At 70.9% G+C, this 112,187-nt stretch carries 104 protein-coding genes, 2 tRNA genes, 2 pseudogenes and 1 riboswitch; of the genes and pseudogenes, 48 read left to right on the top strand and 60 right to left on the bottom strand.

Annotated features, from left to right (window positions below):
- Positions 1–190 precede the first annotated feature (190 nt).
- Positions 191–1,420: an NAD(P)-dependent malic enzyme gene (locus tag QQM72_RS00545; RefSeq protein WP_314218803.1), complete on the bottom strand. Its 1,230-nt coding sequence runs from the start codon at positions 1,418–1,420 to the stop codon at positions 191–193.
- Positions 1,421–2,030: 610 nt separating this feature from the next.
- Between QQM72_RS00545 and QQM72_RS00540 the strand changes: the two genes are divergently transcribed.
- From QQM72_RS00540 to QQM72_RS00530, 3 genes are read left to right on the top strand one after another with little or no spacing between them, the layout of a single operon-like run.
- Complete coding sequence (locus tag QQM72_RS00540; protein ID WP_314218802.1) at positions 2,031–2,993, top strand: ABC transporter substrate-binding protein; 963 nt, start codon at positions 2,031–2,033, stop codon at positions 2,991–2,993.
- Positions 2,994–3,026: 33 nt separating this feature from the next.
- Positions 3,027–3,965 carry an amino acid ABC transporter permease gene (locus QQM72_RS00535; protein WP_314218801.1) on the top strand — a complete coding sequence of 313 codons (939 nt, stop codon included), beginning with the start codon at positions 3,027–3,029 and terminating at the stop codon, positions 3,963–3,965.
- Positions 3,966–4,015: 50 nt separating this feature from the next.
- Entirely contained in the window at positions 4,016–4,768 is a 753-nt protein-coding gene (locus QQM72_RS00530) for an ATP-binding cassette domain-containing protein (protein ID WP_399075714.1), read from the top strand.
- A 113-nt stretch (positions 4,769–4,881) separates the two neighbouring features.
- Here the strand turns inward: QQM72_RS00530 and QQM72_RS00525 are convergent, their stop codons facing one another.
- Positions 4,882–5,688, bottom strand: coding sequence for a class I SAM-dependent methyltransferase (locus tag QQM72_RS00525; RefSeq protein ID WP_314218799.1), 807 nt, complete (start codon positions 5,686–5,688; stop codon positions 4,882–4,884).
- Between the two features lie 100 nt (positions 5,689–5,788).
- On the opposite strand from QQM72_RS00525, the gene QQM72_RS00520 reads away from it, so the two are divergent.
- Positions 5,789–6,418 (top strand): CGNR zinc finger domain-containing protein, encoded by a 630-nt coding sequence (locus tag QQM72_RS00520; protein WP_314218798.1) that lies wholly within the window; start codon positions 5,789–5,791, stop codon positions 6,416–6,418.
- Here QQM72_RS00520 and sodX read toward each other — a convergent pair.
- A complete protein-coding gene (sodX, locus tag QQM72_RS00515) occupies positions 6,322–6,756 on the bottom strand; it encodes a nickel-type superoxide dismutase maturation protease (protein ID WP_314219150.1) in 435 nt (144 codons plus the stop codon). The two genes, QQM72_RS00520 and sodX, sit on opposite strands and share 97 nt — an antisense overlap.
- 145 nt (positions 6,757–6,901) lie before the next feature.
- On the opposite strand from sodX, the gene sodN reads away from it, so the two are divergent.
- The 4 genes from sodN to QQM72_RS00495 all read left to right on the top strand — a co-directional run bounded on the left by sodN (position 6,902) and on the right by QQM72_RS00495 (position 9,102).
- Positions 6,902–7,297 (top strand): superoxide dismutase, Ni, encoded by a 396-nt coding sequence (sodN, locus tag QQM72_RS00510; RefSeq protein ID WP_020130742.1) that lies wholly within the window; start codon positions 6,902–6,904, stop codon positions 7,295–7,297.
- Positions 7,298–7,494: 197 nt separating this feature from the next.
- Entirely contained in the window at positions 7,495–7,896 is a 402-nt protein-coding gene (locus QQM72_RS00505) for a helix-turn-helix transcriptional regulator (protein WP_314218797.1), read from the top strand.
- 10 nt (positions 7,897–7,906) lie between these two features.
- Positions 7,907–8,320: a VOC family protein gene (locus QQM72_RS00500; RefSeq protein WP_314218796.1), complete on the top strand. Its 414-nt coding sequence runs from the start codon at positions 7,907–7,909 to the stop codon at positions 8,318–8,320.
- Positions 8,317–9,102, top strand: coding sequence for a VOC family protein (locus tag QQM72_RS00495; RefSeq protein ID WP_314218795.1), 786 nt, complete (start codon positions 8,317–8,319; stop codon positions 9,100–9,102). Before QQM72_RS00500 ends, QQM72_RS00495 begins: the two co-directional genes overlap by 4 nt.
- A gap of 12 nt (positions 9,103–9,114) precedes the next feature.
- Here the strand turns inward: QQM72_RS00495 and QQM72_RS00490 are convergent, their stop codons facing one another.
- Both QQM72_RS00490 and QQM72_RS00480 read right to left on the bottom strand, forming a co-directional pair.
- The gene (locus QQM72_RS00490) at positions 9,115–9,693 is read right to left on the bottom strand and encodes a histidine phosphatase family protein (RefSeq protein WP_314218794.1); all 579 of its coding nucleotides are present in this window, start codon (positions 9,691–9,693) and stop codon (positions 9,115–9,117) included.
- 303 nt (positions 9,694–9,996) lie between these two features.
- On the bottom strand, positions 9,997–10,581 hold the full coding sequence (locus tag QQM72_RS00480) for a dihydrofolate reductase family protein (protein ID WP_314218792.1): 585 nt from the start codon (positions 10,579–10,581) through the stop codon (positions 9,997–9,999).
- A gap of 122 nt (positions 10,582–10,703) precedes the next feature.
- Here QQM72_RS00480 and QQM72_RS00475 point away from each other — a divergent pair, with 122 nt between their 5' ends.
- A complete protein-coding gene (locus tag QQM72_RS00475) occupies positions 10,704–11,309 on the top strand; it encodes a TetR/AcrR family transcriptional regulator (protein WP_314218791.1) in 606 nt (201 codons plus the stop codon).
- Positions 11,310–11,494: 185 nt separating this feature from the next.
- Here QQM72_RS00475 and QQM72_RS00470 read toward each other — a convergent pair whose 3' ends face one another.
- Entirely contained in the window at positions 11,495–12,553 is a 1,059-nt protein-coding gene (locus QQM72_RS00470; RefSeq protein ID WP_314219149.1) for a family 2 encapsulin nanocompartment cargo protein polyprenyl transferase, read from the bottom strand.
- Between the two features lie 50 nt (positions 12,554–12,603).
- Positions 12,604–14,010, bottom strand: a complete 1,407-nt coding sequence (locus tag QQM72_RS00465) for a family 2B encapsulin nanocompartment shell protein (RefSeq protein ID WP_314218790.1) — start codon at positions 14,008–14,010, stop codon at positions 12,604–12,606.
- A gap of 155 nt (positions 14,011–14,165) precedes the next feature.
- On the opposite strand from QQM72_RS00465, the gene QQM72_RS00460 reads away from it, so the two are divergent.
- Positions 14,166–15,068: a 1-aminocyclopropane-1-carboxylate deaminase/D-cysteine desulfhydrase gene (locus QQM72_RS00460; RefSeq protein WP_314218789.1), complete on the top strand. Its 903-nt coding sequence runs from the start codon at positions 14,166–14,168 to the stop codon at positions 15,066–15,068.
- A gap of 21 nt (positions 15,069–15,089) precedes the next feature.
- On the opposite strand, the gene QQM72_RS00455 is transcribed toward QQM72_RS00460, so the two are convergent.
- The gene (locus QQM72_RS00455) at positions 15,090–16,688 is read right to left on the bottom strand and encodes a Na+/H+ antiporter (protein ID WP_314218788.1); all 1,599 of its coding nucleotides are present in this window, start codon (positions 16,686–16,688) and stop codon (positions 15,090–15,092) included.
- A 60-nt stretch (positions 16,689–16,748) separates the two neighbouring features.
- Between QQM72_RS00455 and QQM72_RS00450 the strand changes: the two genes are divergently transcribed.
- The 3 genes from QQM72_RS00450 (at position 16,749) to QQM72_RS00440 (ending at position 18,843) form a co-directional block, all read left to right on the top strand.
- Positions 16,749–17,009 (top strand): UBP-type zinc finger domain-containing protein, encoded by a 261-nt coding sequence (locus QQM72_RS00450; protein WP_314218787.1) that lies wholly within the window; start codon positions 16,749–16,751, stop codon positions 17,007–17,009.
- Between the two features lie 281 nt (positions 17,010–17,290).
- Positions 17,291–17,704: an ATP-binding protein gene (locus tag QQM72_RS00445; protein ID WP_020130755.1), complete on the top strand. Its 414-nt coding sequence runs from the start codon at positions 17,291–17,293 to the stop codon at positions 17,702–17,704.
- Between the two features lie 17 nt (positions 17,705–17,721).
- Positions 17,722–18,843 carry an RNA polymerase sigma factor SigF gene (locus tag QQM72_RS00440; protein ID WP_399075429.1) on the top strand — a complete coding sequence of 374 codons (1,122 nt, stop codon included), beginning with the start codon at positions 17,722–17,724 and terminating at the stop codon, positions 18,841–18,843.
- Between the two features lie 55 nt (positions 18,844–18,898).
- Here the strand turns inward: QQM72_RS00440 and QQM72_RS00435 are convergent, their stop codons facing one another.
- Positions 18,899–19,339, bottom strand: a complete 441-nt coding sequence (locus QQM72_RS00435) for a hypothetical protein (protein WP_314218785.1) — start codon at positions 19,337–19,339, stop codon at positions 18,899–18,901.
- A gap of 183 nt (positions 19,340–19,522) precedes the next feature.
- Between QQM72_RS00435 and QQM72_RS00430 the strand changes: the two genes are divergently transcribed.
- Both QQM72_RS00430 and QQM72_RS00425 read left to right on the top strand, forming a co-directional pair.
- Complete coding sequence (locus QQM72_RS00430) at positions 19,523–20,491, top strand: diacylglycerol/lipid kinase family protein (protein WP_314218784.1); 969 nt, start codon at positions 19,523–19,525, stop codon at positions 20,489–20,491.
- 319 nt (positions 20,492–20,810) lie between these two features.
- The gene (locus QQM72_RS00425; protein ID WP_016639615.1) at positions 20,811–21,068 is read left to right on the top strand and encodes a WhiB family transcriptional regulator; all 258 of its coding nucleotides are present in this window, start codon (positions 20,811–20,813) and stop codon (positions 21,066–21,068) included.
- Positions 21,069–21,277: 209 nt separating this feature from the next.
- Here QQM72_RS00425 and QQM72_RS00420 read toward each other — a convergent pair whose 3' ends face one another.
- A complete protein-coding gene (locus tag QQM72_RS00420; protein ID WP_314218783.1) occupies positions 21,278–22,753 on the bottom strand; it encodes a sensor histidine kinase in 1,476 nt (491 codons plus the stop codon).
- Between the two features lie 560 nt (positions 22,754–23,313).
- Between QQM72_RS00420 and nagB the strand changes: the two genes are divergently transcribed.
- The gene (gene nagB / locus QQM72_RS00415) at positions 23,314–24,099 is read left to right on the top strand and encodes a glucosamine-6-phosphate deaminase (protein ID WP_314218782.1); all 786 of its coding nucleotides are present in this window, start codon (positions 23,314–23,316) and stop codon (positions 24,097–24,099) included.
- A gap of 75 nt (positions 24,100–24,174) precedes the next feature.
- Here the strand turns inward: nagB and QQM72_RS00410 are convergent, their stop codons facing one another.
- From QQM72_RS00410 to QQM72_RS00395, 4 genes are all read right to left on the bottom strand, one after another.
- Complete coding sequence (locus QQM72_RS00410; protein WP_314218781.1) at positions 24,175–25,701, bottom strand: glycoside hydrolase family 3 protein; 1,527 nt, start codon at positions 25,699–25,701, stop codon at positions 24,175–24,177.
- A gap of 8 nt (positions 25,702–25,709) precedes the next feature.
- Positions 25,710–26,576 carry a carbohydrate ABC transporter permease gene (locus QQM72_RS00405; RefSeq protein WP_314218780.1) on the bottom strand — a complete coding sequence of 289 codons (867 nt, stop codon included), beginning with the start codon at positions 26,574–26,576 and terminating at the stop codon, positions 25,710–25,712.
- A complete protein-coding gene (locus QQM72_RS00400; RefSeq protein ID WP_314218779.1) occupies positions 26,573–27,574 on the bottom strand; it encodes a carbohydrate ABC transporter permease in 1,002 nt (333 codons plus the stop codon). The genes QQM72_RS00405 and QQM72_RS00400 overlap by 4 nt, the downstream gene beginning before the upstream one ends.
- A gap of 119 nt (positions 27,575–27,693) precedes the next feature.
- Entirely contained in the window at positions 27,694–28,974 is a 1,281-nt protein-coding gene (locus tag QQM72_RS00395) for an extracellular solute-binding protein (RefSeq protein ID WP_314218778.1), read from the bottom strand.
- Between the two features lie 372 nt (positions 28,975–29,346).
- Between QQM72_RS00395 and QQM72_RS00390 the strand changes: the two genes are divergently transcribed.
- The 5 genes from QQM72_RS00390 (at position 29,347) to QQM72_RS00370 (ending at position 36,068) form a co-directional block, all read left to right on the top strand.
- Positions 29,347–30,111, top strand: a complete 765-nt coding sequence (locus QQM72_RS00390; protein WP_057603350.1) for a GntR family transcriptional regulator — start codon at positions 29,347–29,349, stop codon at positions 30,109–30,111.
- 144 nt (positions 30,112–30,255) lie between these two features.
- A complete protein-coding gene (locus QQM72_RS00385; protein WP_314218777.1) occupies positions 30,256–30,525 on the top strand; it encodes a DUF3311 domain-containing protein in 270 nt (89 codons plus the stop codon).
- Positions 30,522–32,147, top strand: coding sequence for a monocarboxylate uptake permease MctP (gene mctP / locus QQM72_RS00380; protein ID WP_314218776.1), 1,626 nt, complete (start codon positions 30,522–30,524; stop codon positions 32,145–32,147). Before QQM72_RS00385 ends, mctP begins: the two co-directional genes overlap by 4 nt.
- Before the next feature lie 225 nt (positions 32,148–32,372).
- A riboswitch (cobalamin riboswitch) is annotated at positions 32,373–32,542 on the top strand.
- Between the two features lie 122 nt (positions 32,543–32,664).
- On the top strand, positions 32,665–35,043 hold the full coding sequence (locus QQM72_RS00375; RefSeq protein ID WP_314218775.1) for a ribonucleoside-diphosphate reductase subunit alpha: 2,379 nt from the start codon (positions 32,665–32,667) through the stop codon (positions 35,041–35,043).
- A complete protein-coding gene (locus QQM72_RS00370; RefSeq protein ID WP_314218774.1) occupies positions 35,043–36,068 on the top strand; it encodes a ribonucleotide-diphosphate reductase subunit beta in 1,026 nt (341 codons plus the stop codon). The genes QQM72_RS00375 and QQM72_RS00370 overlap by 1 nt, the downstream gene beginning before the upstream one ends.
- Here QQM72_RS00370 and QQM72_RS00365 read toward each other — a convergent pair.
- On the bottom strand, positions 35,981–36,223 hold the full coding sequence (locus tag QQM72_RS00365; protein WP_314218773.1) for a hypothetical protein: 243 nt from the start codon (positions 36,221–36,223) through the stop codon (positions 35,981–35,983). The two genes, QQM72_RS00370 and QQM72_RS00365, sit on opposite strands and share 88 nt — an antisense overlap.
- 93 nt (positions 36,224–36,316) lie before the next feature.
- Here QQM72_RS00365 and QQM72_RS00360 point away from each other — a divergent pair, with 93 nt between their 5' ends.
- A complete protein-coding gene (locus QQM72_RS00360; protein WP_314218772.1) occupies positions 36,317–37,285 on the top strand; it encodes a helix-turn-helix domain-containing protein in 969 nt (322 codons plus the stop codon).
- A 10-nt stretch (positions 37,286–37,295) separates the two neighbouring features.
- On the opposite strand, the gene QQM72_RS00355 is transcribed toward QQM72_RS00360, so the two are convergent.
- The 10 genes from QQM72_RS00355 to QQM72_RS00310 all read right to left on the bottom strand — a co-directional run bounded on the left by QQM72_RS00355 (position 37,296) and on the right by QQM72_RS00310 (position 47,375).
- Positions 37,296–38,666 (bottom strand): bifunctional albaflavenone monooxygenase/terpene synthase, encoded by a 1,371-nt coding sequence (locus QQM72_RS00355; protein WP_314218771.1) that lies wholly within the window; start codon positions 38,664–38,666, stop codon positions 37,296–37,298.
- Positions 38,663–39,760 carry an epi-isozizaene synthase gene (gene cyc1, locus QQM72_RS00350; RefSeq protein ID WP_314218770.1) on the bottom strand — a complete coding sequence of 366 codons (1,098 nt, stop codon included), beginning with the start codon at positions 39,758–39,760 and terminating at the stop codon, positions 38,663–38,665. The genes QQM72_RS00355 and cyc1 overlap by 4 nt, the downstream gene beginning before the upstream one ends.
- 282 nt (positions 39,761–40,042) lie before the next feature.
- Entirely contained in the window at positions 40,043–40,693 is a 651-nt protein-coding gene (gene def / locus QQM72_RS00345) for a peptide deformylase (protein WP_020130774.1), read from the bottom strand.
- Between the two features lie 123 nt (positions 40,694–40,816).
- Positions 40,817–41,797 carry a tetratricopeptide repeat protein gene (locus QQM72_RS00340; protein WP_310433396.1) on the bottom strand — a complete coding sequence of 327 codons (981 nt, stop codon included), beginning with the start codon at positions 41,795–41,797 and terminating at the stop codon, positions 40,817–40,819.
- Positions 41,798–41,902: 105 nt separating this feature from the next.
- Complete coding sequence (locus QQM72_RS00335; protein ID WP_314218769.1) at positions 41,903–43,141, bottom strand: HD-GYP domain-containing protein; 1,239 nt, start codon at positions 43,139–43,141, stop codon at positions 41,903–41,905.
- Entirely contained in the window at positions 43,138–44,445 is a 1,308-nt protein-coding gene (locus QQM72_RS00330; protein ID WP_314218768.1) for an HD-GYP domain-containing protein, read from the bottom strand. Before QQM72_RS00330 ends, QQM72_RS00335 begins: the two co-directional genes overlap by 4 nt.
- Positions 44,446–44,651: 206 nt before the next feature.
- Positions 44,652–44,954, bottom strand: a complete 303-nt coding sequence (gene rsrA / locus QQM72_RS00325; protein ID WP_314218767.1) for a mycothiol system anti-sigma-R factor — start codon at positions 44,952–44,954, stop codon at positions 44,652–44,654.
- The gene (locus QQM72_RS00320) at positions 44,951–45,811 is read right to left on the bottom strand and encodes a sigma-70 family RNA polymerase sigma factor (RefSeq protein ID WP_399075413.1); all 861 of its coding nucleotides are present in this window, start codon (positions 45,809–45,811) and stop codon (positions 44,951–44,953) included. Before QQM72_RS00320 ends, rsrA begins: the two co-directional genes overlap by 4 nt.
- 99 nt (positions 45,812–45,910) lie before the next feature.
- On the bottom strand, positions 45,911–46,558 hold the full coding sequence (locus QQM72_RS00315; protein WP_314218766.1) for an alpha/beta hydrolase family protein: 648 nt from the start codon (positions 46,556–46,558) through the stop codon (positions 45,911–45,913).
- A 1-nt stretch (position 46,559) separates the two neighbouring features.
- Positions 46,560–47,375: an SOS response-associated peptidase gene (locus QQM72_RS00310; RefSeq protein ID WP_314218765.1), complete on the bottom strand. Its 816-nt coding sequence runs from the start codon at positions 47,373–47,375 to the stop codon at positions 46,560–46,562.
- A gap of 50 nt (positions 47,376–47,425) precedes the next feature.
- On the opposite strand from QQM72_RS00310, the gene QQM72_RS00305 reads away from it, so the two are divergent.
- The 4 genes from QQM72_RS00305 to QQM72_RS00290 all read left to right on the top strand — a co-directional run bounded on the left by QQM72_RS00305 (position 47,426) and on the right by QQM72_RS00290 (position 51,086).
- Positions 47,426–48,148 carry a M50 family metallopeptidase gene (locus tag QQM72_RS00305; protein ID WP_267018505.1) on the top strand — a complete coding sequence of 241 codons (723 nt, stop codon included), beginning with the start codon at positions 47,426–47,428 and terminating at the stop codon, positions 48,146–48,148.
- 119 nt (positions 48,149–48,267) lie between these two features.
- On the top strand, positions 48,268–49,608 hold the full coding sequence (gene aroA / locus QQM72_RS00300; RefSeq protein ID WP_314218764.1) for a 3-phosphoshikimate 1-carboxyvinyltransferase: 1,341 nt from the start codon (positions 48,268–48,270) through the stop codon (positions 49,606–49,608).
- An 11-nt stretch (positions 49,609–49,619) separates the two neighbouring features.
- Positions 49,620–50,630, top strand: coding sequence for a ribosome small subunit-dependent GTPase A (gene rsgA / locus QQM72_RS00295; protein WP_020130784.1), 1,011 nt, complete (start codon positions 49,620–49,622; stop codon positions 50,628–50,630).
- Between the two features lie 132 nt (positions 50,631–50,762).
- Positions 50,763–51,086, top strand: coding sequence for a DMT family transporter (locus tag QQM72_RS00290; protein ID WP_057603330.1), 324 nt, complete (start codon positions 50,763–50,765; stop codon positions 51,084–51,086).
- Here the strand turns inward: QQM72_RS00290 and QQM72_RS00285 are convergent.
- Complete coding sequence (locus QQM72_RS00285) at positions 51,080–51,706, bottom strand: TetR/AcrR family transcriptional regulator (protein WP_314218763.1); 627 nt, start codon at positions 51,704–51,706, stop codon at positions 51,080–51,082. The two genes, QQM72_RS00290 and QQM72_RS00285, sit on opposite strands and share 7 nt — an antisense overlap.
- A 168-nt stretch (positions 51,707–51,874) precedes the next feature.
- Here QQM72_RS00285 and hisN point away from each other — a divergent pair, with 168 nt between their 5' ends.
- The 3 genes from hisN to QQM72_RS00270 all read left to right on the top strand — a co-directional run bounded on the left by hisN (position 51,875) and on the right by QQM72_RS00270 (position 53,861).
- Positions 51,875–52,675, top strand: a complete 801-nt coding sequence (gene hisN / locus QQM72_RS00280) for a histidinol-phosphatase (protein WP_314218762.1) — start codon at positions 51,875–51,877, stop codon at positions 52,673–52,675.
- Positions 52,676–52,834: 159 nt separating this feature from the next.
- Positions 52,835–53,227 (top strand): CBS domain-containing protein, encoded by a 393-nt coding sequence (locus tag QQM72_RS00275; RefSeq protein WP_314218761.1) that lies wholly within the window; start codon positions 52,835–52,837, stop codon positions 53,225–53,227.
- Between the two features lie 217 nt (positions 53,228–53,444).
- Positions 53,445–53,861 carry a Fur family transcriptional regulator gene (locus QQM72_RS00270; protein WP_314218760.1) on the top strand — a complete coding sequence of 139 codons (417 nt, stop codon included), beginning with the start codon at positions 53,445–53,447 and terminating at the stop codon, positions 53,859–53,861.
- 110 nt (positions 53,862–53,971) lie between these two features.
- On the opposite strand, the gene QQM72_RS00265 is transcribed toward QQM72_RS00270, so the two are convergent.
- From QQM72_RS00265 to QQM72_RS00250, 4 genes are all read right to left on the bottom strand, one after another.
- Positions 53,972–54,045, bottom strand: a tRNA-Met gene (locus QQM72_RS00265).
- A gap of 432 nt (positions 54,046–54,477) precedes the next feature.
- A complete protein-coding gene (locus QQM72_RS00260; RefSeq protein WP_314218759.1) occupies positions 54,478–56,340 on the bottom strand; it encodes a tetratricopeptide repeat protein in 1,863 nt (620 codons plus the stop codon).
- Between the two features lie 206 nt (positions 56,341–56,546).
- Positions 56,547–56,620: transfer RNA gene (locus tag QQM72_RS00255), tRNA-Met, on the bottom strand.
- 40 nt (positions 56,621–56,660) lie between these two features.
- Positions 56,661–59,636, bottom strand: coding sequence for a UPF0182 family membrane protein (locus QQM72_RS00250; protein WP_314219148.1), 2,976 nt, complete (start codon positions 59,634–59,636; stop codon positions 56,661–56,663).
- Positions 59,637–59,800: 164 nt separating this feature from the next.
- Between QQM72_RS00250 and QQM72_RS00245 the strand changes: the two genes are divergently transcribed.
- A complete protein-coding gene (locus QQM72_RS00245; RefSeq protein ID WP_028807002.1) occupies positions 59,801–60,343 on the top strand; it encodes a PPA1309 family protein in 543 nt (180 codons plus the stop codon).
- Positions 60,344–60,352: 9 nt separating this feature from the next.
- Here QQM72_RS00245 and QQM72_RS00240 read toward each other — a convergent pair whose 3' ends face one another.
- The 4 genes from QQM72_RS00240 to QQM72_RS00225 form a co-directional block, all read right to left on the bottom strand.
- Positions 60,353–61,444 carry a YlbL family protein gene (locus QQM72_RS00240; protein WP_314218758.1) on the bottom strand — a complete coding sequence of 364 codons (1,092 nt, stop codon included), beginning with the start codon at positions 61,442–61,444 and terminating at the stop codon, positions 60,353–60,355.
- Positions 61,445–61,498: 54 nt separating this feature from the next.
- On the bottom strand, positions 61,499–61,663 hold the full coding sequence (locus QQM72_RS00235; RefSeq protein WP_314218757.1) for a hypothetical protein: 165 nt from the start codon (positions 61,661–61,663) through the stop codon (positions 61,499–61,501).
- Between the two features lie 107 nt (positions 61,664–61,770).
- Positions 61,771–62,232 (bottom strand): molybdenum cofactor biosynthesis protein MoaE, encoded by a 462-nt coding sequence (locus tag QQM72_RS00230; RefSeq protein ID WP_230194712.1) that lies wholly within the window; start codon positions 62,230–62,232, stop codon positions 61,771–61,773.
- 211 nt (positions 62,233–62,443) lie between these two features.
- Positions 62,444–63,553, bottom strand: coding sequence for an SDR family oxidoreductase (locus QQM72_RS00225; protein ID WP_142266097.1), 1,110 nt, complete (start codon positions 63,551–63,553; stop codon positions 62,444–62,446).
- A gap of 192 nt (positions 63,554–63,745) precedes the next feature.
- Here QQM72_RS00225 and QQM72_RS00220 point away from each other — a divergent pair, with 192 nt between their 5' ends.
- Both QQM72_RS00220 and QQM72_RS00215 read left to right on the top strand, forming a co-directional pair.
- The gene (locus tag QQM72_RS00220; RefSeq protein ID WP_314218756.1) at positions 63,746–65,197 is read left to right on the top strand and encodes a zinc-dependent metalloprotease; all 1,452 of its coding nucleotides are present in this window, start codon (positions 63,746–63,748) and stop codon (positions 65,195–65,197) included.
- Entirely contained in the window at positions 65,194–65,718 is a 525-nt protein-coding gene (locus QQM72_RS00215; protein ID WP_314218755.1) for an NUDIX hydrolase, read from the top strand. The genes QQM72_RS00220 and QQM72_RS00215 overlap by 4 nt, the downstream gene beginning before the upstream one ends.
- A 120-nt stretch (positions 65,719–65,838) precedes the next feature.
- Here the strand turns inward: QQM72_RS00215 and QQM72_RS00210 are convergent, their stop codons facing one another.
- The 4 genes from QQM72_RS00210 to QQM72_RS00195 all read right to left on the bottom strand — a co-directional run bounded on the left by QQM72_RS00210 (position 65,839) and on the right by QQM72_RS00195 (position 69,693).
- Complete coding sequence (locus QQM72_RS00210) at positions 65,839–66,594, bottom strand: AIM24 family protein (RefSeq protein ID WP_020130799.1); 756 nt, start codon at positions 66,592–66,594, stop codon at positions 65,839–65,841.
- Between the two features lie 18 nt (positions 66,595–66,612).
- Positions 66,613–67,293 (bottom strand): AIM24 family protein, encoded by a 681-nt coding sequence (locus tag QQM72_RS00205; protein WP_020130800.1) that lies wholly within the window; start codon positions 67,291–67,293, stop codon positions 66,613–66,615.
- Positions 67,294–67,304: 11 nt separating this feature from the next.
- Complete coding sequence (locus tag QQM72_RS00200; protein ID WP_314218754.1) at positions 67,305–68,954, bottom strand: TerD family protein; 1,650 nt, start codon at positions 68,952–68,954, stop codon at positions 67,305–67,307.
- Positions 68,955–69,096: 142 nt separating this feature from the next.
- Positions 69,097–69,693 (bottom strand): M48 metallopeptidase family protein, encoded by a 597-nt coding sequence (locus QQM72_RS00195; RefSeq protein WP_314218753.1) that lies wholly within the window; start codon positions 69,691–69,693, stop codon positions 69,097–69,099.
- A 247-nt stretch (positions 69,694–69,940) separates the two neighbouring features.
- Here QQM72_RS00195 and QQM72_RS00190 point away from each other — a divergent pair, with 247 nt between their 5' ends.
- Both QQM72_RS00190 and QQM72_RS00185 read left to right on the top strand, forming a co-directional pair.
- On the top strand, positions 69,941–71,152 hold the full coding sequence (locus QQM72_RS00190) for a TOMM precursor leader peptide-binding protein (RefSeq protein WP_314218752.1): 1,212 nt from the start codon (positions 69,941–69,943) through the stop codon (positions 71,150–71,152).
- Positions 71,145–72,536, top strand: a complete 1,392-nt coding sequence (locus tag QQM72_RS00185) for an ABC1 kinase family protein (RefSeq protein WP_314218751.1) — start codon at positions 71,145–71,147, stop codon at positions 72,534–72,536. The genes QQM72_RS00190 and QQM72_RS00185 overlap by 8 nt, the downstream gene beginning before the upstream one ends.
- Before the next feature lie 34 nt (positions 72,537–72,570).
- On the opposite strand, the gene QQM72_RS00180 is transcribed toward QQM72_RS00185, so the two are convergent.
- The 5 genes from QQM72_RS00180 to QQM72_RS00160 all read right to left on the bottom strand — a co-directional run bounded on the left by QQM72_RS00180 (position 72,571) and on the right by QQM72_RS00160 (position 76,607).
- Positions 72,571–72,783 (bottom strand): hypothetical protein, encoded by a 213-nt coding sequence (locus tag QQM72_RS00180; protein ID WP_314218750.1) that lies wholly within the window; start codon positions 72,781–72,783, stop codon positions 72,571–72,573.
- A 136-nt stretch (positions 72,784–72,919) separates the two neighbouring features.
- Entirely contained in the window at positions 72,920–73,243 is a 324-nt protein-coding gene (locus QQM72_RS00175; protein WP_020130806.1) for a hypothetical protein, read from the bottom strand.
- On the bottom strand, positions 73,240–73,608 hold the full coding sequence (locus QQM72_RS00170; protein WP_073754157.1) for a WhiB family transcriptional regulator: 369 nt from the start codon (positions 73,606–73,608) through the stop codon (positions 73,240–73,242). Before QQM72_RS00170 ends, QQM72_RS00175 begins: the two co-directional genes overlap by 4 nt.
- Positions 73,609–73,784: 176 nt before the next feature.
- Positions 73,785–74,102: a hypothetical protein gene (locus QQM72_RS00165; protein ID WP_054242736.1), complete on the bottom strand. Its 318-nt coding sequence runs from the start codon at positions 74,100–74,102 to the stop codon at positions 73,785–73,787.
- Between the two features lie 189 nt (positions 74,103–74,291).
- Positions 74,292–76,607: an ATP-dependent DNA helicase UvrD2 gene (locus QQM72_RS00160; RefSeq protein WP_314218749.1), complete on the bottom strand. Its 2,316-nt coding sequence runs from the start codon at positions 76,605–76,607 to the stop codon at positions 74,292–74,294.
- Positions 76,608–76,761: 154 nt separating this feature from the next.
- On the opposite strand from QQM72_RS00160, the gene QQM72_RS00155 reads away from it, so the two are divergent.
- From QQM72_RS00155 to QQM72_RS00130, 6 genes are all read left to right on the top strand, one after another.
- Entirely contained in the window at positions 76,762–77,019 is a 258-nt protein-coding gene (locus tag QQM72_RS00155) for a mycoredoxin (RefSeq protein ID WP_314218748.1), read from the top strand.
- Positions 77,020–77,273: 254 nt separating this feature from the next.
- A complete protein-coding gene (locus QQM72_RS00150; protein ID WP_314218747.1) occupies positions 77,274–77,480 on the top strand; it encodes a hypothetical protein in 207 nt (68 codons plus the stop codon).
- Positions 77,464–77,979 (top strand): DUF6879 family protein, encoded by a 516-nt coding sequence (locus QQM72_RS00145; RefSeq protein ID WP_314218746.1) that lies wholly within the window; start codon positions 77,464–77,466, stop codon positions 77,977–77,979. The genes QQM72_RS00150 and QQM72_RS00145 overlap by 17 nt, the downstream gene beginning before the upstream one ends.
- On the top strand, positions 77,976–78,809 hold the full coding sequence (locus QQM72_RS00140) for a helix-turn-helix domain-containing protein (RefSeq protein ID WP_314218745.1): 834 nt from the start codon (positions 77,976–77,978) through the stop codon (positions 78,807–78,809). Before QQM72_RS00145 ends, QQM72_RS00140 begins: the two co-directional genes overlap by 4 nt.
- 290 nt (positions 78,810–79,099) lie before the next feature.
- A complete protein-coding gene (locus QQM72_RS00135; protein WP_314218744.1) occupies positions 79,100–79,324 on the top strand; it encodes a DUF7848 domain-containing protein in 225 nt (74 codons plus the stop codon).
- 169 nt (positions 79,325–79,493) lie between these two features.
- The gene (locus QQM72_RS00130) at positions 79,494–79,901 is read left to right on the top strand and encodes an NUDIX hydrolase (protein ID WP_314218743.1); all 408 of its coding nucleotides are present in this window, start codon (positions 79,494–79,496) and stop codon (positions 79,899–79,901) included.
- Between the two features lie 65 nt (positions 79,902–79,966).
- Here QQM72_RS00130 and QQM72_RS00125 read toward each other — a convergent pair whose 3' ends face one another.
- Both QQM72_RS00125 and QQM72_RS00120 read right to left on the bottom strand, forming a co-directional pair.
- Positions 79,967–80,551, bottom strand: a complete 585-nt coding sequence (locus QQM72_RS00125) for a recombinase family protein (protein ID WP_314218742.1) — start codon at positions 80,549–80,551, stop codon at positions 79,967–79,969.
- 352 nt (positions 80,552–80,903) lie between these two features.
- Positions 80,904–81,092 (bottom strand): hypothetical protein, encoded by a 189-nt coding sequence (locus tag QQM72_RS00120; RefSeq protein ID WP_314218741.1) that lies wholly within the window; start codon positions 81,090–81,092, stop codon positions 80,904–80,906.
- A gap of 199 nt (positions 81,093–81,291) precedes the next feature.
- Here QQM72_RS00120 and QQM72_RS00115 point away from each other — a divergent pair, with 199 nt between their 5' ends.
- Positions 81,292–81,909 carry a helix-turn-helix domain-containing protein gene (locus QQM72_RS00115; RefSeq protein WP_314218740.1) on the top strand — a complete coding sequence of 206 codons (618 nt, stop codon included), beginning with the start codon at positions 81,292–81,294 and terminating at the stop codon, positions 81,907–81,909.
- A 54-nt stretch (positions 81,910–81,963) separates the two neighbouring features.
- Here the strand turns inward: QQM72_RS00115 and QQM72_RS00110 are convergent, their stop codons facing one another.
- Entirely contained in the window at positions 81,964–83,667 is a 1,704-nt protein-coding gene (locus QQM72_RS00110) for a recombinase family protein (RefSeq protein WP_314218739.1), read from the bottom strand.
- Positions 83,668–83,729: 62 nt separating this feature from the next.
- Here QQM72_RS00110 and QQM72_RS00105 point away from each other — a divergent pair.
- Positions 83,730–83,816, top strand: a pseudogene (locus QQM72_RS00105) (NrdH-redoxin); the annotation flags it as partial.
- Between the two features lie 79 nt (positions 83,817–83,895).
- On the opposite strand, the gene nudC reads toward QQM72_RS00105, so the two are convergent.
- From nudC to QQM72_RS00080, 5 genes are all read right to left on the bottom strand, one after another.
- Positions 83,896–84,840 (bottom strand): NAD(+) diphosphatase, encoded by a 945-nt coding sequence (gene nudC / locus QQM72_RS00100; RefSeq protein ID WP_314218738.1) that lies wholly within the window; start codon positions 84,838–84,840, stop codon positions 83,896–83,898.
- Positions 84,841–84,995: 155 nt separating this feature from the next.
- Positions 84,996–86,408 carry a dipeptidase gene (locus QQM72_RS00095; RefSeq protein ID WP_314218737.1) on the bottom strand — a complete coding sequence of 471 codons (1,413 nt, stop codon included), beginning with the start codon at positions 86,406–86,408 and terminating at the stop codon, positions 84,996–84,998.
- Between the two features lie 10 nt (positions 86,409–86,418).
- Complete coding sequence (locus QQM72_RS00090) at positions 86,419–89,991, bottom strand: ATP-dependent DNA helicase (RefSeq protein ID WP_314218736.1); 3,573 nt, start codon at positions 89,989–89,991, stop codon at positions 86,419–86,421.
- A 104-nt stretch (positions 89,992–90,095) separates the two neighbouring features.
- On the bottom strand, positions 90,096–93,425 hold the full coding sequence (locus tag QQM72_RS00085; protein WP_314218735.1) for an ATP-dependent helicase: 3,330 nt from the start codon (positions 93,423–93,425) through the stop codon (positions 90,096–90,098).
- Positions 93,426–93,721: 296 nt separating this feature from the next.
- Entirely contained in the window at positions 93,722–94,108 is a 387-nt protein-coding gene (locus tag QQM72_RS00080; protein WP_314218734.1) for an MGMT family protein, read from the bottom strand.
- A gap of 188 nt (positions 94,109–94,296) precedes the next feature.
- Here QQM72_RS00080 and QQM72_RS00075 point away from each other — a divergent pair, with 188 nt between their 5' ends.
- The 3 genes from QQM72_RS00075 (at position 94,297) to QQM72_RS00065 (ending at position 100,298) form a co-directional block, all read left to right on the top strand.
- Positions 94,297–96,984, top strand: coding sequence for a lysylphosphatidylglycerol synthase domain-containing protein (locus tag QQM72_RS00075; protein ID WP_314218733.1), 2,688 nt, complete (start codon positions 94,297–94,299; stop codon positions 96,982–96,984).
- Between the two features lie 74 nt (positions 96,985–97,058).
- Positions 97,059–98,603 carry an alpha/beta hydrolase gene (locus tag QQM72_RS00070; RefSeq protein WP_314218732.1) on the top strand — a complete coding sequence of 515 codons (1,545 nt, stop codon included), beginning with the start codon at positions 97,059–97,061 and terminating at the stop codon, positions 98,601–98,603.
- A gap of 138 nt (positions 98,604–98,741) precedes the next feature.
- Positions 98,742–100,298, top strand: a complete 1,557-nt coding sequence (locus tag QQM72_RS00065) for an alpha/beta hydrolase (RefSeq protein WP_314218731.1) — start codon at positions 98,742–98,744, stop codon at positions 100,296–100,298.
- 86 nt (positions 100,299–100,384) lie between these two features.
- On the opposite strand, the gene moeZ is transcribed toward QQM72_RS00065, so the two are convergent.
- The 9 genes and pseudogenes from moeZ to QQM72_RS00020 all read right to left on the bottom strand — a co-directional run bounded on the left by moeZ (position 100,385) and on the right by QQM72_RS00020 (position 110,444).
- On the bottom strand, positions 100,385–101,563 hold the full coding sequence (moeZ, locus tag QQM72_RS00060; protein WP_314218730.1) for an adenylyltransferase/sulfurtransferase MoeZ: 1,179 nt from the start codon (positions 101,561–101,563) through the stop codon (positions 100,385–100,387).
- Between the two features lie 63 nt (positions 101,564–101,626).
- Positions 101,627–102,385 (bottom strand): spherulation-specific family 4 protein, encoded by a 759-nt coding sequence (locus tag QQM72_RS00055; protein WP_314218729.1) that lies wholly within the window; start codon positions 102,383–102,385, stop codon positions 101,627–101,629.
- Positions 102,373–103,335: an NAD-dependent epimerase/dehydratase family protein gene (locus QQM72_RS00050; protein WP_314218728.1), complete on the bottom strand. Its 963-nt coding sequence runs from the start codon at positions 103,333–103,335 to the stop codon at positions 102,373–102,375. Before QQM72_RS00050 ends, QQM72_RS00055 begins: the two co-directional genes overlap by 13 nt.
- A gap of 543 nt (positions 103,336–103,878) precedes the next feature.
- Positions 103,879–105,168 (bottom strand): hypothetical protein, encoded by a 1,290-nt coding sequence (locus tag QQM72_RS00045; protein ID WP_314218727.1) that lies wholly within the window; start codon positions 105,166–105,168, stop codon positions 103,879–103,881.
- A complete protein-coding gene (locus QQM72_RS00040) occupies positions 105,165–106,946 on the bottom strand; it encodes a DUF3492 domain-containing protein (RefSeq protein WP_314218726.1) in 1,782 nt (593 codons plus the stop codon). The genes QQM72_RS00045 and QQM72_RS00040 overlap by 4 nt, the downstream gene beginning before the upstream one ends.
- Before the next feature lie 188 nt (positions 106,947–107,134).
- A pseudogene (locus tag QQM72_RS00035) lies at positions 107,135–107,722 on the bottom strand (ATP-binding cassette domain-containing protein); the annotation flags it as partial.
- 172 nt (positions 107,723–107,894) lie between these two features.
- Positions 107,895–107,996 (bottom strand): Ms4533A family Cys-rich leader peptide, encoded by a 102-nt coding sequence (locus tag QQM72_RS00030; RefSeq protein ID WP_314219147.1) that lies wholly within the window; start codon positions 107,994–107,996, stop codon positions 107,895–107,897.
- Positions 107,997–108,061: 65 nt separating this feature from the next.
- A complete protein-coding gene (locus QQM72_RS00025; RefSeq protein ID WP_314218724.1) occupies positions 108,062–109,465 on the bottom strand; it encodes a DUF3152 domain-containing protein in 1,404 nt (467 codons plus the stop codon).
- 7 nt (positions 109,466–109,472) lie between these two features.
- The gene (locus QQM72_RS00020) at positions 109,473–110,444 is read right to left on the bottom strand and encodes an alpha/beta fold hydrolase (RefSeq protein WP_314218723.1); all 972 of its coding nucleotides are present in this window, start codon (positions 110,442–110,444) and stop codon (positions 109,473–109,475) included.
- A 241-nt stretch (positions 110,445–110,685) separates the two neighbouring features.
- Here QQM72_RS00020 and QQM72_RS00015 point away from each other — a divergent pair, with 241 nt between their 5' ends.
- The 3 genes from QQM72_RS00015 (at position 110,686) to QQM72_RS00005 (ending at position 112,101) form a co-directional block, all read left to right on the top strand.
- A complete protein-coding gene (locus tag QQM72_RS00015; protein ID WP_314218722.1) occupies positions 110,686–110,904 on the top strand; it encodes a hypothetical protein in 219 nt (72 codons plus the stop codon).
- A 180-nt stretch (positions 110,905–111,084) separates the two neighbouring features.
- On the top strand, positions 111,085–111,726 hold the full coding sequence (locus QQM72_RS00010) for a TetR/AcrR family transcriptional regulator (protein WP_020130830.1): 642 nt from the start codon (positions 111,085–111,087) through the stop codon (positions 111,724–111,726).
- A 147-nt stretch (positions 111,727–111,873) separates the two neighbouring features.
- A complete protein-coding gene (locus QQM72_RS00005; protein ID WP_020130831.1) occupies positions 111,874–112,101 on the top strand; it encodes a DUF3107 domain-containing protein in 228 nt (75 codons plus the stop codon).
- Positions 112,102–112,187: the final 86 nt, after the last annotated feature.

The raw sequence follows: 112,187 nt of genomic DNA, 5'->3' as shown, positions 1-112,187 counted from the left end.
TCAGGTGTCTCCAGCCCGTCCGGCGTCTGCGGACGAGGCCCGTTCAGGGCCGAAGCGGGGGTGCGGGGGCGGCAGCCCCCTAAGGACGGCAGCCCCCGGGGACGGCGCTCTCGTCATCACCCGATCAGGCGGGTGGGTGGGCAAAAAAAGAGTGGCCCCGCCGAGACCGACGGGGCCACCCACACACACGTCAGCGACGCGCAACCCCTTCGGCCCGAGCGGCCGCGGCAACCGCCGCGGTCACCGCGGGAGCGACCCTCTCGTCGAACGGCGACGGAATCACGTAGTCGGCGGCGAGATCGTCACCGACGACCCCCGCCAGCGCCTCGGCCGCCGCGATCTTCATCCCCTCGGTGATCCGCGACGCCCGCACCTGAAGCGCGCCCGCGAAGATCCCCGGGAACGCCAGCACGTTGTTGATCTGGTTCGGGAAGTCCGACCGCCCGGTCGCGACGACGGCCGCGTACTTGTGGGCGACGTCCGGATGCACCTCGGGCGTCGGGTTGGCCATCGCGAAGACGAAGGCGCCCTTCGCCATCGAGGCCACCGCCTCCTCCGGGACCGTCCCGCCGGAGACGCCGATGAAGACGTCGGCACCTGCCAGCGCGACCTCCAGCGACCCGCTCAGCCCGGCCTTGTTGGTGAACCCGGCCAGCTCGCGCTTGACGTCGGTGAGGTCCTCGCGGTCCGCCGAGACGATGCCCTTGCGGTCGGTGACCGCGACGTCCCCGATGCCGGCCTCCACCAGCATCCTGGCGATGGCGACACCGGCCGCGCCGGCGCCCGAGATGACCGCGCGCAGCTCGCCGATGCCCCGGCCGCTCAGCCGCGCGGCGTTGCGCAACGCCGCCAGCGTCACGATCGCCGTGCCGTGCTGGTCGTCGTGGAAGACCGGGATGTCGAGCGCCTCCTGGAGCCTGCGCTCGATCTCGAAGCAGCGCGGCGCCGAGATGTCCTCCAGGTTCACACCGCCGAACGAGGGCGCGAGGCGCACCACCGTCTCGATGATCTCGTCCACGTCCGTGCAGGCGAGCGCGATCGGAACCGCGTCCACACCGCCGAACTGCTTGAACAGGATCGCCTTGCCTTCCATGACCGGGAGGGAGGCCTCCGGGCCGATGTCGCCGAGCCCGAGCACGGCCGTGCCGTCGGTCACGACGGCGACGACGGACGACTTCCACGTGTAGTCGTTCACCAGCTCCGGCCGCTCCGCGATCGCGGTGCACACGCGAGCGACGCCGGGCGTGTAGGCGAGGGACAGGTCGTCCTTGTCGCGAACCGGGACGGTGGCCTGCACGGCCATCTTTCCGCCGCGGTGCAGCGCGAACACCGGGTCGAACGAGTCGAGGGGCTCCGCACCGCCCTCCTGGCCCGTTCGGTCGGCGCTCTCGCTGCGAGGATTGACGATCTCCGCTGCCACTGTGTCTTACCCCTTAGGTCTGCATGGTTTGAGGGTGGCCACTCCTGATTGAGAAGTGGGCGGGCATCGCGCGGGCCCCAGAGGTGATGCGTACGGGCGCCTGCGCGTCGGGCGCGCCGCACACGCGCCCTGAGCCCCGGATGAGGGGTGTAAAAATCCTTCTTACCGGACGGAGACCACAGCCGACGAGTCCATTCCGTGCAAGGTCACATGGCTCACTCTGTGGACCTTGGACAGAGGCCGCCTCGAGTGACATGACTCATGCGCGAAGTCTCGCCAAGCCGCCGAGAGCCCTTGACACGGACTCGAGTAGACGAACAGCGCTCACGCCGAGCGACCACACCATGAGATCAACCGAAGATCTTTCGGCCGGAACGGGGGATTCCCGCAGATGGTCCGGCTCCGTCCGGTCGTGATGTACCGGAGTGTTGCGGTTCGGGGGTCGCCCGTTATCCGATTTTGACATGGCTGGCCCCCTGAATGGCGTAGTCCGAATGGCAAGATGCCGTAATCACACGAGGTCGCGACACCCGAAGGTGTGTGTTCTCGTCGACCCATCGGCATTTGTCGACCCATCGGCATCTCCATCCATCCGCCGGAGGAATCCACCATGACCGCAAGCTCCACCCGACGCACGACCGCCGCGCGCACCCGCCTGGCAGCGGTCGGATCCCTCGCGGTCGCTGGCGCCTTGCTGCTCAGCGCCTGCGGCGACCAGACCAAGGACAGCGGCTCGGAGAGCAGCGGCTCGGCCTCGACGAGCTCGGCCCCGCTGGCCGACAAGCTGCCGAAGGCGATCCGGGACGCGGGCGTCATCAAGGTCGGCTCCGACATCGCGTACGCGCCGGTCGAGTTCAAGGACTCCGCCGGCAAGACCGTGGGCATCGACCCGGATCTCGCGGCCGCGATGGGCAAGCAGCTCGGTGTGACGTTCGAGTTCGAGAACGGCACCTTCGACACCCTCATCACCGGTCTGCGCTCGAACCGCTACAACATCGCCATGTCCGCGATGACCGACACCAAGGACCGCCAGGAGGGTGTCGACTCCGACACCGGCAAGAAGGTCGGCGAGGGCGTCGACTTCCTGGACTACTTCACCGCCGGTGTCTCGATCTACACCAAGAAGGGCGACGACCAGGGCATCAAGACCTGGTCCGACCTGTGCGGCAAGAAGATCGTGGTGCAGCGCGGCACGGTCTCCGAGGACCTCGCCAAGTCCGAGGCCAAGAAGTGCACCGGCGGCAAGACCATCTCCATCGAGTCCTTCGACAACGACCAGCAGGCCCAGACCCGCCTGCGCGGCGGCGGTGCCGACGCCGGCTCCTCCGACTTCCCCGTCGCCGCCTACGCCGTGAAGACCTCTGGCGGCGGCAACGACTTCCAGCTGGTCGGCGAGCAGGTCGAGGCCGCCCCGTACGGCATCGCCGTCGCCAAGGACCAGACCCAGCTGCGGGACGCCCTGAAGGCGGCGCTGGACGCGATCATCGCGAACGGCGAGTACGAGAAGATCATCACGAAGTGGGGCGTCGCCGACGGCGCCGTCAAGGAAGCCACCATCAACGGCGGCAAGTGACCGCGCGGTCTGCGGCGCTGAAAGGCAACACCCGTGACTGTTGACATCGACAAGGCGGACGGCCCGGCGGACACTCCGCCGGCCGGCCCGCAGGCCATCAAGGCCATCCCGGTCCGGCACTACGGGCGGTACGTGTCCGCCGTGGTCGCCCTCGCCCTGTTCGCCGGCATCGTCTACGCGTTCGCCCAGGGCAGGATCAACTGGGGGGCGATCCCGGACTACTTCTTCAACGACCGCATCCTCAGCGGCGTCGGCAAGACGCTTCTGCTCACGGTGCTGTGCATGCTGATCGGCGTCGTCGGCGGAATTCTGCTGGCGGTGATGCGCCTCTCGAAGAACCCGGTCACGTCGTCCATCGCGTGGTTCTACATCTGGTTCTTCCGCGGCACCCCGGTCCTGGTCCAGCTCATCGTCTGGTTCAACCTGGGCCTGGTCTTCGAGTACATCAACCTCGGGCCGATCTACAAGAACGAGTGGTCGGACTTCATGACCCCGTTCCTGACCGCTCTGCTCGGCCTGGGCCTCAACGAGGCCGCCTACATGGCAGAAATCTGCCGTGCCGGTCTGCTGTCGGTGGACGAGGGCCAGACCGAGGCGTCGCACGCCCTGGGCATGAGCCACGCGAAGACGCTCCGCCGGATCGTCGTCCCGCAGGCGATGCGCGTCATCGTGCCGCCCACGGGCAACGAGGTCATCAACATGCTCAAGACGACCTCGCTGGTGTCGGTGGTCCAGTACTCGGAGCTGCTCCGGGTCGCCCAGGACATCGGCCAGACCTCCGGTGCCCCGGCCGAGATGCTGTTCCTCGCAGCTGCCTGGTACCTGGTGCTGACCTCGATCTTCAGCGTCGGCCAGTACTACCTCGAGAGGTACTACGCCCGCGGTGCCCTGCGTCAGCTGCCGCAGACGCCCCTCCAGAAGATCAGGGCCAACGTGCTGTCACTCGGCCGCAGCAAGGGAGGCCTGGCATGACCGAGAAGATCGCGAAGACGACCACGTCCGTCAAGGACTCCACGGTCCCGATGGTCAAGGCCGAGGGCGTCCACAAGTCGTTCGGCCTGGTCGAGGTCCTCAAGGGCATCGACCTGGAGGTCAAGAACGGTGAGGTGTTCTGCCTCATCGGCCCCTCCGGCTCCGGCAAGTCGACCTTCCTCAGGTGCATCAACCACCTGGAGAAGATCAACGCCGGGCGGCTTTACGTCGACGGCGAGCTGGTCGGCTACCGCCAGAGGGGCGACAAGCTGTACGAGCTCAAGGACAGCGAGGTCTCGCTGAAGCGCCGGGACATCGGCATGGTGTTCCAGCGGTTCAACCTGTTCCCGCACATGACGGCGCTGGAGAACGTCGTCGAGGCCCCGGTCCAGGTCAAGGGCGTCAGCCGGGCCCAGGCCAGGGAGCGCGCGATGCAGCTCCTGGAGCGGGTGGGCCTGGCGGACAAGGCGAGCGGCTACCCCTCGCAGCTCTCCGGTGGCCAGCAGCAGCGCGTCGCCATCGCCCGGGCCCTGGCGATGGACCCGAAGCTGATGCTGTTCGACGAGCCGACCTCGGCACTCGACCCGGAGCTGGTCGGTGACGTCCTCGACGTCATGCGCGACCTGGCCGAGTCCGGCATGACGATGGTCGTCGTCACCCACGAGATGGGCTTCGCCCGCGAGGTGGGCGACAGCCTGGTCTTCATGGACGGCGGTGTGGTGGTCGAGTCCGGCAACCCGCGGGACGTACTGACGAATCCGCAGCACGAGCGGACCCAGTCGTTCCTGTCCAAGGTGCTGTAGCGGCACGGCGGAACGTTCGAGAAGGGGCGGTACGGGATTCCCGTGCCGCCCCTTTCCGCCGTTCGGGACCTGTCAGCGCAGTTTGGCCGGTTTCGGCCTGTACGGAGGCTCGGTCACTTCAACGCCAGCAACAGGGTGTCGGAGGGTGACGCCCACACGGGCCGAGCCTCGCTGAAGCCCTGTTCGAGCAGTACGCGAGCGTGCCAGGAGGCGGAGGGCGTGTCGCCGTCGGCGTGCTCGCCGTAGATCTCGAAGCGGCGGGCGGTCGGCCCGGCGAGGACGGGGTCCTTGGCGGCGAGCTGCCACCACTCGGCCCAGTCGAGCACCCCCTCGGCCCTGGCCTGATCCATGCGGGTGTGGCGCTGCGCGCGCTCCGCCGCGTTGATCCGGGGCGTCGTGTCGTCGATCATGTGGTCCGCGTTCATGAAGACACCGCCGTCGCGGACGAGTTCCGCGACCTGACCGTAGAGGGCAGCGAGGGGTTCGCTGTGCAGCCAGTGCAGGGCCGTGGCGGTCAGGACGGCGTCGTACGCGTCGTAGGGCAGCCGGGCCGGCCAGTCCGGGTCCTTGAGGTCCGCCGTCACGAGGGTGACGCGGTCGTCGCCGCCGAAGGTGCCCTCGGCGATGGCGAGGAGCGCCGGGTCGAGGTCGACGCCGGTGCTGGTCGCGCCGGGGAGGCGGGCGAGCAGCCGGGCGGTGATGGTGCCGGTACCGCAGGCGAGGTCGAGGACGCGCGGGGCGGGCCCGACGAGCCCCTCGACCATGTCGACCATGATCCGGAAGCGTTCCTCGCGGTCGGGCATGTACCACTCCTGCTGGCGGTCCCAGCTCCGCTGCCAGGCAGCCCAGTCGGCGCCGGTCGTGACACCGCTCGTGGCACCGGTCGTGGCACCGGTCGTGGTCGTCTGCGCGTCCGTCATCGCAACCCTCCGCCGCGTTCGTCACGTAATACCCTGGAAGCACGAACGGCCGTTACCCCGCCCGCACCCCGACCATAGAGCGCCACCGTAAGGACTACAAGTGGAACTGGCCTATTACTCGGACTACGCCGTGCGCCTCGTCAACAGCGAGGAACCGGCCCGCGGCAAGGACGCGCTGACCTCGGTCGAGGCAGTCCGCGCCCTCTTCGGCGGCAACCAGTCCGCGGGCCGTCGGGCCACCGACGCGGACGTCACCCGGTTCCGCTCGGTCCGGGCCCGCCTGCGCGCGGTCTTCGAGGCGGCCGACGGCGGCGACGAGACCCTCGCGGTGGACCTCCTGAACTCGCTCCTGCTGGAGTTCCCGGTGAGCCCGCAGATCTCCGGCCACGACTTCCGCGACGACGACGGCCGTCCGCTGTGGCACATGCACCTGGCCGACCACCCGTCGAACGCGACGGCGGGCTACGCGGCCATCGCGGCCATGGGCCTGGCGTTCCATCTCACCGAGTACGGCGTCGACCGCCTGGGCCTGTGCGAGGCCGGCCCCTGCCGCAACGCCTACCTCGACACCTCGACCAACCGCTCCCGGCGCTACTGCTCCGACCGCTGCGCCACCCGCGCCAACGTCGCCGCCTACCGCGCCCGCAAGCGCCTGGAGGCGGACCGGACGGCCAGCACCGGCCTGGCCGCCGACAGCGCCCAGCGCATCACCGCCAGCGGCGAGCGCTGACCGGGCTTCAGCGGGCGGTAGCGCAGCCGCACCTTGCCCAGGATCAGCTCGTCGGGCACGGTCCCGTAGTCGGTGCTGTCGCCGCCGGCGTAGGTGTTGTCCCCACGGACCCACCACCCGCCCTCACGGCGCTCCGCGGCCCGCTTGACGACGAGCAGGTCCTGCTGGAACGGATGCCGCAGCACGATCACGTCACCGACCCGGACCCGGGCGCCGTACTGCACCACCAGCCGGTCCCCCTGGTACAGCGTGGGCACCATGGACGGGCCGGTCACCTCGGCCAGCCCGAAGAGCGCGGCCGCCCTCGCGCGCTCGGTCTCCTGCGACAGCTCCGGCATCGCCGGCACCTCCCCGGTCCGTTCCTCCACCAGTCTCAGTCTGACCCCGGACTTTTGTCCTAAGCCCATGGGGGCACTCGCGAAAAGCCGTCTCCCAGGGAGTAATGTCCCACCTGAGAAGACGATCACGAGGAAGGAACGCTCCATGCTTTCCCGCCTGTTTGCCCCCAAGGTCAAGGTCAGCGCACACTGCGACCTGCCCTGCGGTGTGTACGACCCGGCCCAGGCCCGCATCGAGGCGGAGTCGGTGAAGGCCGTCCAGGAAAAGATGGCCGCCAACGACGACCCGCACTTCCAGGCGCGCGCCACCGTCATCAAGGAGCAGCGTGCCGAGCTCGCGAAGCACCACGTCTCCGTGCTGTGGAGCGACTACTTCAAGCCGCCGCACTTCGAGAAGTACCCCCAGCTGCACCAGCTGGTCAACGACACCCTGAAGGCCCTGTCGGCCGCCAAGGCCTCGACGGACCCGAAGACCGGCGAGAAGGCCCTGGAGCTCATCGCCGAGATCGACAAGATCTTCTGGGAGACCAAGAAGGCCTGACCAAGGCCTGGTCGTCGCCCCGGGCCGTCCGGCCTGCACCGGCGCCGGTCGCAACGGCCACCTGTCCGCACCCGGTCCGCGGGCCGCCGAACACGGCGGCTCCGACGGCCCGGGTGCGGTCTCCTTTTCTCCCCCGCCCGGACGCCCTCGCCCCGGACGCCCCGCCCGGATGTCGCACTCCGTGCGATGCTGACCCCGTGACCCTCGAGGACCTGAAACGGCTGCGGCAGGCACGTGACCGGATGGACCGTGAGTACGCGGAGCCACTCGATGTCGCGGCGCTCGCGAGCACCGCGCTGATGTCCCCGGGCCACTTCCAGCGCAGCTTCCGCGAGGCCTACGGCGAGACGCCGTACGGCTACCTCATGACCCGGCGGGTCGAGCGCGCCAAGACCCTCCTGCGCCGCGGCGACCTGACCGTGACGGAGGTCTGCATGGCGGTCGGCTGCACCTCGCTCGGCTCGTTCAGCTCCCGCTTCACCGAGCTGGTCGGCGAGACCCCGAGCGCGTACCGGGCACGGTCGCACGAGGCCGGTGCGGTGATCCCGTCCTGTGTGGCCCGGACGTACACCCGCCCGCTGCGTGGCAGGCACACCTAGGCTGGACGCCATGGACCTCAAACTCCACCAGTGTTTCGTCGCCGTCGACGACCACGACAAAGCCCTGCACTTCTACGTCGAGGTGCTCGGTCTCGAAGTCCGCAACGACGTCTCCTTCGAGGGGATGCGCTGGGTGACCGTCGGGTCGCCGCTCCAGCCGGACGTGGACCTCGTGCTGGAGCCGCCGGGCGCGAACCCGGACTTCTCACCCGCCGACCGGGAGGCGATGGCCCGGCTGCTCGCCAAGGGTGTGCTGCGCGGGGTCATCTTCACCACCACCGACTGCGACGCGCTGCACGCACGGGTGCAGGAGGCCGGCGTCGAGGTGCTCCAGGAGCCGACGGACCAGCCCTACGGGGTGCGCGACTGCGCGTTCCGTGACCCGGCGGGGAACATGCTGCGGTTCATGGAGCGGGCCGGATGAGCGGACCGGTCCGCTGGGCCCACGTCTTCGTCGACCGGCCCGCGCGGAGTTTCGCGCGGGCATGCGACTTCTGGACCGCCGTCACGGATACGTCCCTCTCCGTCCCCAGGGGCGAGGACGGGGAGTTCGTCACCCTGCTGCCGAGGGACGTCGGCGCCGACGCCTGCGTGAAGGCGCAGGCGGTCACGGACGGCGAGGGCGGCGCGCATCTGGACCTCTCCGTGCGGGATGTGCCCGGTTTCGTCGCGGCGGCGCGGGAACTGGGCGCTGAGTCGGCCGCCGCGCACGACGGCTGGGCCGTCCTGCGCTCCCCTGCCGGACAGTTGTTCTGCGCGGTGCCGTGGCACGGGGAGTCCGTGCGGCCGTCCGTGGTGGCCGGCAGCCGCCTGGACCAGGTGTGCATGGACGTCCCGCCGTCGGCGTACGAGGCCGAAGTGGCCTTCTGGAGCGGCCTGTTGCCCGACTGGTCGGCCCGGCCGGGTTCCCGGTCCGAGTTCCACGTGGTCCAGCCGCCGCCGGGGCTGCCGGTCCGCGTCCTGCTCCAGCGGCTCGACGCGGAGAGCGCTGTCCGCGCCCATCTCGACCTGGCCTGCGGCCCGGACATCGACGCCGTACGCGCCCGGCACGAGGAGCTCGGCGCGGTACTCGTCGCCCGCCGGCCCCACTGGACGGTGATGCGCGACCCGACCGGCGGCCTGTACTGCCTGACCGGGCGCGACGCGGAGACGGGCGGGCTGCCACGGGCCGCTTCCCGGGTCACCGGACCGACGTCCGACGACTGAACGCCGGGCCGCCTACACACCCTCTCCCAGCGGCGCGCCCACCCGCAGGTTCCACCGTCCCGCTCGGCCGCTCAGGTCCACGGCGGTCAGCGGACGCACGTCGAGGCGCCAGAAAGCCGGTTCCGGCAGGCCCAGCGCACGCACGAGCAGGGCTCGCACGACGTCGGGTTCCACCACGGCGGTCACCCGCCCCGGGGTGCGGGCGACGTCCTCCAGCCAGGCCCCGGCCCGGTCGCACAGCTCCCGCACCGTCTCCCCGCCGTGCGGGGCATGGGCCGGATCCGCCAGCCAGGTCGCGACCGCGTCCGGCTCGGCGGCCGTCACCTCGGTGAGGGTCCGGCCGCGCCAGCGGCCCACGTCGAGAGCGGCGAGCGCGGGTACCGGGGGCGCGGGCAGGCCCAGCGCCTCGGCGGTCTGCCGGCACCGGGTGGAGGGCGAGGCCGCCGAGCGGTCCACGCCGGGCAGCAGCGCCGCGGCCGACCGGGCCCGGCGCACTCCGGCGTCGTCCACCTCGCAGCTGCCGTCGTCGAACCGCGCCTCGCGCAGGGCCGAAGTGATCGCCGGTGAGATCAAGGTCACTCGGCTGGTCATCGGTCTCCGCTCGGTGAGGTCAGGGGGCCGGGGCGGCGGGGGTTCCGGGTTCCGCTTCGGGTGCGGGTTCCTTTTCGGCCCCGGCCGTCCTGTGCCGGGGGCCCGGTTCCACGTACGCCTCGCAGCGCGGGTTGTGACACGGGCCCGGCACCCAGCGCGGGACCCACGCGCCCAGCGTCTTGTGTCGCCGGACGACGGACTGCACTGGCTGCCCACAGTCGGGACAGACGCGTTGTTCCCGGTCCATGCCACCAGAGTAGGGCGGCACGGCCCCGAGCGCTCCCCGCTGTACGTCGACATCGGTCAGCGCTGCCTGTCGTACGTCCGTACGACCACGCCGTTGCCGAACGAGCGCACCCCGCCGAAGGCGAAGCGGGCGATGTCGAAGCCGGCGCCGAACATCGGCATGCCTGCGCCGTAGGCCATCGGGTAGGTCTTGATCACGAGCTCGTCGATCTCGTCGATCAGCTCGCCCGCGAGTCGGGAGCCGCCGCACAGGTAGATGTCGAGGCCGCCGTCCTCCGCCTTCAGTTCGCGGACCTTGGCGAGCAGGCCGTCCGCGATGATCTCGACGTCCGGGGAGGGCGACCCGCCGAGGGTGCGGGAGGCGACGTACTGGCGCAGGTGTGCGTACGGGCTGGGGATGTCCTCCTTCAGTGCCACGTCGTAGCTGGCCCGGCCCTGGATGACCGTGTCGAACCTCTTGTTCTCCAGGTCGTCGAGACCCAGCGCGCGACGGCCGTGGGTCGGAATGGTCTCCGGATACTCCGTCGTGAGGAAGTCGAGGAACTCCTCGTCGACGTAGGCGATCATCGCCGAGCCGTCGCCGTTCACGTCTCCGATGAAGCCGTCGACGGAGCAGGCGACGAAGTACGTGAGCTTTCGCAAGTGGGGCTCTTTCCGTAGGCTGGCTTCCGAACCACTCCAGTTGTAGTACTTCAGATGTAGTGGTCGCAAGCGGGTTTCCCGGTGTTTCGGGAAACGGAGCCAAGTGAGAGAGAAGGTTCCGCATGGCCGGAAATCCGGAGCGCCGGGCGGCCCTGGTGGACGCCGGGGTGGAGGTGCTCGCACGTGAGGGCGCGCGGGGGCTCACGTTCCGCGCGGTGGACTCTGCGGCCGCGGTGCCGGTGGGCACCGCCTCCAACTACTTCACCGGGCGCGACGACCTGCTGCGGCAGATCGACGCCCGGCTGCACGTCCGGCTGGCGCCCGACCCCGAGGTGCTGGGCGCGCTGCTGGCGCGGCCGCGCGACCGTTCCCTGGTCACGGCGTTCATGCACGACCTGATGGCCCGCGCGACCCGTGACCGGAGCGGCTACCTCGCCCTGCTGGAGATGCGCCTCGAGGCCACCCGCCGTCCCGAGCTCCGCGCCTCGTTCACCACGTCGGTGCGCGGCGACCTCGACCACGGCAGGTTCTTCCACCGCGAGGCCGGCCTGCCCGGCGGCGACGAGACCGTCGTCGTCCTGTACCTCGCGATGCTCGGGCTGATCCTGGAGCACCTGACCCTGCCGGACGTCCTGGACGGCGTCCTGCCGGGGGTGGGGGTGCCGGAGGGGCTGGTGGAGCGGATCGTGGCGACGATCGTCCCGGACGGCGCCGAGGAACCCGCGTAGGACGAACGGCGGCGGGCCCCGCACACCGTGGGGATGTGCGGGACCCGCCGGACCGGAACCCACCGGAAGGCAGCCCGGCTTCGTCCGCCGCCCTTCCTCGCTTCCTCGTCCTCGCCCTCCTCGCCCTCCTCGTCCGTCGTCCCTCTTTGCCCTCTCCCTCGCCCTCGGACCGGTCAGGTCAGGTCCTAGCTGCTGCGCCGGGTCACGAACTCCGCCAGGGACAGCAGGCCGCCCGCCGACTCCGGGTCCGGGATCGCCCGGGCCAGTTCGTGCATCGCGCGGGCCATGCGGTCGGCCGCCTGCTCCTGCGCCCACTCCCGGCCGCCGGCCCGTTCGACGGCCAGCGTCGTGCGGTCCAGGTCGGCCGGGTCGTAGGGCGCCTCGTACAGCGCGGCCAGTTCGCCGGCCGCCGGGGTGCCGGAGGTCAGCGCGGCGACCACCGGCAGGGACTTCTTGCGGGCGGCGAGATCCGCGCCGGCCGGCTTGCCGGTGTGCCGCGGGTCTCCCCACAGGCCGATGACGTCGTCGATCAGCTGGAAGGCGAGCCCGGCCTCCCGGCCGAACGCGTCCAGCGCGTCCACCTCCTCCTCGGCCGCCCCCGCGTACAGCGCGCCCACGGCGCAGGCGCAGCCGAGCAGCGCTCCCGTCTTCGCCTCGGCCATGACGAGCACCTCGTCGAGGGTGATCTCGGCGGGGCCGCGCTTCTCCAAGGCCGTGTCCGCCTGCTGGCCGGCGCAGAGTTCGACCACACAGGCCGCGACCCGGCGGGCGGCCGCCGCGGACGCGGGATGCGGATCCGCGGCCAGCAGCCCGAGGGCGAGAGCCTGAAGTGCGTCCCCGGCGAGGATCGCGTCGGCGTCGCCGAACACGGTCCAGGCGGTGGGCCGGTGCCGGCGGGTGGTGTCCCGGTCCATCACGTCGTCGTGCAACAGCGTGAAGTTGTGGACCAGTTCGACCGCGGCGGCCGCCCGCAGGGCCGCCGCGCGGGCCGCCGGGCCACCGAGCGCGGTGGCCGCGGCGAGCACGAGGGCCGGGCGGATCGCCTTGCCCGCGTTGGCGGCCGCCGGGGTGCCGTCGGCCTGCTCCCAGCCGAAGTGGTAGCGCGCGACCCGGCGCACGGCGCCGGGCAACGAGTCGATGGCCTGACGCAGTTCGGGGTCGACCGACGCCCGGGAGCGCTCCAGGATCACCGCCGCGTCGTGCCCGTCGGCCGGCCCCGGACCACTGTCGCCCTGGCTGCCGATGGGCCTCCGCCTTTCGCGCGTCTCACCCCGGTACCGCCTGATGGCGGAAGTCACCGCCAGCGGCCGATCTCGACGTTCTCCATGACGCCCAGCGCGTCCGGCACCAGGACCGCGGCCGAGTAGTAGGCCGTGACCAGGTACTTGATGATGGCCTGTTCGTTGATGCCCATGAACCGCACGGACAGGCTCGGCTCGATCTCGTCCGGGATGCCGGACTGGCGCAGACCGATGACGCCCTGGTCCTCCTGGCCCAGACGCAGCGCGATGACGGAGCTGGTGCGGGCCGCGGTGACCGGGATCTTGTTGCACGGGTAGATCGGCACCCCGCGCCAGGTCGGGATCCGGTTGCCGCCGACATCGATCGTCTCGGGGACGAGCCCGCGCTTGTTGAGCTCACGGCCGATCGCGGAGATCGCGCGCGGGTGGGCGAGCAGCATCTTGGTGCCGCGCCGCCTGCTGAGCAGTTCGTCGAGGTCGTCCGGGCCGGGCACGCCGTCGTGCGGCTGGATCCGCTGGTCGTACTCGCAGTTGTGCAGCAGCCCGAACTCGCGGTTGTTGACGAGTTCGTGCTCCTGGCGCTCCTTGAGCGCCTCGACCGTCAGCCGCAACTGCTGCTCGGTCTGGTTCATCGGCTGGTTGTACAGATCGGCCACGCGCGAGTGGATGCGCAGGACGGTCTGGGCGATGCTCAGTTCGTACTCGCGCGGCCGGGCGTCGTAGTCCACGAACGTGTGCGGGATGTCCGGCTCACCGGCGTGACCGGTGGCGAGGTCGACCTCTTTCTCGCCGTACTTGTTGGTGCGCTGCTCGGGGATCGCGCGCAGCCGCTGGAGGTGCTCGCGCAGGGATTCGGCACGCTCCGCGACCTGCTCGACGTCCTGCCTGGCCAGGATCAGCACCGTGCAGGCCGTGTCCGCGCGGGCCGTGTACTCCCAGATGGCGTCCGCGTCGAGCAGGGTCTGGTCGCCGAAGTACGCGCCGTCCGCGAGGACGCCGAGCACCTGGTCGTCGCCGTAGGGGCCGGTGCCGACCTTCTCGACGCGGCCGTGCGCCAGCAGGTAGACCTCCTCGCTCTGGCTGCCGAAGGAGGCGATGACCTCGCCCGGGCCGAACTCCCGCTGCCGGCAGCGCTGGGCGAGTTCCCCGAGCACCTCCTCGTCCTCGTAGGAGCGGAGCGCGGGCAGTTCGCCCAGCTCGGCCGGGATGACCTCGACCCGGTCGCCGGTCTTCACGAAAGTGATGCGGCCGTCGCCCACCGCGTACGTCAGACGCCTGTTGACCCGGTACGTACCACCCTGCACATCGACCCAGGGCAGATTCCGCAGCAGCCAGCGGGAGCTGATCTCCTGCATCTGCGGTGCGGACTTGGTCGTGGTGGCCAGGTTCCGCGCGGCCGCGGTGCCGAGACTCTGCTGCGGCTTGCCCGAATCCGCGCGGACCTCTTCGCCTACCGACATGAGAAATGCCCTCCCGATTCATGCACGGACGCCGAACTGCGCCGATGCACTTCGTTCACGCGGCAAGCCTTCCATCACGGTGTGTGCTCGTGCTATTACCCGAACGAGCGGGAATGGATCTACGTGGGCAGGGAAGAGCTACGTTTCACCGAACGGTGTTCGACAATGAGCGGGTGACCGACCTGCGCCCCCGCCTGCCCTCTCCCCTCCAGGAAGTGTCCGACGACCGGTTCGGGCGGTACGGCGTCCGGCTGCTGCTGAAGCGGGACGACCTGATCCACCCCGAGCTGATCGGCAACAAGTGGCGCAAGCTCGCGCCCAACCTGGAGCGGGCGGCGGGACGGACCCTCCTCACCTTCGGGGGCGCCTACTCCAACCACCTGCGGGCCACGGCCGCCGCCGGCCGTCTGCTGGGGCAGCCCACGGTGGGCGTGGTGCGCGGAGACGAACTGGCCGGCCGGCCGCTGAACCCGTCCCTGGCCCGGTGCGCGGCCGACGGAATGCGCCTGCACTTCGTGGAGCGCTCGACCTACCGTCGCAAGACCGAGCCGGACGTGCTCGGGAAGCTTCTGGACGCGGTCGGCGCGCGGGACGCGTACGTCGTGCCCGAGGGCGGCAGCAACGCGGCGGCGGTCCACGGCTGCCGGGCGCTCGGCGAGGAGCTGCGGGGCCGCAGCGACGTCGTCGCCCTCGCCTGTGGCACCGGCGGAACCCTCGCCGGCCTGGCGGCCGGCCTCGCCCCCGGTCAGCGGGCCCTGGGCATACCCGTCCTCAGAGGCGGCTTCCTGGGCGACGGGATACAGGCGCTGCAGGAAGAGGCGTTCGGCGGCCGACGGGGCGAGTGGCGGCTCGACGAACGCTTCCACTTCGGCGGCTACGCCCGTGTCCCGCCCGAGCTCGAGACCTTCGCGGCGGACTTCGAACGACGTCACGCGGTGCCGGTGGAACGTCTTTATGTCGCCAAGTCGCTCTACGGCCTTGTCGCCCTGGCCGAGGAGGGCGCCTTCGTGCGCGGGACGACCGTGACGGCCGTGATCACCGGCCGCCCGTTCCCGTGAGGCGACGGCGGACGCCGGCGCCTATGCCGTCTCCCGGAAGGCCGCCGCCTCCTCCAGGTCCAGCCGGCGCAGCAGCGTGCGCAGCATCTCGTCGTCGATGTGGCGGCCGTCCCGGAGCCGGACGAACATCTCGCGCTCGGCGCTGATCATCTCGCGCGACAGACGCCGGTAGGTGTCGTCGACGGTCTCGCCGGTGACCGGGTTGACCTGTCCGAGGCGCTCCCAGACGGCGTTGCGGCGCCGTTCCAGGACGCTGCGCAGCCGGTCGGCGAGCGGCGGCGGCAGCGCGTTGCGCTCGTCGGCCAGCAGCGCGTCCAGCCGCTCCTCGGCGACCCGGGAGGCCTGCGCCTGGGCATTGGCCTCGGCGAGCGTCGCGGCCTGCGGGTCGGGCTCGGGGAACTTCAGCAGGCGGATCAGCGGCGGCAGGCTCAGCCCCTGCACCACCAGGGTGCCGATGACCGTCGTGAAGGTGAGGAAGAGGATCAGATTGCGGTACGGGAAGGGCGCGTCGCCGTGGTCCACGGTGAGCGGGATGGAGAACGCGATGGCGAGCGAGACCACGCCCCGCATGCCGGCCCAGGCGATGACGATCGGCCCCCGCCAGGTCGGGTTCTCCTCCCGCGCGCGGATACGCGCCGACAGCAGCCGGGGCAGGAAGGTCGCCGGGTACACCCACAGGAAGCGCGCCGCCACGACCACGAGGAACAGCGCGACGGCGTACCAGGCGGCGTCCACCCCCTCGTAGGCGCCGAGACCCTTCAGGACGACCGGGAGCTGGAGGCCGATCAGCGCGAAGACCGCCGACTCCAGGACGAAGGCGACCATCTTCCACACGGCCTCCTCCTGGAGGCGGGTCGCGAAGTCGACCTCCCACGCGCGGTGGCCCAGGTAGAGCGCGACGACGACCACCGCGATGACGCCGGAGGCGTGGAACTGCTCGGCCGCCGCGTAGGCGACGAAGGGGATCAGCAGGGAGAGCGTGTTCTGGAGCAGGGGCTCCTTGAGGTGGGTGCGCAGCCAGTGCAGCGGGGCCATCAGGATCAGGCCGACGGCGGTCCCGCCGACGGCCGCCACCAGGAACTCCTCGATACCGCCGGCCCAGGACGCGCCCTCGCCGACCACGACCGCGAGGGCCACCTTGTAGGCGGTGATCGCGGTGGCGTCGTTCAGCAGCGACTCGCCCTGGAGGATCGTGGTGATCCGTGACGGCAGACCGACCCGGCGGGCCACCGCCGTGGCCGCGACCGCGTCCGGCGGCGCCACCACCGCGCCCAGCACCAGCGCCGCCGTCAGCGGCAGCCCGGGGACGATCAGATAGGCCGCCCAGCCGACGGCGAAGGTCGCGAAGAGCACGTACCCGACCGACAGCAGGGCCACCGGCCGCAGCTGGGCGCGCAGGTCGAGATAGGAGCTGTCGGTGGCCGACGTGTACAGCAGCGGAGGCAGCAGGAGCGGCAGCACGACGTCCGGGTCCAGGGTGTAGTCGGGCACCCCCGGCACATAGGACACCAGCAGGCCGACCGCCACCAGCAGCAGCGGCGCGGGCACCGGGGTGCGCCGGGCCGCCGCCGCGAAAGCCGCACTGCCGGCCACCAGCAACAGCAGTGGCATCACGTCCATGTCCAGCCCGCCCTCGTTTTTCCGCGCGGTCGTCCGCACGCCCGTCGTAATCTGGCAATCATGAAACAGTGCACGCATGCCGACGCGCTGCCCCACCCGGAACCCGTCCCGCTCGGCGAGACGTGTCCGGAGTGCCTGCGGGACGGCACCCACCCGGTGCAACTTCGGCTGTGCCTGACCTGCGGCCACGTCGGCTGCTGCGACTCCTCGCCCAGCCGGCACGCCACCGCGCACCACAAGGATTCGGGTCACCCGGTGATGCGGACCTTCGAACCCGGCGAGAACTGGCGTTGGTGCTTCGTCGACCATGTCCTCGTATGAGGAGCCTCGTATGAGGAGACCATGACGCCCCGGCCGTCCGGCGGGTACGGTTCGACCATCTGACGCCTGGGTACGTCAACCCGGCGCGCCCTGTTCCCATTTGGGCCGACCAACCTCTAGACACGGAGCGTGTTCACAGCTTTACTGTGAGTGACGCCAGGGGGTTGGGGTCCCGGGGACAGAAACTTGAGAGCGCGATAGCGTCACCGCTGCACCACACACGCGTTACCCCGGGGGGCGACCCTCGGCCCCGAAAAGCTTGTACCACCTTGGAGGTGAGGGTGTCCCAGATCGCAGGCGAGCCCGCGACCCAGGACTTCGTGGAAGTCCGGCTGCCGGCTGCGGGTGCCTACCTGTCGGTGCTGCGGACGGCCACGGCCGGCCTCGCGGCCCGTTTGGACTTCACCCTGGACGAGATCGAGGACCTGCGCATCGCGGTGGACGAGGCTTGCGCGATCCTGCTCCAGCAGGCCGTGCCCGGCTCGGTACTCAGTTGCGTGTTCCGACTCGTCGACGACTCGCTGGAGGTCACCGTCTCCGCGCCGACCACGGACGGACACGCCCCCTCACGGGACACCTTCGCCTGGACCGTCCTGTCCGCCCTCGCGGGCAAGGTGTCCTCCGCCGTCGACGAGGACAAGACCGTGACGATCAGTCTCTACAAACAACGCGGCGCGGGACCCGGGCCGGCGTGAGGAACGGGGACGGGCCGGTGCGGGACGAAGAGCGCGGCACACGGGAGCTGCCGGCCGAGAACGCCGAGATTCCAGTCTCTCCGGACGGTTCCCGACGCATGGCGGACGGCATCGACGGCATTCCCGAGCAGGCCCGGCCGCATCCGGAGGACGACTCGGTCTCCGCGCGGGCGGGCCTGCCGGAAGGTGCCGTGCAGGGCTCGCCTCGGGAGAGGCGGATCGGGGGCTCGCCCCCGGGCCGAGCAGAGGCGAGGGCTCGACAGAGGGCGACGGGCGGGACAATGAGCGAGCACCAGCGAGACGGCGAACAGAGCGTGCCGGGCACGCAGCACGAACCACCGGCAACCCCTGTGCCGGCCACCCCCGTGCCGGTACCCCCCGCGCCGGGGGACCGCAGCGGCGCACGGGCGATGTTCATCGAGCTGCGCAAGCTCGAGAACACCAGTGCCGAGTACGCGGAGATGCGCAACCAGCTGGTCCGGATGCATCTGCCGCTCGTCGAGCACCTCGCGCGGCGCTTCCGCAACCGCGGCGAGCCGCTGGACGACCTCACCCAGGTCGCGACCATCGGCCTGATCAAGTCGGTCGACCGCTTCGACCCGGAGCGCGGCGTGGAGTTCTCCACCTACGCGACCCCGACGGTCGTCGGCGAGATCAAGCGCCACTTCCGCGACAAGGGCTGGGCGGTGCGGGTGCCGCGCCGGCTCCAGGAACTGCGCCTGGCGCTGACCACGGCGACGGCCGAGCTGTCGCAGCAGCACGGCCGCTCCCCCACGGTCCACGAGCTCGCCGAGAAGCTGGCGATCTCGGAGGAGGAGGTCCTGGAGGGCCTGGAGTCCGCCAACGCGTACTCCACCCTCTCCCTGGACGTGCCGGACACCGACGACGAGTCACCGGCGGTCGCGGACACCCTCGGCGCGGAGGACGAGGCGCTGGAGGGCGTCGAGTACCGGGAGTCCCTCAAGCCTCTTCTGGAGGACCTCCCGCCGCGCGAGAAGCGGATCCTGCTGCTGCGCTTCTTCGGCAACATGACCCAGTCGCAGATCGCGCAGGAGGTCGGCATCTCGCAGATGCACGTCTCGCGCCTGCTGGCCCGCACGCTGGCCCAGCTGCGGGAGAAACTGCTCGTCGAGGAATAGCGGCCCAAGCGGCACAGGCGGTGCAAACGGTACGGAGGAGCGGCAGCCCGAAGGCCTACTCCGATGCGCGGCCCGGCCCCCGGATCCCGAGGGCCCGGGTCGTCTCGCCGTTGACGATCAGGACGAGCGAGGCGACGGCGGTGGCCGCGAGCGCGATGCCCGCCGGGATGGCCAGGCTGTCGGCCTGCAAAAGGTTGTAGGCCACCGGCAGCGCCATGACCTGGGTGATGACGGCGGGTCCCCGGCTCCAGCTGCGCAGACCCAGCAGCCCACGGGCGGCGAGCAGCGGCAGCAGCGCGAGCACGATCAGCGTGACTCCGCCGGTGACGGCCTGCTGTCGGTCGCCCGGGTCGCCGCTGACCCCCAGGGCGAGCATGCACACCCCGCCGACGACCAGCGCCAGCCCCTCCAGGGCGACGAGCGCGGCGGCGTACGTCACCCGACGCGGGCGGGGTACGGCGGTTTCCGGGGCGGCGGAGGTCTCGTCACTGCTCACCCCAGAAGGGTAGCCCGCACCGCTGAGCGGCCCCCGGCCACCCGCGGGCCCGCACCCCCGAACGGGCGCCGATGCCCCCGCGCGCGAAGGCGCGGCGCTCGTGTCTAGGCTCACTCCGCGATCTCTTACCCGATCCCCACCTCGGCCTGTGCCCGGTACCACCCAGTAGGTACGCTGCAACTCATGCGTGCACTTCTCGTGGTCAATCCGGCGGCAACCACTACGAGTGCACGGACGCGCGACGTCCTCATCCACGCGCTCGCGAGCGAGATGAAGCTCGAGGCGGTCACCACCGAGTACCGCGGACACGCGCGTGACCTGGGCCGGCAGGCGGCGGACAGCGGAAACGTCGATCTGGTGGTGGCCCTCGGCGGCGACGGCACGGTCAACGAGGTGGTCAACGGCCTCCTGCACGCCGGCCCCGATCCGGAGAACCTGCCCGGTATAGCGGTGGTCCCCGGTGGCTCCACCAACGTCTTCGCCCGCGCCCTGGGGCTGCCCAACGATCCGGTGGAAGCCACCGGCGCGCTGCTGGACGCCCTGCGTGAGAGCAGTGAGCGCACGGTCGGGCTCGGCCTCGCGGCGGGTACGCCCGGCACGGAGGACGAGGCGGTGCCGTCGCGCTGGTTCACGTTCAACGCGGGACTGGGCTTCGACGCCGGGGTGGTGGGGCGGGTGGAGCAGCAGCGCGAGCGCGGCAGGAGATCCACGCACGCTCTTTACATCCGCCAGGCCATGCGCCAGTTGTTGGGTGAGTCACAGCGCCGGCACGGGTCGATCACCCTGGAGCGTCCGGGTGCCGAACCGGTGACCGATTTGGTGTTGTCCATAGTCTGCAACACGGCTCCGTGGACCTATCTGGGCAATCGCCCGGTGTACGCGTCACCTAAGGCCTCGTTCGATACAGGGCTCGACGTACTGGGTCTCAGCCGTCTGTCCACGGCCTCGGTTGCCCGATATGGCACCCAGTTGCTCACTTCGTCCCCCGAACGGGGGCCGCACGGTAAGCACGCCGTCTCCCTGCACGATCTGGACCAGTTCACCTTGCATTCGAAGGTCCCTTTGCCCCTTCAGATGGACGGTGACCACCTGGGGCTGCGAACAAGCGTGACGTTCACAGGCGTACGCCGTGCACTGCGTGTGATTGTGTGAGCAGAAAGGGCTGAAGTCCTTTCACTCGAACGTTTAGACCAGGGTCCACCCCATGGAAGTACGGCTGTGACCTAGTCGACACCGAGGAATCAAAAAAAACTTTCCGGAAGGGGTTGTATCCGCCGCTGAGGTTTGCGAGTCTCTACGTGGCGATCGGGACGGCCCGCAACACCGGCATCCACTGATCACCGGAACCCCTCTCCAAACAACAGGACCGCGCCAGGGAACCTGGCTGGTGGCCCTTCACTTGTTGAGGGATTCGTGAAAGCGTTCACATTCACAAGCAACTTGCATGTAATACCAAGGAGAGGTAGCAGCCATGGACTGGCGTCACAACGCCGTTTGCCGCGAGGAAGACCCCGAGCTCTTCTTCCCCATCGGCAACACCGGTCCTGCGCTGCTGCAGATCGAGGAAGCCAAGGCCGTCTGCCGTCGCTGCCCGGTTATGGAGCAGTGTCTGCAGTGGGCGCTCGAGTCCGGCCAGGACTCCGGCGTCTGGGGTGGCCTCAGCGAGGACGAGCGTCGTGCGATGAAGCGCCGCGCCGCCCGCAACCGGGCCCGTCAGGCTTCCGCCTGACAACACCCGCCCCGCAAGCCTGAGCTTGGCGGCGCGTACAGCGAGTACGCATCTCCCGCCCCCGAGCCGCAGCGCGCAGTACCCCCGATGCGCAGCACAAGCTGGCAACGAGCATTCGAGCCCCGGACCCCTGAACGGTCCGGGGCTTCTTGCTGTGCGCCCGCCCGGTCCGCCCACGCCGTCACCTGCCCCGCGCCGTCGCGGGCCCGCTACTTCTGTGCGCGCACCGGGATGTCCAGGATCACCTGGGTACCGCGCTCGGGTCCCGGGACCATGTCGAAGGTGCCGCCCAACTCGCCCTCCACCAGCGTCCGTACGATCTGGAGGCCGAGGTTGCCCGAGGTGTGCGGGTCGAAGCCCTCGGGCAGTCCGACGCCGTCGTCCTGGACGGTGACCAGGAGACGCGTCTCCTTCGTGGTGCCGCCGCGGACCGCGGACACCTCGACGGTGCCGGTGTCGCCCTCGACGAAGCCGTGCTCCAGGGCGTTCTGCAGGATCTCGGTGAGGACCATGGACAGCGGGGTGGCGACCTCGGCGTCCAGGATCCCGAAGCGTCCGCTGCGCCGGCCGGCGACCTTGCCCGGCGAGATCTCGGCGACCATCGCCAGCACCCGGTCGGCGATCTCGTCGAACTCCACCCGCTCGTCCAGGTTCTGAGACAGCGTCTCATGCACGATGGCGATCGAGCCGACCCGGCGGACCGCCTCCTCCAGCGCCTCCCGGCCGCGCTCGGACTCGATACGCCGGGCCTGGAGGCGCAGCAGGGCCGCCACCGTCTGGAGGTTGTTCTTCACCCGGTGGTGGATCTCCCGGATGGTCGCGTCCTTGGTGATCAACTCACGCTCGCGACGGCGCAGTTCGGTGACGTCGCGGAGCAGCACGAGCGCGCCGATGCGGGTGCCCTTGGGCTTGAGCGGAATCGCCCGGAACTGGATGACGCCGTCCTTGGCCTCGATCTCGAACTCGCGGGGCGCCCAGCCGCTGGCGACCTTGGCGAGCGCCTCGTCCACCGGACCCCGGGTCGGGGCGAGTTCGGCGGTGGTCACGCCGAGGTGCTGGCCGACCAGGTCGGAGGCGAGGCCCATGCGGTGGTAGGCCGAGAGCGCGTTCGGGGAGGCGTACTGGACGATTCCGTCGCCGTCGACGCGGATCAGGCCGTCGCCGACGCGCGGGGCGGCGTCCATGTCCATCTGCTGGTTGGGGAACGGGAAGGAGCCGGCCGCGATCATCTGCGCGAGGTCGGAGGCGCTCTGGAGGTAGGTGAGCTCCAGGCGGCTGGGGGTGCGCACGGTGAGCAGGTTGGTGTTGCGGGCGATGACCCCGAGGACGCGCCCCTCACGCCGTACGGGGATCGACTCGACCCGTACGGGGACCTCCTCACGCCATTCCGGGTCGCCCTCGCGCACGATCCGGCCCTCGTCCAGGGCGGCGTCGAGCAGCGGACGGCGGCCGCGCGGGACGAGGTGGCCGACCATGTCGTCCTGGTAGGAGGTCGGGCCCGTGTTGGGCCGCATCTGGGCGACCGAGACATAGCGGGTGCCGTCCCGGGTGGGGACCCACAGGACCAGGTCGGCGAAGGAGAGGTCGGAGAGCAGCTGCCACTCCGAGACCAGCAGGTGGAGCCACTCGAGGTCGGAGTCGTCGAGTGCGGTGTGCTGGCGTACGAGTTCGTTCATGGAGGGCACGTCTGCGAGCGTACCCGTGGGTCTGTGCGGGGCCTAAACCTGTCGGCGGCGCACGGTCGGCCGCGAGGGGCGCCCGGGCCCGGAAACACCCGCGGGCCGCGGCGCCTGAGAGGGACCCTCAGCCCTCCCGGCACCGCAGCCCGGAGCAATATCGGCCGCGGGGTGTGCGGTCCCGTCGACCGAAGGGTGAGGAACCGGGGCAGTCAGGGCAGAGAGCTCCGGGTCCTCGGTCCGCCCTCCTGTGCGGGGAAGACGGAAGTTGTGTGTCGCACTCCCCTCCATTGTGGACTAGACCACTAGGGGTGTCCATGTGTGGAGGGTCGTTCGTTGTCGTAGGTATGCGGACGCTCTGACATCCACAACGCAGCCTAGCCTGTGCGGGTTCCCGTGCGGGGCCAGTTACGGGCGGCATTTTCCGCGATCCACCTCCGGAGCGGCCCTCCCGCCCCCTCCCGCGCCCCGGGACGGACACGGTCGACTCTGTTAGATTGACCCCATAGATTGGTCTAAACCACATAGCCCTTCCGGGCCCCGTGCCCCTCTCAGAACGGCAGGCCAGCGTGGAAGTTGTCATCGTTGCGGACGCCCGCTCGGGCGGCGAGCTCATCGCCGAGGCCATGGCGCGGCTCCTGCGGCGCAAGCCGGACGCCCTGCTCGGTGTGGCCACCGGCTCCACCCCGCTGCCCGTCTACCAGGCACTGGCGGCCGAGGCGCGTTCCGGGGCGGTGGACACCGCGCGGGCGCGGATCGCCCAGCTCGACGAGTACGTGGGCCTGCCGTCCGAGCACCCCGAGTCCTACCGTTCGGTGCTGCGGCGCGAGGTGCTGGAGCCGCTGGGCATCGGCATGGAGGCCTTCCTCGGGCCGGACGGCACGGCCACGGACGTACAGGCCGCGTGCGAGGCGTACGACCGCGCGCTGGCCGCGGCCGGCGGAGTGGACCTCCAGCTGCTCGGGATCGGCACCGACGGGCACATCGGCTTCAACGAGCCGTGCTCCTCGCTGGCCTCGCGCACCCGGATCAAGACGCTGACCGAGCAGACCCGCGTCGACAACGCGCGCTTCTTCGACGGCGACATCGAACAGGTCCCGCACCACGTCATCACGCAGGGCATCGGCACGATCCTGGAGGCGCGGCACCTGGTGCTGCTCGCCACCGGGGAGGGCAAGGCGGACGCCGTCGCGGCCACCGTCGAGGGGCCGGTCGCCGCGGTGTGCCCGGCCTCCGCGCTCCAGCTGCACCCGCACGCCACGGTCGTCGTCGACGAGGCCGCCGCGTCCAAGCTGAAGCTGGCGGAGTACTTCCGGCACACGTACGCCGGCAAGCCGGCGTGGCAGGGCATCTGAGGGCGCACCGTCACCACCGACGACGAAGGCGCCGGGCTCCTCTACAGGAGCCCGGCGCCTTCGTCGTGATGGCGCTCAGGCGTGCGTGCCGCCCGCGATGACCTCCGCCGCCGCGCGGCCGCACACCCGGGCCGCGCCGTGGGTGGCGATGTGCAGGACGCCGCGGGGCGGGGCCTGGGGGACGCCCATCTCGACGACGACCGTGTCCGGGCGCGCCGTGAGGACGGTGTCGAGGGCCGCCGTCATCCACGGGTGCCGGTGCTCGTCGCGGACCACGGCCACGATCCGCCGCTCGCCCGCCGCGACCAGCGCCGCGTGGCCCGCGTCCGCGCCCGCGAAGCTGCCGGTCTCCGTCCCCGGCAGCAGCCGGCCCAGCTCCGCGGCCACGCCCCACGGGGTCTCGTCGCCGACGGCGATGTTCGCGACCGGGGTGAGCGCGGCGACGAACGGCGGGTCGGTGAGCGGGGTGAAGACGTCGTCGCCGGTGAGGCGCAGTGCCCGGCGGGCGGCGATCAGCCCGACGTCGGCTCGCCCGGCGCTGCGGCCCGCGCGCGCCGTTGCCTCCTCGGGGCCGACCGCGGCCGTGCTCCGCACAGCCGTCCAGCGGGCCAGCGCCCGCACCCGCCGCGCCGCGTCCGCGAGGCGCTGCTCGGGGAGTTCGCCCGTGCGGACGGCCGTGACCAGGGCGTCGCGCAGCCGGCGTACCGTCTCGTCGTCCGCCAGGCCGCCGCCCACGCAGATGGCGTCGGCGCCGGCCGCGACGGCGAGAACGCTGCCGCGCTCGATGCCGTAGGTCGCGGCGACGGCCTGCATCTCCATGCCGTCGGTGACGATCAGGCCTTCGTAGCCGAGTTCCTCGCGGAGCAGGGTGGTGAGGATGTGCGGGGACAGGGTCGCCGGTCGGGCCGGGTCCAGGGCGGGGACCAGGATGTGCGCGCTCATCACCGCGCGGGTGCCGGCGGCGATGGCGGCGCGGAACGGGGTCAGTTCACGTTCCGTCAGGACCGCGGGGTCGGCGTCGATGCGCGGGAGCGCGTGGTGGGAGTCGACGGCCGTGTCGCCGTGCCCCGGGAAGTGCTTGGTGCAGGCCGCCACGCCCGCCGACTGAAGGCCGGTGACGTAGGCGGCGGTGTGCCGGGCGACCAGGCCGGGGTCGGCGCCGAACGAGCGGACCCCGATGACCGGGTTCGCGGGGTTGGAGTTCACGTCGGCCGAGGGTGCCCAGTTGAGGTTGACGCCGCACTCCGCGAGGCGGCGGCCCAGCTCCGCGGCGACCTCCAGGGTGAGCGAGACGTCGTCCACCGCGCCCAGCGCGTGGTTGCCGGGGAAGCTGGAGCCGGTGCGCACCTCCAGGCGCGTGACGTCTCCGCCCTCCTCGTCGATCGCGACCAGGACGTCGTCCCGTTCGGCGCGCAGCTGCGCGGTCAGCGAGGCGAGTTGATGCGGCGAGGCGATGTTCCGGCCGAACAGGCCCACCGACGCCAGGCCCTCGCCCAGGCGGCGCAGCAGCCAGTCGGGGGCGGTGGTGCCGGGGAAGCCTGGTTGGAGGACCGTCAGGGCGTCACGGGTGAGAGTGTCGGTGCCGCTGGCGATTGTCGTCATCGGGGGCGTTATCCCTTCACGGCGCCCGCGGTCAGCCCCGCGGCCATCTTGCGCTGGACGAGGAGGAACAGGGCGACGATCGGCAGCGCCATCATGGTGGCGCCGGCCATCATCGGGGCGTACTCGGTGCCGTGCTTGGTGGAGAAGTTGCTGAGCCACACGGTGGCCGTCTGGTTCTTCTGGCTGAGCAGCATCAGGGCGTAGAGGTACTCGTTCCAGGCCTGGATGAAGCCGTAGACCGAGGTGGCGACCATGCCCGGCGCCAGCAGGGGGAAGACCACCCGGACGAAGGCCCCGGTGCGGGAGCAGCCGTCGACCATCGCGGCCTCCTCCAGCTCCTTCGGGATGTTGACGATGAAGCCGCGCAGCGTCCACACCGTGAAGGGGAGGATGAAGGTCAGGTACGTGAGGATCAGGCCGGTCAGCTTGTCGTACTGGCCCAGGTCGTTCAGGAGCAGGAAGACCGGGATGATCATGGCGACGAGCGGGACCATCTGGACGGCCAGGATGCCCACGATCACGATCTTGCGGCCGCGGAAGGCGAACCGGGAGATGGCCAGGGCGGCCAGCATGCCGACGACGACGCCGATCGCCACGACCGCCAGGGAGACGAGCAGGCTGCGGCCCACCGGGCCCCAGAAGTCGGCGATGTGCAGCGCGCGGCTGAAGTTGTCGAGGGTGAGTGCCGTCGGCAGCAGGCTCGGGTCCGGGTCGATCGCGTCCTTAGCCGGCTTGAACGCGGTGTTGAGCATCCAGTAGACGGGGAAGCCCGCGACGACGAAGACGAGCACGCCGAGGAGGTTCCAGCCGGACTTCGACCTGCGGCGCCCGGACCGGCTTCCCGCCCGGCTCGCCTCGGAGGCAACGGCACTCATTCGACCTCTCCGATCTTCAGCATCTGGCGCATGTAGACGGCGACCACACCGAGCAGCAGCAGCACGGTGATCAGGGCGATCGCCGAGCCCTGTCCGTAGTCGTTGACGACGAAGGCGCGGTCGTAGGAGTACGTCGTCAGGATCTGGAACTCGGCTTCCGGGTGTCCGTTGCGCATGACGAAGACCTGGGGGAACACGCCCATGTCCCAGATGACCGACAGGGTCGTGAGCATCACGATGATCGGCTTGAGGATGGGCAGGGTGACGTACCGGAAGACGCCCCAGGCGCCCGCGCCGTCGAGGCGGGCGGCCTCCTCCAGTTCGGCCGGGACCTGGGTGAGGCCGGCGCTGAGGGTGATGACCACGAAGGGCACGGCGCCCCAGACGACGAGGAGCATGATGACCGCCAGCCCCTGCGGTCCGCTGGCGAACCAGTTGTGGCCGATCAGCTCGACGCCCGGCAGCCTGCTCAGGACCGCGTTGAGAATGCCGTAGTCGGCGTCGAACAGCCACTTGAAGACGGTGGTGGCGACGATGACCGGCATGCCCCAGCTGGCCACTAGCGCGATGTTCACGAGGGTCTTCACCCAGCCGGAGACCCGCTGGAGGAGCAGCGCGATCAGCATGCCGATGACCATCGTGAAGATCACGCAGCCGGCCGCGAAGACGATCGTGCGGAAGACGACCTGCCAGAACTCGCCGTCGCCCAGCACTCCGGTGAAGTTGTCGAACCCGACGGACTCGGCCGGCTGGAAGCCCCACAGCTGGGACTGCCCGAACTTCTGGAACGAGAGGGTGACCAGCCGGACCAGCGGATAGCCCATCACCAGGGCGAGGACCAGCAGGCAGGGGGCGAGGAGCAGCCAGGGGGTGGTGGCCCCGCGGGAACCGCGGCCGCCGCGTGGTCTCTTCGCGCCGGGTCCGCCCGCGGGTGGTGGTGGTGGTGGCGACTGCCGCGTCGGCGGCACTTTGGCAGTGGTCGTGTCTGCGGCACTCATCCGCGCGCTCCTCAGCGGTCCCTCGGGTCGTACGAAGGCGAAGCCCCGCACGGGTCGTACGGGAGGCAGGGCCCCGCCCCGATGAAGCCCTCCGGGGTAGACGGGGCCCTGCCCTCAGGTCACTTGGTGTTGATGACCTTGTCGATCGCGGCGTCCGCGTCCTTCGCGGCGGCCTCGACCGTCTTCTTGCCGGTGCCGATGCTCTGGAGCATGGTCTGGAGCACCTGGGCCTTCTCGACCTGGCCCCAGCCGGGAGCCATCGGGACGAACCAGTTGGACTCGGCGGCGGTGGCCGGGACCGCGGTGGCCGGATCGCTCTTGAGGGTCGCGAGGTCGGTCTTGTTGTTGGGCAGGTTGCCCTTGGCGATCAGGCCCTTCTGGCCGGACGGGCCGGTGAAGGCGTTGATCCACTCGGCGGCCAGGGCCTGCGCGTCCGACTTGACCGGGACGGCGAGGTCGGAGCCGCCCAGGAAGACGGGGAGGTTCTTGCCGGACGGGCCGGGCATCACGAAGTTCTCGACGTTGTTCGCGAGCTTGCCGGTCTTGTCGTTCTCCTTCGCCGCGGCGGTCGCGCCCTCCCAGGCGGGGGCGAAGATCATGCCGGACTTGCCCTGGCCGTAGACGATGTACCGGTCGGACTCGTCCTTGGTCTTGTCGCCGTGCATGTACTTGTCGACGACGTTCTTGAACTCGTTGAGGCCCTTGACCGACTCGGGCGAGGAGAGGTTGGCCTTCCACTCGCCGCCCTCCTCCTTGGCGATCGAGCCGCCGGCGTCGTAGACGAAGGACATGGCCGCGTACCAGTCACGGGTGGGCTGGTACCAGGCGGAGAACTTGTCGCCCTCCTTCTTCTGGACCTTGTCCAGGGCGGCGGTCAGCTCGGTGTACGTCTTCGGCGTGGTCTTGACGCCCGCCGAGGCGAAGAGGTCCTTGCGCCAGTTGGCGACCCGGCCGCCCGCGTAGTACGGGACGCCGTAGGTCTTGCCGTCGTAGGTCACCGAGGCCTTGAGGCCGTCGAGCCAGGCGGAGGAGTTGTCGAACTCGGCGGTGTCGAGGGGAGCGAAGGCGCCCTTGACCATGTAGCCGAGCATCTCGGTGTTGCCCATCTCGACGACGTCGGGGGCCTTGTCGGTGGCGAGAACCGCGTCCAGCTTGGCGTTCTTGTCCGGCCAGCCGTAGTACTCGTGGTTGATCTTGACGCCCGGGTGCGCCTTCTGCACCGCCGCGTCGGCGGCCTTCACCAGCTCGGGCCAGTTGTTCTGCGCGTCGACGGTGAGCCAGACCGTCAGCTCCTTGGCGTCGGTGCCCTTCGAGTCCCCGCTGCCACTGTCGTCCCCGCACGCCGCGATGGAGACCATCATGCCCGCGATACCGATCGCGGCTATCAGCTTGCGCTTCACGCCATCCTCCTCAGGGATGCCACACCCCCCGCCCACGGGCCGGGAACTCGATCTGGACCAATGGTGTAGACCAGTGCGCAGAGCTTGGCTCAGACCAATAAGCCTGTCAAGGGTGGCCGAACCCCCTCCGAACAGCCGTTATGGGACCTACATATGCAGGAACCTTTAAGTAAGAAGCCCTCGAAAACCCGGACTCCGGAGGGCGCCGCTCCGGTAGACCATTTACCCTGGTGGACTAGACCAGCAAAGGTTACGCCGGTATACAGAGGGATCACGGAACGGTGGAGCAGCATCCTCGCGTCCGTGCCACGATGTGAGCCGCGGCCGACGGCGTGTCGGCCATTTCGGCACCCGCAGCCGGGAAGGCAGGCCATGAGCACCGACGTCAGCAGTGCGGAGAACGAGGGTGGGGCGACCGTCCGTACCGCGCGTGTGCCCAAGTACTACCGTCTGAAGAAACATCTGCTCGACATCACGGAGACACAGTCCCCGGGCACCCCGGTCCCGCCGGAGCGCACCCTGGCGGCCGAGTTCGACACCTCGCGCACGACCGTCCGCCAGGCGCTGCAGGAACTCGTCGTCGAAGGCCGCCTCGAGCGCATCCAGGGCAAGGGCACCTTCGTCGCCAAGCCGAAGGTGTCCCAGGCGCTCCAACTCACCTCGTACACCGAGGACATGCGCGCCCAGGGCCTCGAGCCGACCTCGCAGCTCCTGGACATCGGCTACATCACCGCCGACGACCGCCTCGCCGGCCTCCTCGACATAACGGCCGGCGTACGGGTGCTGCGCATCGAGCGCCTGCGTATGGCCAACGGCGAACCGATGGCCATCGAGACCACCCATCTGTCGGCGAAGCGCTTCCCGGCCCTGCGCAGGTCGCTGGTCAAGTACACCTCGCTGTACACCGCGCTCGCCGAGGTCTACGACGTCCGTCTCGCCGAGGCCGAGGAGACCATCGAGACCTCACTGGCCACCCCGCGCGAGGCGGGCCTGCTGGGCACCGACGTGGGCCTGCCGATGCTGATGCTCTCCCGTCACTCGCTGGACCAGGAGGGCAGGCCGGTGGAGTGGGTGCGGTCGGTGTACCGGGGCGACCGGTACAAGTTCGTGGCCCGACTGAAGAGGCCCACCGAGTAGCCGCCGAGAGCCGGCGAGCGGCCCGGCGGGCAGCCCACCGCGTAGAGGGTCTGTGGAGGGTCTTCCGCTGGGCTTATCCGTCACTTACATTGCCTGCGCATTACATCTGTGATCAAGGCGATCAGAGTGAGGGGACGGCCGCCGATGACCGACGAGGAAACGAGGGAACCGGTGGTGACGCCTGCGCGCGTCGCCATCGCCCTCTGTCTGATCGCGCCCTTCGTGGCAATGCTGTGGGTGGGGTCGTACGCGAAGGTGGATCCGGCGTTCATCGGGATCCCCTTCTTCTACTGGTACCAGATGCTGTGGGTGCCCCTGTCCGCCGCGCTCACGGTGACCGCGTACAAGCTGTGGCAGCGTGACCAGCGCGGCCGCGCCGCCTCTTCTTCCGCGAAGGGGGGTGCGTCGGAGTGAAGGACGGCGTGAACGGCGTCGCGCTCGCCGTCTTCATCTTCTTCTTCCTGGCCGTCACGGTCATGGGCTTCCTGGCCGCGCGCTGGCGCAAGGCGGAGAACGACAGCCTCGACGAATGGGGCCTCGGCGGCCGCTCGTTCGGCACCTGGGTCACCTGGTTCCTGCTCGGCGGCGACCTGTACACCGCCTACACCTTCGTCGCGGTACCCGCGGCGATCTACGCGGCGGGCGCGGCCGGCTTCTTCGCGGTGCCGTACACGATCCTCGTCTACCCGCTGATCTTCACCTTCCTGCCCCGCCTGTGGTCGGTGTCCCACAAGCACGGCTATGTGACGACCTCGGACTTCGTGCGCGGCCGGTTCGGTTCGAAGGGCCTGTCGCTGGCGGTCGCCGTCACCGGCATCCTGGCGACGATGCCGTACATCGCGCTCCAACTGGTCGGCATCCAGGCCGTGCTCGACGTGATGGGCGTCGGCGGCGGCGAGGACACCAACTGGTTCATGAAGGACCTGCCGCTGCTGATCGCGTTCGGCGTGCTGGCGGCCTACACGTACTCCTCGGGTCTGCGGGCCCCCGCACTGATCGCGTTCGTGAAGGACACGCTGATCTACATCGTCATCGCGGTGGCGATCATCTACATCCCGATCAAGCTGGGCGGCTTCGACGACATCTTCGCCAAGGCCGGCGAGGCGTTCAGCCAGACCAACCCGGCGACGGGCAAGCCGCGCGGCGCGCTGGCGCCGGCGGAACCCGGCCAGTGGACGTACGCCACGCTGGCGTTGGGCTCGGCGCTCGCCCTGTTCATGTACCCGCACTCGATCACGGCGACGCTGTCGTCGCGCAGCCGTGAGGTGATCCGCCGCAACACCACGATCCTGCCGCTGTACTCCCTGATGCTGGGTCTGCTGGCGCTGCTCGGCTTCATGGCGATCGCGGCCGGAGTCAAGGTCACCAACGGGCAGCTGGCGATCCCGCAGCTGTTCGAGGACATGTTCCCGTCCTGGTTCGCGGGGGTGGCGTTCGCGGCGATCGGCATCGGCGCGCTCGTGCCCGCGGCCATCATGTCGATCGCGGCCGCGAACCTCTTCACCCGCAACATCTACAAGGACTTCATCAGGCCGGACGCGACACCCGCCCAGGAGACGAAGGTCTCCAAGCTGGTCTCGCTCCTGGTGAAGGTGGGCGCCCTGGTCTTCGTCCTCACCATGGACAAGACGGTCGCCATCAACTTCCAGCTGCTGGGCGGCATCTGGATCCTCCAGACGTTCCCGGCCCTGGTCGGCGGCCTCTTCACCCGCTGGTTCCACCGCTGGGCCCTGCTCGCCGGCTGGGCGGTCGGCATGGTCTACGGCACCTTCGCCGCGTACGGTGTCGCGTCCCCGACCCAGAAGCACTTCGGCGGCTCGTCGAAGGAGATCCCGGGCATCGGCGAGATCGGCTACATCGGTCTCACGGCGTTCGTGATCAACGTCGTCGTCACGGTGGTGCTGACCTTCGTCCTGAAGGCGGCCAAGGCTCCCGACGGCGTCGACGAGACGAAGCCGCAGGACTACACGGCGGACGCGGGCGACCCCGGCGTGGTGGTGGAGCTGCCCCCGGCGACGGCGGGCGCGGGCCACTAGGACGCGTCCGACGATTCCCGCCGGGTGCGCGACGGGAATCGTCGGACACGCCATGGACCGGTCACCGGGGACGGCACCCGGGCACGGTGTTCGGCACGGCACACGGCGGGCCGTCGGAGCGATCCGGCGGCCCGCCGTCGTGCGCCCGGGGCGACATCGCCCGGCATGTACGACATCACTCCCCTCGCCCACCAGTTGACGCTCTGAAGCCACCCCGACACAACATCTGGGGGTGGCGTGACAGGTGAGCACAAGATGTATGCTCATGCTCGCTGTCGCCGCAGGGGAATCCGGTGCGAATCCGGAACTGTCCCGCAACGGTGTACATGCGTGCACGCATACCCGTATGCGCACGCCTGTTCAGTCCGAGGTCCTGCCGAACAGCGTGCCCGGCCGTCCGGTCCGGGTGCCCTGACGTCCGGGTCTCGTGGAGTGGGCCGGTGGACGCGACGCCCCGCGCTCGCGAGCTGCCCCCTGCCCTCCGCAAGGCCCATCGCCGAGCGAGGGAGAGCCCCACGTGACCATCGCGCCAGCCGGCCCGGTTTCCGTCACCGAGCTGGAGACCGACGGTCCCGGTACCGCGTTGCTGCGGACCCTGACCGAGCTGACCGCCGACCTGCCCGACGCCGACCCCGGCCGGGTCGCCGCCGCCGCTCTGCGCGGCCGGTCCGCGCGGGCTGCCTCCGAGATCACCGCGGAGCTGCGCGAGCTGGCCACGGAGGGCGCCGCGGGCCTGATCTCCGAGGACCCCGCCTACTCGAAGCTGGCCGCCCGGCTGCTGACGATCAGCATCGCCGCGGAGGCCGCCTCCCAGGGCGTCACCTCGTTCACCGGATCGGTCGCCGTCGGCCACCGCGAGGGTCTGATCGCCGACCGCACCGCCGAGTTCGTGCGCGTCCACGCGGTCCGCCTCGACGCCCTGATCGACCAGCAGGGCGACGACCGCTTCGGCTACTTCGGGCTCCGTACCCTGCACAGCCGCTACCTCCTGCGGCACCCGATCACCCGTAAGGTCGTCGAGACGCCGCAGCACTTCCTGCTGCGCGTCGCCTGCGGCCTCGCCGAGGACGACACGCCCCGTTCCCTGGACGAGGTCGCCGCGCTCTACCGGCTGATGAGCCGTCTGGACTACCTGCCGTCCTCCCCCACGCTCTTCAACTCCGGTACCCGGCACCCCCAGATGTCGTCCTGCTATCTCCTCGACTCGCCGCTGGACGAGCTGGACTCCATCTACGACCGCTACCACCAGGTGGCCAGGCTGTCGAAGCACGCGGGCGGCATCGGCCTTTCGTACTCCCGTATCCGCAGCCGCGGTTCGCTGATCCGTGGCACCAACGGGCACTCGAACGGCATCGTGCCGTTCCTGAAGACGCTCGACGCCTCGGTCGCCGCGGTGAACCAGGGCGGACGGCGCAAGGGCGCGGCGGCGGTCTACCTGGAGACCTGGCACTCCGACATCGAGGAGTTCCTGGAGCTGCGGGACAACACCGGTGAGGACGCCCGCCGGACGCACAACCTGAACCTCGCGCACTGGATCCCGGACGAGTTCATGCGCCGGGTCAACGCCGACGCACCCTGGTCGCTGTTCTCCCCCGCCGACGTGCCCGAGCTCGTCGACCTGTGGGGCGAGGAGTTCGACGCGGCCTACCGCGGGGCCGAGGAGGCGGGCCTCGCGAAGAGGACCATCCCGGCCCGTGATCTCTACGGCCGCATGATGCGCACCCTCGCGCAGACCGGCAACGGCTGGATGACCTTCAAGGACGCGGCCAACCGCACCGCCAACCAGACGGCCGAACCGGGCCACGTCGTGCACTCCTCCAACCTCTGCACGGAGATCCTGGAGGTCACGGACGACGGCGAGACGGCGGTCTGCAACCTCGGTTCGGTGAACCTCGGCGCGTTCGTCGACGCGGCGGCCGGCACGATCGACTGGGAGCGGCTGGACGAGACCGTCCGCACGGCCGTCACCTTCCTCGACCGGGTCGTCGACATCAACTTCTACCCGACCGAGCAGGCGGGCCGCTCCAACGCCCGCTGGCGCCCGGTCGGCCTGGGCGCGATGGGCCTCCAGGACGTCTTCTTCAAGCTGCGGCTGCCCTTCGACTCGCCCGAGGCGAAGGCGCTGTCCACCCGGATCGCCGAGCGCGTCATGCTCGCCGCCTACGAGGCCTCCGCCGAGCTGGCCGAGCGCAACGGCCCGCTGCCGGCCTGGGAGAAGACCCGTACGGCCAGGGGCGTGCTGCACCCGGACCACTACGGCGTCGAGTTCGGCTGGCCCGAGCGCTGGGCGGCCCTGCGCGAGCGGATCGCGCGGACCGGCATGCGCAACTCCCTGCTCCTCGCCATCGCCCCCACCGCCACCATCGCGTCCATAGCGGGCGTGTACGAGTGCATCGAGCCGCAGGTGTCCAACCTGTTCAAGCGAGAGACGCTGTCCGGCGAGTTCCTCCAGGTCAACTCCTACCTGGTGCAGGACCTCAAGGACCTCGGCGTCTGGGACGCCCGCACCCGCGAGGCGCTGCGCGACTCCAGCGGCTCGGTGCAGGACTTCGCCTGGATCCCGGCGGACGTGCGCGCCCTGTACCGCACGGCGTGGGAGATCCCGCAGCGCGGCCTGATCGACATGGCCGCCGCCCGGACCCCGTACCTTGACCAGGCCCAGTCCCTGAACCTGTTCCTGGAGACGCCGACCATCGGCAAGCTCTCCTCGATGTACGCGTACGCCTGGAAGTCGGGCCTGAAGACGACGTACTACCTGCGCTCCCGCCCGGCGACCCGCATCGCCCGCGCGGCCCAGGCGCAGACCCCGACCGCCATCCCCGTGCAGCAGGTGACCTCGGAAGAGGCCGTCGCCTGCTCCCTTGAGAACCCCGAGTCCTGCGAGGCCTGCCAGTAATGACCACCGCACCCGAGAAGACCGAGAAGAACCTGCTCGACCCGGGCTTCGAGCTGACCCTTCGTCCCATGCGCTACCCGGACTTCTACGAGCGCTACCGGGACGCCATCAAGAACACCTGGACCGTCGAGGAGGTCGACCTCCACTCGGACGTCGCCGACCTGGCGAAGCTGTCCGAGGGCGAGCAGCACATGATCGGCCGGCTGGTCGCGTTCTTCGCGACGGGCGACTCGATCGTGGCGAACAACCTGGTGCTGACGCTGTACAAGCACATCAACTCCCCCGAGGCGCGCCTCTATCTGTCGAGGCAGCTCTTCGAGGAGGCCGTCCACGTCCAGTTCTATCTGACGCTCCTGGACACCTACCTCCCCGACCCGCAGGACAGGACGGCGGCCTTCGACGCGGTCGAGAACATCCCGTCGATCCGCGAGAAGGCCGAGTTCTGCTTCAAGTGGATCAACGAGGTCGAGAAGCTTGACCGGCTGGAGACCAAGGCCGACCGGCGCCGCTTCCTGCTCAACCTGATCTGCTTCGCCGCGTGCATCGAGGGCCTGTTCTTCTACGGCGCGTTCGCGTACGTCTACTGGTTCCGCAGCCGGGGCCTGCTGCACGGCCTCGCCACGGGCACCAACTGGGTGTTCCGTGACGAGACCATGCACATGAGCTTCGCCTTCGAGGTGGTCGACACCGTCCGCAAGGAGGAGCCGGAGCTCTTCGACGACCAGCTCCAGGAGCAGGTGACCGACATGCTGCGGGAGGCCGTCGAGGCCGAGCTCCAGTTCGGGCGCGACCTGTGCGGCGAGGGGCTGCCGGGCATGAACACCGACTCGATGCGGCAGTACCTCGAGTGCGTCGCCGACCAGCGTCTGTCGCGGCTCGGGTTCGCCCCGGTGTACGGCTCGGAGAACCCCTTCTCCTTCATGGAGCTCCAGGGCGTTCAGGAGCTGACCAACTTCTTCGAGCGCCGTCCCTCGGCGTACCAGGTCGCGGTGGAGGGCACCGTCGACCTGGACGAGGACTTCTGACCCTCCCTCTCCCCCCGGGCCTCCTGGGCCTCCCTGATCTGCCGGTCGGCGCGCCGGTCGCGCACGATGCCGAGCACGGACGGGAGGACCAGGAGGACGAGGATCCCGAGGACCATGAGCATTCCGATGAGGCCTTCGATCTGGTTCGTGTTCATGGACATCAGTCTGCTGCCGGACACTCCTGACCGTGAGTGGCAGGACTGCCGCACACCTTCAAATTCCTGCCACTTCGGGTGCACACTGGCAGCATGCTGGAAAACGTGGCCGCCGTCCTGGTCGACGGTGTGCATCCCTTTGAACTCGGCGTCGTCTGCGAGGTGTTCGGCCTCGACCGGAGCGACGAAGGGCTGCCGGTGTACGACTTCGCGGTGGTGTCGGCGGAAGGCCCGGTCCTGGGCACCCACGTCGGCGGGCTCACCATGTCCACGCCGTACGGTCTCGACCGGCTGGACGAGGCCGACCTGATCGCCGTACCGGCCGCGGACGCGAACATCGACCGCGCGTATCCGCCCGAGCTGCTCGACGCGCTGCGCCGGGCCGTGGACCGGGGCGCCCGCGTGCTCAGCGTCTGCTCCGGGGTGTTCGTGCTGGGCGCCGCGGGGCTGCTCGACGGCCGGCGCTGCGCCGCGCACTGGCGGCACGCGGACGTACTGGCCCGCCGCTACCCCAGGACGGCGGTCGAGCCGGACGTGCTGTACGTCGACGAGGACCCGGTCATCACCTCGGCCGGCACGGCCGCCGGTATCGACGCCTGTCTGCACCTGGTCCGCAAGGAGCAGGGACCCGAGGTCGCCAACCGGATCGCCCGGCGGATGGTGGTGCCGCCGCACCGGGACGGCGGCCAGGCCCAGTACATCGAGCGGCCGCTGCCCCGGTCGCGCTGCGACACCGTCGGCGAGGTGCTCGCGTGGATGGAGCAGCACCTCGACGAGGAGGTCACGGTGGAGCAGCTCGCGGAACGCGCCCACATGTCACCGCGCACCTTCGCCCGCCGGTTCCAGCAGGAGACGGGCACCACCCCTTACCGGTGGCTGCTGCGGCAGCGGGTGCTGCTGGCCCAGCACCTGCTGGAGGCGACGGACGAGACGGTGGACGCGATCGCCTGGCGCGCCGGCTTCGGTACGGCCGGCGCCCTGCGCCACCAGTTCGTGCAGGCGCTGGGGACGTCCCCCAACGCCTATCGGCGCACGTTCCGCGGCCCGCAGGCCGTCGCCTGAGCCGCGGCTCTCACCCGGACACCGCCCGCAGCAGCAGCCGGCGCGGCCGGAGCGTGATGCCGATGTGCGTCCGGTTGTCGGAGCCCGGCACCGGCTCGAAGCGGAACGCGGACGCCACCACCGCGGCGATCAGCGTCAGCTCGGCCATCGAGAAGTGGTCGCTCGGACACTTCCGGTTGCCGACGCCGAACGGCGTCATGGCGTACTTCGGCACCTCCGGGGAGCCGCCGGGCAGCCAGCGGTCGGGGTCGAACTCCGTGTGCCGCTCGTACGACCGCGGATCGCGCTGTACGGCGTACGGGCTGTAGACGATGTCGGCGCCCGCGGGAATGCGGTAGCCGCCGAGCTCGGTCTCGGTGACCGCGCGCCGGGTCAGTATCCATACGGCGGGATACAGCCGCATGGTCTCGACGACGACATTGGCGGTGTGCTCAAGCTTTCGGACGTCGCCGAATGCGACCGGCCGGTCGCCGACGACGCTTTTCACCTCTTCGCGGATCTTGTCCACCTGGTCGGGGTGCTCGGTGAGGACGTGGAGCAGCGACATGACCACAGAGCCGGCTGTTTCGCTGCCCGGGGTGAGTATCGCGACGACCTGGTCGTGGATCTCCTGTTCCCCGATCGGGTCGCCATTCTCGTCCTTCGCCTCCAGCAAAGCCGTCAGCAAATCGTCCGGTTTTTGACCGGATGCACGGCGCTCGGCAATGATCTCGTCCACCAGCCGATGCAGATCGGCCAGCGCCCGGTTGAATTCGCGGTTGGCCGGAATCGGTACCCGATAAAGCGGCCCGAGGGGCACCACCATGCGCTGGTACATACCGGCGAACAGTGTGGCGAGCGCGGACGTGATGCGTTCGGACCGGGCGTCCATATAGCTGCCGCGCATCAGACAGCGGGCGGAGATGCGCACGGACACCCGGAAGGACTCCGCGGTGACGTCGAGGACCTCGCCGTTCCGCCAGCGCTCGACGAGCGCGTACGCCTCCTCCTCCATGATCGGCCCGTAGCCGGGGATGGCGTCGAGCCGGAACGCGGGCTGGATCGTGCGCCGCTGGCGTCGGTGCAGCGGGCCGTTGGCCGTGGCCACGCCCTCCTTGCCGAGCAGGCTCTCCAGGGACTCCCACAGGGGACCCGAGATGATGTAGTCCGGGCTGAGCGCCAGGGCGCCGGTGAGCTCCGGCGCGGTGACGGCGTACACCGTCTTGGGGCCGAGCCTGAGGCGGACGATGTCGCCGTGGTCGCGGAGCTGGGCCAGGAAGGCCAGCGGGTCACGGGCCAGCTTCCAGCCGTGTCCGAGGAGCGGAACCCTGCCACCGGCCAACGGTGGCTCACGCAGTCCGGGCGCCGCGGGGGTCGCGGGTTTCACCGACTCGACGGTCATTTCTCACCTGCCGCTTCGTTGTTGACGTACGGGGGCGTGGACCGGTCGTCCCAGCTGTCGACCATGTATCGGCCGGACTCGTGGTGGAACCAGTAGACGGAACTGAACCAGTTCCGCATATTGCCGAGGCAGGACCGCACGGCGGCGCCGATTCGGTTTCCACGGACCGTCCCGTCGTCCAGCCGGTCGGCGAGCCGTAAGACGTCCTTCTCGACGACGAGGAACTCGGAAATGCATTCCTCGACGCGTCGCCTGACTTCCTCCACCGCCTCTTCCAGGGTCAGTCCCTCATGGGTGATGAGACTGATTCCGAGATTATGCACCTCATCGCCCGCGATCTCCTTGGGAAGCGAGCAGAGGTCGTTGTACCAGGCGGCGAATTCCTGACTCAGCAGCGCCGCACGGTGGAATGCGGGGTGCTTCCGCACCGGGTCCGGGAGTTCGAGTCCCGCAGTCGGCTCCAGCAGGTCGGTCCAGATCCAGTGCGCGAAGGTGAGCCGACGCAGCGCCAGGTATTCCTCGACTCCGGGAATGCGCCCTTCGATTCGGTTGCGGAATTCCCGGTCGTACGCCTCGATCACGGCGTGGAAGTGCCGGGCGAACCGGGCGTTCCAGGTGCCGGGAAGGAAGGAGTGGAGCCGGCTCACGCTGTCCGCGAGCCCGGCGACCAGCGGATCCGGGTGGCGCAGATGCTCCGCCGGGGCGTCCAGGGCCGCGTGCAAGCGGAATCTGAGCCGCCGCCAGGAGGACGTCCGGCCGTGTACGACGTCACGGTCGTGCCGGTCGTCCCAGACGAAGAACCACGCGCTGTAGTCGGCGATGGCCTGCATGACCTCGTCCGGTGCGCCGAGGTAGAAGCCCGCCATCAGGTCGGTGTAGCAAAGTCCGTCGGCATATTCTGCGACCTTGTCCGCCGGCATCAACCGCATTTCCAGCAGCCAGGAGCGCGTCTTCTCCTGCAACTTAGGCCAATATGGATGCAGTTGCCGGGGAAACGCCGCCTCGATGACCGGAAGAGAGAGCGAGGGAGGGACCGCGGGCGCGGTCACCGTCGCTGTGGTGCTGTATGTGGTGCTGTATGGGAAAGCTGGCACGGACAACCCCTCTCAGCCGCCAGTGGGCACACACCCCTCCCCCGTGCCGGGCGTGCGCCGTTGCGTATCCCCGCACTTCCCATTCAGCACTACAACTGACCGTCCTGGGAACGGATTTGCGTCATTCGCCACCCCAACATGCCGAGATTTCACCCCTGGGTGACTGGTTACGGATCAGCAGATGTGCGGCAGATGTGCGTAAGCGATCGAACGCCTGTCGGGCACACGAACGACGCCCGGCCGGAAGGATCCCGGCCGGGCGGCGTGGTGGTGCGGGTGGGCTCAGTCGTTGGCGACCACGGGATAACGAGGCTCGTTCTCGGCCATCTGCCGCAGGGCGTCCTTGCGTTCACGCTTGGACAGACGGTCGATGTAGAGGTAGCCGTACAGGTGGTCGGTCTCGTGCTGCAAACACCGAGCGAAGTATCCGGTGCCGCGCACCTTGATCGGATTGCCCTGCTCGTCCTGCCCGGTCACCTCGGCGTAGTCGGGACGGGCCAGCGGCGCGTAGGCGGTGGGCACCGACAGACAGCCCTCGTTGCTGTCGTCCAGCCGGCGCCGGTCGGCCGGCAGTTCGACGAGCTTCGGGTTGCAGACGACACCGGTGTGCCGGGCGCCCTCGTCGTCGGGGCAGTCGTAGACGAAGACCTTCAGGTCGACGCCGATCTGGTTGGCGGCCAGGCCCACTCCCTCGGCGGTGTGCTGCGAGGCGAACATGTCCGCGACCAGCTGCCGCAGCTCCTCGCCGAACTCGGTGACGTCCTTGCACTCCTTGTGCAGCACCGGGTTCCCGACGACGGTGATCGGCCGCGAGGTGCCGGCCTCACGCCATGCCAGCTCGCGCGCCTCCGCCTCCTCGGTGTCGATGACGAAGCCCTCGTCGTCCACGGGGAGCACGCCCGCGTGCTGCTGATCGGTGTCCTGCTGCGCCATGACCGACGATGCCTTCCTCAAACAGACAGGGGGTGAATGCTCGATACAGGGTACGGGCAGCGCGCCCCCTCAGGGCGCGGGGAACGGCGCGACCAGCCACGACGAACACGCGGTCGAAAGCGGTCAGCAGACCTCTTCCAGATCCCGCCAGTCCCTGGAATCGGGGCTGTCGGCGACCCACCCGTCCAGCAACCCCCGGACGAGCGAGGCCGGGGCGGCCACGCCGCACTCCCGCTCCGGCACCCACAGCTGCCCGTCCGTCCGGTGCCCGAGCGGACCCGGATGCCCCGGCTCGCTGTGGTCGTGCGGGTCGAGATGCTCACCGTCGCCCTCGTCGGACGGCATCCGTGACTCCGAGCACATCCGGCAGAGCAGCCGCACCGACGACGACCAGTCCTCCGCCGCGAAGCCCGCGTCGGCCGCCAGCTGCTCCAGCGCGTCCCGGTCGGACTCGGTGGCCGCCTCCAGCAGGACGACCCAGGTCGGCACGGGCGACGGCGCCCACAGCTCGATCTCGTCGAAGACCGGGTAGGAGTGGCCCGTGGCGGTGGTCCGCTCGCCGTGCGGCACCCCGTCGTGCAGCACGACCTCGCCCCAGCGCCGCCCGGACGAGGGCAGCGGGATGGACAGCACCTCCATCCGGGCGGGGTCCAGCCGCCGGCCCCACACCACCTCGGCCTCGCCCTCGGGCGACAGCCGTACGGCCGCGCTGCCCAGCTCCATGCCGACCGGCTCGCCCGCGCCTATGGCGTCGCCGGGCACCCGCAGCCCGTACGCCTGCCAGGCGCGGCGGGCCAGCGGCCAGTCCTGGAGGGCGGTGGCCGCGATGCCCACGTTCCACCAGTCGGGGGCGCCGGCCTCGCGGTCGAGCAGGGCGACGGCCCGCAGCCCCGCCGTGCGGGCCTGCTCCCAGTCGTGCCGGAACTTGTGCAGCAGGGCGAGGTTGAACCAGGACTCGGACAGCCAGGGTTCCAGGTCCGCGGCACGTGTCAGCAGCGCGCCCGCGTCCTCGTACCGCCCGTCGCCGATCAGCGTGAACGCGCGGTCGGTGGCCTGCCGCCAGGAGGCGGAGGGCCGGTGCCGTCCCTTGCCGAAGATCCTCACGATTCCCGCCTGCCAGTTCCGTTCTGTGGGCTGGCCAGTGCCCCCGGACACTCTCTCCCTCGCATCCAACCACGTGTGGCCGGAGGGCCGCTCATTACCCATGGGTTACCCACCAGCGGGCGAGGTCAGACAACGCCGCGAAAGCACCCTGGCCAGGGCCTCCACCACCTCGGGCGCGTACTCCCCGCCGGTGCCGAGGCGCAGCTCCTCCAGGGCGGTGAGGGGCCCACCGGGACCGCTGCCCCGGACCTTCTCCTCGTATGCGTTCACCACCCGGACTATCCGCGCGGCCACGGGCTGTTCCGGGTAGGGGTCGGCCTGCCGCTCGACGACCGTGGCGACCTGTGCGCCCGCCCCGGTCTGGCGGACGACGGCCCCGCCGAGCAGCGCGATCCGCCGCTGCTGGGCCGCCGGCAGCCCGGCGGTGGCGCCGGCCGGGACCGGGTCTACGAGGCTGAGCTGGCCGATGTCGTGCATGAGGGCCGCGTACTCCAGGACGGTCAGCTCGGGCTCCGGCAGCCCCAGGTCCAGGCCCACGGCCTGGCTGAGGGCGGCGACCCGGCGGGCGTGCCCGGCCGGGGTGTACCCGGCGATCTCCGTGGCACGGGCCAGCGAGGCGATGGTCTGCCGGTAGGTGGCCCGCACCGCCGCGTACCGGCGCAGGGACAGCTGGGTGAGCAGCAGCGGCACCGAGAACACCGGCAGCGCCCACAGCCCGACGACGGCCACCGCGAGCGCCATCACCGCCCCCGTCGCGCAGACCGCCGAGCCGATCCCGGGCACCGCCCGCAACTCGTCCCGCAGCAGCGGGGTGAACGGCCAGCCGGTACGGGAGTGGGCGAGCGCGGCGGCGACGACGGCGTCGCACAGCACGGTCAGGACGAGCAGCGCGAGCAGCAGCAGTGCGTAGGCGGGCCCGCTCCAGCCGTCGAACACCCCGCAGTTGTGGAGGGGCTGGAAGCAGACGGCGGCGAACCCGACGGCCAGTACCCGCCGGACCAGGTGGTCGAGGACGGCCTGTCCGCGGGCCAGCTGCGGCACGCTGCCGAGCAGGGAGGCGGCGACCACCACCGCCACGACCTGGCTGACCCCGTGCTGCGTGGGGTGCCCGGCGTGCCCTCCGACCAGCGCGTACGACAGTGACCCGGCGGCGCCGAGCGGCGCGGCCTCCCGCGGCCGGGGTCCGCTCTGGGGCCGGGTCAGCTCCCCGACGGCGACGAGGATCCCGAAGGCGAGCGCGACGGGGCGGTCCTCGACGCCCGTCAGGAAGGTGCCGAGGAGGGAGACGGCGACGAGCAGCGCGGCCGCGGCGTGGAGAGCGACGTGCGAGCGGCGGACGGTCATCGGCGCGCCTCTGACCGGTCGTCGGAGGTCTGCGCGGGCACGGCCGGCCGGTCCTCCTCCGCGGTCACGACCGGATGCCAGCCGTCCCGGGCGATGACGTGCGCCAGCGCCGCGACCATCCGGGGGTCGAACTGGGCGCCCGCGCAGCGCCGCAGCTCCTCCAGCGCGACGTGCACCGGCCGGGCCCTGCTGTAGGACCTGGTGGACGTCATGGCGTCGAAGGCGTCCGCGACGGCGACCACCCGGGCCGGCTCCGGGATCTGGCTGCCCACCAGCCCGTACGGATAGCCGTTGCCGTCGAGGCGTTCGTGGTGGTGGAGGATCGCCGAGCGGGCCTCGCCCAGGAAGGAGATCCCGCGGGTGATCTCGTGTCCGTACTCGGGGTGCAGTTCGATCACGCGCCGCTCCTGCGGCGTCAGCGGCCCCTCCTTGCGCAACAGCCGGGTGGGGACGCCGAGTTTGCCGACGTCGTGCAGGATCCCGGCGAAACGGAGCATGTCGATCCGGCCCTCGTCCATGCCCAGTTCGCGCCCGATCAGCACCGAGGCCTGGCCGACGCGCTCGCTGTGGCCGCGCGTGTAGCCGTCCTTGATGTCGACGGCCTGCACCAGGGCGCGGATGGTCGCCTGGTGAGCGGCGCGCTCCCGGTGGTACTGCGCGAACACCCACCACGACACGGCCATCGGGAACAGCACGAGCAGGGCGGCCACCGGCCCGTACGGGCTGAGCCACAGCACGGCCATCATCAGCCCGCCGAGCCCGTGCACCGCCAGCGGCGCCAGGGAGCGCAGGAACAGCCCCCGGCAGACCCGCCGCAGCGGCAGCCCCTCGGCGAGCGCGAGCATCCCGCCGTCCAGCAGGGCGAGCGCGGCGCAGAACACCAGCACGGCCGCGCCGGCCGGCACCAGCGCGTACGGCAGGTCGGAGCCGGCCACGGCCTCCCGCCCGCCGAGGGCGGCGTGCACCCGGGCGGCCGCCCACACGGCGAGCGACGCGTGGGCGGCCCGCCAGACCCGGCGCAGCAGAAAGGGGCGCCGCTCCACGTGCGAGAACAGCGCCCCGGGCAGCGGGACGAGAGCGGCCGCGGCCGGCGAGAGCAGGAACGCCCCGGCCAGCAGCACGGGGTGGAGGGTGCCGCCGAACCTGCGCCGGGCGATCCGCTCGCCGCCGGCGTACAGGGCGGCGAGCAGGGCGACCGCCCACCAGGGGGTACGCGCAACGGGCAGCGCGGGGAGCGCGCAGAGCAGGGCGCCGAGGGCGACACAGGCGGCGTATCCGCGCGCCCGCGCCGGAATCCCTTCCATGACGCCTCCCCCAGCCGTACCTGTCCGGGCTCAGGAGCCTAGGACGGCCGGGGGTGGTCCGCGGGCGTATCACCCGCGGATTAGCACATTCGAGTGACGTCAGCGGACGGCAGCGCTTTCCGGAACCCGCTTTCCCGGAAGCGGGCTTCAGGGAAGCGCGACTTCGGTTGAGCGGACCTTCGGGAGACGGGCCTTCCGGAAGCGGCTCAGCTCTCCTGGGCCGTCGCCGTGACGTCGTGCTCGGGGACGGCCTGGCCGGAGCGGATCAGGTCGATCCGGCCCATCACCTTGGCGCGCAGGTCGGTCGGCACGTCGTCACGCCCGCAGCACCTCTTGACCAGCTTCTTGACCGCCTCCTCCAGCCCGTACTTCTCCAGGCAGGGGGAGCACTCCTCGAAGTGGTGCTGGAACTTGTCCCGGTCCAGAGGAGGCATCTCGCTGTCGAGGTACTCGTACAGGTGGTCGAGGACCTCACCGCAGTCCGTCTCGTGCGGATCTCCGCAGCTCATGAGCCCGAACCTTTCGCTTCGTTCGACTCTCCGGCACCGGCCGGGACCAGCCCGCGCTCACGGGCGTAGTCCTCGAGCATGCCGCGCAGTTGACGGCGGCCCCGGTGCAGCCGGGACATCACCGTACCGATGGGTGTCCCCATGATGTCCGCGATCTCCTTGTACGCAAAGCCCTCTACGTCCGCGAGATACACGGCGATCCGGAACTCCTCGGGGATGGCCTGAAGCGCCGCCTTCACGTCCGAGTCGGGCAGGTGGTCCAGCGCCTGCGACTCCGCGGAGCGCAGACCCGTGGACATGTGCGACTCGGCACGCGCCAGCTGCCAGTCCTCGATCTCCTCGGCCGCGCTGCGCTGGGGTTCACGCTGCTTCTTGCGGTACGAGTTGATGAAGGTGTTGGTGAGGATCCGGTACAGCCAGGCCTTGAGGTTGGTGCCCTCACGGAACTGGTGGAAGGACGCGTACGCCTTCGCGTACGTCTCCTGCACCAGGTCCTCGGCGTCCGCCGGGTTGCGCGTCATGCGCAGCGCGGCCGAGTACATCTGGTCGAGGAACTCGAGCGCGTCCCGCTCGAAGCGCGCGCTGCGCTCGGCGGTGGACTCCGCGCCCGTCTCCTGGCTCACGCCCTGGCCCTCGGGCAGCTCCGCCTGGCCGTTGTCGGTCCCTGCGTCGGTACCGGTGACCGGACCCACCTCCTCAAGATCGCGGGTAGGACCGAAACCGATCCCACTCGAATCGGAGGATAGACGACTACCCGCGCCTGCCGCCGCTCCAATAGGAGCGGTCCTGGCCGCGTGCAGCACCGTCCAGTCCAGATCCGTGCGGCTGCTGCGGCTCGGGCAGATGGTCGAACCCATGCGGCGGACTTCCTCTCCCACTGACATCGGTGCCGGTTGTTCAGCACTTCCTGTCCGCCACAACAGCGCCCGGCCCCTCCGCATTCCCCACCCGTCACCTCACCCCAGTGACGCGACCCACCCTACGACTCCCGCCGTGACGACCTCCAGCGTCTCCTCCTGCGTGACCCCGGCCCGCTTGGGCACCGCGAACCCGTGATCGCCGTACGGCACCTCCACGAGGTCGTACCCGCCCGCGGGGAACTCGTCCGGCCTGCCGAAGGGGTCGTTGCCGCCCTGGACCACGAGGGTCGGCACCCCCGCCCCGAGCAGTTCGTCGGCGCGGGACTTCTCGGGTCTGCCCGGCGGGTGGAGCGGAAAGCTCAGCGCGAGCACGGCGTGCGCACCGAGCTCGCCGGCCGTGCGGCAGGCCACCCGCGCGCCGGCCGACCGGCCGCCCGAGATCACCGGCAGCCCGGCCGCGACGACGGCCGGCCAGATCCCGCGCCAGCCGACGTCGAGGGTCTTCGGCGCGGGCGCGACCTTCCTGCCCGCCACCCGCCAGGGCTGCTCGACGAGGGCGACGCTCACCCCGCGTCCGGGCAGCACGGCGGCGAGCGCCCGGAGGTCCCGGGCCTCGACACCCCCGCCGGCGCCATGGCTGACGGCGAGGACGAGCCGCGGCTTGTCGGCGCGGTGCCAGGTGATGCGGGCGGTACCCGCCTCGGTCTCCACCGTTTCGGTGCTCACCACTGTTTCGCTGCTCACGTCAGAAGAGTGTGCCCTCCTCGGGCCCCTCCAGCTCCTTCAGCAGCTCCGGGCCGTTGTTGCGGACGTTGCTGACGGCCGTGGACACCGGGTAGGCGCGCATCAGGCCGGCCGGCGGGGGTTCGAGGAGTGAGCGGAGGTCGTCGACGTCCGTCCGCGCCGGGTCGAGCCAGGCGTCCCAGCGGTCCGGGGTCAGCATCAGCGGCATCCGGGGGTGGATGTCGGCGAGGGCGTGCGGGCCGTCGGCGGGGGCCACGGCGAGCGGGGAGGTCTCCGCCTCGGTCGTGATCACCGAGCACGTCACCCACCAGGCCCGCGGATGGTCGTCGGGCAGGGTCCGGTCCCGCCAGAACTCGTACAGGCCGGCCATCGCGAAGACCGTGCCGTCGGCCGGGAGCACGAAGTAGGGCTGCTTGCGGGGCCGCTTCTTCTTCCCCTCGACCTCCAGGTCCCGCTCCTGGCCGCCGGTGACCCACTCGTAGTAGCCGTCGGCGGGCAGGACGCAGCGCCGGGTGGCGAAGGCGCGGCGGTAGGAGGGCTTCTCGTGGACGGTCTCGGCGCGCGCGTTGATCATCCGCGCGCCGCCCTCGGGGGTCTTCGCCCAGGAGGGGACCAGCCCCCACTTCAGCTTCCGCAGCTGCCGAACCGGCTGCCTGTCGTCGGCGTCCTTCAACGGACGGTCGAGGACGGCGTAGACCTCCTTGGTCGGCGCCACGTTGTAGTCGGGCTCCAGGGCCTCCTCGGGCTCCCACTTCTCGACCTCAAAGATTCCTGCGAGATCCTCGGGCCTGCGACTCGCTGCATACCGTCCGCACATACGTGCCACACTGCCAGACTCCGTGAGCCGAAAGGGAGCCACCAGAAAACATGGAGAGCACCGCCGCCCTCGCGCTGCCCGACCTGTGGGACCGCCTCGTCGGCACCCAGACCGACCCCGACCTTTGGGTGGTGGTGGCCACCGCGGTCGCCGCCCTCGCGGTCGTCGTGCCGCACACCCTGTGGCGGATATCGCGCAACGCCATCACGATCGCCCACGAGGGTGGTCACGGCCTGGTCGCGCTGCTGACCGGCCGCCAGCTGACCGGGATCCGGTTGCACTCCGACACCAGCGGCCTGACCCTCAGCCGGGGCAAGCCGCACGGCCTCGGCATGATCCTCACCGCGGCGGCCGGCTACACCGCTCCCCCGCTGCTCGGCCTGGGCGGCGCCGCCCTCCTCGGGGCCGGCCGCATCACCCTGCTGCTGTGGGTGGCCACGGCCCTGCTCGTCGTGATGCTGGTGATGATCCGCAACGCGTACGGCGCCCTCACGGTGGTCCTCACCGGCGGCACCTTCCTGCTGGTGTCCTGGCTGGCGGGACCGCAGGTGCAGGCGGCCTTCGCGTACGCGGTGGTGTGGTTCCTGCTGCTGGGCGGAGTCCGCCCGGCCTTCGAGCTCCAGGCGAAGCGCTCACGGGGCGGCGCGGGCGACTCGGACGCGGACCAGCTGTCCCGGCTGACCCACGTACCGGCGGGCCTGTGGCTGTTCCTGTTCCACGCGGTGAGCCTGTGCGCCCTGCTGGGCGGGGGCAGGTGGCTGCTGGGGCTGTGAGGCAGCCCGGAGCGGGCGTCACAGGGGTGCGGGCTGTGACACCGGCGGCTCCGCCGCGGGGCGCGACCGGCCCCGGCGGCGCGGCACCCGATGCACGGCCGACCACTAAAGTGGAGCGCATGGCCCCGAACCCCGCACACACCGCCCTCTGGCCCGCCCCGCACGCGAGCGAGGCCGTCGCCGCGACGGTCCATGTGCCGGGGTCCAAGTCCGTCACCAACCGTGCCCTGGTCCTCGCCTCCCTCGCCTCCGAGCCCGGCTGGCTGCGCCGCCCCCTGCGCTCCCGCGACACCCTGCTGATGGCGGGCGCCCTGCGCGAGATGGGCGTCGGCATCGAGGAGACCGTGTCGTCGAGCTCCTCCGGCGCGGGGAGCCCCGACGGCGCCGGCGAGGCCTGGCGGATCCTCCCCGCGGGGCTGCGCGGACCCGCCACGGTCGACGTCGGCAACGCGGGCACGGTGATGCGCTTCCTGCCGCCGGTCGCCGCCCTCGCCGACGGCCCCGTCCGCTTCGACGGCGACCCGCGCTCGTACGAGCGTCCCCTGAACGGCGTCGTCGACGCACTGCGGGTCCTCGGTGCCCGGATCGACGACGACGGCCGCGGCGCGCTGCCGCTGACCGTGCACGGCGGGGGCGCGCTGGACGGCGGGACGGTGGAGATCGACGCCTCGTCCTCGTCCCAGTTCGTGTCGGCCCTGCTCCTGTCGGCCCCCCGCTTCAACCAGGGCGTGGAGGTCCGCCACACCGGCTCCACGCTGCCCTCCGTACCGCACATCCGGATGACGGTCGACATGCTGCGCGCGGTCGGCGCGCAGGTGGACACCCCGGAGTCGGGCGGCGAGCCGAACGTCTGGCGGGTCACCCCGGGCGCCCTGCTGGGGCGGGACCTGACGATCGAGCCGGACCTGTCCAACGCCCAGCCGTTCCTGGCGGCGGCGCTGGTGACGGGCGGCCGGGTGCTGATCCCGGACTGGCCGGCCCGCACCACCCAGCCGGGTGACCGGCTGCGCGAGATCTTCACCGAGATGGGCGGTTCCTGCGAACTGGCCGACTACGGTCTGGTCTTCACCGGCTCGGGCTCGATCCACGGCATCGACGTCGATCTGGGTGACGTGGGCGAGCTGACCCCGGGCATCGCGGCGGTCGCCGCCCTCGCGGACTCCCCGTCCACCCTGCGGGGCGTGTCCCACCTGCGCCTGCACGAGACGGACCGGCTGGCCGCGCTGACGAAGGAGATCAACGAGCTCGGCGGCGATGTGACGGAGACCGCCGACGGTCTGCACATCCGCCCGCGCCGGCTGCACGGCGGGATCTTCCGCACCTACGACGACCACCGCATGGCGACGGCCGGCGCGATCATCGGCCTGGCCGTGGAGGGCGTGCAGATCGAGAACGTGGCGACGACGGCGAAGACCCTGCCGGACTTCCCCGAACTGTGGACCGGGATGCTCGGGGTATAGGGACTTTCGCGATGCGCCGCTACAGCAAGAACACCGACGAGGACGACATCCGCAGCCGCCCGAACCGCAAGGGCAACCGGCCGCGCACCCACATCCGTCCCAAGCACGAGGACGCCGCCGAGGGCATGGTCCTCACCGTCGACCGGGGCCGGCTGACCTGTCTGGTCGACGACCGGATCGTGATGGCGATGAAGGCCCGCGAACTGGGCCGCAAGGCCGCGATCGTGGGCGACCGGGTCGCGATCGTGGGCGACCTGTCCGGCAAGAAGGACACCCTCGCCCGTATCGTCCGCATCGAGAAGCGCACCTCGGCACTGCGCCGCACCGCGGACGACGACGACCCCTACGAGCGCGTCGTCGTGGCCAACGCCGACCAGCTCGCCGTGGTCACCGCCCTCGCCGACCCCGAGCCCCGCCCGCGTCTGATCGACCGCTGCCTGGTGGCGGCCTTCGACGCCGGCCTCACCCCCCTGCTGGTCATGACGAAGTCGGACCTGGCCTCGCCGGACAAGCTGCTGGAGCTGTACGGCCATCTCGACATCCCGTACGTCGTCACCAGCCGCGACGAGCTGGAGAACGGCGACGCGGCGGACCGGGTGCGGGCGTTCCTGGCCGGGCGGATCACGGCGTTCGTCGGTCATTCGGGCGTCGGGAAGACGACCCTGGTCAACGCGCTGGTCCCGGAGGAGCGGCGACGGGTGACCGGCCATGTGAACGCGGTGACCGGCCGCGGCCGGCACACCACGACCTCGGCGCTGGCCCTGCCCCTGGCGGGCACGGACGACTGGGTGATCGACACGCCGGGCGTGCGGTCCTTCGGCCTGCACCACGTCGACCCGTCCCGGGTGGTCCTCGCCTTCCCCGACCTGGTGCCGGGCACGGAGGGCTGCCCGCGCGCGTGCAGCCACGACGAGAAGGACTGCGCGCTGGACGCGTGGGTGGCCGAGGGCCATGCCGATCCGGCGCGGCTGTACTCCCTGCGCCGGCTGCTTGCCACCCGGGAGCGCACCGAGGGCGACTGATCCACCGACCGACCACCGGCTGACCACCGGCTGATCCACCGGCTGACCACCGCGTTGTTTGCGTCCCCCCGGCCCCGGTAAGTGCATAATCGCACCGAGCCGGACCGGGCCGGGCGTACGGAGGGACAGCACATGGCGTGGCTGCTGGTCGTCGTGGCCGGGTTGCTCGAGACCGGTTTCGCCGTGTGCCTCAAGCTGTCCCACGGCTTCACGAGGCTCTGGCCCACCATCGCCTTCTGCGCCTTCGCGCTGGGGAGCTTCGGTCTGCTGACCCTCTCCCTCAAGAAGCTCGACGTGGGCCCCGCCTACGCCGTGTGGACGGGCATCGGCGCGGCGGGCACCGCGATCTACGGCATGGTCTTCCTGGGCGACCTGGTGTCGGTCCTGAAGCTCGTCTCGATCAGCCTGGTGATCATAGGAGTGATCGGGCTCCAGCTGTCGGGGTCGGCTCACTGACCCGACCGGTCGGCCGGCTGTCTCTGCAGCGCCCCCCGCACCAGGTCCGCGACGCCGTCCTCCCCCGGCGGGGGCGCGGCCACGCAGGACAGGGCGAGCCGGACGGCCAGTTCGCAGGAGCGGGCCAGGTCGGCGGCGTCGGCCCGGACCGCGCCGGGGCCGGAGAGCACGGCCACGGCCCGGTCGCGGACGGCGCCCACCAGGTCACCGGGCGAGGGCAGCGGCCCGTCGGCCCGGCGCTGGGCCGGCACGGCGGAGGAGGACGGCACCGCCGAGAGCGTCGGCGAGGGCAGGCGCTCGCTCCAGAAGCCGGTGAGGACGGCCCGTACGAGAACGTTGTCCCGGGCGGCGGAGGTGGTCCACTCGGCGGTGGCGGTGAGCCTCTCCCGGGCGTCGCCGTGCACGGCCAGCGCCCGCTCGACCCCGGCGAGGTACCCGTCGGCCTCGCGCCGCACGAGCGCCCGGGCCAGGCCCTCCTTGCTGCCGAACTCGTTGTACAGCGTCTGCCGGGACACCCCGGCCGCCGCGGCGACGTCCACCATCCGCACGGCGGCCCACGGCCGTAGTGCGAGCGCCTTGAAGGCGGCGTCCAGTAGGGATTCCCGCGCTGCAGGCATCATCGCCTCCCTGGGGCGAGCGGCTCTGCGCCCAGGTTTGACGCGGACGGGTGCACTGTCAAGGGTTCGCGGCGGCGACCGATGGTTCACCGGCCGTGTCCACGGCTCCTCCACGTCCACCCCGCGGTCCCCTGTGGCCCGTTCTCACCTTCGGCGGATACGGTTCGTCCCATGCCGGACTACCACGACGACCTCCGACTCGCGCACGTCCTCGCGGACGCCGCCGACGCCGTGACCATGGACCGTTTCAAGGCCCTCGACCTCAAGGTCGAGACCAAACCGGACATGACCCCGGTGAGCGAGGCCGACAAGGCCGCCGAGGAACTCATCCGCGGTCAGCTCCAGCGGGCCCGTCCGCGGGACGCGATCCTCGGCGAGGAGTACGGCGTCCAGGGCACCGGCCCCCGCCGCTGGGTGGTCGACCCGATCGACGGCACGAAGAACTACGTGCGGGGCGTGCCCGTCTGGGCCACCCTCATCTCGCTGACGGAGGCGGCCGAGGGGGGCTACCAGCCCGTGGTCGGCGTGGTCTCCGCCCCGGCGCTGGGCCGCCGCTGGTGGGCCGCGAAGGGGCACGGCGCCTTCACCGGCCGCAGCCTGACCTCCGCCACCCGCCTGCGCGTCTCCCGGGTCTCGGAGCTCTCGGACGCCTCCTTCGCGTACTCCTCGCTGACCGGCTGGGAGGAGCGCGGGCATCTGAACGGCTTCCTGGACCTGACCCGCGAGGTGTGGCGCACGCGCGCGTACGGCGACTTCTGGCCGTACATGATGGTCGCCGAGGGCTCGGTCGACCTGTGCGCCGAACCCGAGCTCTCGCTCTGGGACATGGCGGCCACGGCGATCGTCGTGACGGAGGCCGGCGGCACCTTCACGGGCCTCGACGGCCGCCCGGGTCCGCACAGCGGGAACGCGGCCGCGTCGAACGGCCTGCTCCACGAGGAACTGCTGGGTTACCTCAACGAGCGCCACTGAAAGACCCGCCCGAGACTCACAGATGAGCGCGCGCGCCCTCAATTGGCTGCGCGCGCCCTCTTGTTGACCCCCGCTTTACCTGCCACGCTGACAGCACCCCCCACTTGTGAACTTGTGAACCCATGAACGACCATGGGTTCTTAGGAGGTGGCTCCAGCCATGCTCGTCCGCGACGCCATGAGCACGGTGGTCCTCACCATCGGCCCCGCACACACCCTCCGTCAGGCCGCCGCCCTGATGTCCGCCCGCCGCGTCGGCGCGGCCATCGTCCTCGACCCGGACGCCGGCGGCATCGGCATCCTCACCGAGCGGGACATCCTCAACTCCGTGGCGCTGGGCCAGGACCCGGACACGGAACGCACCCACGCCCACACCACCAACGACGTCGTCTTCGCCGCCCCGAGCTGGACCCTGGAGGAGGCGGCCCAGGCCATGGCCCACGGCGGCTTCCGGCACCTGATCGTCCTCGACCGCGACGAACCGGCCGGCATCGTCTCGGTCCGCGACATCATCCGCTGCTGGGCGCCGGCGCGGCAGCAGGTACCGGCCTGAGCGCACGAACGGGCCGGGCCCCCGAAGGGAAGCCAGGCCCGTTCGCCCACGACAAGCGGTCCAGTGCTGTCAGCCACGCAGGGCCTGGACCGCGGCCGCCAGCCGCTCGCCGTGGATTCTGTCGACCTGATCCTACAGTGGACTTCATCCAAATCAATCGGGGATCTAAAGTCACACCTGTTCGGGACCTGGTCCCTGTAGCTGCTAGGCTGATTCCATGAGCGATCTCCTGGAACGACTGCGCGGACGCGGATGGCGGATGACCGCCCAACGACGCGTCGTGGCCGAGGTCCTCGACGGCGACCATGTCCACCTGACCGCCGACGAGGTGCACTCCCGGGCCGTCGTCCGGCTCCCGGAGATCTCCCGGGCGACCGTCTACAACACGCTCGGCGAGCTGGTCTCGCTCGGCGAGGTGCTCGAGGTCGCCACCGACAAGCGCGCCAAGCGGTACGACCCGAACGCGCACCGCCCGCACCACCACCTGGTGTGCGCCCGGTGCGGAGCGATCAAGGACGTCCACCCGAGCGGCAACCCGCTGGCCGACCTCCCCGACTCGGAGCGCTTCGGCTTCACGGTCTCGGACGTCGAGGTGACCTACCGCGGGGTCTGCCCCAACTGCGCGGCGGCGTAACGCCCTTCCCCGTAAGCGCAGCCCTGTCGCGCATCGCGGCGGGGCATACCCGCGAACACGCAAACGACTGAGGGCCGGAACCCTTTCGGATTCCGGCCCTCAGTCTTCAGTAGCGGGGACAGGATTTGAACCTGCGACCTCTGGGTTATGAGCCCAGCGAGCTACCGAGCTGCTCCACCCCGCGCCGTTGAATGCAACGTTACGTGAAGGGGAAGGACAAAGGCAAATCCATTGACCGGCACCAGTCGACGCAGGTCAGAGCGCTTCAGCCCGGTTCACGTCCGACACCGGCCAGAACCCTTCGGCCCGCCCACCGCCGACGCAGGGTGAGCACACTCCAGCCCGACCACTGCCGGCCCCGGTCAGAGCACTCCAGCCCGACCACTGCCGACACCGACGCAGAACACTTCAGCCCGTCCGGCGTTTGGGACGAGGCCCGTTCGGGGCCGACAGCGGGAGTCCGGGGGTGCCGCCCCCGGGACGGGACGGGAAGGGCGGCGGGGGCGAAAACCCGCCGCACGGGCCCCAGCCCGGCCACATGGCCCCGCTGGCCACACGGCCCCGCTTCAGAACAGGACGCCGCCAGGCGCACACAGCCCTTCCCTACAAGACGCCGTCAGGCGGACAGCTCTTCCCGCAGCGCGTCCCGCAACCGAGCCGCCCGCTGGGCCACCTCCCCCGGCCCCAGCGACACCGCCCGGTCCGCCCACCGCTGCCCCTCGGCCAGCTCACCGCGACGCGCGTAGACCAGGGCGAGCCGCAACGCCGCCCGCCCGTGCCCGGCATCGGCCGCCCGCGTCCACCACACCGCCGCCTCGGGCTCACTCCCCTCCCGCGCGAGCAGCAGTCCGAGGTTGAACGCACCGTTGCGGGAACCGGCCTCCGCGGCCGTCCGGTACCACCGTGCCGCCTCGACCACGTCCCCGCGCGCGGCGGCCAGCATCCCGACCCGGACCTGCGCCCGCCGGTGCCCCTGGGTCGCGGCCCGCTCGTACCACTCCTCGCACTCGGTCTTCTCGTGCACGGTCTCCCCGAGCTCGTGCGCGGGCTGCGGCGGCCGCCGCGCGTCCAGCACGGCCGCCAGCCGGTACGCCGCCTCCGCGCTCCCGCCGCCGGCCGCGCACCGCAGATGCCGCTCGGCCTCCTGCTCGTCCCCGTCGCGCAGGCGCGCGATACCGACCTGGAGCGCCGCCTCGGTGTGCCCGGCGGCGGCCGCCCGCTCGTACCAGCGCAGCGCGACGCCCTCCTCGCCCCGCCCCGCGAACAGGATCCCGAGGTTGAACGCGGCGTCGACGCTGCCCGCCTCCGCCGCCTTGGAGAACCAGGGCTCGGCTCCGGCCGTGTCGCCGCCCTGGAGCAGCAGGATGGCCAGCGCGTTGGCCGCCTCCCGGTGCCCGGCGTAGGCGGCGCGCCGGTACCACTGCTCGGCCTGCACGGTGCGGCCCTGCTCGGCGCAGAGCAGGGCGAGGTTGTAGGCGCCGTTGTCGTCCCCGGCGTCCATCGCGGCCCGGTACCAGCGCTCGGCGGTCTGGGTCTGCCCCCGCTCGGCGTGCAGCGCGCCCAGCGCGTTCGCCGCGTTGCCGTCCCCCTCCTGTGCGGCCCGCAGCCACCACACGGCCGCGCTCTCGGTGTCGCCGGCGTCGCGCAGCAGGAAGCCGAGCGCGCAGGCGGCCCGTGCCTCGCCGTCCTTGGCGGACGTCAGGTACCAGCGTCCGGCCTCCTTCAGGTCGCCACGCCGCTCCAGGATCGTGCCGAGGTGCAGGGCGGCCCGCCGGTGTCCGCGCGCGGCGGCCTGGCGGTACCACTGCTCGGCCTCCGCCCGCACGATGACACCGTTGTCATGCTCGCACCCGTCCGCGTCGCCGTCCGTGCGGGATGCCTCGCACTCCTGGTGGTCGAGGGCTCGGGCCAGCCGGTACGCCGCCTCCCGGTGCCCCCGCTCGGCGGCGGCCCGCATCCACTGCTCGGCCCCGCGGTCCCCACGGTGCTCCAGCAGGTCGGCGAGGGCGTACGCGCCCAGCGCGTGCCCCTGCTCGGCGGACTGGCGCAGCCAGTACTCGGCGGCCGGCTCGTCGCCGCACTCGCGGCGGTGGCGGCCCAGGGCGTGCGCGGCGGCTGCGGAGCCGGCGACGGCGGCGACCCGCCACCATCCGGCGGCCTCGTCGGGGTAACCGCGCTGGTGGAGAAGGACGCCCAGGTTGTTGGCCGCGGCCCGGTCGCCCTCCGCCGTGGCGGCACGCAGATGGGGCTCGGCTCCGTCGAGGTCGCCGCGGCGCAGCAACATGGCCCCGAGGACGCTGACGGCCTCGACATCGCCGGCCTGCGCCGCGAGCCGCAGGCTCATCTCCTCGACGGCCTCCCCCGTCTCGACGGCGTCCGCCGTCCCGTCCCGGCTCTCGTCCGGGGTCGCTTCCTCACCGGAAGGCTGCACAAACCGCCCTGTCTCGAACAGAGTTGCCTTGTCCCCCATAACGTCCATCGTCGCACCACCCGCAACCCGGGTACACCTGGTATACCGCGGCCCGTAAGGTCACTTCAGCGTTTTGTCGACATGCCCACAGAGAGACAAGTCAAACACAGATAGCGCAACTCCCCACAGCGGCGCGGCCACCAGTCCCCCCGGCACATGCGTTCGCACACCACGAAGGCCCGGATCCTTTTCAGGATCCGGGCCTTCGTATTCAGTAGCGGGGACAGGATTTGAACCTGCGACCTCTGGGTTATGAGCCCAGCGAGCTACCGAGCTGCTCCACCCCGCGTCGTGTTCCACAACCGTATCACGACGCGGGACGGGCAAGATCAGCCGCTGCTGGGACTGGGACTCGGACTCGGACTGCTGGCGGCACTGCCTCCGGAGCCACCGCTCGGACTCGCCGAACTCGTCGGGCTCGGACTGCTGCTCGCCTTGGCGCCCTTGTCGGCCTCGGCCTGCGCGTCCTCGGCACGCTTCAGCGCGTCCTCGAGATCCTTCTGCGCCTTGGCGTACGCGTCCCAGTCGGGCTTCTTCAGAGCCTCCTGGCCGGCCGTGAACGCCTTCTGGGCGTCGGCCAACGCCTCCCGGACCGTCGGGTTGGTGGACGTCGGTGGTGTGGTCGTACCGCCGCCCTCGTCCGCCGGCGGCGGGGTCGCACCCTCCGCGCCGAAGACCTTGTTGAGGGCCTCGTCCAGGGTGTCCTCGAAGGCGGTGTTGCCTCCGTAGGTCACCAACACCTTCTTCAGGAGCGGGTACTTGAGTCCGCCACCGCGTACATAGACGGGCTCCACGTACAGCAGACCGCCGTCGAGTGGCACCGTCAGCAGGTTGCCGTACTCGATGTCGGAGTCGCCGCCCTTCAGGAGCCTGATGGACTCGGCGATGTCCTGTTCGGAGTTGAACTGGCTCTGCACCTGTTTGGGTCCGTCGACGGTCGTACTGGTCGGCAGTTTCAGAACTCTGATCTTGCCGTAGTCGGGAGTTCCCGCCTCGGAGTCGACCGCCATGAACGCACTGAGGTTGTCCCGGCCGTTGGGCGTGAACGTCGTCGTCAGCGAGAACGCCTGCGCCTTCTGGTCCGGCATCTTCATGCTCAGGTAGTACGGCGGGACCGCGTCACCCGACTTGTTGGACGGGTCGTCCGGCACCTGCCACACCTCGCTGCCGCTGAGGAACGTCGTCGCGTCCTTCACGTGGTAGCGGGTGAGCAGCTCGCGCTGGACCTTGAACAGGTCCTGCGGGTACCGGAGATGGGCCATCAGGTCGGTCGAGATGGACGACTTGGACTTCACCGTGCCGGGGAACGCCTTCATCCAGGTCTTCAGGACCGGGTCCTTGGTGTCCCACTGGTAGAGCTTGACCTCGCCCGTGTAGGCGTCGACGGTCGCCTTCACCGAGTTGCGGATGTAGTTGACCTGGTTCTGCTGGGCCACCACCGCGCGGTTGTCATTGGTCGCGGTCAGCGAGTCGGCCGTGGTGTCGCCGAGGGTCGTACGGGAGGCGTACGGGTAGCCGTTCGTCGTCGTGTAGGCGTCGACGATCCACTGGATCTTGTGGTTGACCACGGCCGGGTAGGCGTCGCCGTCGATGGTCAGCCACGGGGCGACCGCCTCGACGCGCTCCTTGGGCGTGCGGTTGTACAGGATCCGCGAACCCTCGCCGATGGCGCCGGAGTACAGGATCTGCGGTTCACCGAACGACACCGCGTACGCGGCCCGGTTGATCGGGTTGGAGAGGTTGACCCCGCTCTTGCCGGTGTAGCTGGTGGTCTTCTCACCGGCGTCGTCGGAGTAGTCGATCTCCTTCTGGGGACCGCCGACGATCGAGTACGCGGTCGTCTTCTCGCCGTAGTAGATCCGCTGCTGGTACGTGCCCAGGTCGCCCTCGGAGGGCAGGTTGGACTCGGTGAAGAGCGGGCGGCCCTCGGCGTCGGAGGTGGTGCCCTTGGCGGCGACCACGCCGTAGCCGTGGGTGTAGCGGAAGTGGTTGTTGATCCAGTTCTGCTTGTCGACGCCCGCGAGGTTCAGCTCGCGCAGACCGATGACGGTGTCCTGGTCGGCGCCGTTCACGTTGTAGCGGTCCACGTCCAGGTTGGTCGGGAACGCGTAGTACTTCCGCATCTGCTGGAGCTGCTGGTACGTCGGGGAGACGATGTTCGGGTCCAGGACGCGGATGCTCGCCGTGGCGTCGACGTCGTCGCGCAGCGTCGTCTTGTCCTTGGTGGTGCTCGTACCCGAGTACTCGGTGACCTGCGCGCCGTCGATGCCGTACGCCTCACGTGTCGCCTTGAGGTTCTTCTCGACGTACGGGGCTTCCTTGGCCTGCTCGTTCGGCTGGACCTGGAACTTCTGGACGATCGCGGGGTACAGCCCGCCGATGAGGATCGCCGAGAGCACCATCAGGCCGAAGCCGATCACCGGGAGCTGCCAGGTGCGCCGCCACAGGGTGGCGAAGAACAGCAGGGCGCAGATGACGGCGATGCAGAACAGGATCGTCTTCGCCGGCAGATAGGCGTTGGCGTCGACGTACCGCAGGCCCGTCCAGTTGTCCGTGGCCTTGAAGTCGCTGGACTTCACGGCCAGGCCGTAGCGGTCGAGCCAGTAGGCGACCGCCTTCAGCGTGACGAAGATGCCCAGCAGCACCGAGAGATGGCCGGTGGCCGCGGCGGTGGCGCGCGCGCCCGGGCTGGTGACGCGCAGCCCGCCGTACAGGTAGTGGGTGAGCGCGGCGGCGATCAGCGAGAGGATCGTGGCGGCGAAGCCGAAGCCGAGCAGGAACCGGTACCAGGGCAGGTCGAACGCGAAGAAGGACACGTCGAGGTGGAACTGCGGGTCCTCCTGGTGGAAGGGCACGCCGTTGACCCACATCAGCCAGGTCCGCCACTGCCCCGCCGCGGAGGCGCCCGCGATCAGGCCGACCAGGGCGGTGATGCCGAGCAGCAGCCATGTCTTGTACGGCGCGATGCTCATGCGGTAGCGGTCGAGGCTCTGCTGCTCCACCGACATCGCGCTGAGCGGCGGCCGCAGCCGGTGCGCCAGCCAGATGTTGAAGCCGACCGCGAGGGCCATCAGCAGGCCGAAGACGAAGAACAGCCCGATCTTGGTCCACAACGTGGTCGTGAAGACCGACGAGTAGTTCACCGAGCGGTACCAGAGCCAGTCCGTCCAGAACCCCGCGAACATCGTGAACGCCATGCCGATCACGGCTAGGACGCCCAGCGTCATGAGCAGGGTCCGGACACGCCGGGACGGGCGGCCCACTCTGATCCGCGGCCCCGTGGGGCCTCCGCCGCGGTCCGGCATCTGGAAAGCCAAGGTGCGCACCTCGAAAGTCGCAGTTGATCCATCAGGCCCGCGTGTTCGTGGACCGTTCGCGGCCCCCGGTGATCGGGGGCCCACACCTATGCAACTTACTCACCGTTTACTCGGTTCCCGATTCCACCCCTGAACGAGGCAGGATTGTGACCATGTCCAACACTCCCATGGCGGCGAGCCCGCTCACCCGGGCCGTACTCGAGATCGACGAGTACGCCTCCGGCCTCGGCTGGGACCAGCCCGCCCGCCTTTTCGCCCTCGTAGACACCGCTCGGCTGCGAACGCAGGAACCGTCGCTCGCCGCCCAGCTCGGCCTTCAGGACGAGTCCGAGACCACCGGTCTCACCCCGATCGAGCAGGACGAAGTGCCAACGGACAAGCCGCTCGACGAGTTCCTCGCCACGATCGCCTGGCCCGACGCGGTGGTCGGCTGCGCCCTCACCGTGGAGCGTCTGATGCTGCCCCCGTCCGCCGAGGCTCAGGTCCCGCAGGGCCTGAGCGACAAGAAACTCGCGAAGTGGGTCGCGGAACACCCCGACCGTCAGGAGGTCCGGATCACGGTCGGCGTCCTGCGTGACGGCACCCGCGACTCGGCCCTCCGGCTGCGCGAGAAGGACGCCCCGACGGAGGTCCTCACCGGGGCGGGTCTGGTGCCGGGCCTCGCCGAGGCGTTGTCGGTGACGTTCGCGGAGTAGCCCTTCCGGCTACTTCGTGCACTTCGGCAGGTCCGCGGTGTCGCCGCCGCGGATGTCCTTGAGGGCGTCGAGGGCGTCGTCGATGGTGTTCACCTTGACGAGCCTGAGCCCCGAGGGGGTGTCCTTGGCGGCGGCCGCGCAGTTCTCCGCGGGGGTCAGGAAGTACTGGGCGCCCTGACTGCGCGCGCCGACCGTCTTCATCTCGATGCCGCCGATCGGCCCGACCTTGCCGGCGTCGTCGATGGTGCCGGTGCCGGCGACGAACTTGCCGCCGGTCAGGCTGCCCGGGGTGAGCTTGTCGTAGATGCCGAGCGCGAACATCAGACCGGCGCTCGGCCCGCCGACGTCGGCGAGCTTGATGTCGACGGTGAACGGGAAGGTGTGGTCGGTCCCGGCGGAGATCCCGACGATGGCCCGCTTCTCGCCGCTGTCGTCCGAGGTCGCGGTCGTGATCGTGACGTCCTGGGTCTTGGTCGCCGTCTTGTTCGCCTTCTCGGCGGCCGCCTGGTCCTTCGCCGGGACGATGCGGAAGACGACCTTCTCCCCCGCCTTGTGCTTGGTCACCAGCTTCGCGACGTCGCCCGGCTCCTTCACCGCGGTGCCGTCCACGGCCTTGATCACGTCACCGGCGTGCAGCCGGCCCTCCGCCGGGGAGCCCTTCACCACCGTCGAGACGATCACCCAGGACGTCACCGGGATGTCCAGCTCCTTCAGGGCGGCGACCTTGGCGCTCTCCTGGGACTGGCTGAACTCCTCGGCGTTCTCCTGGGTGGACTGCTCCTCGGTCTTGCCGTCCGGGTACAGCGTGTCGTGCGGGACGACCTTGTTGTCGTGCGCGAGCCATCCGTAGACGGCCTCGACCAGGTTCATCCGGTAGTCGGCGCTGGTGACCCGCACCGTGGTCATGTTCAGGTGACCGCTGGTCGCGTAGGTCTTGCGCCCGGAGATCTGGAGCACCGGCTCGCCGCCGTGATCGCCCAGGGTGTTCACCGTCGGCCCGGGGGACATCTCCGCGTACGGCACGGGGATGAGTACGCCCGCACACAGGAGCGCGATCAGCATCAGGGTGGAGGCGAGCATCGTCGCGGTGCGGCGTGGCATGCCTCGACAGTACGGGACGCCTCTGTCAGCGCACCGTCAGGGCTGCCACCCGGGTCACGTACGAGGGTGGGGCTTCTCCATGGCCGCCCGGAAGCGGGCGTATCCGTCCAGCTCGGGGCCGTCGCTGCGGGCCTTCCGGGTCCGGTTCGCCCAAGTGCCCCACAGACCGGCGCCGACAGCGGCGACAAGCGGAATCAGCAACCAGACGAGCGCCGCCATGCCGACCTCCCAACCCCTATGAGCCACCACAACTGACTGATCAGCAGATTAACCATCTGCACCGACAACGCTCACGGCAGGGGTGGGGTTACGCAACCGGAAGGGATTCAGCAGGCGCCGACCCATTCGTCGGTACCGTCCGAGAACTTCTGGTGCTTCCAGATGGGCACTTCGTGCTTGAGATCGTCGATCAGCTTCCGGCAGGCCTCGAACGCCTCGCCGCGGTGCGGACACGAGACGGCGACCACGACGGCCAGATCACCGACCCCCAGATCACCGACCCGGTGCACCGCGGCCAGCGCCCGCACCGGGTACTCGGCGACGACCTTCTCCGCGATCCGCCGCATCTCCGCCTCCGCGCCGGGATGGCAGGAGTACCCGAGGGCGTCGACGTCGGCGCCGCCGTCGTGGTTGCGAACCGTGCCCACGAAAAGCGCGATCCCGCCCGCCGCGTCGTCCCCGACGGCCTTGAAGACCTCGTCCAGGGAGAGCGCGGTGTCACGAACGGCGATCAGCTTGATGGGATCCTGCGCTGCCCGCTCGCCGGGATGGTCGTCGATGGCTGCCATACCCCCATCGTGCCGCACCCCGGGAAGCAGGCGAAATAGCGTGATCACCCGGCACGCACGCGTGCGCTTCGGAGCGACCTACGGAAAACAGCCCGTCCGGCGCTCGAGGACGAGTCCCCTCAGACCGACGGGGGTCTTGGTGGCACAACCCCCGGGGACGGGAACGGGAAGGGGCGGCGGGGGCGGAAAGACAGGCCGCACGCCCCCACGCTCACCGTCGCCGGGCCTTCCGGGCCCGCCGCACCACGGCCGCCGCGCCCAGCAGAGCGACCGTCGCGCCCGCCGCGCCCGCCGCGGTGGCGTCCTTGCGCCCGAGCCTGCGGCCGACGACGGTGTGCCGCCCGGCCACCTCCTCCAGCAGCTGCGCGAGGACCTCCTCGTTGGTCCACCGCGGCCGCCACCCCGCGTCGTGCAGCCGGCTCCCGCTCACCACCCAGGGGTACATCGTGTAGGCCAGGTCCCCCGCGGGGGAGGGCGTCAGCCCGATCCGGTGCAGTCGGGCGGCGGCGCCCAGCGCGACCGCCGACGGCAGCTCCATGCGCCGGATCCCGCTGAGCTCCTCGACCTCCTCCTGCTCCAGCCATCCGTCGCAGCCGACGGCCAGCTCGCCGTCGACCTTCTCCAGGACGGCGTACTCCAGGGCGCTCACCAGATCCTCGACATGGCAGAACTGCCAGGCCGGCCGCGATCCGGCGACGACCAGCAGCCGCGGCGACTCGAAGTACCGCGTCAGCGCGGTGTCCGTACCGCCGACCAGCACCGCGGGCCGCACCACGGTGACGTTGAGCCCCGGATGCGCCCGGGGCGCGCGCCGGGCCAGCCGTTCGATTTCCAGGAGGTCCCCGACGCCGGTCGCCTCCGCCGTGGCCCGCAGCTCCGCGTCCTCCGAGAGCGGCAGCTCGTTGTCCTCGAGCGCCCCGTAGACCATCGCGGAGGTGCACAGCACCACCCGGTGCACCCCGGCCGCCGCGGCGGCCGTCAGCACGGTCTGCGTGCCGCGCACGTTGTAGGCCGTCCGGGCGGCGGCGTCACTCCCCAGGTCGAGGTCGAGCGCGAGGTGGACCACGACGTCCGCGCCGCGCAGCTTGTCGGCGATCGCCGGGTCACGGACGTCGAGGATGTGCCACGTCGCCGCGTCGCACTCGCCGCGCCGCTCGTCGATGGCGACGACCTGCTTGACCTCCTCGGACGCGGCGAGCCGCTCGGTCAGCAGCGCGCCGATCCCGGTCGCGGCGCCGGTCACGGCCACGACGGGCCCGCGCGCGCCGGCCGGGGTTGAGTGGTTTCGCGCTGCGCGAACCTGCGGATCTGGGGAACTCACCAGGTGTCTCCAGCGGTTGTCTTGGCATACGGGCGCGAGTGAAGCGTACGTACCAGGTGGCATCCATCCTGCCGCAGGCCAGGAGTCGGCGAAGCACCGAGGCCCGATCGAGCCGGGGTGTCTACGCTGGGTGGTGTTGCAGGGCAGTCGCCGCCGGCCGAGAACCGGTGGCCTTACCAGCCGAGGAACCCCGTGAGTGACACCCCATTCGGATTCGGCCTTCCGCCGGAGGAGCCGGAAGACGGCGACGAGGGCAAGAAGAAGGACCCGCAGGGCGGCGGTGGTCAGGGACCGGCCAACCCGTTCGGTTTCGGCGGGCTGCCCGGCGCCGGAGGCTTTGGCGCACCCGGTGCGGACAACCCGCTCGCCGCGATGTTCGGTTCACTGAACCCCAACGACCTGGGCGCCGCCTTCCAGCAGCTGGGCCAGATGCTCTCCTACGAGGGCGGCCCGGTGAACTGGGACATGGCCAAGCAGATCGCCCGCCAGACGGTCGCCCAGGGCACCGCCGACGGTGTGAAGGACGCCAGCGTCGGCCCCTCCGAGCGCACCGCTGTCCAGGAGGCCGTCCGCCTGGCCGATCTCTGGCTGGACGACGCGACGTCCCTGCCGTCCGGCGCGGGCACGGCCGTGGCGTGGTCCCGCGCGGAGTGGGTCGAGGCGACCCTGCCCGCGTGGAAGGAGCTCGTCGACCCGGTCGCCGAGCGCGTCGGCGCGGCCATGGGCGATGTCCTGCCGGAGGAGATGCAGGCCATGGCCGGCCCGCTGATCGGCATGATGCGCTCGATGGGCGGCGCGATGTTCGGCTCGCAGATCGGCCAGGCCGTGGGCGTGCTCGCGGGCGAGGTCGTCGGCTCGACCGACATCGGCCTGCCCCTCGGCCCGGCCGGGCGGGCCGCGCTGCTGCCGGTCAACATCGAGGCGTTCGGCAAGGACCTCGGTGTGACGAAGGACGAGGTGCGGCTCTACCTCGCGCTGCGCGAGGCCGCCCACCAGCGTCTGTTCGCTCATGTGCCGTGGCTGCGCTCGCACCTGTTCGGCGCCGTCGAGGGATACGCGCGCGGGATCAAGGTCGACACGGCCAAGCTGGAGGACGTGGTCGGTCAGTTCGACCCGCAGAATCCGGAGCAGTTGCAGGACGCACTCCAGCAGGGCATGTTCCAGCCGGAGGACACCCCGGCGCAGAAGGCCGCCCTGGCCCGTCTGGAGACGGCCCTGGCGCTCGTGGAGGGCTGGGTGGACGCGGTGGTGCACGCGGCCGCGAAACCCCGCCTGTCGTCCGCGGACGCCCTGCGCGAGACGCTGCGCCGGCGTCGCGCCTCGGGCGGTCCGGCGGAGCAGACGTTCGCGACGCTGATCGGCCTGGAGCTGCGTCCGCGCCGCCTGCGCGACGCCTCCCGCCTGTGGGCTTCCCTGACGGACGCGCGCGGGGTAGACGGCCGTGACGCCCTGTGGGCCCACCCGGACATGCTGCCCACGGCGTCCGACCTGGACGACCCGGACGGCTTCGTGCACCGCGAGCAGCTGGACTTCTCCGAGCTGGACAAGATGCTCGGCGAGGCGGCGAGCGGCGGCTCCGGCGACAAGCCGAACCTGAAGAAGGACGACCCCGGGACCGACTCCAAGGACGACGACACCGAGTGAGCCTGTACGACGACGCGGTCCTCGTCCTGAAGGGGTACGAGGGCCACGAAGAGCAGGAAGAGCTGCGCCAGGCCTATCTGGACCACCTCGGGGCGCACCCGGACGGCATGTGGAAGGCCTGCGGGGACGGCCACGTCACGGCGAGCGCGCTGGTGATCGACCCGGAGCGCGGCCGGGTGCTGCTGACCCTGCACAAGAAGATGCGGATGTGGCTCCAGATGGGAGGCCACTGCGAGCCGGCCGACGAGACCGTGCGGGCCGCCGCACTGCGCGAGGCGACCGAGGAGTCCGGCATCGAGGGGCTGTCCCTGCTCCCCGGCGGCCCCGTGCGCCTGGACCGGCATCCCACGCCGTGCGCGTGGCACTACGACGTCCAGTACGCGGCGCTCGCACCGGCCGGGGCCGTGGAGGCCATCAGCGACGAGTCCCTCGACCTGCGCTGGTTCGCCTATGACGAGGTCGCGGGCGTGGCCGACGATTCGGTCGTACGGCTGCTGGAGGCGACTCGCGCGCGGCTGTGAGCCCGGAAGGCCGCCGGAGGGAAGGCTGTGAGCCGGAAGGTGGGTGACGGGCGGCCGTGCGCCGAGACGGGTAAGGGGCGACCTCAAGGCGGCCGCCCCTTACGTCTGCTTTCCGGACGGTCAGCTCCAGGCGTTGCCCTGGTTCTGCTGCCGTACGCCCTGCTGTCCCATGCCGTACTGGGCGGCCAGGCCGGAGCCGATCTGGGCGTTCTGCGGCGGCAGCAGCTCGCTGGGCTGGACGAGCGCGTAGCCGGAGCCCATGAAGCTGAGCTCCCAGCCCTCGCCGGTGTTGCCGCGCCGGCGCCACACCCCGGACGAGTGCGTCTGGGCCTGCATCTGCACCCGCAGCCCGGTGGACCAGGCGACGATGGCGTCGGCGTCGCAGTTGACGTACTTGTCGGGCGTGACCTGCATCATCAGCGGCGCGCCCGAGGTCATCAGGGCGACCTTGCCGCGGCCGGTGATGTTGAGCTGGTACTTCCCGGAGCCGGAGATGCCGTAGAGGCTGTCGACGGCGATGACCTCGTGGTGCAGCGAGGAGTCCATGGCCAGGACATAGCTGCTGTCCACGGTCAGGCCGTCCTGCTCCACGTCCATGACGTGCACGTGCTGGGCGAGGTTGGCGAGGTACACCGTGCCCTGCCCGTGGCAGCGCATCAGGTCCAGGCCCTCGCCCGTGTGCGCACGCGCGCGTCCCTGCTGGTTGTTCTGGTACTCGGCGTCGAACTCCATCAGGCCCTGGTAGGCGACCATCGTGCCCTTGCGGGCGAGGATGTCGTCGTGGCCCTCGAGACTGACCCGGAGCATCTGCTTGTTCTGGAGACTCCAGCGCTCCTGGGTCTGCGAGTCGTTGTGCGCGAAAAGTGAGCTCTGCATGGCGTTTCTGGCTCCCCCTCAGCCCCGGACCCGGAGGCGGTCGGTGCTGTCCTCACTGGGCTGGACGACGACGATGCCCTGGCCGGAGAAGGCCATCTGATAGGCCTCGCCGCTGCCCCGGCCGATGAGCGACTGCGCCTTGAAGCTGCGCTTGCCCTTCACCTTGAGGTTCGGCGACCAGGCGACGAGCGCGTCGGGGTCGACGTACGTCTCGTCCTCGCCGCCGCCGCAGTCGACGACGATCGGCTTGCCCCGGGAGGTCAGCGCGACCCAGCCCTGTCCGGAGATCTTGGTGTTCCACAGGCCCTGTCCGGCGAACTTCGCGAGCCCCTTGACGCGCTCGACGCCCCAGGTGAGGTGCGCGTCGAAGGCGAGCAGGTTGGTGGCGTTGACGGAGATGCCGTCGCCGTTGAGGTTGATCACGACGACGTTGGCACCGTAGTCGGCGAGGTAGAGCAGGCCGTCGCCCGAGCACTTCATCAGGGGCGCGCCCTCGCCGGTCATCCAGTCGCGCGCGATCTGGCGCACGGCCGGCGGGTTGGGCTCGTACTGCACGAAGCCCTCGTAGGCGACCATCGAGCCCACGCGCGCGAGGAGGTCGTTCCCGGTCTGGAGGGCGACCTTCAGCATGTGGTTGCCGTGGTTCTCCATACGGGCGGTGACGGGTGCGGGGGCGTAGCCCGCGAGTGGCTGGTTCATGACGGGCTCCCTCAGACCTCGTACGGCTGGACGACGATGAAGTTGCCGGGAGCGCCCCGGAACTGGAGGTTGACGCTCTCCCCGGTGTCGCCGGGGTAGGCGTTGCGGCGCATGCGGACCTGGCTGGAGACGACCACCTGGGCGGCGGACGACCAGGCGACGACGGCGTTGCAGTCGGCGAACGTGGTGGGGGTGACCGGCAGGACGACGGGCGTGCCGTGCGTCTTGACGACGATCGTGCCGGTGCCCGTGAACTGCATGGTGAACAGGGCGCCGCCGGGGATGCCGTGCCCCTCGATACGACGGACCTCGTACTGGAGGCTCTCGTCGAAGGCGAGGACGTTCTCCGCGGAGACGCAGATGCCGTCACCCTGGAGTTCGATGGGGTGCAGCATCGTGGAGTTCTCGGCGAGGAACACCTGTCCCTGGCCCGTGCAGCGCATCAGCTGCATCTCCTGGCCGGTGGCGTTGCCGACGATCCGGCCCGCGAACCCGGCTCCCTTGTAGCTGAAGTCGACCTTGCCCTGGTAGAGGACCATGCTGCCCTGGCGGGCGAGCACGGGCTGGCCTCCCATCCCGAGGTCGACGCGGACGAGCTTCCTGTTCTGCTGCGTCCAGCGCTGTCCGGTGGGCGTCTCCTTGAACTGCTGGAGCGCCGCGGCCACTCCGGCACCGCCCTGGGGCGCGCCCTGCGGTACGCCGTAGGCCTGCTGGCCCGGGACCTGCCCGAAGGGGGGCTGCTGACCGTAGCCGGGCGGCTGGGGCGGCTGACCGTAGCCGGGCGGGGCCTGCGGGGCCTGCGGCTGCTGGCCGTAACCGGGGGGCATGGGTGCGGTCGGCGCGGGGCCCTGGCCGTACGGCTGCGGCTGCGGCGGCTGGCCGTAGGGCGCCGGGGCCGGAGCGGGAGGCGGCACCTGACCGCCGCCGGGCGGGGTCAGGGGCGCGACGATGGTCGGCGCGGCGTGCACCGAGGGCGCGGGCGCCGGGGCGGGCGCCGGCGGGGGCGCGAAGCCCTGCGCGGCGGGCTGCGGCTGTGCCGGCGCGGGCGCGGACGGTGCGCCGAACGCGGGCGGGGCGAAGCCGGGAGCGGCGGCACCGGCCTGCGGCTGCTGCGGCGCGGCGGGCGCCTCCTCCTCCGCGACCTCGCCGCCGAAGTTCTTCAGCAGCGCGTCCAGACCGCCGTCGAAGCCCTGTCCGACGGCCGCGAACCGCCACACGTCCTTCAGGTAGAAGTCACCCAGCATCACGGCCCGCTCGCTGGAGAACTCGGAGCCGTCGAACGCGTAGCGGGCCACTTCCTCGCCGCCCGCGACGATGCGGAGATAGCCGGGGTTGATCTGCGACATCTGCCCGGCGCCGTCGAGGGTCGCCGTGAAGGACAGCTTCTGGATCTGCGGCGGAATCCGGTCGAGGGTGATGCGGAAGGACTCCGTGTCGCCCGCCTGGGCGCCCAGGAGCTGGATGGACTCCTCGGGCGACTTCGGCTGGTTGAAGAAGATGAAGTACCGGTCGTCCGAGAGCCGCTCGTCGGCGTCGAGGCCGAAGCAGCTGATGTCGAAGGTCAGGCCGGGAGCGGTGATCTGCACGCCTACGTACAGATCGGTGCCCGCGGTGAGGTCACTGATCCTGGCCTTGTGGCCGCGCTGGAATTCCCTGGGCATGCGTAACGACCGTCCCCCATCCCGATTGTGAATGCGTCGCGTCAGGCTAACGGCAAAGTCGGACAACGCACGATGTCGGTACAGACCCGGTACACAACCAACGTCACGTGCCGGGGGACGGACTCACCGCGTAAGCCGCAGGTCACTCCTCGTCGGCGGCGGGCAGGTGGGGCAGCCGATCGGCCGCGACGACACCCTCGAGGTAGCCACGGGCGCGCTCGGTGCGCGGGTACGACTCCAGCAGCCGCCAGAAGTCGGGGCCGTGGCCGGGCACGAGCAGATGCGCGAGCTCGTGGGCGAGGACGTAGTCGATGACGTACTCGGGCATGCCCTTCAGGCGGTGCGACAGGCGGATGCTGCCCTCGGCCGGTGTGCACGAGCCCCAGCGGGTGTTCTGGTTGGTCACCCAGCGGACCGAGGCGGGCCGGGCCCGGCCGCCGAAACACTGGGCCGACAGCCGCTCGGCGCGCTCGGCCAACTCCGCGTCGCCCGGGACGCGCCGGCTCTCCTGGGCGGCGAGCTTGTCGAGCATGACGCTCACCCAGCGTTGCTCCTCGGCCTCGGACATCCGGGCAGGGATGAGCACGATGGTGCGATCGCCCTCGCGGTACGCGGAGACCGTCCGACGTCGACGGGCGCTCCTGCGGACCTCGATCGCGCTCGTTCGTGAGCCGCTCGGCGGCTGGCTCGTCGTGCTGCGCTGTGGTGTTCCGGCGCGGTGCGGTGGGTCGGCGGACACGCCCCGACGTTACCCGCTGCACACGGGGGAAGTCCCGACTCCGGGACGGTCGGGTTCCGATCCGTCGTGCCGTGTTTGCCTCGTACGACGGATTTGTACGATGAACGCCCCTACCTGTGGACAACTTTCGGCACGCTCGAACGGGGCCGGGCATTCTGGCACTCGTCGGCGGAGCGAGGACACCCCCACGCCCCCGCTCCGCCGACGTGACGGGAGTTTCCAGGCATGAGGCATACGGGGGCCTTTGATGCATCCGATGGTGAAGCCCGCGCTGCGGCGCGGCTGGCGTGACCTCAACACGGTGCAGTTCGGGATGACACCGGCGCACGCGCTGACACTCGGCCCGGTGGACACGGCGACGGGCAGTTTCCTCGACCTGCTGGACGGCACCCGCGGGCTGGAACTGCTGCGCGAGGAGGGCCGCCGCATGGCCCTGCCCGACGGCCATGTCGACCGGCTCGTGGAGCGGCTGGCGCGGGCGGGGCTGCTCGACGACGCGCGCGGCGGCGGGCCGGAGGCCGCCGATCTGCGGGAGCGCAAGGAGGTTCTGGACCGGCTGCGCCCCGACCTCGCCGCGCTGTCCCTCCTGACCTCGGAGCCGGGCGACGCGATCGAGCACCTGGCCGTCCGACGCCGGCTGCGGGTCCAGGTGCGGGGCGCGGGCCGGGTCGGCGCGGTGCTGGCGGCGCTGCTCTCGGGTGCGGGGGTCGGCGAGGTGGACGTGCGGGACGGCGGCCGGGTCGAGCCGGGGGACATCGCGCCGGGCGGTCTGCCCGCCGAGTCGGTCGGCGAGCGTCGGGACGAGTCCGCCCGCCGCGCCGTACGCCGGGCCGCCCCGTGCCCCGCACCCCGCAGAGGCCCGCAGTCACCGGCCGAGGCGGACACACCCGGCTTCTCGCTCGTGATCATCGCCCCGCGGGACGACGTGTCCGTGCACGCGCCCGCTCCCTCGGCGGCGGAGCCTCTGATCGCCTCGGGCACACCGCACCTCTATGCCGGGGTCGTTGAGGGGACGGGCGTCGTCGGCCCGCTCGTACTGCCGGGCGAGACCGGCTGCGCGGGCTGTCTGCATCAGGAACGCACCGACCGGGACCCGGCCTGGCCGCGGCTGGTCGCCCAGTGGCACTCCGGGAGAAGGCGCCCGGCGCGCGCCTGCGATGTGACGCTGGCCACGACCGTCGCCGGGCTGGCGGCCGCCCACGCGCTCACCTTTCTCGACGGCCGGACCCCGTCGAGCGCAGGCGCCCGATGGGAGGTATCCGTTCCCGCCCTCCAGTGGCACGCCCGTCCGGTATGGCCCCATTCCGCCTGCCCATGCGGGGCCGCGGAGAAAGGTAAGCAGGAACACATCTCCGAGGACCGGGGAACGCACGCGACAATGGCAGTGCAGCATTCGCAGGAGTTCTGCCGTACGACGGACGCCGCGCGGCTGGCCGGTACTTGGAGGGCGCATGTCTGATCTTCCCCGGAAGGCGGTCACCCGGACCGCCAAACTCGCCGCGCTCCCGCTCGGCTTCGCCGGGCGGGCGACCTGGGGTCTGGGCAAGCGGATCGTGGGCGAGTCCGCGGAGATCGTCGGCCGCGAACTGCAGCAACGCACCGCCGAACAGCTGTTCAAGGTGCTGGGCGAGCTGAAGGGCGGTGCGATGAAGTTCGGGCAGGCCATGTCCGTCTTCGAGTCCGCCCTGCCGGAGGAGGTCGCCGGTCCCTACCGCGCGGCCCTCACCAAGCTCCAGGACGCGGCGCCGCCGATGCCGACCCGCACGATGCACTCCGTGCTCGCGGAGCGGCTCGGCGAGAACTGGCCCGAGCTGTTCCTGGAGTTCGACGACAAGCCGGCCGCGGCGGCCTCGATCGGCCAGGTGCACCGAGCGGTGTGGCACGACGGCCGGGAGGTCGCGGTCAAGGTCCAATACCCCGGGGCGGGTGAGGCCTTGCTGTCCGACCTGAACCAACTCAGCCGTTTCGCACGCCTGTTGGGTCCCCTCATCCCGGGCATGGACGTCAAGCCGCTGATCGCCGAGCTCAAGGACCGGGTCTCCGAGGAGCTCGACTACAGCCTGGAGGCACAGGCTCAGCAGGCCCACGCGGAGGAGTTCGCCGGCGATCCCGACGTGGTGATCCCGGCGGTGGTCCACCAGCGCGAGCAGGTCCTGGTCACCGAGTGGATCGACGGTGTGCCCCTGTCCGAGGTGATCACCGACGGCACCCAGGAGCAGCGCGACCGGGCCGGCCAGTTGCTGTCCCGGTTCCTCTTCTCCGGCCCGGCCCGCACCGGCCTGCTCCACGCCGACCCGCACCCCGGCAACTTCCGCCTCCTGCCGGGCGGACCGGACGGCGAGGACGGCTGGCGCCTGGGCGTCCTGGACTTCGGCACCGTGGACCGGCTCCCGGGCGGTCTGCCGGACCCGATCGGAGAGTCCCTGCGCATGACCCTCGACGGTGACGCCGAGGGTGTCTACGAACTCCTGCGCACGGAGGGCTTCGTCAAGGATTCCATCGAGCTGGATCCCGACGCGGTCCTCGACTACCTCCTGCCGATCATCGAGCCGGCCCAGGTGGAGGAGTTCGCGTTCAGCCGTGGCTGGATGCGCAGCCAGGCGGCCCGGATCGCCGACCTCCGCTCCCCCGCGCATCAGCTGGGCAAGCAGCTCAACCTGCCGCCGGCCTATCTGTTGATCCACCGGGTGACGCTCAGCACGATCGGCGTACTGTGCCAGCTCGGCGCGACGGTGCGGCTGCGCGAGGAGTTGGAGGAGTGGCTGCCCGGCTTCCTCGCGGCGGACGTCCTGGACGCCTTCGAGGCGGAGGAATCGGTCCCCGGTGCGGTCGCGGAGGCATGAGCGCCCGGACCTCCTGACCCGACTGTGACGCGATTCACCACCACTCCGAGTCCAGTCGGCCTTCGATCGCCCTGAGGTTCTCGCGGGCGCAGGCCTCGCAGAAGTAGTGCCGGACGCCGTTCTCCACGGAGCAGGTCCAGGTGACGGGTGGGGGCTCCTCGGCCCCGGCGCCGCAGCGGGCACACACGAGGGGGCGGGGCCCCGTCGTAGAAGCGTCTCGGTCACCGTCTCCGGGAGGACTCGTCATCTTCGGGACGATAGCTCCGGGGGCGGTGGATCCTCCGCACAACGCACCGCGGGGGCCGGTCCGTTCGGACGGACCGGCCCCCGCGGGGAGAGCTTCGCCTCCCCTGTCGGGAGGCCACCGCTTCAGGTGGGTGTGGTTACTGCATCACGGCCATGGCGAGCGCCCGCCGGGCGCGCAGCGAGGCGCGCTCGGCCCGTCGCTGCATCCGGCGAGCGGTCGCCAGGCGCAGTGCCCGGCGTTCCCGCTCGGCCTCGTGCAGCCGGTCGTGCATATGCGCACGAGCCAGGGCTTCTGGGATGAGTTGCATCTCGCGTGTCCTGTTCTGACGCGAGTCGTACGCGCCGGTGGTGGTGATGTCTTCGATCGCGGAGCCCGCGGGCTCGCTGGGGAACGGCTTCATCGGGGCCTGCTTCTTGGGGTCTTGCGTGAGGGGACGGTCGATCGTTCCTGCGGTGTTCATGCCGTGACCGGGTTCTTGCGCGGGCGGCCACGCGGCCGCTTCCGGGCGACGACGACTCCCTGGACGAACAGCTCGCCACCCCAGACGCCCCAGGGCTCGCGCCGCTCCTTGGCGCCGGCGAGGCAGGCCTCCATCAGCGGGCAGGTACGGCAGAGGGACTTGGCGTACTCGACGTCGGCCGGCGACTCGGCGAAGAAGACCTCCGGGTCGTAGGAGCGGCAGGGGACGGGTACGCCGAGGTTCTCGATGGCGTCGTCGAGCGCGGTGAGCGCCGTGAGCGGGGTCAAGGTGGGGTCCTCCGTGAGGCCGGGCGGGGGGATCGTTTCGGAAGGCGGTACTGACGGGGCGTGCGCTTCGAGTTGCACGGTCGTCTTTCCTCGTCTGTCGGTCCGGTCCTGTAGGACCGGGTGTCGGCTGGGTACCGGGTTCTTTTCTTGTCCCGAGGCCCCTTCGCTCCGCTGTCCCCGTGTTCGGGGCAAACAGAAGGGCCGCGGATCCCGGGTGGGTTCCGCGGCCCTGAAGGCGCCGGCCTGATCGACGATCAGGCTGGATCACTCCAGGGTTCTGGCCCACGGAAGGCCCACATCAGGTGGTGCTGCGTCGTCTGCTTCCGGGCTCCGGCACCGGCTGCCGTAAAGGCATAGGCGTGCGCCTGTGCTCCTACTGCTTCCAGTGCCTCGGTCGGTCGCTCATTGCGCTCGCGGCTGGGAAGAACCGCGGAGGCAACGGAGGAGGACGCCGGCCGGTCGGCACGAATGCCGGACAGACCGGTGCCCAGGATCGAGGCGTCGAGCATGCACACGGAGACGACCGAGGGATCGGTCAGTTTGGCGGTGGAGCTGCGGTTGATGATGATCACTGGAATCGCCTCCTCTCGGCGTCTCGGGGGACCGGGGGTGAATCCGGTCCGGCGGGTATGCAAGTACAGCACGGAATCAGGGCCTTCGAGAAGGCCGCCGTTCCCGTGTCTAAGAACCTATGGGGATTGCCGGGGCATGCGCAAACTATTTTTCCGACGAGTTCGGATCAGTTGCCCAGACGTCCGCCCTCAGTCCCCCACCTCGTCCCCTTCGACCTCTTGGCCTGCGCAGATGGCCAGGACATCGGCTCCGTAGCGGTTGAGCTTGCGGACGCCGACCCCCGGGATCCGCGCGAGCTCGCCCTCCTCCTCGGGGACGGTCTCGGCGATCGCCATCAGCGTCTTGTCGGTGAAGACACAGAACGCGGGCTGTCCCGCCTGCCGCGCCTGGACCGCCCGCCAGTCGCGCAGCCGTTCGTACAGTCCCTCGTCCATGTCAGAGGGGCACTCCTCGCAGCGCATCAGCTTCATCTCGCCCGCGTCGGTCAGGGTGCGCCCGCAGACCCGGCAGCGGGCCGGGGTCCGCTGGGTCCGGCGCCGCTCGACCGGGGCGCCCGTCGCGGCGCCGGTGAAGCCGCGCTCGATGCCTCCGGTGCCCGCGATGCCACCGCTGCCACCGCGGCCGGCGGCGCCCGAACCGGGGCGCAGGCCGTCGAGGAACCGGCTGGGTCGGCGGCTCGGACGGCCGCCGGGCGAGCGGGAGAGCGCCCAGGAGACATACAGGCGCTCTCTGGCCCGGGTGACTCCCACGTAGAGGAGGCGGCGCTCCTCCTCGATCTGCTCGTCGGTCTTGGCGTAGGTGATCGGCATCATGCCCTCGGCGACGCCGACCAGGAAGACGACATCCCACTCCAGGCCCTTGGCCGAGTGCAGGGAGGCCAGGGTGACGCCCTGGACGGTCGGGGCGTGCTGGGCGTTCGCCCGTTCGTCCAGCTCGGCGACCAGGTCGGCGAGAGTGGCGCCGGACTGCGCGGCGGCGAAGTCCTGCGCGAGGCCGACCAGCGCGGCCAGCGACTCCCAGCGTTCCCTGACGGCTCCGGAGCCGGCCGGTGGCTGCGGGGTCCAGCCCTCCCCCGACAGGACGGCACGAACCTGGGAGGGCAGGTCGACGGCATCCTCGAGGAGGGTGTCGTTGCCGCCGAAGCGGGCCGCGCCGCGCAGCGCGACGCCCGCCTTGCGGACCTCGGGTCGGTCGAAGAAGCGCTCCGCGCCGCGCAACTGGTACGGGATGCCGCGGTCGGCGAGAGCCTGCTCGTAGGTCTCCGACTGAGCGTTGGTGCGGAACAGGACGGCGATCTCCGCGGCCGGCACGCCGGCGTCGAGAAGCTCGCGGATCCGGCGGGCCGCGCCCTCGGCCTCGGCGGGCTCGTCGGGGTACTCGCCGTAGCCGGGCTCGGGTCCCGGGCCACGCTGGGAGACGAGCTCCAGACGGTGGTCCGCGGCGCGGCCCCGGGCCTGGGAGAGCAGCCCGTTGGCGAGGTGGACGACCTGGGGGGTGGAGCGGTAGTCGCGGACCAGCTTGACGACGGTGGCGCCGGGGTGGCGGGTGCGGAAGTCGAGGAGGTGGTCGGGGGTGGCTCCGGTGAAGGAGTAGATCGTCTGGCTGGCGTCCCCGACCACGCACAGGTCGTCCCGCTCGCCGAGCCACAGCTCGAGCAGGCGCTGCTGGAGCGGGCTGACGTCCTGGTACTCGTCGACCACGAAGTGCTGGTACTGGGCGCGGACCTGCTCGGCGATGTCGTGCCGGTCCTGGAGGACGGCGACGGTCAGCAGCAGGACGTCCTCGAAGTCGATGACACCGCGCTGCCGCTTGAGGTCCTCGTAGGCCGAGTAGAGCTGGGCGATCTCGGCGGGGTCGCGAGGGATCTGGCGGCCCGCCTTGGCGGCGGCCAGGGCGTAGTCGGCGGGAACGGTCTGGGTGACCTTGGACCACTCGATCTCCGCGGTGGTGTCCCGCAGCTCGCCCCGGTCGAGACGGATGCGGCACGCGGCCGCCGCGTCGGCGACGAGCTGGATCTTGCGGTCGACGAGTCGGGGCAGGGAGCCACCGATCGCTTTCGGCCAGAAGTACTGAAGCTGACGCAGGGCCGCGGAGTGGAAGGTGCGGGCCTGGACGCCCTGGGCGCCGAGCAGGCGCAGTCGGCCCCGCATCTCTCCGGCGGCACGGTTGGTGAAGGTGACGGCCAGCACGCTGGAGGGGTTCAGGATGCCGGCGCGCACCCCGTAGGCGATGCGGTGGGTGATCGCCCGGGTCTTGCCCGTGCCCGCTCCTGCCAGCACGCACACCGGACCGTGCAGGGCGGTGGCCACCTCGCGCTGCTCGGGGTCGAGCCCTTCGAGCACCGCGTCGGCCGAGTCCGGTACCTGCGGGAAGAGAGGGGAGTGCGTTGCTGCTGTCACATGGCCATGCTGCCAGGTCGGCGGAGACGGGCGAGCCGGTTGTCCACAGGTGGGCCCTCGCAGTCGTATTAATGCGGCGAGTGTCACCCTCGGAGGTCCGTACATCGAGGGAACGCACCCTCGGGGCCGCCGCAGGACCGACGGCCGGCGGGAATGGGACCGACGGACGGGAATGGGGGCCGACGGGAATGGTGGCCCTTTCAAGTACGTTCTCCCACTGCGACCACCTGCCCCGACCCGCCGAAGGAGCACAAAAGACATGCTGGGCACTGTGACGATGTACAGCACCACGTGGTGCGGCTACTGCCAGCGGCTGAAGAAGCAGCTCGACCGCGAGGGCATCGGATACACCGAGATCAACATCGAGCAGGACCCGCAGTCCGCGGCGTTCGTGGAGAAGGCCAATGGCGGAAACCAGACGGTTCCGACCGTTCTGGTAGTTCCCTCCAACGGTGGCGCCGAGGTCGTGATGACGAACCCGAGCCTTGCCCAGGTGAAGCAGGCGCTCGCGGTCTGACGCTCTCCAGCGCTTCGCCCCCTCTGGTCAAGGTCACCGGAGGGGGCGCTCTGTATGTAAGGGAAGCGGACAGCGAGCCCACGCACTGCCAGTCACCCGCCGTCAAGACAGGCCGCCGCAGTCCTGTGCGGCGCCTCGCCGGGGTACTTCATGCAACAACGTGCATACCCACGAACATGCATGGACGCCCGAGCGTGCCCCTCGTACGGTCGTGTCCAACGCCCCAACCGGGGCCACGAACAAGGGGGTTTCGCATGGCACGCGAAGAGCTGACTCGGCTTACCGGTAACGGGAATGGGGAGTGCGGCGAAGACGACTGCCCGAACGTGTACCGCACGCAGCGGGGAACGTTCGTCGTTCAGGGCGACACGTCCGACGCCTTCACCCCACCGCAGGGGGAAGGGCTTGTGGAGATTCCCGAGAGCATTCTTCGGGAGGCTGTTCGTGCTCTTGGATGGTGACGAGTGGAGGGCAATGCTCCGGGAATTCCAGACGGAGGCATGGCGACTGGAGACCCTGCCCCAGTACCTCGTACCGCAAGAATCCGGAGAGCTCGAAGCATTCCGGGCCGGTAAGCGAATCGACCCGCACACCTACTCGTCCGCGTACACAGAAGACCTGAAGCGACTACGCGGCGAAGGGAAGCGTAAGGGCCGAGTGCACATCGTGACTCGGCCGCTCTCCGAGTATCTGCGATTCGAGTTCTCTCGGTACTACGCCCCGCACGTACTTGCCGGGGAAGATGTGCGAATCCTCGACGTGACTCAACGAGAGAATCCGTTGCCGGATGTTCGGGACTTCTGGATGTTCGATCGCTCGACGGTCGTTCTCATGCATTACGAGGACGACGGGACGCAGATCAGCCGCGAACTGTACGAGGGCGAGCCGGCCGACTTCGTCGAGTACCAGCGAATCGCCGTCACCGAATCGATTCCCTTTCTGGAGTACGTGAAGGAGTGACGTTCGAAGCAGAGCAGCTTGGCGAGTCCGGCCCGGAACTTGCTTCGCTGCTCCGAGATCTACGCAAGCGGGCCGGTCTCTCAGGGGATCGGCTCGCAGCGCGCTGCAACATGTCTCAGTCCAAGGTGAGCCGGATTGAGAACGGCCGGACACGGCCGTCTCTGGTCGACGTCGAGCAGATCCTGAGAGCCCTCGAAGCTCCGCCCGAACTGGTCGCCGAAGTGTCGGCGCTCGCCAGGCTGGCGAACACGGAATGGCGGAACCTTCGAGAGCTTCGCCGTAAGGGGCTCGGGACGCGGCAGACGGAATTGAAGGCGCTCGAAGCGTCCTCGGCGCACATGCGTTACTTCCTGCTCTCGATGGTTACTGGGCTACTCGCCACGCCGGAATACGTACGGTCGAGCCTCGCCCATTCGCCGGCCGATACGAGTAAAGCAGTGGCGGGGAAGCTGGAACGGCAAGCCATCCTGTACGACACCTCGAAGCGATTCACGTTCCTTCTGACCGAGCAGGCGATTCGCTGGCCGGTCGTCTCCCCGTTGGCGTTGGCCGAACAGATGGACCGCTTGTCTTCCCTGTCCTACCTCCCGAACCTGCGTATCGGAGTGATTCCCGTAGGGGCAACAACCCCGAGAACTCCGCTGAACACCTTCACCATTTACGACACCTCCTTGGTCACCATCGAAACCTCGGCGGGAAGTCTTGTACTGCGCGACGGCCGAGACGTTCAGAGCTACTTGAAGGAATTCGCGGGGTACGAGGAATCCGCATTGTTCGGGGAAGAGCTTCGAGCAAGGCTTGCCGAGTGGTCGGCTGCGTGCCGCTCATGATCTTCAGTCCATGACGTGACTGAACTGCACGAACGGCCGTCACTCGGCCGATCATTGCTTGGCACGGACAACCCATGCCGGGAGGTTTCGAATGGCGGCACGCAGACAGCAGGGCTCCACGCTCTCGCCCTTTGAGGGGGAGCCTGCGCTCGTGCCTGGATGTTCGGAATGCCTTGGGTTCGCGAATCGTCGGCAGAACGCCCGATCGGTGTCGGACTACAGCGCGGTGACGGACGCGAACGTGTGCCTGCGTCGGCACCTCGCAGAGCAGCACGGGGAGCCGGGCAGCGATGGGTAGTCGCACGATCCTGCGGTACGTGAAGCACCGGATCACGCAGCACCCGGACACTGAAGTGACCTTCGAAGCGGAGTGCCTTCACTGCAAGTGGACGGCCACGCCCTCGACGGACGGCGCAGCGGTCGACGTGGAGTGCATGAGCCACACCGGCCGGAGCGGACACGCAGGGTTCCGGCGCATCTGCACATCGTTCGCGATGGTCGTCCGGGACGAGTGACCGACCGCGCCCTGCGCTGGCCCCTGTCGGCTTCCCCCGTGGTCGGCAGGGGCCGTTCATCGTCGAACCCCTGCACGCGCCCCACAGGGGCGCAGAGAGGCTTGTGATGCGACAGCTACGGGTGTTGGTCCTGGTGCTCGCAGAGCACCCACACGGGCCGCGTGTCCTCATGGTCAAGGACTTGTCCACCGGGGCATGGTCCCTGCCGGGGGCCGAGGTGCCCGAGGGTGAAGCCATCCCCGCTGTGGGGGCGCGGGTGCTGGAACGTCAGACAGGGTTGGCGCTGCGTCTTGCTCGGGTGCTGGCTGTCGACCACTCGCCGGGCGGGACGTTCGCCAGTGAGCCGGACACGTTGACCGTGGTCATGGATGGCGGGTTCGTTGGGGAGGAACGGGCGCGCACGCTGGCACGGCTTCCCTCCCACGTGGGCACCCTGCTGCCCATACGGTGGGCGACGCTGGCCGAGGTAGAGATGGAGCCGGGATACGTCCGGCACGCCGTTGTAGCCAGCGCCCAAGGGGTGCCCCTGCCCGTACTGGTCAACGGCGTGTCCGATGTGGAGACGGCTACGCGGTAGGGAACGCGGACGGCCCCCGACAAGGGGGGCCGCTCTGGTGTGGGATGCGCCTGTGTGCGCCTGTCTCAGGCGCTCTCGCCGAGGTGGCGGTACAGGGTTGCTCGGGAGATCCCGAGAGCCTTGGCGATGGCGCTCACACTCTCGCCCTTCGACTTCCTGGCACGGGCCACAGTGAGCACGTCCTCATCGACCACGGTGGGCCGTCCGCCGGTACGCCCCTGCGCCTTGGCTGCGTCGAGTCCGGCACGGGTGCGCTCCTTGATGAGGCTGCGCTCAAACTCCGCCATGGCCCCGACCACCTGAAGCATGAGACGGCCATCGGCCGTGCCGGAGTCGATGCTGGCCAGCGCACCCGTGAGCACCTTGAACCCGATGCCACGCTCTCGAAGGTTGTCGACCATGGTCACAAGGTCGATGAGCGACCGGGCGAAGCGGTCGAGCTTCCACACGCACAGGGTGTCGCCGGGTCTGGCGTAGTCCAGTGCGGCCGTGAGCTCTGGCCGGTTGGTGCTCTTCCCGCTGGCCTTGTCCTCGAAGATGCGGGCGCAGCCTGCGGCCGTCAGTGCGTCGTGCTGAAGCTGCGCTTCCTGGTCGTCGGTGGAGACGCGGGCGTAACCGATGAGCTGGCCAGTGATCGTGTTCGTCGTCATGGCCGGACTGTCTCAGAACTCGTCTCAATACGTCAAGCCCGAGACGGAAGTTTCGAGACGGGTTTTGAACAGTGCTGCGCCCCCTTGTGGGGCGCCTGCCGTCTCGTCTCACAAACCTTGGTTTTCGAGACGCCCGTTCCTGGTCACGCTGCGCCACGGTCGGCGGCCTGTGGCTGGCGACAGGTGAGAGGGAGCGACGGCGGAAGGGGTGGGGGATGACCCCCTGGAGGGGCCTTGCCCGACCGCCGTGTCTTACCGGCCAAGATTGCGCCACGGTTTCAAGGGCGATTGAGGGAGTGAACGGGGCCGTCATGCAGCGGTGAAAGTGCAGCTCAGTAGGTGCATGACGGAGTCATTCAGTCTCGCGCATCGCTGCTTCAAAGTGCTCATCGGTCAGCGCCTCGTACCCATGCTCAGCGGCGAAGGTGAGGATGCGGGCGAGCGGAGTGTCCGGGGCCGGTGGTTCGGTGGCCAGCTCGAAGCCGGTGACCTGGAGGGCGAACGCAAGGTCGTAGTCAGGGGCGCTGTCGGGATTGCTCATCACGCCAGCGTAGCGAGGATGGGCCCGTGTGCGGCCGCATTTTGAGAGGCGCCTCACATGCAGTGACCTGCGCTTTCCCTTCTGTGCCCTGTACATTTCGGGTTCCCCTGCGATGGTGGCGGGGCGGATGTTGTCACCGGTAGAAGGGAAACCCGAGATACAGGAACACGTGTGGCGTCGTGCGCTGGTGCGCTCCGACATGAAGATCGCAGAGAAGTTGGTCGGCGTCGCGATGGCGTTGTACGCGGACTACGAGACGGGCGAGAACGTGTGCCCGTCGAACGGGACGATCGCCAGGGAACTCGGCTACGGCGGGAAGGCTCCAGAGCAGACGGTCAACAAGATCGTCGGCAGGCTGCGTAAGGCTGGCTGGCTCGCGAAGACAGGCAAGGTGCCGGACGGTCCGGTGATCTACCGGCTCACGCTGCCGAAGCAGGGGGGTATGGCTGAGGAGCCATACAACCTACATACCTTCAAGGGCGACGGCGGTAGGAGTGAAGAGCCAACGGCGAAGAGCAAGCCGGTAGGCGAAGAGCGGCCCCCGGCAGGGGGCCGACAGGGCGAAGACGAAGAGCACAAGCAGCCGGCGAAGGTGGGCCGCGTGAGCGGCCCCCAGAAGGAAGACGAAGGGGCTGGCTCCCTTGGGGGGCCTTCGGCCCCCTCCTTCTCCTTCGTAGACGTGGAGACGGTCAAGCAGGAGGAGCGCCGTCGACGCTGGTTTGGAGAGCCATACGCAGCTCCCTCGCCGGTGGACTTCAACTACAACGGCTTGACCGACCGGCTTCAAGAAGCAGGGCACGAGCCCCCGCCCTTCTGATCGGAAGACAGAAGGCCCCCAGGTCGGGGGCCTTCCTCGGTTGCTCAGCCTGCATCAGGCAGAGATCGGAACCATCTCGGTTCCCTCTGCTCCCTCGGCTTCCTCCTCAGCCTTCGCCCGCTGCGCTGCCCGCTCCGCGTCGAAGTCCTCCCAACGGCTGACGATCTCCCACTCCACACCCGTAAGCGGCTTCGGCCTCTCGTACGGCTTTCCGTGCAACGAGATCGGCGTGATCGGTGAGAGCACCTGAGAAGACTTGGAGGGCAGGTCCCAGTACGAGATGCCCTGTTGCTTGATGTTCTCGATCAGGTCGCCTGGATCGATGGCCAGGACGTCATGTCCGAAGTACGCCTTGACCTTGTGCTTCTTCAGCCATTCACGCCGTTCGTCGACACTCGACCGCTCCCACCACTCCGCGTAGCCCTCGCCCGTACCCGTCCACACGGTCACCGGCTTCGGCCCCTCCTCGTTGGTGACCTTCTCCCGGTCCTGGGCAAGGCTGGCGACCTGCGAGGCGTACGCGACGGCGCTGATCTCGCCCTGCTGGAGTTCCTTCAGAAGCTGGTTCATCCTGCCGTCGATAACGGCGAGCTTCGCCGCACGGCTGTCGTCGATGGTCGTCTTCGACTCCATCCGTTCCAGGTGACCGATCTCGCCCAACAGGGTCGACTCCAGCCAGGGGTACAGGTCTTCGGCCCAGAACCTCTGATTCGGGCATGCCTGGATGCCCTTGCTCTTGTTGCCGTGACAGCGGTACCGCTCTCGCTTGCCCTTGGCCGGGTCGCCCTTCACGAAGTACAGAGAACTGCCGCACAGCATGCAGAACGTCACGCCCACCGTCGGCGACGTGGAGCCCTTCTGCTTCTTGTACTTGACCGAGGCGACGGCGTCCGACAGCTTCGCCCACTCCTCCTCGTTGAGTACCGGCTCAGAGCGCGTGACGGGTGTGCCGTCGTCGTTACGGACAACGGCACCATTGGCACGTACGTACTCCCCGAGCAGAGAGCGGCTGGTCAGTACGGCTTGCACTGTGGTCGGCGTCCACCTGGCTCCCCGAGGCTTCGGGTCCGCCAGTCGAGTTGTGCTCTCGCCTGCCGCCGCGCGGATACGAGCGATGTCCTGAGCCGTGGGTACGCCTTGCTCGTTCAGCCAGTCGGCAACGGCCGAGAAGCTCGGCTTCTCGATGAAGCGCCGGATCATCTCGATCAGCGTCGGGCCGTACTCGGGGTCGAGTTCGAGGGTGAAGCCTGCGTCGCCCTTCACCGCTCTGCGTCCGAACGGGACAAGGCCACCCGGCCAGCGGCCGGTCTTCCGCATGGTCTCCCGGGAAGCCTTGTTACGGGCCTTGATGGCGTCCAGCTCGGCCTCTGCGACCACGGCCAGGATCTTGGCGATCGTCTTGCCCCACGGCTTCGAGAGGTCGAAGCCCTCCTCACAGGAGATGAGGCCCTTACCGTTCGCCTCGCACCACTCGATGATGTCCGAGAGGTGGCGGACCGACCGAGCAATGCGGTCGATCTTCAGAATGATGATGTGGTCGAACTGGTCTCTTTTGTTGTTGAGCCAGTCCCCCAGAGACGGACGCATCCACGGCGAGATCGACGCTGACACATCGATGTCCACAGCGAAGTCGACCAGCTCCAGTTCTTTGGCGTCTGCCCACTTGCTGATGCGGGTGCGCTGCGTCTCTTCGCCGGTCTGGTTCTCGTTCCCTACAGACAGACGGACCACGCCAAGCGCCCTGGTCTTGTCACTCATCCTTGCCCCTCCCCATGACATGGGCGGCCTCCCCTGGCCGCCACAAGCAGGAGAGAAGTCTACAGACCGTGCCGACCGTGCTCTTCCCCGACGGCTCCACGCTGACGAACCCGTCGCTGGCGCAGGTGAAGCAGAAGATCGGCGCGTAACCGCGTTCGGTGCGGAGCCGCACGTGGGAAGGGCGGTCCCCCCGAGGTGTCGGGGGGACCGCCCTTCCCGCGTCATGGGTCAGATGAAGCTGCGGGTCGGCAACGGCTTGCCGTACCAGAGCTCGATCAGCCGGGCCGCGATGGAGATGCCGTAGGGGGGCAGCACCTCTCCGGCCTCGAAGGCGGCGCCGAGTTCGTCACGGGAGAACCAGCGGGCCTCGTGGATCTCGTCACCGTCGACGTTGATGTCGGTGGACGTGGCGCGGGCCATGAAGCCCAGCATGAGGCTGGACGGGAAGGGCCAGGGCTGGCTGGCGATGTAGTCGACCTGACCGACGGTGATGCCGGCCTCCTCGAAGACCTCGCGGCGTACGGACTGCTCGATGGACTCGCCGGGCTCGACGAAGCCGGCGAGGGTCGAGAAGCGGCCCTCGGGCCAGTGGACCTGGCGACCGAGGAGGATGCGGTCCTCCTCGTCCGTGACGGCCATGATCACCGCGGGGTCGGTCCGCGGGTAGTGCTCGGCGCCGCAGGCGGGGCAACGGCGGATGTGGCCGGCCGCGGCGATCACCGTGCGCTCGCCGCAGCGGGAGCAGAAGCGGTGCAGGCGCTGCCAGTTCTCCAGGGCCACCGCGTGGACCATCAGTCCCGTCTCGCGCGGCGACAGCAGCAGTCCGGCCTCGCGCAGACCGGCCGGGCGCGCGGACTGGTCGATGCGGCCGGGGAGCGCGTCCTTCTGGAGGGCGAAGTAGCTGACACCGTCCTCGTCGGTCCCCAGGAAGTAGCGGTGCGCCTCGGTGAGGGGCGCCTCGAACGACGGGGTCGTGACGAGCTCGGTGTGGCCTTCGGACGTCTCGTCGATGAGGACCTGGCCGCCGGAGACGACGAAACAGCGTGTCGTGGGGTGGCTCCACGCCGCGGCGAGCCAGGCCTCGTCGAGCCGGTGGTGGGCGGCCCGGTCGACTCCGCTCGGCGCTGTGAGCGAGATGGGTCGATCGGCGTTGTGGTCGGTCCAGGTGGTCACGGGTACTTCCAACTCCCCCGGTGGAACGGTTGTTTCGGCGGGCGGTTCAGCGGGACGTACGGCAGAAGGCGACCGGTTTCGGTGCGGTGTCGCGGTGCGGGGCGGTCTTTCCAGTGTGCCCCGCGCGCGTGTCCGCTCCGGACCGTGCGGGGGCGTCAGGGCGCACGGCGCCAGTTCTCGGCCAGGTCGCCCCAGAGGTACGCGGTGGTCTCGACGCCCTTGAGGAGGAGGTCCAGCTCGACCTTCTCGTTCGGCGCGTGCCAGCCGTCCGAGGGGACGGAGATGCCCAGGAAGAGCACGGGGGCGCCGAGGACCTCCTGAAGGTCGGCGGCAGGTCCCGAGCCGCCCTCGCGGGTGAAGCGGACGGGCCCTTCGAAGGCGCGGCCCATGGCGCGGACCACGGACCGGAGCGCCGGGTGGTCCAGCGGGGTCAGACACGGGCGCGTGGCCGGGCTGAACGTGATCTCGTGCCGGATCCCGGCGGGCAGCTGCTCGGCGGCCCAGGCGCGGACGGCCTTCTCCACGTGCGCGGGGTCCTGGCCGGCGACCAGCCGGAACGACAGCTTCACGAAGGCCGAGGACGGGATGATCGTCTTGCTGCCCGGGCCCTGGTAGCCGCCGCCGATGCCGTTGACCTCGGCGGTGGGGCGGGCCCAGACGCGCTCGAGGGTGGTGTGTCCCGCCTCGCCGTGGGTGGCGCGCGACCTGGCGGTGCGCAGCCATCGGGCCTCGTCGAACGGCAGCTCGGCGAAGAGCTCGCGCTCACGGTCGGTGAGCTCGACGATGCCGTCGTAGAAGCCGGGAACGGCCACGCGCGCGTGCTCGTCGTGCAGGGCCGCGACCAGGCGGGCGGCCGCGGTGGCGGGGTTGGGCACGGCACCGCCGAAGGAGCCCGAGTGGATGTCCTGGTCGGGGCCGGACAGCCGGATCTCGCACTCGGCGAGGCCACGCATGCCGGTGCACACCGTGGGGGTGTCCTCGGACCACATCCCGGTGTCGGAGACGATCACGGCGTCCGCGGCGAGCCGGTCCGCCTGCTCCTCGACGAGGGCGCGGAAGTTCGGGGAGCCGGACTCCTCCTCGCCCTCGATCAGCAGCTTGAGGCCGACGGCCGGGGCCGGGCGGCCGGTGGCGGCGAGATGGGCGCGGACACCGAGGGTGTGGAAGAAGACCTGGCCCTTGTCGTCGGCGGCTCCCCGCGCGTACAGGCGGTTCCCGCGGACGACGGGCTCGAAGGGGTCGGTGTCCCAGCCGTCCTCGCGGGCGGCGGGCTGTACGTCGTGATGGCCGTAGACCAGGACGGTGGGAGCCTGCGGATCGCCGGACGGCCACTCCGCGTAGACGGCCGGAGCGCCCGGCGTCTGCCAGACCTCGACGGTCGGGAAGCCGGTCTCCTTGAGCTTGGCCGCGAGCCAGTCCGCGCTGCGCCGTACGTCGGGGGCGTGGTCGGGCTGTGCCGACACCGACGGGATGCGCAGCCATTCGGCGAGGTCGTCGAGGAAGGCGGCGCGGTGCTGCTCGATGTACGTGCGGACGGCGCTGACGGCACTGTCAACGGTATGGCTCATGGTCACGAGCCTATCGGCCCGCACCGACATCCTCGCCGGGCCGTCGCGCGGGGTCTGCTTGCGCGGCCGGTCCGCCGCGGGCGTCCTCGGCACCGTCTTCCCCGGTCAACAGGCGCTCCAGGGCGGCACGATCGGGCAGGCCCTCCGGTCGTACGACGTCGCCGCCGCGTACATAGAGGAACGCCGCTGTGACGGATTCCACGGGCACACCCTGCTGCTCGGCCCACGCGAGCCGGTAGAGAGCGAGCTGGAGGGGGTCGGCGGTGCGGGCCCGGTGGGTCTTCCAGTCGACGATGTCGTAGGTGGCCGTGTCTCCGTCGCCCTCCTTGTAGACCGCGTCGATACGGCCCCGTACGACGCGACCGGCGAGGGCCAGCTGGAAGGGTGCCTCGACACGGTACGGCGTGCGGTGGGCGTACTCGGTGCTCTCGAAGGCTTCCTTGAGGGCTTCCAGGTCGTGTTCGTCGGCGATCTCGGCGTCGTCGCCGGGCAGCTCGTGCGGTTCCAGCAGGGGGAGCGTCAGCTCCTCGAAGCGGGCCTCCACCCATGCGTGGAACCTGGTGCCCCGGCGCGCGGCCGGTTGCGGGGGGCGCGGCATGGGGCGCGCGAGTTCCTGCGCGAGGCCGTCCGGGTCGGCGGCCAGCCTCAGGACCTGCGAGGCGGTCAGGGTCGTGGGAAGAGTCACGTCCGTGACGCTGCGGCGGGCGCGGAGCAGCTCGCCGGCGAGTGCGTCGAGGTCACGGTCCCAGGAGGCGACGGCGCGGGCTTCCTCAGGGGTGAGGGAGGGCCTGCGCGCACGGGTCACGGGAAGCTCGGGGGCCGTCGCCTGGTGCGGCACGGCGAGGGGGGCGTTGTCGAAGGACGCGTCCTCGAACGGGTCGGACTCGTCGTACGACGGCTCCCCGTACTCGGGACCGTCGTACCCGGGCTCGTCGTACCCGGGCTCGTCGTACCTGGGCTCGTCGTACCTGGGCTCGTAGGAGAGCTCGTCCTCGTCAGGTGGCGGGGGCCAGTCCGGGTCGTCGTAGGTGTCCGGGTCGTGGGTGGCACCGGGGTTGCCGTCCTGGTGCGCGGCGAGGTCCTCCAGGTGGGCGAGGACGGTCTCGGCGGCGGCGCGGCGGCGGGCCAGGGAGTCGTCGTCCAGGGGGAGCGGCCAGACCTGGTCGGCCGTCGGCCGGTGCAGGACGGGGTTCTCCGTGTCCTCCTCGGGTTCGTCCGCCCAGGCCTCGATCTCGCCGTGCCCGGCCGCGCAGTGCCGGTACAGCTCCCGGAGGAAGTCGGACGGGCCGCGGGGCTTCTTCTGGGTGGGGCCCCACCAGTGGCCGGACCCGAGGAGCAGGGAGCGGGGGCGGGTGAAGGTGACGTACCCGAGGCGGAGTTCCTCGGTGTGCTGGTGGTCCTTCATGGCCTCGTGGAAGGCCTTCATCCCCCGCGCGTCCCAGGAGTCGAGGTCGGGGAGGGTGTCGGCGTCGCCGCGCAGTTCGTGCGGCAGCACCTTGGCCTGGGCGGTCCACTTCTCGCGGCCCTGGCCGCTGGGGAAGGTCCCGGTGACCAGTCCGGGGACGGCGACGACGTCCCACTCCAGGCCCTTGGACTTGTGCGCGGTGAGCACCTTGACGGTGTTCTCGCCGCCGGGGAGGGCGTTGTCGAGGCCCTTCTCGTACTGGGCGGCGGTGCGCAGGAAGCCGAGGAAGGCCAGCAGGCTCGCCTGGCTCTCGCTCGCGGCGAAGGAGGCGGCGACGTCGAGGAAGTTGGACAGGGTCTCGCGGCGCCGGGCGGCCAGGGCCTGCGGGGACGCCGAGAGTTCGACCTCGAGGCCGGTGACGGCGAGGACGCGGTGCAGCACGTCCATGAGGGGGTCGGCCAGGGACCGGCGCAGGTCGCGTAGCTCGGTGGCGAGTCGCGCGAACCGTACGCGCGCGTCCGGCGAGAAGGGCAGCCCGTCGTCGTACCCGGCACCGCGGTCGCCGTACAGGGGCGTCTCCAGGAAGGTGTCGAGGGCGTCCGCTAGCGATATCACCTCGGACGGGTCCACCCCCTCGACGGCTTCGGCGAGACGGCGGTCCGGGTCGTCGTCGCCGCCCCCGCGCGCGTGGGTGACGAGCAGCCGTGCCCTTCGGCCCAGGAGCGCGAGGTCGCGGGGGCCGATGCGCCAGCGCGGGCCGCTGAGCAGGCGGACCAGGGAGGCGTTGGCGCCGGGGTCCTGGAGGACCTCGCAGACGGCGACCAGGTCGGCGACCTCGGGCAGGTGCAGGAGACCGGAGAGACCCACCACCTCGACGGGGATGTCCCTGGCGACCAGCGCGCCCTGGATCTCCGCGAAGTCGGTGGCAGTGCGGCACAGGACGGCGATCTCACCGGGTGCCTTGCCGGTGCGCACGAGGTGGGCGATGGAGTCGGCGATCCAGTCCATCTCCTCGGCGTGCGTGTTCAGAAGGGCGCAGCGCACCACTCCGTCGCGTTCGGCGCCGGGGGCCGGGCGCAGGGCCTCCACGCCCGCGTGCATGGCGCGCAGCGGCTCGGCGAGGCCGTTGGCGAGGTCCAGGAGGCGGCCGCCGCTGCGGCGGTTCTCGCTCAGTGACTGACGTCGCGCCCTGCTTCCGTCGGTGTGCGCGAAGTGCTCGGGGAAGTCGTCGAGGTTCGCCACGGAGGCGCCGCGCCAGCCGTAGATGGCCTGGCAGGGGTCGCCGACGGCGGTCACGGGGTGCCCGGTGCCGCCGCCGAACAGGCCGGCCAGCAGGATGCGCTGGGCCACCGAGGTGTCCTGGTACTCGTCGAGGAGGACCACACGGAACTCCTCGCGCAGGATCGGGCCCACCTCGGGAACCTGGGCGAGCCGGGCCGCCAGGGCGATCTGGTCACCGAAGTCGAGCAGGTCGCGCTCCCGCTTGGCGGTCCGGTAGCGCAGCACCAGCTCGGCCAGTTCGCGCCGGGCGGCGGCCGTCTCGGGCACCTTGCGCAGGTCGGCGTTGGTGAGTCTGGCGCCCTCCAGGCCGTTCAGCAGTGCGGCGTCCCACGCGCGCAGGTCCTCGGGCCGGACGAGGTGTTCGGCGAGTTCGGCGTCGAGCGCGAGGAGGTCGCTGATCAGGTCGGCGAAGGAGCGGGTGAGCGACGGGTACGGGCCGGGGGCCTCGCGCAGCACACGGGCGGCGAGCTGGTAGCGGGTGGCGTCGGCGAGCAGTCGGGACGTCGGCTCCAGGCCGATGCGCAGGCCGTGGTCGGTCAGCAGGCGGCCCGCGAAGGAGTGGTAGGTGGAGATCACCGGCTCGCCCGGCGGGTTGTCCGGGTCGATGAGGTCGGGGTCGGTGACGCCCGCCTTGACCAGTGCCCTGCGGACGCGCTCGGAGAGTTCTCCGGCGGCCTTGTTGGTGAAGGTCAGGCCGAGGACCTGCTCGGGGGCGACCTGGCCGGTGCCGACCAGCCACACCACGCGCGCGGCCATCACCGTCGTCTTGCCCGACCCGGCTCCGGCCACGATCACCTGCGGGGCGGGCGGCGCGGTGACGCAGGCCGTCTGCTCCGGGGTGAAGGGGATCCCGAGGAGCTCCTTGAGCTGCTCGGGATCGCTGATACGGGCGGGCATGGGGAGAGGCTAGCGGCGGGCACTGACAGTCGATGACAAAACGCCCCCAGGGATGAAGAGAAGCGCAGGTCAACACCAGTGGTGCGGTCCGTCACACGGGTCTGTCACTCGACCACGTGCCGTCCCTCGGGCCGGGCGCTGCACGAGGCGCGGAACGCGCAGTGGGTGCACTGCTGGCCGGCGGTCGGTGTGAAGCGCTCGTCGAGGACCTTGCCGGCCGCGGTGGCGAGCAGGTCGCCGACCCACTCCCCCGCCGAGCCCTCGAGTGCTTCCTGCGCCTGCACCTTGGGCAGGCTCTCGCCGCCGTCCCGCTTGGCGGCGCTCTGCCGCAGCTGGACGAGTTCGGCACCGCCCGGAGCGGGCCGTACGCCGTCGAAGGCCTCGTCGACGGCGCCCTCGCGGACGGCGAGCTGGTACACGGCGAGCTGGGGGTGGCGCTCCACCTCGCGGGCGGTCGGCGCGTGTTTGCCGGTCTTGAAGTCGACGACGTAGGCACGGCCTTCGGCGTCGGCCTCCACGCGGTCCATCTGGCCGCGGATGCGTACCTCGTACTCGCCCGCTTCGAGGGTGACGTCGAAGTCGTGCTCGCTGGCGACCGGTGTGCGGCCCGTGCGGTCCATCACGTGCCACTTCAGGAAGCGTTCGAGCGCCACGCGCGCGTGTGTCTTCTCCTGCGCGGACTTCCACGGGGCGTCGAAGGCGAGGGCGTTCCACACGGAGTCGAGGCGTTCCATGAGGACGTCGAGGTCGGCGGGGGTGTGCCCGGAGGCGACCTCGTCGGCGAGCACGTGCACCACGTTGCCGAACCCCTGGGCGACGGTGGCGGGGGCGTCCGCCTTCACCTCGCGGCCGAGGAACCACTGGAGGGCACAGGTGTTGGCGAGCTGGTCGAGGGCGCTGCCGGAGAGCACGACGGGCTGGTCGCGGTCGCGCAGCGGCACCTTGCTCTCGGTCGGCTCGAACATGCCCCACCAGCGGTACGGGTGGGCGGACGGCACCAGGGGCCTGCCGTCCTCGTCGGCGAGCGCGGCCAGCCGGGCCAGCCGGCGGGCGGCGGCCTCCCGGAGGGGGGCGGAGGCCCGTGGGTCGACCGTCGTGGCGCGCAGTTCGGCGACCAGCGCGGCGACCGCCAGGGGGCGGCGCGGGCGGCCGGTGACGTCCTTGGGCTCGACGCCGAGTTCGGCCAGGAAGCGGGAGGGCTGGTCCCCGTCGTCGGCGGGCGCCTTCACGGCGGTGACGACGAGCCGCTCACGCGCGCGCGTGGCGGCGACGTAGAACAGGCGGCGCTCCTCGGCGAGCAGCGCTCCCGGGGTGAGCGGCTCGGCGAGTCCGTCGCGCCCGATGCGGTCCGCCTCCAGGAGGGAGCCCCGGCGGCGCAGGTCCGGCCACAGCCCTTCCTGGACGCCGGCCACGACGACCAGGCTCCACTCCAGGCCCTTCGCGCGGTGGGCGGTCATCAGACGTACGGCGTCGGGGCGCACGGCGCGCCGGGTGAGGGTGTCGGCGGCGATGTCCTCGGCCTCGATCTCGGCCAGGAAGTTCAGGGCGCCCCGGCCGCCGGTGCGTTCCTCCGCGCGCGCGGCGGTGGCGAACAGCGCGCACACGGCGTCCAGGTCGCGGTCTGCGTTACGTCCGGCCGCGCCGCCGCGCCGGGCTGCCCGCTCCAGACGCGTGGGCCAGGGCGTGCCGTCCCACAGGCCCCACAGGGCCTCCTCGGCCGTACCGCCGCGCGCGAGGCCCTGCCTGGCCGCCGCAAGCAGCGCGCCGAGGCGCTGGGCGCCGCGCGCGTACGTGGGGTCGTGGGCGACCAGCCGCTCCGGCTCGGCCAGGGCGCGCGCGAGCAGTTCGTCGGAGGGCGGCGGCAGCGTGTTGCCCGCGGCACGCTCCTCCTCGCGCAGGGCCCGGCCGAGGCGTCGCAGATCGGCGGCGTCCATGCCGGCGAGCGGGGAGGCGAGGAGGGTGAGGGCGGTCTCGGTGTCCAGCCAGCAGGCGTCCGCGCCGGCCTCGGGGGCCTCGTCCCCCGCCGGTGCCGCCGCGGAGGCCTCCGCCGTCGCCACCGCCCGCAGGGCCGTCAGCAGGGGCGCCACGGCGGGTTCGTGGCGCAGGGGGAGATCGTCGCCGTCGATGTCGAGGGGGACGCCGGCGGCGGTGAGGGCGCGGCGGACCGTCGGGATCGTGCGGGAGCCGGCGCGTACCAGGACGGCCATCTCGCTCCAGGGCACGCCGTCCTCCAGGTGCGCGCGGCGCAGGATGTCGGCGATGTTGTCCAGCTCGGTGCCGGGGGTCGGGTAGGTGTAGACCTCGACGCGGCCGCCGTCGCGTGCGGCGGTCAGCTCGCGGTGGGCACGGACCTTCTCGGCGGGGAGGCGGGTCAGGGGCATCCGCTGGGTGAGCAGCCGGGTGGCGGCCAGGAGGCCGGCACCGGAGCGGCGGGAGGCACGCAGGACCTCGACGGGGGCCGGACGGCCGTCGGGGCGGGGGAAGTCGTCGGGGAAGTCCAGGATGCCGTTCACGTCGGCGCCCCGGAAGGTGTAGATCGACTGGTCGGGGTCGCCGAAGGCGACCAGGCTGCGGCCGCCGCCTGCGAGGGCGTGCAGCAGCCGGACCTGGGCCGGGTCGGTGTCCTGGTACTCGTCGACGAACACGGCGTCGTACCGCGCGGCGAGCCGTTCGGCCACCTCGGGGCGGTGGGCGAGGAGGACCGCGCGGTGGACGAGTTCCGCGTAGTCGATCACGCCGTGCAGGTCGAGCACGTCGAGGTACTCGGCGAGGAAGGCGGCGGCGGCGCGCCAGTCGGGGCGGCCGATGCGGTGCGCGAAGGCGTCCAGGGCCGCGGGGTCGAGGCCCAGTTCGCGGCTGCGGGCGAGCACCGCGCGGACCTCGTCGGCGAAGCCGCGCGTGGTGAGGCAGGCGCGCAGCTCGTCCGGCCAGCGCACATGCGCGAGACCGAGCCGTTGCAGGTCGAGCTGGCCCTGGAGCAGCTCGCGGACGGCCACGTCCTGCTCGGGTCCCGACAGCAGCCGCAGGGGTTCCACGAACAGGTCGGCGTCCTGGTGGGCGCGGATCAGGGCGTAGCAGTACGAGTGGAAGGTGGTCGCCTGGGGCGCGCGGGCGGCTCCCATGCGATGCGCCATCCGGTCCCGCAGCTCCACGGCGGCCTTGCGGCTGAACGTGAGCACCAGGATGCGCTCGGGGTCGCCCCCGCGGGCGATGCGGGCCGCCACGGACTCGACGAGGGTGGTGGTCTTCCCGGTGCCCGGACCTGCGAGGACGAGCAGGGGGCCGGCACCGTGGTCAACCACGGAGCGCTGTGCGGCGTCCAGACGAGGGGGACCCGTCCGGGCCGGCGGCGTACGCACCAGCCGGTAAGCGCCACGGTCCCCCTGTCGCCCCTGGGGGTGCGACAGGCGCCTGGTGGAGGAAGAGGAGCTCACGTGGTTCGCCGGTCCTGGTGGGTGTACTGGTTGACGGAGCACCGATCGGGGCGAGCGGTGATCACGGGATGAGGGGGACGCGTGCAGCCGACGCTACGCCGACGAGCGGGCCGGACGGACGGCTTCCGATTCTTCTCCCGAGGCCCTCACGCTCCTCCCGGCCCGGATGCCACGCACGTCGCCACGCACACCCTTCGCCCCTCGAACGTACGCCATGCCGCGGACGTGCCCCCTTTGCACCGTTTCCCCCGTACGGGGCACAAGATCCCCTCCGCACCGCCCGATGGCGGAAGCTGTCAGGTGTGACCTTCCGCGCGCTCGCCGCCGTCCCACCGCGCCCTCTTCATGTCGAGGCGCGGCAGGTGCCCCTGCGCGGCCCTGCTCGCCTGCTTCAGAGGAGTGCCCTCGGCGCGGTAGCGGTCCAGCGCCCGCAGCTCGTGGCCCGGGAGCAGCGTTCCGTCCGCGCGGACCACTCGCCACCACGGGACGGCGCCGCCGTAGAGGGCCATCACCCGGCCCACCTGTCTCGGCCCGCCCTCCTCCAGCCACTCCGCGACGTCCCCGTACGTCATGACCCGCCCGGGCGGGATCAGCTCCGCGACCTCGAGGACCCGCTCGGCGTACTCCGGCAGCGTGTCCGTGTACTCCGGGCGGGCGTCGTCCGGAGTGCTCTGCTCGCTCATCCGCCCCATCCTGCCCCACGGCACCGACAATGCGACGGGCCCGCGACCCTGTGTGACCCTCGCCCCCGGGCGGCGCTTCAGGCAGACTGTGCGCCCCCGCGTTTGCACCCTGATGCCCCCGTGTGTCGGTGGGGCATGCCACCATCGTGCGGGCGGTGACACCGGTGATACGAGATCAAGAAGAGACGATGAAGCAGCAGGGCGTGCATCCTGAGGGCGCGGAAAGCACCTCTGACGCTGCCCCGCGCCCGGACACCACCGACGAGGCACGGGAAGAGGTGCACATCGACGAGGTCGAGGGCGACGAACCGCTGCTCCCCGCGCGCGTGCACCGTCCTTCCGACCTGATGCGGCTGCTGGTGGGCGTGCTCGCCGTGGCCCTGCTCCTGGGCATCGCCGCCTTCGCACACGGGACGACCTCGGGTCTCGAACAGGACATCAACAAGGGCACCGGACAGGCCCCTGATCTCCTCATCAAGATCGCGGGGCTGGCGTCCAGCATCGCGATCCTGCTGGTGCCGGTCGCGTTCGCGATCGAGCGGCTGATCAAACGCGACGGGCTGCGCATCGCCGACGGCGTCCTCGCCGCGGTCCTCGCGCACGGTGTGACCCTCGCCACCGACCTGTGGGTCGCCAAGGCCGCCCCGGGCTCGATCCAGGAGGCGCTCACCCAGCCCTCCCCCGGTGACATCCACGCCCTCACCGACCCCGTGCACGGCTACCTCGCGCCCGTCATCGCCTATATGACGGCCGTCGGCATGTCCCGTCGGCCGCGCTGGCGCTCGGTGCTGTGGATCGTGCTGCTTCTCGACGCCTTCTCGATGCTCGTCACCGGCTACACGACACCGTTCTCGATCATCCTCACGGTGCTGATCGGCTGGACGGTGGCGTACGGGACGCTGTACGCGGTCGGCTCCCCGAACGTGCGCCCCACGGGACGGACGCTCATGGCGGGCCTGCGGCACGTCGGCTTCCGCCCGGTGAGCGCCGCCCGCGAGGAGGGGCCGGAGGCGGCGGAGAGCGACCGGGGCAGACGCTACTTCGTCACCCTGGAGGACGGTCCACCGCTCGACGTCACGGTCGTCGACCGGGAACAGCAGGCCCAGGGGTTCTTCTACCGGGCGTGGCGCAATCTGACCCTGCGCGGCTTCGCCACCCGCAGCAGCCTCCAGTCGCTGCGCCAGGCACTCGAGCAGGAGGCGCTGCTCGCCTACGCGGCCATCGCGGCCGGCGCCAACGCGCCGAAGCTGATCGCGACCTCCGAGCTCGGTCCCGACGCGGTCATGCTCGTCTACGAGCACACCGGCGGCCGCACCCTCGACTCGCTGGCCGACGACGAGATCACCGACGACCTGCTGCGCAACACCTGGCACCAGGTCCAGGCACTCCAGTCGCGGCGCATCGCGCACCGCCGGCTCGCGGGTGACGCCATTCTGGTGGATCGTTCCGGCGCGGTGATCCTCACCGATCTGCGCGGCGGCGAGATCGCGGCCGGCGACCTGCTGCTGCGCATGGACGTCGCCCAGCTGGTGACCACGCTCGGCCTGCTGGTGGGCGCCGAACGGGCGGTGGCCTCCGCGGTGGGCGTGCTCGGACCGGACGCGGTCGCCGACTGTCTGCCGATGCTCCAGCCCATCGCGCTGACCCGCTCCACGCGCGCGACGCTGCGCCGACTGGCACGCGAGCGTGCGCAGCGGGAACGCGAGGCGGTCCTGGAGGCCTCGCAGCAGGCCAAGCAGGCCCGTCTGGAGGCGGCAGGGCACGACACCGCGCCCGTCGTCCTCGAGAAGCCGGACAAGAAGGCCGTGCGCGCGGAGGCGCGGGCCGAGAAGCGGGCCATCGACGACGCGCTGGAGGAGGCCCGCGAGGAGGATCTGCTGACGCAGATCCGGCACGAGGTGCTGCTGATCCGGCCCCAGGCGCCGGTCGAGCCGGCCCGGCTGGAGCGGGTGCGGCCGCGCACCCTGATGAGTTTCATCGCCGGTGCCATCGGCGCCTACTTCCTGCTGACGCAGCTCACCCACATCGAGTTCGGTCCGCTCATCGCCAACGCCGAGTGGGGCTGGGTGGCCGCGGCCGTGCTGTTCTCCGCGGTGAGCTACGTCGCCGCGGCGATGAGCCTGCTGGGGTTCGTGCCGGAGCGGGTGCCGTTCCCGCGGACCGTGGCCGCGCAGGTCGCCGGCTCGTTCGTGAAGATCGTGGCCCCGGCCGCGGTCGGCGGGGTCGCCCTCAACACACGCTTCCTCCAGCGCGCGGGGGTGCGGCCCGGCCTCGCGGTGGCCAGCGTCGGCGCCTCCCAGCTGTTCGGCCTCGGCTGTCACATCCTGATGCTGCTGTCGTTCGGCTATCTGACCGGCACCGAGAAGACGCCGTCGCTGTCGCCGTCCCGCACCGTCATCGCGGGTCTGCTCACGGTGGCGGTGCTCGTGCTCGTGGTGACCTCGGTGCCGTTCCTGCGCAAGTTCGTCGCCACGCGCGTGCGGTCCCTGTTCGCCGGTGTCGTACCGCGCATGCTGGACGTGCTCCAGCGGCCGCAGAAGCTGGTCACCGGCATCGGCGGCATGCTCCTCCTCACCGCCTGCTTCGTGATGTGCCTGGACGCGTCGATCCGCGCGTTCGGCGACGAGTCGACCTCGCTCAGCATCGCCAGCGTCGCCGTCGTCTTCCTGGCCGGCAACGCGCTCGGCTCCGCCGCCCCGACACCGGGCGGGGTCGGCGCCGTCGAGGCGACCCTGACGGTCGGTCTGATCGCCGTGGGCCTGCCCAAGGAGGTCGCCGCTCCCGCGGTGCTGCTCTTCCGTCTGCTGACGCTGTGGCTACCGGTGTTGCCGGGTTGGCTGGCCTTCAACCACCTGACCCGCAAGGGCGCCCTGTAGAAGGGCGCCGGCGCCCGTACCTCGGACGGCCCGCGCCCCGCGCGCGTGCCCGGGCGCGACCGCAGGATGGGATCATGCCGAACCCCTCCCGCCTGCGCGCCGTCGCCGTGACCGCCACCGCCCTGCTGCTGTCCTCCATGGTGGCGGGCTGCGGCGACGACGCGCAGGACGAGGACCTGACGGCACAGAAGCTGAGCTGGAAGGACTGCCCGGCCCCCTCCCAGGCGGAGGGCGGCGGCAGCGCCCCCTCCGCACTGCCGGACGGCGACCAGTGGCAGTGCGCCACCATGAAGGCGCCCCTCGACTGGGACCACCCCCGGGGCGACACGATCGGCATCGCGCTGATCCGGGCCCGGACGAGCGGCGACGAGAGCGGCAGGATCGGCTCCCTGGTCTTCAACTTCGGCGGACCCGGCGGCTCGGGCGTCTCCACTCTGCCCGCCTTCGGCGAGGAGTACGCGGCCTTGCGCAGCCGCTACGACCTGGTCAGCTTCGACCCGCGCGGGGTCGGCCGCAGCGCCGGGGTGCGATGCGAGAACGACCAGCAGCTCGACGCGTACTTCCAGCAGGACGGCACACCCGACGACGCCGTCGAGCGCAGCGCTCTGCTGGACAACACCAAGGACTTCAACGCGGCCTGCGAGAAGCACGCGAAGAAGATGCTGCCGAACGTGCGGACCACGGACGCGGCCCGCGACATGGACCTGATGCGCCAGGTCCTCGGCGACGACCGGCTGTACTACTTCGGCATCTCCTACGGCACCGAACTGGGCGGTGTGTACGCCCACCTGTTCCCCAAGAACGTGGGACGCGCTGTCTTCGACGCGGTCGTCGACCCGACGCAGACGTCCGAACAGGGCTCGCTCGGGCAGGCCAAGGGCTTCCAGCTCGCCCTCGACAACTTCGCCGAGGACTGCACGTCCAAGACGCAGGACTGTCCCGTCGGGGACACCGCGCAGGACGTGAAGGACCGGATCGCGAGGCTCCTCGAAAGCCTGGACGGCAAGCCGATCCCGGGCATCCTCCCGCGCGAACTGACCCAGAGCGCCGCGACCAACGGCATCGCGCAGGCGCTGTACTCGAAGGACTTCTGGGAGTACCTCACCGAAGGCCTGGAGCAGGCCTACGCCGGGGACGGCAAGATCCTGATGCTGCTGTCCGACCTGATGAACGGCCGCAACGAGAACGGCGAGTACAGCAACATCGCGGCCGCCAACGTCTCCATCAACTGCGCCGACGACAAGCCCCGCTACTCCACCGCCTATGTGCAGCAGCGGCTGCCGGAGTTCCGGGCCGCCTCCAGCCTGTTCGGGGACTTCCTGGCCTGGGGCATGGTCAGTTGCACCGACTGGCCCGTCCCCGGCGCCGCCGGCCATCCCGACGTGAGCGCGCCCGGGTCGGCGCCGATCCTCGTCGTGGGCAACACCGGCGACCCGGCGACCCCGTACGAGGGGGCCCGCAAGATGGCGGCCGCGCTGGGCCGCGGGGTCGGGGTCGAGCTGACGTACAAGGGGCAGGGGCACGGCGCGTACGGCAGCAAGAACACCTGCGTCCAAGCGGCGGTGAACGGCTACCTACTGACCGGCAAGGTGCCGGCCGCGGGGACCGTCTGCTCCTGACACTGTCACGAATTCCCCGACAAACCCGCAGGTCAAAAGGTTATCCACAGGCTCCGACAGGTGGGGCGCGCGCCGCCTAATATGGCCTGACAGCCGTTCGCCGCCGAGCGCGGACGGCCTGCGAGGGGGGAAGTGCACATGGCGCGATTCGTACGGTGGACGGCGCTGGGGGCCGCCGCGGCGCTCCTGGTGGCGGGCTGTAGCAGCGGTGCGTCGGACGGGGACGACAAGGGCGGTACGGCCGACGCGCAGCCCACCGCCTCCTCCGGAGCGAGCGCCACGACGGCCGCGCTGCCCGCCTCGCTGACCGGGCAGAAGCTCGACTGGGGACGCTGCAAGGCCACCGCGGACTCCGCCGCGCCGGGCAGCGACTGGAGTTGCGCGACGCTGAAGGTGCCACTGGACTGGTCGAAGCCGGGCGGCGACACGATCGGCCTCGCCCTGGTGCGCACCAGGTCCCGGGCGGAGGGGACCAGGCGGGCCGGCTCGCTGCTGTTCAACTTCGGCGGCCCCGGCGGCTCGGGAGTGTCGACGCTCCCTTCCTACGGTTCCGCGTACTCCTCGCTCCGCGACCGGTACGACCTGGTGAGCTGGGACCCTCGCGGGGTCGGCGCCAGCGAGGGCGTCCGCTGCCGCACCGACAAGGGCGTCCAGGCCGCCGAGTCCCTCGACTCCACGCCGGACACCCCGGCCGAGGAGCAGGCCTACTTCGAGGACGCCACCGCGTTCGGCAAGGGCTGCGAGAAGTCCGCCGGCAAGCTGCTGGCGCATGTCTCGACGACCGACACCGCCCGCGACATGGACCTCATGCGCCAGGTCCTCGGCGACTCGAAGATGCACTACTTCGGCATCTCCTACGGCACCGAACTGGGCGGTGTGTACGCCCACCTGTTCCCGAAGAACGTCGGGCGGCTGATCCTCGACGCGGTCGTCGACCCGAGCGCCGACTCGGTGGGTCACGCGCAGAACCAGGCACGCGGCTTCCAGCGGGCACTCGACGACTACCTGAAGTCGACGGGCCAGGAACCCGCGGAGGGCAGCAGGAAGATCGCGGATCTGCTGGACCGGATCGACACCGACCCGCTTCCCACGTCGGACGGGCGCAAGCTGACGCAGACCCTCGCGGTCACCGGCATCGTCCTGCCGCTGTACAGCAAGCAGGGCTGGCCGAGTCTGACCAGCGCCCTGAAGTCGGCGCAGGACGGGGACGGATCCGAGCTGCTGACGCTCGCCGACGGCTACAACGAGCGCGACACCTCGGGGCACTACGGCACGACGACCCACTCGCAACGGGTCATATCGTGCCTCGACGACAAGCAGCGGCCGACCGCCGAGGAGACGAAGAAGCTGCTGCCGGAGTTCGAGAGGATCTCACCCGTGTTCGGGGACTTCCTCGGCTGGGACACGGCCGGCTGGTGCCACGACTGGCCGGTGGCCGGGCAGTACGACACCCCGGAGGTGAGCGCGGCGGGCGCGGCACCGATCCTGCTGGTCGGCAACACCGGGGACCCGGCGACACCGTACGAGGGCGCGCGCAAGATGGCGGACGAGCTCGGCAAGGGCGTCGGTGTGCTGCTCACCTGGAAGGGCGAGGGACACGGTGCGTACGGCAGCGGGAGCGACTGCGTCGACTCGGCGGTGGACGCGTACCTGTTGAAGGGGACGGTGCCGAAGGACGGCAAGGTCTGCTCATGACGACGGCGGGGGCTTCGCGCACTCGTGGTACGCGAAGCCCCCGCCGATCGGACCGGTTGCCCCGGTGCGCGAAGGGAACAGCCGGGTCAGTAGATCGGCTTGCTCGGCTCGATCTGGTTGACCCAGCCGATCACGCCGCCGCCGACGTGCACGGCGTCCGAGAAGCCCGCGGACTTCAGCACCGCGAGGACCTCCGCGCTGCGAACACCCGTCTTGCAGTGCAGAACGATCTTCCTGTCCTGCGGCAGGGCCTCCAGGGCGGTGCCCATGAGGAACTCGTTCTTCGGGATCAGCTTGGCGCCCGGGATGGAGACGATCTCGAACTCGTTGAGCTCGCGGACGTCGATGATCTCGATGTTCTCGCCGTCGTCGATCCACTCCTTGAGCTGCTTGGGAGTGATCGTCGATCCGGCCGCGGCCGCCTGGGCCTCCTCGGAGACGACGCCGCAGAAGGCCTCGTAGTCGATGAGCTCGGTGACGGTCGGGTTCTCGCCGCAGACCGCGCAGTCGGGGTCCTTGCGGACCTTGACCTGGCGGTACTGCATCTCCAGGGCGTCGTAGATCATCAGGCGGCCGACCAGCGGCTCACCGATGCCCGCGAGGAGCTTGATCGCCTCGTTGACCTGGATGGAGCCGATCGACGCGCACAGCACGCCCAGCACGCCGCCCTCGGCACAGGAGGGGACCATGCCCGGCGGCGGGGGCTCCGGGTAGAGGCAGCGGTAGCAGGGACCGTGCTCGGACCAGAAGACGGACGCCTGGCCGTCGAAGCGGTAGATCGAGCCCCACACGTACGGCTTGTTCAGCAGCACGCACGCGTCGTTGACCAGGTAGCGGGTCGCGAAGTTGTCCGTGCCGTCGACGATCAGGTCGTACTGGCTGAAGATGTCCATCACGTTGTCGGCCTCGAGCCGCTCTTCGTGCAGGACCACATTCACGTACGGGTTGATGCCGAGGACGGAGTCGCGGGCGGACGCGGCCTTGGAGCGGCCGATGTCGGCCTGGCTGTGGATGATCTGCCGCTGGAGGTTCGACTCGTCCACCTCGTCGAACTCCACGATGCCGAGCGTGCCCACGCCCGCCGCGGCCAGGTACATCAGCGCCGGCGAGCCCAGGCCGCCGGCGCCCACACAGAGCACCTTGGCGTTCTTCAGCCGCTTCTGCCCGTCCATCCCGACATCGGGAATGATCAGGTGGCGGGAGTACCGGCGAACCTCGTCTACGGTGAGCTCAGAGGCTGGCTCGACCAGGGGTGGCAACGACACGGGGACTCCGTTGGTCGGTCGATCACTACAGTTGTTCTCCCCGTAACACTGCCATGGCCTTCTTCATTCCGAGACACCCGTTCCGATCCGCGAGACGAGTTCGTCCCAGTAGCCGGGCATGGTCTCCCAGGGGTCGACGAGGCCGCCGCGGTCGGTGCCGTCGGTGAACCAGATCGTCGCGGCGCCCTGCCAGCGGGCGATGCGCAGCGCCTCGTCGAGGTGACCGCGCGGCACGCTGTGCACGAGGTGGCAGAAGCGCTCGGGCGGATGCTCCGCGGTCCACTCGGCCACCTGCGACCAGCGGTAGTCGCTCCAGGGGCCCGAGAAGGTGACCACCTGGTCGGCGTGCTCGGCGTAGCCGGGGTAAGGGTGGGTGCCGTGCCCGAGGACGATGTGGGGCGCGTCGCCGAGGGTGCGGAGTGTCCCGACCGTGCGGCGCAGCCCGGGGAGTTCGGAGCGCCCGGCCGGACACCGGTCCAGGAGGAAGCCGTCGACCTGGTACCAGTCGAGGTGACGCTGTGCGTCGGAGATCACCTCGGCGAAGGGACGGGCGCCGTAGCGGGTGTCCAGGCGCCCGAGCACCCGGACGCCGGCGTTGCGCAGCCGGCCCGCGGCTTCCAGGCAGCGCGGGTCGGGGCGGACGCCGGGGCCGTCGGCGACGTCGAGGACGACCCAGTGCAGAGGTCTGCCGGAACGGGCGAGTTCGCGCCACTCGGTCGGTGCGAGAAGAGGGTGCGCGATGCCGGGTACGCCGAAACCGGTGCGGACTTCGGTGGTGCCGGCGCTCGCGGTGCCCGCCGGGGTTCCGGTCAGATACGACATGCCGCCTCCATCCAGATGTCGGCGAGGGACTCCTCGAGGTTGATGCGGGGCCGCCAGCCGAGCCGGTCGCGGGCGGTGCGCACATCGGCCTGCTGCCAAGTGCCGCAGCCGTCCGGATACGGGTACGCGACGGGGCCCGCGTGGTCGGACTCGGGGCGGGGGTGGCCGATGGCGGGCCTGAGGTGGAGGCCGGGCGGCCCGTCGAGTTCGTGCAGCGCGCCGCCGTACCCGGCCACGCGCGCGAGGATCGCGGCGGCGTCGCGCAGACGGACGGCGCGGCCCGAGCCGATGTTGATGACGCCCTGCGCGGCGGAGAGCGAGGCCGCGTGCACGGCGCGGGCGACGTCCCGGACGTCGATGAAGTCGCGTTGCACGCCGAGGCCGCCGAGCTTGAGCTCGCCGTCGCCGGACTGCATGGCGCGGCGCATGGCCTCCGCGAGCCGGCCCAGCGGGGAGCCGGCGGGCGTGCCCGGACCGGCCGGCGAGAAGACCCGCAGCACGACGGCGTCCAGACCGGAGCCGAGGACCAGTTCGGTGGCGGCGAGCTTGCTGACGCCGTACGGGCCGCCGGGGCGGGGGACGGCGTCCTCGGCCGTCGAGGAGCCGGGCTGGCTCGGGCCGTACTCGGCGCCGCAGCCGATCTGCACCAGACGGGCGCCGCAGCCGCTGCGGCGCAGGGCCTCACAGACGGTGGCGACGGCGACGGTGTTGTGCCGGGTGAGTTCGCGGGCGCCGCCCCGGGTGGTGCCCGCGCAGTTGACGACGACCTGGGGGTGGACCGCGTCGAGGAAGCGGGTGAGCGCGCCGGGGCTGCCGGACGCGAGGTCGAAGCGGACGTCGGCGTCGTCGCCGCGGCCGAGCGCGGTGAGCTGGACGGCCGGGTCGGCGAGCAGACGGTCGGCGACGAAGCGACCGAGGTAGCCGTTGGCTCCGATCAGCAGGACCCTCATCGTGCGGCTCCCGGGGTGTGTGCGGTGGCTGCGGCCGGGGCCGCGGGGGCTCCGTTCGCCGCGTGTCCTCCGGCTGCTCCTGCGACCGCGGGGGCGCCCGTGACAGCGGGTGCCCCGGTATCTCCGGTCGCTCCGGATCGGGAGGTGGTCATCTGGTCTCTCCTTCAAGCGTGTTGCGGTGGGGTGCGGCTGGGTGGAGGAACACGTGCGTCGTGTGGTCCGGGTGCGGCGGGGGGTGCGCCGTGCGCGGTGGCCGTGACCCCGACGGCAGGCGTCGGAGGGGAGGGCGGGTACGGGGGCGGTCTCGGGTCGCCACCACTGGTCCGTGGAGCACGGCAGGTCCGTCCAGCACAGCCGGTCCGTCCAGCACAGCCGGTCCGTCCAGCACAGCCGGTCCGTCGAACACAGCCGGTCCGTCCAGCACAGCCGGTCCGTCCAGCACAGCCGGTCCGTCCAGCACAGCCGGTCCGTCGAACACAGCCGGTCCGTCCAGCACAGGCGGTCCGTCGAACACAGCCGGTCCGTCCAGCACAGGCGGTTCCTTCAGCACGGCTGGTCCGTTCGTGCGTGGGCCGAGGCCCGAGTCAGCATGCGGGTCGCGTGGAACAGCAGGGTCAGCGCGGCGGCTCCGCAGACGAGGGACGGGACACCGGCCGGGCCCCAGGCGGCCACCAGACTCTCCACCGGGGTGGCCAGGAAGCCGCAGCCGGGCAGCCGACCCGCGAAGACCGTGGCCGGGGCGAGCGCCTCCGCCGTGCCGACGGCTCCGAGGACGACCGCCGGGGCGTGGGGGAAGCCGTGCACGGTGAGGAGACGGGCAAGGAAGAGGAGCGCGCCCAGGGTGAGGGTGTGGCCGTGGTCGGCGGGCTCGCCCAGGACCGCGGCGCACAGCGGGGTCAGCGCGGCCAGCGCGCCGAGGAACAGGGCGAAGGTGCCGAGCAGCAGCGGCTGTACGGAGGCGGCGAACTCCTCCAGGCCACGGCTGGTGTCCAGGCGGCGCCTGGCACGTACGGCGAGGAGGTGGGCGCACCAGGCGGCCGGCGCGCAGGCCAGGGTGAGGGTCAGCAGCGGGGCGGCGGCGAAGGGCCAGGGGCCGCCCGTGGTTCCGTCGGGCAGGCCGTCGGGACCTCCGGCGACGGCGGCACGCAGGAGGCTTTCGCCGAGGGCGGCGTAGCCGAGGAGCCAGCAGGTCCAGGCACCCGTCCGGTGCGGGCCGGGGTGGGCGCCGCGGTGGGGGCTCAGCGGGCCCCGGCGCAGTACCGCACGCAGGGCGAGGGCGACGGCGAGGATGCCCGCTGCGGCGACGAGCAGACACGTGCGCCCGTGGGTGAGGCGCACTCCGGTCACGGCGGCGGCACACAGGACGCCCGGCAGGAGGGTGAGCAGTGCCCGGTCCAGGCGGGGCCGCGGGGTCGCCGTGACCGTCGTGGGCGGGGGCGCGTCACCGTCGCGGGGGACACGTGCGTACATCTCCTCCGCGAGGGAGAAGACGTCCCGGTGCCGGAAGCGGGCGGCGGTGCGGTCGGTGACCCCATGGGCCTCCAGGCCCGCCGCGATCTCCAGCGGGTCGACGGCGCGTTCGCACAGCTCACGGTGACGGTGCATCAGGGCCTTCACCGGATCCGCGGCGCCCCGGCGGGAAGCGGTCGGTGCGCGCCCCTCGGCGCCGACATCGACGCGTGCCCCGAATCTGCCCGGCGCCTCCGCAGGTTCCGGCGCTCCGGGCGTTCCCGATGACGGCGTTCCCGGCGTTCCCGGCGACGGCGTTCCCGGTGCACCCGGCGACTGCGTTCCCGGAGTTCCCGGCCGGTCCAGTTCTTCGAGCCCGCTCATCGTGCACCCTCCGTAGCGGCGATCGGCGAGGTTTCCCGTGCCGCCGTCCCCGCCGCCCAGCTCGGTCCGCCCCGGGCGGTGACACGCGTGTCCGGGCCGCTCAAGTGACCCGTCAGACATGCCTCGGCCGGGACGGCGAACGGACGGGGATCGCCGTCGTCGAAGAGGAATCGCCGCACCGGGGCCCGGGCGACGAGCTCCAGGTAAATGCCGTGAAATGCCGTGACGTTCTGCTCGACCGTGAAGAGTTCCAGGGCTCGGGCGCGGGCGGCCGCGCCCAGGCGCGCACGGCGCTCGGGGTCGCGCAGCAGCGCCACGCACGCCTCGGCGAGCGCCCGCGGATTGCGGGGTGGAACGACCAGGCCCGTGCCGCCGATGACCTCGACCACCGCGCCGACGTCGGTCGACACGGTCGCGCGGCCGCAGAACATCGCCTCGACCAGGCCGACCGGGAACCCCTCGACGACGCTGGACAGGACGACCACCGCGCCGGCCGTGTACGCCTCGGTGAGGGTGGGCGCGTCCGGGCCGCCGATCTCCTCGAAGGACACCGGGTTGTCGCCGGCGGTGTGCGGTCCGTCCGCCTCGTCGGGGAAGAGCTGAGCGGCCAGCACCTTGCAGTGACCGAGGTAGGCCTGCCCCTCCGCCCCGGCCGCCGCGCCGATGATCCGCAGGCGGGTCCGCGGTTCCTGCCTGCGCAGCTCCGCGAAGGCGTGCAGCAGGGAGACCAGGTCCTTGGCCGGTTCCACCCGGCCGACCCAGACCAGGGTGTGCGGATCGGCGGCGTCCGGGGCGTCGCCCGCCTCGGCGAAGCGGGACGCGTCCATGCCCGGGTAGACGGTGCGCAGTTTGGCGCGGTCGGCACCGCATCGCTCCTGCCAGCGGCGGGCGTGTGCGTTGCCGGGGGTGACGCACGCCGCCTGCCGGTACACCTCGGCGGCGAGCCGGCCGTGGAAGGCGGCGACCAGCGACCGTACGGCGGGAGCCGCCTCGGCGGGCGGCGCGGACGCGGGCCCCGGGGGCCCTGCGGGCGAGGGACCCGTCCCCGAGCTCAGGTAGTGCGTCCGCAGCCGGACCCCGTACTCGGTCACCAGCAGCGGTACGTCGAAGAAGTGCCGTGCGAGCAGCCCGGGCAGGGCCGCCGCGCCGCCGGACGTGGCATGGCACAGGTCGACCGTGCCGAGGCCCGCGCCCCCGTCGCCTCCGCCCTCGTCCCCGTACCAGTCGAGCGAGAGGGGGCGCAGGGCGCGTTCGAGGTGCGCGGCGACGGCGAGCAGCTCGGGTACACGCGCCTCGCGCGCCGTACGCAGCGCGCCGGGCGCGCGGCAGGCACGTTCCAGGGCGCGCACGGCGCTCTCCGAGCGCAGTGCCCCCACCAGGCCGCCCTCGTCCCGGCCGAGTTCGGCAAGGCCGTACAGCGCGTTGGCGAAACGGTCCGCCTCAGCGGCCGCAGCGGCCCCCGGGGGGCCCGCCGGGTCCGGCGGGTCCCCCTCGCACAGCGCGGTCACCAACTCGCCGTAGGACTCGGCGAAGCGCCGGCGCGCGCGCCTGCCGTAGGCGACGCCGTCGTCCTCGGCCGTCCACAGCGGTGCCGTACGCACCCGGCTGACCTGGGGCGGAAGCTCGACCCAGCCCGCTTCCTCCTGGTGTTCGACACGGCTGAGCGCGTAGACGTCGAACTCGTGCTGCCCGAGCCCGCGCACGAGCCGGTCGCACCAGAGCCCGGCTTCACCGCTCAGATACGGATAGCCGCCCTCCGTCAGCAGTCCGATGCGCACGCACACTCCCGATCTCCCGTTTGGGGAGCCGCCGTTGACCCGGCGGCTCGCAGCGGGACGAACGTATGCGGACAAGGCGGTGGTGCGATGGACGGTTGTCCGTCGCACCACCAAAAGGGGTGAACGGTCGTAACTTTCCCGTACGGATCGCGTTCGGTCGCGCTAGGAGATCATCCGACTGCGAAACGTCACGCCACAGGCGCCACAGGGGCCTCAGGCCGGGGCCGGCTCCCGTCGTTCGGCGCGTCGGCGCGTCGGCGGGCGGCGACCGCCGGGTCGAGCGCCGGTACGGCGGCCAGCAGCTCGCGGGTGTACGGGTCCCGCGGCGACTCGTACACCTCGTCGGCGGGCCCCTCCTCGACGACACGGCCGCCCCGCATCACCGCGACCCGGTCGCTGACCTGGCGCACCACGGCGAGGTCATGGGCGACGAAGACCAGCGCGAGACCGAGTTCGCGCTGGAGTTCGCCGAGCAGGGCGACGACCTGGGCCTGGGTGGTCACGTCGAGCGCGGAGACCGGCTCGTCGCACACGATGACGCGCGGGTCGGCCGCGAGTGCCCGCGCGATGCCCACGCGCTGGCGCTGACCGCCGCTGAACTCGTGCGGGTAGCGGTCGTAGTGCGCGGCTTCGAGCCCCACACGCTCCAGCAGTTCCGTCACGCGCCCCCTGACGCGTGCCTCGTCCCTCCCCCGTACGCCGCGCCCCCGCGCGCGGAGCGGGTCGGCGATGGACTCACCGACGCTGCGGCGGGGGTTGAGGGAGGAGACGGGGTCTGATCGCTCTGGTACGACAGCCCCAGGCAGGGCGCCGAGACATGTGGACGAGGAGTGAGACGAACGTGAACAGACGTCCGCCCCGGCGCCGGGTCGTCGAAGAGCCGTGGCCGTGACAGGTCACGGCTCGGGGAGCAAAGGGAATTCGCGACGCACGCGCCTGGGGGCGGCGTCAGCGACAGTGGATGTCGGCCACGCAGAGCGCGGTCACGCCGAAGAGCGCCAGCTCGATGGCGGCGCTGCTGTCGACGGAATGACTAGACCACGTACGCAGCAATACGGAGGAACGTTTTGGGCATGTCAACGCGCCCCAGGAGGCACCCCTTCCCTCCCTGAGGCTCAACTGCCGGGATAGGGCCAGGCGTTGGGCAGGCAGTGGATCCCGTCGTGGTCGAGGAACTTCGTCTGCTGCTGCATGACGGGCGCCAGGTCGCCGTCCTTGTCGCAGGTGACATGGCTGTAGCCGAGGCGGTGGCCGACCTCGTGGTTGATCAGCATCTGCCGGTAGGCGTACATCTTGTCGCCGAAGGTCTCCGACCCCTGGGCCCACCGGTAGGCGTTGATCATCACGCGCTCGGTGGCGGCCGAGTCACAGGAGACGTTGTCCTCCGTGGTGTCCAGACCGGACTTGGCGCACCACACGGCGGTGGTGCCCGGACTGGCGAGCGTGATGACGAAGTCGGCCTTGCCCGACTGGATCCGCTCGAAGGTGCGGGCGCCGTCGTGGGCCCAGCTGCGGGCGTCGTTGAGCGTCTTCTGCACGGCCTGCGCGAAGAGTTCGCCGTCGAGCCCCAGGCCCTGTTCCACGTCCACGCGGTAGGTGTACTTCTGCCCCTTGCCCGGCGCCTTGTCGACGCCCGCGACGGCGTCGAACTTCCCCGACCCCGTGAGCTTGGCGCTGAGCGCGTACTTCGTGTCCATCCGCTGCGCGTACGTCAGCGTGGCCGGGGCGCCGGGCGCGCCGGCGGACACGGACGGGCTCGGCCGGTCCTCCCCGCGCGCGGCGTCGTCGTCGACGGCCTCACGGGTCTGCCCGGAGGCGGGCTGCGACCGGACGGAGTCGTCGTCCCGGCCGGTGGCGACCTGTCCGGCCACCACGACGGCCAGCACTGTGGTGACGGCGGCGGCCGCGATACCGGCGAACGCCCGCCCCTTGACTCCCTGGGCCGTCGCGGGCTCGCCGGTGGGCGGCGCGTCGCCGCCTTGGACGGCGGCCGGGCCGGTGGTACGGAAGGCAGCCTCCCGGTCGGTGTCGGTGTCGGTGGGGTAAGGATCCCGCTCACGCGCGCGCGTGGCGGCGGACGGCCTCCTCGCGCGCGTGAAGACGTCCTCGTCGTCCTCGCCGAAGGCGTCGAGGTACTCCTGACGCGGGCCCTGACGGGAACCTTGGCGAGGGCCCTGACGCGGACCGTCCTGGGGTATGGGTCGCTGACGCGGTATCACGGGCTGCCCGGTACCCGCTGATCGTCCCCTCAAGTCACCCCAGCCGCCCCCGCCTTCACGCTGCTCGGGGTGACCGCCCCGCACCTGCGGGAAACCGTGGGCCGGAGTTCCGTCGGGAAACGGAAAGCGGGGCACTCCGTGCGAGGGGGTTCCGTCGCACCCCGGGGGCGGCACCTGGACGCGGGCGCCGCGCGGGTCCCCCTGGGGGGACGGCTCCGGAGAAGCCCCCTGCGGCGCGCCCTTGGAACCGCCTTTGGCGGCACTCTTGGGCGCGGGTCCACGCCGGCTGTGGCGTCCCACGTAGGTCTCAGCCTCCCGAGGTATCGGTCGCGGTGTCGGCGAACAGCTCCCGGAACGCCGTCGCCACCGACTCGGGATACTCCATCATCGCCACGTGCCCGGCGTCGGGCAGCGTGAGCAGGCGGGAGTCACGGAAGGTACGGGCGGCCCGCTGCGCCATGCGGAAACCGACGAGCTGGTCGCGACCACCGTAGACCAGGAGGGTCGGCGCGAGGACCCGCTCGGCCTGGCGCCACAGCCCGTGCTGACCGCCCAGTGTGTACGCGCTGAGCAGGCCGCGCGTGGAACGCGTCAGCGCGTCCCAGAAGTACGGCAGCTGAAGGCGCCGCTCCAGTTCCTCCACCGCGTGGCGGAACGCGTCCGGGGCGACCCTCCCGGGATCGCCGTAACAGAGCGCCGTGACACCGCGGACGCGCTGCTCGGCGGTCCACTCCCGGGTGAACCTGGTGAAGAGCGCGGCCACGCCGGGCAGCCCGACCAGTCCGGTAGGCACCGCCGTTCGCTGCACCCGCAGCTCCGGCAGCGCGGGTGACACCAGCGTCAGCGTCCGTACGAGGTCGGGCCGGACCGCGGCGACGCGCGTGGACACCGCGCCGCCGAGGGAGTTGCCGAACAGGTGCACGGGTCCGCGGTCGACCGCGTCGAGATAGCGGATGACGGCACGCGCGTGTGCCGTGATGGAGTAGTTGCCGTCGTCCGGCGGCGGGGAGTCGCCGAAGCCCGGCAGATCGAGGGCCTCGCTCGCCACCACCCCGTCGAGCAGCGCCATCAGCGCGGACCAGTTCTGCGAGGAACCGCCCAGGCCGTGCACGTACAGCGCGGGCTCGAGCCCCTCGCGCGCGGGCGGCCTGGAGCGGACCGTGAGCGTGACGCCCGGCAGCCCGACCGACCGGAGTCGCTCGCCCTCGGCCACCCGGACCGCGATCGCCTTCGGCAGCACACTGGTGGGCGGCACGGAAGGCAGCTCGGTCGAAGACATGCGGGCAATGTTACGAGACGATCACGCACGCTTTTGTGTGTTCGCCGTCACACGCGCGGGTCGCACGCGCGCGGGACACACACCACCCCGGCACCGCGCGCGAGCCATACCCACGCGAATCCGGGGCACTCCGCACAGCGATCGCATGGCGTCCGAAACGGGTGTCTCCTAGGCTCGTACCGAGGGCACCCGCTTGTGGCCCCTGCACCTCGCAGGGACGTTCGTAGGAAGGGAGCCCACCATGGCCGTTGACCCCACCGACCCGGAGACGTTCGAAGAGGACGACGACTTCGGGGAGATCGACGTCGAGGCGCCGGAGAACGACGCCGCCGAGCAGTCCAAGGATGTGACCCCGAGGCGCGACGACTCCCTGGAGGACGTGGATCCCGCCCGGGGCGACGAAGCCGATCTCGTCGAACAGGCCCGCGTCGTCTCCCTCGACGAGGACGACTATCGCTGACATACGCCGAGCTGGAGCGCGGCGGATGATGCCCGTAACATCCCGGCCCAAACCTGTTTACACCGCTTTTGTCGTCGTCCAGTCCGTGAAATTCTGCACGCGCACCGCGCACAGCACGGTTACCGAAAAGTACGATGGCGTCGCGGCGCTCACCGCATGAGGACCACTTTGGGAGGCGGCGTGACAGCCATCGAGCAGACAGAGGCGGCGCGCCCGCGAGGCACTCGCCTGCCGCGCCGTGCCCGTCGGAACCAGCTGCTGGGCGCCGCCCAGGAAGTCTTCGTGGCGCAGGGCTACCACTCCGCCGCCATGGACGACATCGCGGAGCGGGCCGGAGTCAGCAAGCCGGTGCTCTACCAGCACTTCCCCGGCAAGCTCGACCTCTACCTGGCCCTGCTGGACCAGCACTGCGAGTCGCTCATCCAGGCCGTGCGCGGCGCGCTCGCCTCGACGACCGACAACAAGCAGCGGGTCCGGGCCACGATGGACGCGTACTTCGCCTACGTCGAGGACGACGGCGGCGCCTTCCGCCTGGTCTTCGAGTCGGACCTGACGAACGAGCCCGCGGTGCGCGAGCGCGTCGACAAGGTCACCACCGAGTGCGCCGAGGCGATCTGCGAGGTCATCGCGGAGGACACCGGCCTCTCGCGCGCGGAGTCGATGCTGCTCGCCTCGGGCCTGGGCGGCCTCGCCCAGGTCGTGGCGCGGTCCTGGCTGCACAGCGACCGCAGCGTGCCGCGCGACCAGGCGGTGCAGCTGCTGGCCTCGCTGGCCTGGCGGGGCATCGCCGGTTTCCCGCTGCACGGCACCGATCAGCACTGACCGAGGGGACGCCCCGGCCGTTTGTTCCCGCCCGCTGTTCGCTCCTGGCGTGGACGGCCACGCCGTGAACGTCCCCTCACCGGGCTAATGTGTGCAGCGTACGGCGCGGACGCCCGCGCACCCCATGACCGTCGGAGGGACATAGCCGTGGAGGTCAAGATCGGCGTGCTGCACGCACCCCGCGAGATCGTTCTGGAGAGCGGTCAGACTCCCGAGGAAGTCGAGCGCGTGGTGGCCGAGGCCCTGGCCGGAAAGTCGCAGCTGCTCAGCCTCGTGGACCAGCACGGCCGCAAGGTCCTGGTTCCGGCCGACCGCCTGGCCTACGTCGAGCTGGGCGAGCCCGCCCCGCGCAAGGTGGGCTTCGGCGCTCTGTAGGCGAAGCAACGCGAGTGGGGTCCGGCGACCATCTGGTCGCCGGACCCCACACGCGTTCACGCCGCCGGACCACCCCGCCGCCGGCT

Origin of the sequence: Streptomyces zaehneri (genome assembly GCF_032248645.1) — a bacterium.
Lineage (GTDB): Bacteria > Actinomycetota > Actinomycetes > Streptomycetales > Streptomycetaceae > Streptomyces > Streptomyces coriariae.
Note: the sequence above shows the minus strand (reverse complement) of the source record. Positions and strands in the feature narration are given on the sequence as shown.

Excerpts from the sequence above, each read along its gene's own strand:
- QQM72_RS00540 (WP_314218802.1), top strand. The coding sequence starts at position 2,031 with ATGACCGCAAGCTCCACCCGACGCACGACCGCCGCGCGCACCCGCCTG.
- QQM72_RS00530 (WP_399075714.1), top strand. The coding sequence starts at position 4,016 with ATGGTCAAGGCCGAGGGCGTCCACAAGTCGTTCGGCCTGGTCGAGGTC.
- QQM72_RS00525 (WP_314218799.1), bottom strand. The coding sequence starts at position 5,688 with ATGACGGACGCGCAGACGACCACGACCGGTGCCACGACCGGTGCCACG.
- sodX (WP_314219150.1), bottom strand. The coding sequence starts at position 6,756 with ATGCCGGAGCTGTCGCAGGAGACCGAGCGCGCGAGGGCGGCCGCGCTC.
- sodN (WP_020130742.1), top strand. The coding sequence starts at position 6,902 with ATGCTTTCCCGCCTGTTTGCCCCCAAGGTCAAGGTCAGCGCACACTGC.
- QQM72_RS00500 (WP_314218796.1), top strand. The coding sequence starts at position 7,907 with ATGGACCTCAAACTCCACCAGTGTTTCGTCGCCGTCGACGACCACGAC.
- QQM72_RS00495 (WP_314218795.1), top strand. The coding sequence starts at position 8,317 with ATGAGCGGACCGGTCCGCTGGGCCCACGTCTTCGTCGACCGGCCCGCG.
- QQM72_RS00490 (WP_314218794.1), bottom strand. The coding sequence starts at position 9,693 with ATGACCAGCCGAGTGACCTTGATCTCACCGGCGATCACTTCGGCCCTG.
- QQM72_RS00475 (WP_314218791.1), top strand. The coding sequence starts at position 10,704 with ATGGCCGGAAATCCGGAGCGCCGGGCGGCCCTGGTGGACGCCGGGGTG.
- QQM72_RS00465 (WP_314218790.1), bottom strand. The coding sequence starts at position 14,010 with ATGTCGGTAGGCGAAGAGGTCCGCGCGGATTCGGGCAAGCCGCAGCAG.
- QQM72_RS00455 (WP_314218788.1), bottom strand. The coding sequence starts at position 16,688 with ATGGACGTGATGCCACTGCTGTTGCTGGTGGCCGGCAGTGCGGCTTTC.
- QQM72_RS00450 (WP_314218787.1), top strand. The coding sequence starts at position 16,749 with ATGAAACAGTGCACGCATGCCGACGCGCTGCCCCACCCGGAACCCGTC.
- QQM72_RS00430 (WP_314218784.1), top strand. The coding sequence starts at position 19,523 with ATGCGTGCACTTCTCGTGGTCAATCCGGCGGCAACCACTACGAGTGCA.
- QQM72_RS00425 (WP_016639615.1), top strand. The coding sequence starts at position 20,811 with ATGGACTGGCGTCACAACGCCGTTTGCCGCGAGGAAGACCCCGAGCTC.
- QQM72_RS00410 (WP_314218781.1), bottom strand. The coding sequence starts at position 25,701 with ATGACGACAATCGCCAGCGGCACCGACACTCTCACCCGTGACGCCCTG.
- QQM72_RS00405 (WP_314218780.1), bottom strand. The coding sequence starts at position 26,576 with ATGAGTGCCGTTGCCTCCGAGGCGAGCCGGGCGGGAAGCCGGTCCGGG.
- QQM72_RS00400 (WP_314218779.1), bottom strand. The coding sequence starts at position 27,574 with ATGAGTGCCGCAGACACGACCACTGCCAAAGTGCCGCCGACGCGGCAG.
- QQM72_RS00390 (WP_057603350.1), top strand. The coding sequence starts at position 29,347 with ATGAGCACCGACGTCAGCAGTGCGGAGAACGAGGGTGGGGCGACCGTC.
- QQM72_RS00385 (WP_314218777.1), top strand. The coding sequence starts at position 30,256 with ATGACCGACGAGGAAACGAGGGAACCGGTGGTGACGCCTGCGCGCGTC.
- QQM72_RS00370 (WP_314218774.1), top strand. The coding sequence starts at position 35,043 with ATGACCACCGCACCCGAGAAGACCGAGAAGAACCTGCTCGACCCGGGC.
- QQM72_RS00365 (WP_314218773.1), bottom strand. The coding sequence starts at position 36,223 with ATGAACACGAACCAGATCGAAGGCCTCATCGGAATGCTCATGGTCCTC.
- QQM72_RS00360 (WP_314218772.1), top strand. The coding sequence starts at position 36,317 with ATGCTGGAAAACGTGGCCGCCGTCCTGGTCGACGGTGTGCATCCCTTT.
- QQM72_RS00355 (WP_314218771.1), bottom strand. The coding sequence starts at position 38,666 with ATGACCGTCGAGTCGGTGAAACCCGCGACCCCCGCGGCGCCCGGACTG.
- def (WP_020130774.1), bottom strand. The coding sequence starts at position 40,693 with ATGGCGCAGCAGGACACCGATCAGCAGCACGCGGGCGTGCTCCCCGTG.
- QQM72_RS00335 (WP_314218769.1), bottom strand. The coding sequence starts at position 43,141 with ATGACCGTCCGCCGCTCGCACGTCGCTCTCCACGCCGCGGCCGCGCTG.
- QQM72_RS00330 (WP_314218768.1), bottom strand. The coding sequence starts at position 44,445 with ATGGAAGGGATTCCGGCGCGGGCGCGCGGATACGCCGCCTGTGTCGCC.
- rsrA (WP_314218767.1), bottom strand. The coding sequence starts at position 44,954 with ATGAGCTGCGGAGATCCGCACGAGACGGACTGCGGTGAGGTCCTCGAC.
- QQM72_RS00320 (WP_399075413.1), bottom strand. The coding sequence starts at position 45,811 with ATGGGTTCGACCATCTGCCCGAGCCGCAGCAGCCGCACGGATCTGGAC.
- QQM72_RS00310 (WP_314218765.1), bottom strand. The coding sequence starts at position 47,375 with ATGTGCGGACGGTATGCAGCGAGTCGCAGGCCCGAGGATCTCGCAGGA.
- QQM72_RS00305 (WP_267018505.1), top strand. The coding sequence starts at position 47,426 with ATGGAGAGCACCGCCGCCCTCGCGCTGCCCGACCTGTGGGACCGCCTC.
- aroA (WP_314218764.1), top strand. The coding sequence starts at position 48,268 with ATGGCCCCGAACCCCGCACACACCGCCCTCTGGCCCGCCCCGCACGCG.
- rsgA (WP_020130784.1), top strand. The coding sequence starts at position 49,620 with ATGCGCCGCTACAGCAAGAACACCGACGAGGACGACATCCGCAGCCGC.
- QQM72_RS00290 (WP_057603330.1), top strand. The coding sequence starts at position 50,763 with ATGGCGTGGCTGCTGGTCGTCGTGGCCGGGTTGCTCGAGACCGGTTTC.
- QQM72_RS00285 (WP_314218763.1), bottom strand. The coding sequence starts at position 51,706 with ATGATGCCTGCAGCGCGGGAATCCCTACTGGACGCCGCCTTCAAGGCG.
- hisN (WP_314218762.1), top strand. The coding sequence starts at position 51,875 with ATGCCGGACTACCACGACGACCTCCGACTCGCGCACGTCCTCGCGGAC.
- QQM72_RS00275 (WP_314218761.1), top strand. The coding sequence starts at position 52,835 with ATGCTCGTCCGCGACGCCATGAGCACGGTGGTCCTCACCATCGGCCCC.
- QQM72_RS00270 (WP_314218760.1), top strand. The coding sequence starts at position 53,445 with ATGAGCGATCTCCTGGAACGACTGCGCGGACGCGGATGGCGGATGACC.
- QQM72_RS00260 (WP_314218759.1), bottom strand. The coding sequence starts at position 56,340 with ATGGACGTTATGGGGGACAAGGCAACTCTGTTCGAGACAGGGCGGTTT.
- QQM72_RS00250 (WP_314219148.1), bottom strand. The coding sequence starts at position 59,636 with ATGCCGGACCGCGGCGGAGGCCCCACGGGGCCGCGGATCAGAGTGGGC.
- QQM72_RS00245 (WP_028807002.1), top strand. The coding sequence starts at position 59,801 with ATGTCCAACACTCCCATGGCGGCGAGCCCGCTCACCCGGGCCGTACTC.
- QQM72_RS00240 (WP_314218758.1), bottom strand. The coding sequence starts at position 61,444 with ATGCCACGCCGCACCGCGACGATGCTCGCCTCCACCCTGATGCTGATC.
- QQM72_RS00235 (WP_314218757.1), bottom strand. The coding sequence starts at position 61,663 with ATGGCGGCGCTCGTCTGGTTGCTGATTCCGCTTGTCGCCGCTGTCGGC.
- QQM72_RS00230 (WP_230194712.1), bottom strand. The coding sequence starts at position 62,232 with ATGGCAGCCATCGACGACCATCCCGGCGAGCGGGCAGCGCAGGATCCC.
- QQM72_RS00210 (WP_020130799.1), bottom strand. The coding sequence starts at position 66,594 with ATGCAGAGCTCACTTTTCGCGCACAACGACTCGCAGACCCAGGAGCGC.
- QQM72_RS00205 (WP_020130800.1), bottom strand. The coding sequence starts at position 67,293 with ATGAACCAGCCACTCGCGGGCTACGCCCCCGCACCCGTCACCGCCCGT.
- QQM72_RS00200 (WP_314218754.1), bottom strand. The coding sequence starts at position 68,954 with ATGCCCAGGGAATTCCAGCGCGGCCACAAGGCCAGGATCAGTGACCTC.
- QQM72_RS00190 (WP_314218752.1), top strand. The coding sequence starts at position 69,941 with ATGCATCCGATGGTGAAGCCCGCGCTGCGGCGCGGCTGGCGTGACCTC.
- QQM72_RS00185 (WP_314218751.1), top strand. The coding sequence starts at position 71,145 with ATGTCTGATCTTCCCCGGAAGGCGGTCACCCGGACCGCCAAACTCGCC.
- QQM72_RS00180 (WP_314218750.1), bottom strand. The coding sequence starts at position 72,783 with ATGACGAGTCCTCCCGGAGACGGTGACCGAGACGCTTCTACGACGGGG.
- QQM72_RS00175 (WP_020130806.1), bottom strand. The coding sequence starts at position 73,243 with ATGAACACCGCAGGAACGATCGACCGTCCCCTCACGCAAGACCCCAAG.
- QQM72_RS00160 (WP_314218749.1), bottom strand. The coding sequence starts at position 76,607 with ATGTACGGACCTCCGAGGGTGACACTCGCCGCATTAATACGACTGCGA.
- QQM72_RS00155 (WP_314218748.1), top strand. The coding sequence starts at position 76,762 with ATGCTGGGCACTGTGACGATGTACAGCACCACGTGGTGCGGCTACTGC.
- QQM72_RS00150 (WP_314218747.1), top strand. The coding sequence starts at position 77,274 with ATGGCACGCGAAGAGCTGACTCGGCTTACCGGTAACGGGAATGGGGAG.
- QQM72_RS00135 (WP_314218744.1), top strand. The coding sequence starts at position 79,100 with ATGGGTAGTCGCACGATCCTGCGGTACGTGAAGCACCGGATCACGCAG.
- QQM72_RS00130 (WP_314218743.1), top strand. The coding sequence starts at position 79,494 with ATGGTCAAGGACTTGTCCACCGGGGCATGGTCCCTGCCGGGGGCCGAG.
- QQM72_RS00125 (WP_314218742.1), bottom strand. The coding sequence starts at position 80,551 with ATGACGACGAACACGATCACTGGCCAGCTCATCGGTTACGCCCGCGTC.
- QQM72_RS00120 (WP_314218741.1), bottom strand. The coding sequence starts at position 81,092 with ATGAGCAATCCCGACAGCGCCCCTGACTACGACCTTGCGTTCGCCCTC.
- QQM72_RS00115 (WP_314218740.1), top strand. The coding sequence starts at position 81,292 with ATGAAGATCGCAGAGAAGTTGGTCGGCGTCGCGATGGCGTTGTACGCG.
- QQM72_RS00110 (WP_314218739.1), bottom strand. The coding sequence starts at position 83,667 with ATGAGTGACAAGACCAGGGCGCTTGGCGTGGTCCGTCTGTCTGTAGGG.
- QQM72_RS00095 (WP_314218737.1), bottom strand. The coding sequence starts at position 86,408 with ATGAGCCATACCGTTGACAGTGCCGTCAGCGCCGTCCGCACGTACATC.
- QQM72_RS00090 (WP_314218736.1), bottom strand. The coding sequence starts at position 89,991 with ATGCCCGCCCGTATCAGCGATCCCGAGCAGCTCAAGGAGCTCCTCGGG.
- QQM72_RS00080 (WP_314218734.1), bottom strand. The coding sequence starts at position 94,108 with ATGAGCGAGCAGAGCACTCCGGACGACGCCCGCCCGGAGTACACGGAC.
- QQM72_RS00075 (WP_314218733.1), top strand. The coding sequence starts at position 94,297 with ATGAAGCAGCAGGGCGTGCATCCTGAGGGCGCGGAAAGCACCTCTGAC.
- QQM72_RS00070 (WP_314218732.1), top strand. The coding sequence starts at position 97,059 with ATGCCGAACCCCTCCCGCCTGCGCGCCGTCGCCGTGACCGCCACCGCC.
- QQM72_RS00065 (WP_314218731.1), top strand. The coding sequence starts at position 98,742 with ATGGCGCGATTCGTACGGTGGACGGCGCTGGGGGCCGCCGCGGCGCTC.
- QQM72_RS00055 (WP_314218729.1), bottom strand. The coding sequence starts at position 102,385 with ATGTCGTATCTGACCGGAACCCCGGCGGGCACCGCGAGCGCCGGCACC.
- QQM72_RS00050 (WP_314218728.1), bottom strand. The coding sequence starts at position 103,335 with ATGAGGGTCCTGCTGATCGGAGCCAACGGCTACCTCGGTCGCTTCGTC.
- QQM72_RS00045 (WP_314218727.1), bottom strand. The coding sequence starts at position 105,168 with ATGAGCGGGCTCGAAGAACTGGACCGGCCGGGAACTCCGGGAACGCAG.
- QQM72_RS00020 (WP_314218723.1), bottom strand. The coding sequence starts at position 110,444 with ATGTCTTCGACCGAGCTGCCTTCCGTGCCGCCCACCAGTGTGCTGCCG.
- QQM72_RS00015 (WP_314218722.1), top strand. The coding sequence starts at position 110,686 with ATGGCCGTTGACCCCACCGACCCGGAGACGTTCGAAGAGGACGACGAC.